Source organism: Flavobacterium sp. 21.1 (genome assembly GCF_057801535.1).
In genome coordinates this window covers 1-106,779 of sequence record NZ_JBYNXA010000007.1, presented here as the reverse complement: position 1 = coordinate 106,779, position 106,779 = coordinate 1, and the positions used below count along the sequence as shown (strand labels likewise).

Annotated in this window: 113 protein-coding genes; 38 read left to right on the top strand and 75 right to left on the bottom strand. The window is 37.2% G+C overall.

All coding sequences use genetic code 11. From position 1 onward, the window contains the following. Positions 1-242: 242 nt before the first annotated feature. From AC3E9U_RS15885 to AC3E9U_RS15855, 7 genes are all read right to left on the bottom strand, one after another. Positions 243-761, bottom strand: coding sequence for a hypothetical protein (locus AC3E9U_RS15885; protein ID WP_488747913.1), 519 nt, complete (start codon positions 759-761; stop codon positions 243-245). A gap of 203 nt (positions 762-964) precedes the next feature. Next, on the bottom strand, positions 965-1,501 hold the full coding sequence (locus AC3E9U_RS15880; protein ID WP_488747912.1) for a hypothetical protein: 537 nt from the start codon (positions 1,499-1,501) through the stop codon (positions 965-967). A 205-nt stretch (positions 1,502-1,706) separates the two neighbouring features. Beyond that, entirely contained in the window at positions 1,707-2,045 is a 339-nt protein-coding gene (locus AC3E9U_RS15875) for a lysozyme inhibitor LprI family protein (RefSeq protein WP_488747911.1), read from the bottom strand. A 207-nt stretch (positions 2,046-2,252) separates the two neighbouring features. Next, positions 2,253-3,089 (bottom strand): tyrosine-type recombinase/integrase, encoded by an 837-nt coding sequence (locus AC3E9U_RS15870; protein ID WP_488747910.1) that lies wholly within the window; start codon positions 3,087-3,089, stop codon positions 2,253-2,255. A 108-nt stretch (positions 3,090-3,197) separates the two neighbouring features. Beyond that, positions 3,198-3,350 carry a hypothetical protein gene (locus AC3E9U_RS15865; RefSeq protein ID WP_488747909.1) on the bottom strand — a complete coding sequence of 51 codons (153 nt, stop codon included), beginning with the start codon at positions 3,348-3,350 and terminating at the stop codon, positions 3,198-3,200. A 137-nt stretch (positions 3,351-3,487) separates the two neighbouring features. Continuing rightward, entirely contained in the window at positions 3,488-4,252 is a 765-nt protein-coding gene (locus tag AC3E9U_RS15860; RefSeq protein ID WP_488747908.1) for a hypothetical protein, read from the bottom strand. Between the two features lie 1,014 nt (positions 4,253-5,266). Then, on the bottom strand, positions 5,267-5,791 hold the full coding sequence (locus AC3E9U_RS15855; RefSeq protein WP_488747907.1) for a superoxide dismutase family protein: 525 nt from the start codon (positions 5,789-5,791) through the stop codon (positions 5,267-5,269). Positions 5,792-6,012: 221 nt separating this feature from the next. Here AC3E9U_RS15855 and AC3E9U_RS15850 point away from each other — a divergent pair, with 221 nt between their 5' ends. From AC3E9U_RS15850 to AC3E9U_RS15830, 5 genes are all read left to right on the top strand, one after another. Then, positions 6,013-6,444: an META domain-containing protein gene (locus AC3E9U_RS15850; RefSeq protein ID WP_488747906.1), complete on the top strand. Its 432-nt coding sequence runs from the start codon at positions 6,013-6,015 to the stop codon at positions 6,442-6,444. Between the two features lie 70 nt (positions 6,445-6,514). Beyond that, positions 6,515-7,840 carry an OmpA family protein gene (locus tag AC3E9U_RS15845; RefSeq protein ID WP_488747905.1) on the top strand — a complete coding sequence of 442 codons (1,326 nt, stop codon included), beginning with the start codon at positions 6,515-6,517 and terminating at the stop codon, positions 7,838-7,840. A 220-nt stretch (positions 7,841-8,060) separates the two neighbouring features. Beyond that, on the top strand, positions 8,061-9,155 hold the full coding sequence (ychF, locus tag AC3E9U_RS15840) for a redox-regulated ATPase YchF (protein ID WP_488747904.1): 1,095 nt from the start codon (positions 8,061-8,063) through the stop codon (positions 9,153-9,155). Positions 9,156-9,423: 268 nt separating this feature from the next. Beyond that, the gene (locus AC3E9U_RS15835; RefSeq protein ID WP_488747903.1) at positions 9,424-12,645 is read left to right on the top strand and encodes a PAS domain S-box protein; all 3,222 of its coding nucleotides are present in this window, start codon (positions 9,424-9,426) and stop codon (positions 12,643-12,645) included. A 19-nt stretch (positions 12,646-12,664) separates the two neighbouring features. Beyond that, the gene (locus tag AC3E9U_RS15830; protein WP_488747902.1) at positions 12,665-13,060 is read left to right on the top strand and encodes a response regulator; all 396 of its coding nucleotides are present in this window, start codon (positions 12,665-12,667) and stop codon (positions 13,058-13,060) included. Positions 13,061-13,122: 62 nt separating this feature from the next. Here AC3E9U_RS15830 and AC3E9U_RS15825 read toward each other — a convergent pair whose 3' ends face one another. Beyond that, complete coding sequence (locus tag AC3E9U_RS15825; protein WP_488747901.1) at positions 13,123-13,656, bottom strand: hypothetical protein; 534 nt, start codon at positions 13,654-13,656, stop codon at positions 13,123-13,125. A gap of 228 nt (positions 13,657-13,884) precedes the next feature. On the opposite strand from AC3E9U_RS15825, the gene AC3E9U_RS15820 reads away from it, so the two are divergent. From AC3E9U_RS15820 to AC3E9U_RS15780, 9 genes are all read left to right on the top strand, one after another. Continuing rightward, positions 13,885-14,412, top strand: a complete 528-nt coding sequence (locus AC3E9U_RS15820; RefSeq protein ID WP_488747900.1) for an NADPH-dependent FMN reductase — start codon at positions 13,885-13,887, stop codon at positions 14,410-14,412. 224 nt (positions 14,413-14,636) lie between these two features. Next, entirely contained in the window at positions 14,637-15,029 is a 393-nt protein-coding gene (locus tag AC3E9U_RS15815; protein WP_488747899.1) for a hypothetical protein, read from the top strand. 17 nt (positions 15,030-15,046) lie between these two features. After that, positions 15,047-15,661, top strand: coding sequence for a hypothetical protein (locus AC3E9U_RS15810; RefSeq protein WP_488747898.1), 615 nt, complete (start codon positions 15,047-15,049; stop codon positions 15,659-15,661). A gap of 12 nt (positions 15,662-15,673) precedes the next feature. Further along, positions 15,674-16,321 carry a hypothetical protein gene (locus AC3E9U_RS15805; protein ID WP_488747897.1) on the top strand — a complete coding sequence of 216 codons (648 nt, stop codon included), beginning with the start codon at positions 15,674-15,676 and terminating at the stop codon, positions 16,319-16,321. A gap of 46 nt (positions 16,322-16,367) precedes the next feature. Continuing rightward, complete coding sequence (locus AC3E9U_RS15800) at positions 16,368-16,985, top strand: hypothetical protein (RefSeq protein WP_488747896.1); 618 nt, start codon at positions 16,368-16,370, stop codon at positions 16,983-16,985. Between the two features lie 69 nt (positions 16,986-17,054). After that, positions 17,055-17,783: a hypothetical protein gene (locus AC3E9U_RS15795; RefSeq protein ID WP_488747895.1), complete on the top strand. Its 729-nt coding sequence runs from the start codon at positions 17,055-17,057 to the stop codon at positions 17,781-17,783. After that, positions 17,780-18,463, top strand: coding sequence for a TIGR02117 family protein (locus AC3E9U_RS15790; protein WP_488747894.1), 684 nt, complete (start codon positions 17,780-17,782; stop codon positions 18,461-18,463). Before AC3E9U_RS15795 ends, AC3E9U_RS15790 begins: the two co-directional genes overlap by 4 nt. Positions 18,464-18,989: 526 nt before the next feature. Continuing rightward, positions 18,990-20,852, top strand: a complete 1,863-nt coding sequence (locus AC3E9U_RS15785; RefSeq protein WP_488747893.1) for a DNA topoisomerase IV subunit B — start codon at positions 18,990-18,992, stop codon at positions 20,850-20,852. A 64-nt stretch (positions 20,853-20,916) separates the two neighbouring features. Further along, positions 20,917-23,601 (top strand): DNA gyrase/topoisomerase IV subunit A, encoded by a 2,685-nt coding sequence (locus tag AC3E9U_RS15780; protein ID WP_488747892.1) that lies wholly within the window; start codon positions 20,917-20,919, stop codon positions 23,599-23,601. 44 nt (positions 23,602-23,645) lie between these two features. Here the strand turns inward: AC3E9U_RS15780 and AC3E9U_RS15775 are convergent, their stop codons facing one another. The 9 genes from AC3E9U_RS15775 to AC3E9U_RS15735 form a co-directional block, all read right to left on the bottom strand. After that, positions 23,646-24,494: a T9SS type A sorting domain-containing protein gene (locus tag AC3E9U_RS15775; RefSeq protein ID WP_488747891.1), complete on the bottom strand. Its 849-nt coding sequence runs from the start codon at positions 24,492-24,494 to the stop codon at positions 23,646-23,648. 208 nt (positions 24,495-24,702) lie between these two features. Then, positions 24,703-25,560, bottom strand: coding sequence for a TerC family protein (locus tag AC3E9U_RS15770; RefSeq protein ID WP_488747890.1), 858 nt, complete (start codon positions 25,558-25,560; stop codon positions 24,703-24,705). 33 nt (positions 25,561-25,593) lie between these two features. Next, positions 25,594-25,965 carry a DNA topoisomerase IV gene (locus AC3E9U_RS15765; protein WP_488747889.1) on the bottom strand — a complete coding sequence of 124 codons (372 nt, stop codon included), beginning with the start codon at positions 25,963-25,965 and terminating at the stop codon, positions 25,594-25,596. An 82-nt stretch (positions 25,966-26,047) separates the two neighbouring features. Beyond that, positions 26,048-26,623 (bottom strand): DUF1572 family protein, encoded by a 576-nt coding sequence (locus AC3E9U_RS15760; RefSeq protein WP_488747888.1) that lies wholly within the window; start codon positions 26,621-26,623, stop codon positions 26,048-26,050. Beyond that, the gene (locus AC3E9U_RS15755) at positions 26,610-26,837 is read right to left on the bottom strand and encodes a DUF6095 family protein (protein ID WP_488747887.1); all 228 of its coding nucleotides are present in this window, start codon (positions 26,835-26,837) and stop codon (positions 26,610-26,612) included. The genes AC3E9U_RS15760 and AC3E9U_RS15755 overlap by 14 nt, the downstream gene beginning before the upstream one ends. 3 nt (positions 26,838-26,840) lie before the next feature. Continuing rightward, positions 26,841-27,299 (bottom strand): hypothetical protein, encoded by a 459-nt coding sequence (locus AC3E9U_RS15750; protein ID WP_488747886.1) that lies wholly within the window; start codon positions 27,297-27,299, stop codon positions 26,841-26,843. A 140-nt stretch (positions 27,300-27,439) separates the two neighbouring features. Continuing rightward, positions 27,440-28,252: an N-acetylmuramic acid 6-phosphate etherase gene (murQ, locus tag AC3E9U_RS15745; RefSeq protein WP_488747916.1), complete on the bottom strand. Its 813-nt coding sequence runs from the start codon at positions 28,250-28,252 to the stop codon at positions 27,440-27,442. Between the two features lie 243 nt (positions 28,253-28,495). Beyond that, entirely contained in the window at positions 28,496-29,191 is a 696-nt protein-coding gene (locus AC3E9U_RS15740) for a ZIP family metal transporter (protein WP_488747885.1), read from the bottom strand. A gap of 1 nt (position 29,192) precedes the next feature. Next, a complete protein-coding gene (locus AC3E9U_RS15735; protein WP_488747884.1) occupies positions 29,193-29,936 on the bottom strand; it encodes a class I SAM-dependent methyltransferase in 744 nt (247 codons plus the stop codon). Positions 29,937-30,078: 142 nt separating this feature from the next. Between AC3E9U_RS15735 and AC3E9U_RS15730 the strand changes: the two genes are divergently transcribed. Together AC3E9U_RS15730 and AC3E9U_RS15725 are read left to right on the top strand one after the other, a co-directional pair. Further along, the gene (locus AC3E9U_RS15730) at positions 30,079-31,248 is read left to right on the top strand and encodes a THUMP domain-containing class I SAM-dependent RNA methyltransferase (RefSeq protein ID WP_488747883.1); all 1,170 of its coding nucleotides are present in this window, start codon (positions 30,079-30,081) and stop codon (positions 31,246-31,248) included. A gap of 55 nt (positions 31,249-31,303) precedes the next feature. Beyond that, positions 31,304-31,537, top strand: coding sequence for a hypothetical protein (locus AC3E9U_RS15725; protein WP_488747882.1), 234 nt, complete (start codon positions 31,304-31,306; stop codon positions 31,535-31,537). A gap of 83 nt (positions 31,538-31,620) precedes the next feature. Here AC3E9U_RS15725 and AC3E9U_RS15720 read toward each other — a convergent pair whose 3' ends face one another. The 5 genes from AC3E9U_RS15720 to rlmD form a co-directional block, all read right to left on the bottom strand. Then, positions 31,621-32,937 carry a hypothetical protein gene (locus AC3E9U_RS15720; RefSeq protein WP_488747881.1) on the bottom strand — a complete coding sequence of 439 codons (1,317 nt, stop codon included), beginning with the start codon at positions 32,935-32,937 and terminating at the stop codon, positions 31,621-31,623. Then, positions 32,934-33,290 carry a hypothetical protein gene (locus tag AC3E9U_RS15715; protein ID WP_488747880.1) on the bottom strand — a complete coding sequence of 119 codons (357 nt, stop codon included), beginning with the start codon at positions 33,288-33,290 and terminating at the stop codon, positions 32,934-32,936. The genes AC3E9U_RS15720 and AC3E9U_RS15715 overlap by 4 nt, the downstream gene beginning before the upstream one ends. A gap of 309 nt (positions 33,291-33,599) precedes the next feature. Further along, positions 33,600-34,313 carry a DUF6048 family protein gene (locus AC3E9U_RS15710; protein WP_488747879.1) on the bottom strand — a complete coding sequence of 238 codons (714 nt, stop codon included), beginning with the start codon at positions 34,311-34,313 and terminating at the stop codon, positions 33,600-33,602. Then, a complete protein-coding gene (locus AC3E9U_RS15705) occupies positions 34,285-34,782 on the bottom strand; it encodes a DUF6452 family protein (protein WP_488747878.1) in 498 nt (165 codons plus the stop codon). Before AC3E9U_RS15705 ends, AC3E9U_RS15710 begins: the two co-directional genes overlap by 29 nt. A 21-nt stretch (positions 34,783-34,803) precedes the next feature. Further along, positions 34,804-36,219 (bottom strand): 23S rRNA (uracil(1939)-C(5))-methyltransferase RlmD, encoded by a 1,416-nt coding sequence (rlmD, locus tag AC3E9U_RS15700; RefSeq protein ID WP_488747877.1) that lies wholly within the window; start codon positions 36,217-36,219, stop codon positions 34,804-34,806. Positions 36,220-36,370: 151 nt separating this feature from the next. Between rlmD and AC3E9U_RS15695 the strand changes: the two genes are divergently transcribed. After that, entirely contained in the window at positions 36,371-37,090 is a 720-nt protein-coding gene (locus AC3E9U_RS15695; RefSeq protein ID WP_488747876.1) for a carboxypeptidase-like regulatory domain-containing protein, read from the top strand. An 87-nt stretch (positions 37,091-37,177) separates the two neighbouring features. Here the strand turns inward: AC3E9U_RS15695 and AC3E9U_RS15690 are convergent, their stop codons facing one another. Continuing rightward, complete coding sequence (locus AC3E9U_RS15690) at positions 37,178-37,630, bottom strand: hypothetical protein (RefSeq protein ID WP_488747875.1); 453 nt, start codon at positions 37,628-37,630, stop codon at positions 37,178-37,180. A gap of 186 nt (positions 37,631-37,816) precedes the next feature. Between AC3E9U_RS15690 and AC3E9U_RS15685 the strand changes: the two genes are divergently transcribed. Then, positions 37,817-38,359, top strand: coding sequence for a DUF1697 domain-containing protein (locus AC3E9U_RS15685; RefSeq protein ID WP_488747874.1), 543 nt, complete (start codon positions 37,817-37,819; stop codon positions 38,357-38,359). Here the strand turns inward: AC3E9U_RS15685 and AC3E9U_RS15680 are convergent, their stop codons facing one another. From AC3E9U_RS15680 to AC3E9U_RS15670, 3 genes are all read right to left on the bottom strand, one after another. Next, a complete protein-coding gene (locus tag AC3E9U_RS15680) occupies positions 38,360-40,126 on the bottom strand; it encodes a cytochrome-c peroxidase (RefSeq protein ID WP_488747873.1) in 1,767 nt (588 codons plus the stop codon). It lies immediately after the preceding gene. Between the two features lie 69 nt (positions 40,127-40,195). Further along, the gene (locus AC3E9U_RS15675; protein ID WP_488747872.1) at positions 40,196-41,362 is read right to left on the bottom strand and encodes a PhoX family protein; all 1,167 of its coding nucleotides are present in this window, start codon (positions 41,360-41,362) and stop codon (positions 40,196-40,198) included. 158 nt (positions 41,363-41,520) lie between these two features. Further along, positions 41,521-41,649: a hypothetical protein gene (locus AC3E9U_RS15670; RefSeq protein ID WP_488747871.1), complete on the bottom strand. Its 129-nt coding sequence runs from the start codon at positions 41,647-41,649 to the stop codon at positions 41,521-41,523. 300 nt (positions 41,650-41,949) lie between these two features. On the opposite strand from AC3E9U_RS15670, the gene rocD reads away from it, so the two are divergent. Next, the gene (rocD, locus tag AC3E9U_RS15665; RefSeq protein ID WP_488747870.1) at positions 41,950-43,194 is read left to right on the top strand and encodes an ornithine--oxo-acid transaminase; all 1,245 of its coding nucleotides are present in this window, start codon (positions 41,950-41,952) and stop codon (positions 43,192-43,194) included. Positions 43,195-43,249: 55 nt separating this feature from the next. On the opposite strand, the gene AC3E9U_RS15660 is transcribed toward rocD, so the two are convergent. Together AC3E9U_RS15660 and AC3E9U_RS15655 are read right to left on the bottom strand one after the other, a co-directional pair. Further along, entirely contained in the window at positions 43,250-43,606 is a 357-nt protein-coding gene (locus tag AC3E9U_RS15660; protein WP_488747869.1) for a CCC motif membrane protein, read from the bottom strand. An 11-nt stretch (positions 43,607-43,617) separates the two neighbouring features. After that, a complete protein-coding gene (locus AC3E9U_RS15655) occupies positions 43,618-43,896 on the bottom strand; it encodes a DUF2752 domain-containing protein (RefSeq protein WP_488747868.1) in 279 nt (92 codons plus the stop codon). Between the two features lie 101 nt (positions 43,897-43,997). Here AC3E9U_RS15655 and AC3E9U_RS15650 point away from each other — a divergent pair, with 101 nt between their 5' ends. Further along, entirely contained in the window at positions 43,998-44,180 is a 183-nt protein-coding gene (locus tag AC3E9U_RS15650; protein ID WP_488747867.1) for a hypothetical protein, read from the top strand. Next, positions 44,173-44,727 (top strand): DUF8465 domain-containing protein, encoded by a 555-nt coding sequence (locus AC3E9U_RS15645; RefSeq protein WP_488747915.1) that lies wholly within the window; start codon positions 44,173-44,175, stop codon positions 44,725-44,727. The genes AC3E9U_RS15650 and AC3E9U_RS15645 overlap by 8 nt, the downstream gene beginning before the upstream one ends. A gap of 4 nt (positions 44,728-44,731) precedes the next feature. Here the strand turns inward: AC3E9U_RS15645 and AC3E9U_RS15640 are convergent, their stop codons facing one another. After that, positions 44,732-45,253 carry a hypothetical protein gene (locus AC3E9U_RS15640; protein ID WP_488747866.1) on the bottom strand — a complete coding sequence of 174 codons (522 nt, stop codon included), beginning with the start codon at positions 45,251-45,253 and terminating at the stop codon, positions 44,732-44,734. A 185-nt stretch (positions 45,254-45,438) separates the two neighbouring features. On the opposite strand from AC3E9U_RS15640, the gene AC3E9U_RS15635 reads away from it, so the two are divergent. The 3 genes from AC3E9U_RS15635 (at position 45,439) to AC3E9U_RS15625 (ending at position 49,326) form a co-directional block, all read left to right on the top strand. Continuing rightward, the gene (locus AC3E9U_RS15635) at positions 45,439-47,217 is read left to right on the top strand and encodes an MFS transporter (RefSeq protein ID WP_488747865.1); all 1,779 of its coding nucleotides are present in this window, start codon (positions 45,439-45,441) and stop codon (positions 47,215-47,217) included. Positions 47,218-47,294: 77 nt separating this feature from the next. Continuing rightward, positions 47,295-48,203 (top strand): EamA family transporter, encoded by a 909-nt coding sequence (locus AC3E9U_RS15630; protein WP_488747864.1) that lies wholly within the window; start codon positions 47,295-47,297, stop codon positions 48,201-48,203. 1 nt (position 48,204) lies between these two features. Continuing rightward, positions 48,205-49,326 (top strand): cysteine desulfurase family protein, encoded by a 1,122-nt coding sequence (locus AC3E9U_RS15625; RefSeq protein WP_488747863.1) that lies wholly within the window; start codon positions 48,205-48,207, stop codon positions 49,324-49,326. A gap of 27 nt (positions 49,327-49,353) precedes the next feature. Here the strand turns inward: AC3E9U_RS15625 and AC3E9U_RS15620 are convergent, their stop codons facing one another. The 14 genes from AC3E9U_RS15620 to truA form a co-directional block, all read right to left on the bottom strand. Further along, entirely contained in the window at positions 49,354-50,328 is a 975-nt protein-coding gene (locus tag AC3E9U_RS15620) for an MlaD family protein (protein WP_488747862.1), read from the bottom strand. Positions 50,329-50,335: 7 nt separating this feature from the next. Beyond that, positions 50,336-51,085 (bottom strand): ABC transporter ATP-binding protein, encoded by a 750-nt coding sequence (locus tag AC3E9U_RS15615; protein WP_488747861.1) that lies wholly within the window; start codon positions 51,083-51,085, stop codon positions 50,336-50,338. 2 nt (positions 51,086-51,087) lie between these two features. Further along, positions 51,088-51,870, bottom strand: a complete 783-nt coding sequence (locus AC3E9U_RS15610; RefSeq protein ID WP_488747860.1) for an MlaE family ABC transporter permease — start codon at positions 51,868-51,870, stop codon at positions 51,088-51,090. A gap of 113 nt (positions 51,871-51,983) precedes the next feature. Continuing rightward, positions 51,984-52,256 carry a DUF4242 domain-containing protein gene (locus AC3E9U_RS15605; protein ID WP_488747859.1) on the bottom strand — a complete coding sequence of 91 codons (273 nt, stop codon included), beginning with the start codon at positions 52,254-52,256 and terminating at the stop codon, positions 51,984-51,986. 201 nt (positions 52,257-52,457) lie between these two features. Further along, positions 52,458-52,877 (bottom strand): cupin domain-containing protein, encoded by a 420-nt coding sequence (locus AC3E9U_RS15600; protein ID WP_488747858.1) that lies wholly within the window; start codon positions 52,875-52,877, stop codon positions 52,458-52,460. 298 nt (positions 52,878-53,175) lie between these two features. After that, entirely contained in the window at positions 53,176-53,583 is a 408-nt protein-coding gene (locus tag AC3E9U_RS15595; RefSeq protein ID WP_488747857.1) for a response regulator, read from the bottom strand. A 63-nt stretch (positions 53,584-53,646) separates the two neighbouring features. Continuing rightward, positions 53,647-54,087 carry a response regulator gene (locus tag AC3E9U_RS15590; protein WP_488747856.1) on the bottom strand — a complete coding sequence of 147 codons (441 nt, stop codon included), beginning with the start codon at positions 54,085-54,087 and terminating at the stop codon, positions 53,647-53,649. A gap of 11 nt (positions 54,088-54,098) precedes the next feature. After that, complete coding sequence (locus tag AC3E9U_RS15585) at positions 54,099-56,471, bottom strand: ATP-binding protein (protein ID WP_488747855.1); 2,373 nt, start codon at positions 56,469-56,471, stop codon at positions 54,099-54,101. 152 nt (positions 56,472-56,623) lie between these two features. Then, positions 56,624-57,247: a response regulator gene (locus AC3E9U_RS15580; protein WP_488747854.1), complete on the bottom strand. Its 624-nt coding sequence runs from the start codon at positions 57,245-57,247 to the stop codon at positions 56,624-56,626. Between the two features lie 164 nt (positions 57,248-57,411). After that, a complete protein-coding gene (locus AC3E9U_RS15575; RefSeq protein ID WP_488747853.1) occupies positions 57,412-59,316 on the bottom strand; it encodes an SPFH domain-containing protein in 1,905 nt (634 codons plus the stop codon). A 337-nt stretch (positions 59,317-59,653) separates the two neighbouring features. Further along, the gene (gene lpdA, locus AC3E9U_RS15570) at positions 59,654-61,042 is read right to left on the bottom strand and encodes a dihydrolipoyl dehydrogenase (RefSeq protein ID WP_488747852.1); all 1,389 of its coding nucleotides are present in this window, start codon (positions 61,040-61,042) and stop codon (positions 59,654-59,656) included. A 139-nt stretch (positions 61,043-61,181) separates the two neighbouring features. Next, positions 61,182-61,943, bottom strand: coding sequence for a cyclase family protein (locus tag AC3E9U_RS15565; protein WP_488747851.1), 762 nt, complete (start codon positions 61,941-61,943; stop codon positions 61,182-61,184). Continuing rightward, a complete protein-coding gene (locus tag AC3E9U_RS15560; RefSeq protein ID WP_488747850.1) occupies positions 61,940-63,694 on the bottom strand; it encodes an ABC transporter ATP-binding protein in 1,755 nt (584 codons plus the stop codon). The genes AC3E9U_RS15565 and AC3E9U_RS15560 overlap by 4 nt, the downstream gene beginning before the upstream one ends. Then, entirely contained in the window at positions 63,694-64,437 is a 744-nt protein-coding gene (truA, locus tag AC3E9U_RS15555) for a tRNA pseudouridine(38-40) synthase TruA (protein ID WP_488747849.1), read from the bottom strand. The genes AC3E9U_RS15560 and truA overlap by 1 nt, the downstream gene beginning before the upstream one ends. 183 nt (positions 64,438-64,620) lie before the next feature. On the opposite strand from truA, the gene AC3E9U_RS15550 reads away from it, so the two are divergent. Then, entirely contained in the window at positions 64,621-65,118 is a 498-nt protein-coding gene (locus AC3E9U_RS15550) for a metallophosphoesterase family protein (RefSeq protein WP_488747848.1), read from the top strand. Positions 65,119-65,121: 3 nt separating this feature from the next. Here AC3E9U_RS15550 and AC3E9U_RS15545 read toward each other — a convergent pair whose 3' ends face one another. The 4 genes from AC3E9U_RS15545 to AC3E9U_RS15530 form a co-directional block, all read right to left on the bottom strand. After that, the gene (locus AC3E9U_RS15545) at positions 65,122-66,825 is read right to left on the bottom strand and encodes a tetratricopeptide repeat-containing sensor histidine kinase (protein WP_488747847.1); all 1,704 of its coding nucleotides are present in this window, start codon (positions 66,823-66,825) and stop codon (positions 65,122-65,124) included. An 82-nt stretch (positions 66,826-66,907) separates the two neighbouring features. Further along, complete coding sequence (locus AC3E9U_RS15540) at positions 66,908-67,198, bottom strand: hypothetical protein (RefSeq protein WP_488747846.1); 291 nt, start codon at positions 67,196-67,198, stop codon at positions 66,908-66,910. Positions 67,199-67,224: 26 nt separating this feature from the next. Next, positions 67,225-67,890, bottom strand: coding sequence for a response regulator (locus AC3E9U_RS15535; RefSeq protein ID WP_488747845.1), 666 nt, complete (start codon positions 67,888-67,890; stop codon positions 67,225-67,227). 207 nt (positions 67,891-68,097) lie between these two features. Further along, positions 68,098-68,508, bottom strand: a complete 411-nt coding sequence (locus tag AC3E9U_RS15530) for a DUF4293 domain-containing protein (RefSeq protein ID WP_488747844.1) — start codon at positions 68,506-68,508, stop codon at positions 68,098-68,100. Between the two features lie 181 nt (positions 68,509-68,689). Between AC3E9U_RS15530 and rho the strand changes: the two genes are divergently transcribed. Beyond that, a complete protein-coding gene (gene rho, locus AC3E9U_RS15525; RefSeq protein WP_488747843.1) occupies positions 68,690-70,432 on the top strand; it encodes a transcription termination factor Rho in 1,743 nt (580 codons plus the stop codon). A 10-nt stretch (positions 70,433-70,442) separates the two neighbouring features. On the opposite strand, the gene AC3E9U_RS15520 is transcribed toward rho, so the two are convergent. The 4 genes from AC3E9U_RS15520 to AC3E9U_RS15505 form a co-directional block, all read right to left on the bottom strand. Then, positions 70,443-70,829 carry a hypothetical protein gene (locus tag AC3E9U_RS15520; protein ID WP_488747842.1) on the bottom strand — a complete coding sequence of 129 codons (387 nt, stop codon included), beginning with the start codon at positions 70,827-70,829 and terminating at the stop codon, positions 70,443-70,445. A gap of 68 nt (positions 70,830-70,897) precedes the next feature. Continuing rightward, entirely contained in the window at positions 70,898-72,010 is a 1,113-nt protein-coding gene (locus AC3E9U_RS15515) for an endonuclease (protein WP_488747841.1), read from the bottom strand. 10 nt (positions 72,011-72,020) lie between these two features. Beyond that, entirely contained in the window at positions 72,021-73,235 is a 1,215-nt protein-coding gene (locus AC3E9U_RS15510; protein ID WP_488747840.1) for an RsmB/NOP family class I SAM-dependent RNA methyltransferase, read from the bottom strand. A 49-nt stretch (positions 73,236-73,284) separates the two neighbouring features. Further along, positions 73,285-74,160: an AraC family transcriptional regulator gene (locus AC3E9U_RS15505; RefSeq protein ID WP_488747839.1), complete on the bottom strand. Its 876-nt coding sequence runs from the start codon at positions 74,158-74,160 to the stop codon at positions 73,285-73,287. A 101-nt stretch (positions 74,161-74,261) separates the two neighbouring features. Here AC3E9U_RS15505 and AC3E9U_RS15500 point away from each other — a divergent pair, with 101 nt between their 5' ends. Together AC3E9U_RS15500 and AC3E9U_RS15495 are read left to right on the top strand one after the other, a co-directional pair. After that, positions 74,262-74,621, top strand: coding sequence for a DUF983 domain-containing protein (locus tag AC3E9U_RS15500; RefSeq protein ID WP_488747838.1), 360 nt, complete (start codon positions 74,262-74,264; stop codon positions 74,619-74,621). 41 nt (positions 74,622-74,662) lie between these two features. Continuing rightward, positions 74,663-75,748 carry a WD40/YVTN/BNR-like repeat-containing protein gene (locus tag AC3E9U_RS15495; RefSeq protein WP_488747837.1) on the top strand — a complete coding sequence of 362 codons (1,086 nt, stop codon included), beginning with the start codon at positions 74,663-74,665 and terminating at the stop codon, positions 75,746-75,748. A 57-nt stretch (positions 75,749-75,805) separates the two neighbouring features. Here the strand turns inward: AC3E9U_RS15495 and AC3E9U_RS15490 are convergent, their stop codons facing one another. From AC3E9U_RS15490 to AC3E9U_RS15480, 3 genes are read right to left on the bottom strand one after another with little or no spacing between them, the layout of a single operon-like run. After that, positions 75,806-76,252 carry a sensor of ECF-type sigma factor gene (locus AC3E9U_RS15490; RefSeq protein ID WP_488747836.1) on the bottom strand — a complete coding sequence of 149 codons (447 nt, stop codon included), beginning with the start codon at positions 76,250-76,252 and terminating at the stop codon, positions 75,806-75,808. 3 nt (positions 76,253-76,255) lie between these two features. After that, positions 76,256-76,672, bottom strand: coding sequence for a hypothetical protein (locus AC3E9U_RS15485; RefSeq protein WP_488747835.1), 417 nt, complete (start codon positions 76,670-76,672; stop codon positions 76,256-76,258). Positions 76,673-76,696: 24 nt separating this feature from the next. Then, complete coding sequence (locus AC3E9U_RS15480) at positions 76,697-77,239, bottom strand: RNA polymerase sigma factor (RefSeq protein ID WP_488747914.1); 543 nt, start codon at positions 77,237-77,239, stop codon at positions 76,697-76,699. A 343-nt stretch (positions 77,240-77,582) separates the two neighbouring features. On the opposite strand from AC3E9U_RS15480, the gene AC3E9U_RS15475 reads away from it, so the two are divergent. Further along, positions 77,583-78,260: an HAD family hydrolase gene (locus AC3E9U_RS15475; protein ID WP_488747834.1), complete on the top strand. Its 678-nt coding sequence runs from the start codon at positions 77,583-77,585 to the stop codon at positions 78,258-78,260. 4 nt (positions 78,261-78,264) lie between these two features. Here AC3E9U_RS15475 and AC3E9U_RS15470 read toward each other — a convergent pair whose 3' ends face one another. Together AC3E9U_RS15470 and AC3E9U_RS15465 are read right to left on the bottom strand one after the other, a co-directional pair. After that, the gene (locus AC3E9U_RS15470; RefSeq protein WP_488747833.1) at positions 78,265-79,551 is read right to left on the bottom strand and encodes a cryptochrome/photolyase family protein; all 1,287 of its coding nucleotides are present in this window, start codon (positions 79,549-79,551) and stop codon (positions 78,265-78,267) included. A gap of 3 nt (positions 79,552-79,554) precedes the next feature. Continuing rightward, positions 79,555-80,016: an SRPBCC family protein gene (locus tag AC3E9U_RS15465; protein ID WP_488747832.1), complete on the bottom strand. Its 462-nt coding sequence runs from the start codon at positions 80,014-80,016 to the stop codon at positions 79,555-79,557. 144 nt (positions 80,017-80,160) lie between these two features. Between AC3E9U_RS15465 and AC3E9U_RS15460 the strand changes: the two genes are divergently transcribed. Further along, positions 80,161-81,006, top strand: coding sequence for a DUF2911 domain-containing protein (locus AC3E9U_RS15460; protein ID WP_488747831.1), 846 nt, complete (start codon positions 80,161-80,163; stop codon positions 81,004-81,006). A gap of 46 nt (positions 81,007-81,052) precedes the next feature. Here AC3E9U_RS15460 and AC3E9U_RS15455 read toward each other — a convergent pair whose 3' ends face one another. The 12 genes from AC3E9U_RS15455 to AC3E9U_RS15400 form a co-directional block, all read right to left on the bottom strand. Then, on the bottom strand, positions 81,053-82,735 hold the full coding sequence (locus tag AC3E9U_RS15455) for a sodium:solute symporter family protein (protein ID WP_488747830.1): 1,683 nt from the start codon (positions 82,733-82,735) through the stop codon (positions 81,053-81,055). Positions 82,736-82,934: 199 nt separating this feature from the next. Beyond that, positions 82,935-85,427, bottom strand: a complete 2,493-nt coding sequence (locus AC3E9U_RS15450; protein ID WP_488747829.1) for a PIG-L family deacetylase — start codon at positions 85,425-85,427, stop codon at positions 82,935-82,937. A 127-nt stretch (positions 85,428-85,554) separates the two neighbouring features. Beyond that, complete coding sequence (locus AC3E9U_RS15445) at positions 85,555-86,232, bottom strand: hypothetical protein (protein WP_488747828.1); 678 nt, start codon at positions 86,230-86,232, stop codon at positions 85,555-85,557. Between the two features lie 123 nt (positions 86,233-86,355). Further along, positions 86,356-86,802 carry a hypothetical protein gene (locus AC3E9U_RS15440; RefSeq protein ID WP_488747827.1) on the bottom strand — a complete coding sequence of 149 codons (447 nt, stop codon included), beginning with the start codon at positions 86,800-86,802 and terminating at the stop codon, positions 86,356-86,358. A gap of 60 nt (positions 86,803-86,862) precedes the next feature. Continuing rightward, on the bottom strand, positions 86,863-87,456 hold the full coding sequence (locus AC3E9U_RS15435; protein ID WP_488747826.1) for a Maf-like protein: 594 nt from the start codon (positions 87,454-87,456) through the stop codon (positions 86,863-86,865). After that, a complete protein-coding gene (locus AC3E9U_RS15430; RefSeq protein WP_488747825.1) occupies positions 87,449-88,372 on the bottom strand; it encodes a geranylgeranylglycerol-phosphate geranylgeranyltransferase in 924 nt (307 codons plus the stop codon). Before AC3E9U_RS15430 ends, AC3E9U_RS15435 begins: the two co-directional genes overlap by 8 nt. Positions 88,373-88,414: 42 nt before the next feature. Next, on the bottom strand, positions 88,415-88,942 hold the full coding sequence (locus AC3E9U_RS15425) for a KdsC family phosphatase (RefSeq protein ID WP_488747824.1): 528 nt from the start codon (positions 88,940-88,942) through the stop codon (positions 88,415-88,417). Then, entirely contained in the window at positions 88,926-89,690 is a 765-nt protein-coding gene (locus AC3E9U_RS15420) for a Rossmann-like and DUF2520 domain-containing protein (protein WP_488747823.1), read from the bottom strand. Before AC3E9U_RS15420 ends, AC3E9U_RS15425 begins: the two co-directional genes overlap by 17 nt. 11 nt (positions 89,691-89,701) lie before the next feature. After that, positions 89,702-90,454 carry a triose-phosphate isomerase gene (tpiA, locus tag AC3E9U_RS15415; RefSeq protein WP_488747822.1) on the bottom strand — a complete coding sequence of 251 codons (753 nt, stop codon included), beginning with the start codon at positions 90,452-90,454 and terminating at the stop codon, positions 89,702-89,704. A 9-nt stretch (positions 90,455-90,463) separates the two neighbouring features. After that, a complete protein-coding gene (locus AC3E9U_RS15410; RefSeq protein ID WP_488747821.1) occupies positions 90,464-90,961 on the bottom strand; it encodes a TlpA family protein disulfide reductase in 498 nt (165 codons plus the stop codon). Between the two features lie 2 nt (positions 90,962-90,963). Further along, positions 90,964-92,076, bottom strand: a complete 1,113-nt coding sequence (locus AC3E9U_RS15405) for a MauE/DoxX family redox-associated membrane protein (protein WP_488747820.1) — start codon at positions 92,074-92,076, stop codon at positions 90,964-90,966. A gap of 12 nt (positions 92,077-92,088) precedes the next feature. Beyond that, positions 92,089-92,634 carry a DUF1599 domain-containing protein gene (locus AC3E9U_RS15400; RefSeq protein ID WP_488747819.1) on the bottom strand — a complete coding sequence of 182 codons (546 nt, stop codon included), beginning with the start codon at positions 92,632-92,634 and terminating at the stop codon, positions 92,089-92,091. Positions 92,635-92,753: 119 nt separating this feature from the next. Between AC3E9U_RS15400 and folP the strand changes: the two genes are divergently transcribed. Beyond that, complete coding sequence (gene folP / locus AC3E9U_RS15395; protein WP_488747818.1) at positions 92,754-93,578, top strand: dihydropteroate synthase; 825 nt, start codon at positions 92,754-92,756, stop codon at positions 93,576-93,578. Positions 93,579-93,589: 11 nt separating this feature from the next. Continuing rightward, positions 93,590-94,204, top strand: a complete 615-nt coding sequence (locus tag AC3E9U_RS15390) for a hypothetical protein (protein ID WP_488747817.1) — start codon at positions 93,590-93,592, stop codon at positions 94,202-94,204. Between the two features lie 78 nt (positions 94,205-94,282). Here AC3E9U_RS15390 and AC3E9U_RS15385 read toward each other — a convergent pair whose 3' ends face one another. Together AC3E9U_RS15385 and rlmH are read right to left on the bottom strand one after the other, a co-directional pair. Next, positions 94,283-94,783 carry a CHRD domain-containing protein gene (locus AC3E9U_RS15385; RefSeq protein WP_488747816.1) on the bottom strand — a complete coding sequence of 167 codons (501 nt, stop codon included), beginning with the start codon at positions 94,781-94,783 and terminating at the stop codon, positions 94,283-94,285. A gap of 202 nt (positions 94,784-94,985) precedes the next feature. Continuing rightward, positions 94,986-95,459, bottom strand: coding sequence for a 23S rRNA (pseudouridine(1915)-N(3))-methyltransferase RlmH (gene rlmH / locus AC3E9U_RS15380; protein WP_488747815.1), 474 nt, complete (start codon positions 95,457-95,459; stop codon positions 94,986-94,988). Positions 95,460-95,659: 200 nt separating this feature from the next. Here rlmH and AC3E9U_RS15375 point away from each other — a divergent pair, with 200 nt between their 5' ends. Continuing rightward, positions 95,660-97,147, top strand: a complete 1,488-nt coding sequence (locus AC3E9U_RS15375) for an aminotransferase class V-fold PLP-dependent enzyme (protein ID WP_488747814.1) — start codon at positions 95,660-95,662, stop codon at positions 97,145-97,147. Positions 97,148-97,234: 87 nt separating this feature from the next. Here AC3E9U_RS15375 and AC3E9U_RS15370 read toward each other — a convergent pair whose 3' ends face one another. After that, positions 97,235-98,122 carry a lysophospholipid acyltransferase family protein gene (locus tag AC3E9U_RS15370; RefSeq protein WP_488747813.1) on the bottom strand — a complete coding sequence of 296 codons (888 nt, stop codon included), beginning with the start codon at positions 98,120-98,122 and terminating at the stop codon, positions 97,235-97,237. Between the two features lie 105 nt (positions 98,123-98,227). Between AC3E9U_RS15370 and AC3E9U_RS15365 the strand changes: the two genes are divergently transcribed. From AC3E9U_RS15365 to AC3E9U_RS15350, 4 genes are all read left to right on the top strand, one after another. Next, positions 98,228-98,854 (top strand): rhomboid family intramembrane serine protease, encoded by a 627-nt coding sequence (locus tag AC3E9U_RS15365; RefSeq protein WP_488747812.1) that lies wholly within the window; start codon positions 98,228-98,230, stop codon positions 98,852-98,854. Between the two features lie 89 nt (positions 98,855-98,943). After that, positions 98,944-99,636, top strand: coding sequence for an SIMPL domain-containing protein (locus AC3E9U_RS15360; protein ID WP_488747811.1), 693 nt, complete (start codon positions 98,944-98,946; stop codon positions 99,634-99,636). A 76-nt stretch (positions 99,637-99,712) separates the two neighbouring features. Further along, positions 99,713-100,660 (top strand): phosphoribosylaminoimidazolesuccinocarboxamide synthase, encoded by a 948-nt coding sequence (locus AC3E9U_RS15355; RefSeq protein WP_488747810.1) that lies wholly within the window; start codon positions 99,713-99,715, stop codon positions 100,658-100,660. A gap of 225 nt (positions 100,661-100,885) precedes the next feature. Then, a complete protein-coding gene (locus AC3E9U_RS15350; RefSeq protein ID WP_488747809.1) occupies positions 100,886-101,272 on the top strand; it encodes an ankyrin repeat domain-containing protein in 387 nt (128 codons plus the stop codon). Between the two features lie 77 nt (positions 101,273-101,349). On the opposite strand, the gene AC3E9U_RS15345 is transcribed toward AC3E9U_RS15350, so the two are convergent. From AC3E9U_RS15345 to AC3E9U_RS15330, 4 genes are all read right to left on the bottom strand, one after another. Further along, positions 101,350-102,069 carry a LytR/AlgR family response regulator transcription factor gene (locus AC3E9U_RS15345; RefSeq protein WP_488747808.1) on the bottom strand — a complete coding sequence of 240 codons (720 nt, stop codon included), beginning with the start codon at positions 102,067-102,069 and terminating at the stop codon, positions 101,350-101,352. Next, on the bottom strand, positions 102,066-103,865 hold the full coding sequence (locus tag AC3E9U_RS15340; RefSeq protein ID WP_488747807.1) for a tetratricopeptide repeat-containing sensor histidine kinase: 1,800 nt from the start codon (positions 103,863-103,865) through the stop codon (positions 102,066-102,068). Before AC3E9U_RS15340 ends, AC3E9U_RS15345 begins: the two co-directional genes overlap by 4 nt. Before the next feature lie 159 nt (positions 103,866-104,024). Beyond that, positions 104,025-104,438 (bottom strand): septal ring lytic transglycosylase RlpA family protein, encoded by a 414-nt coding sequence (locus tag AC3E9U_RS15335; RefSeq protein WP_488747806.1) that lies wholly within the window; start codon positions 104,436-104,438, stop codon positions 104,025-104,027. A 5-nt stretch (positions 104,439-104,443) separates the two neighbouring features. Continuing rightward, positions 104,444-105,532 (bottom strand): M42 family metallopeptidase, encoded by a 1,089-nt coding sequence (locus tag AC3E9U_RS15330; protein ID WP_488747805.1) that lies wholly within the window; start codon positions 105,530-105,532, stop codon positions 104,444-104,446. An 81-nt stretch (positions 105,533-105,613) separates the two neighbouring features. On the opposite strand from AC3E9U_RS15330, the gene AC3E9U_RS15325 reads away from it, so the two are divergent. Continuing rightward, positions 105,614-106,327: a DUF4294 domain-containing protein gene (locus tag AC3E9U_RS15325; RefSeq protein ID WP_488747804.1), complete on the top strand. Its 714-nt coding sequence runs from the start codon at positions 105,614-105,616 to the stop codon at positions 106,325-106,327. Positions 106,328-106,779: the final 452 nt, after the last annotated feature.

Here is a 106,779-nt window from a genome sequence, read left to right as displayed (position 1 = left end):
TTTGTTGAATAGTACAAGAAAACAAACAGAACATAATAATAAATATTACGAATATAGATATGTTCTTAATGTTTGACATATATCGTTTTGGTATAATTTCAGCTAACGTCCCGCCGGCTTTGTGTCAGGCGGGGATTTTTATCCCCAAACCATTCCGTTCAAGACTGTCGCCAAATATACGAAAAGATCGTTCCATTATTACCAAAACCCCGCTTGCACAAAACCGCTGTTGTAGGCAGTTTTTATTTTAGAATCCAGACTTTGTTGTCAGATGTCATAATTGATTCGATTAAATATCCTTTTAGCGTTATTTTTTTTAATATAGAGTTGCTGGAATCACACTTTTTTTCTCTTTCGAAGATGAATTCTTTATTTAATAATAATTCCTTTTCGGAAACAACTCTTTCATCGTCAATTTTCATACAGTTGCCAAAAGCGTACACTTGCATTTGTAGAATATTTTTATCGTTTTTTCTTAACCAAACTAATATTCTGTTTTTTTTAAAGTTTACTTCGTATGATTTATTATGCTCACATTCTCTGTAATTCATTGGTCCTTTGTATGAAGTTTTTGTATAATCGTCAAACTTATCACTGAGAACTGAGCTATCAATTTCTTTTCCACTTTGAAAAACAACAACATTTTTTACTTTATCTAAATCAAAAATATTTTTAGGAATTGGTTTCAATTTACATTCTCTTTCACATGAAATTAGAGAGAGCATTAAAAAACTTAGAAGAAATAGATTTTTAGTTTTCATTAGAAGTGTCGTTAAGTAAAATTGCCTACAACGTCCCGCCGGCTTTGTGTCAGGCGAGGATTTTTATTACTGACGTTTACAAATATACCGAAAAGTTAGAAAGGAAAAAGCCCAAAAGAAATAAGAAAGTGCAAACACCAAGCCTTTACCGATAAATCCCAAAACCCTCGCTTGCACAAAACCGCTGTTGTGCGACGTTCAAATTAATCAGCCTGAACACTTTTTGTAGTTTTCAAATTTTCTACAAGATTGAACTTCTTTTGTTTTTCATTCCAAACGTTCACAAAGTATTCTTTTTCTTGTATATCATTTGTTGAAGTACTTTTATTCTGAATGCAAATCTGTGTGATGAATAATCTACTGTTTTCGGAGAATTCAATGCAATCTTCTTCTGGAGCAAATACGCAACCTGTATAGTTTCTAGATTCTCCCATTGGAAGTTTATAAACCTTTCCAGTTTCTACATCAACCATAGCTCCATCAAGGCAACCAACCCCACATCCCCAAGTACAAACAATGTAATGACCACCGAAATTTATTTTACCTAATTTATATGCATCAGTAATTGCGGTTTTATATTGTTTAGCAATTTTATGACTATTGTAATCAATCTTAGCTTTTTTTCTGGTTGCGCTTACTTTAGCGTAATATTTGTTGAAAGAATATTTTTTTAGACTTTGTCCTTGTGCAGTAAATACACACAGTAAAAGAAATAGAAACAATAGTTTTCGATTTACCATCTTTATGAGGTCGTTTTGTATGAATGTTGCACAACGTCCCGCCGGCTTTATGTCAGTGGCTGATTTTTTATTACTGACGTTTACAAATATACCGAAATGAGTGAAAGAAAAACGTGAATTTTAATACAAAAAGTGCGAGCAAAAACTTTCCCAAAAAATCCCAAGCCCCGCCATTGCATAAAACCGCTGTTAGTGGCAGGCTTTACTATTCTTCACCCCAATTTTTCAATTCTTTCGTTCTTTCCAGTGTGCATGTAATTAAACAATCAAGTTTTAGTTTGTTTTCATAAGGTCCGCCACCATCTCCTGGATCTTGACTTTTGAATTTGCAATTTAAATCCCTAAATTTTATCCACGCTTTTTGGGCCTCAAGTAAATTCTTTCTATCCGACTCATTAAGCTCTTTTTTAAGCTTATTATATATAGAATTTAATTCCTTATCTGCTTTCTCATATGCTTTATAAAGTTCATCTTCACCCGTCACAGATTGTGAAAAGGAAATTGTAGTAAAAAATAAGAATATAACAGTGAGTGATTTTTTCATTGTGGTTCAGTTTCTTTTTTTACGATAGTTTTTTTAAGCTTGCCACTAACTCTTGTATATACGCACCAACCGCAAAACACAAAAGTTTATTAATTCGTTTAAAATCAGTGGTTTGTGAAAATATATTCTAAAAAATGCATTTCGTGTTAGTGAATATTCCTAAAATATATTTTTACAACTACTGATCGGTTCAAATGTAGAAAAATTTCACAAGTTGTCAAGCGGACTAACAATCTTTCGTATAGTGTTATCCGACACATGTGTATAAATAAAAGTGGTTTTAATATCATTATGCCCCAATAGCTCCTGTATGAATCGGATGTCAGTACCGCTCTCCAGCAAATGGGTGGCAAAACTGTGACGCAAACTGTGAATGCCGACTTTTTTAGTTATGTTGGCTTTTTTCAAAGATTTTTTAAATACTTCCTGTACGGTACGCGAACTGTATTGCCCGCCGTATTGCCCTTCAAACAAATAAACTTTTGGCTTATATTCGAGGTAATAGGAGCGAAGCTGCTCCAAAAGGCTCTCCGGCAAATTAACAAACCGATCCTTTTTCCCCTTGCCACGCTCAATATGAACCCGCATGTTTTTACTGTCAATATTCGAAATTTTCAGATTCAGTATTTCACTCAAACGCAATCCCATGCCATAACAAAGCTTAAGCATCGTGTTGTGCTTTAAATTTTCAGTGACATCCAGAATTTTTCGAATCTCATGCATATTAAGCGACTTAGGAAGCTTACTTTGCTTTTTTGGCCGAGGAATCTCAAGAAATACACGCTCCCGAAACAAGACTTTTTCATAGTAAAACTTTACGGCATTAATCCGGCTGTGCAGCGAGTTTTCCGAGAGCTTCAGATCATCAATGCAAAAAATAAGGTAACTGCGCACTTCCTTTTCGCCACAATCGTCCGCATTTAAATCCTTTAGATAATAAAGGTATTGGGCAAACTCATGTACATAGGCACGAAGGGTATTCGGACTATACCCCTTTAGTTTAAGCTGATGAATCAAACGCTGAATTTCCTCTCGGTTATGCACCGAAATTTTAGAAAGTACATATTTGCCTACCAGATAGTCTTCCGGTAAATTAAAAAGTTTCCGGTTTTCATAGGTGTCAGGAACATACCAGGCATTTAATTTTAGGTTTCATTTCGTACCTTTTACTTCTTTAATCTGATTTTCTAAGGTAGCGCTGCTTTCAAAACGAATGGAAATAATCCGTTCATTGTTAAGTTCCTCAAAAGTGAACTTGTAAGGCGTAAAATCAATCATCATGGCGTATAGTTTATATACAAACATAAGTATTTTGTAGTAATAATCCTAATCTAATTTCAAGGTGTTTTGCCCGGTGGCTAAAGCTCAGGAAGCCCGTCTTCAATGAACAAGAAACAACAAGCCTATAAAAGAATTTTACCTGTCTCACCCGGTGGCTGATATTAAGTTTCTGATCCTGTGGAAGGGGTGAAGGCCACAATCTTCAAACCACCACCCGCCAGTCGATTCGGCATCCCATTCACATCCTGAAAAAAACGAATACTCAGGAATCCAAAAACAATCGGACAGTCTGGAACATTACAGTGCAGAAGTAAGTCGGTAGGGGTAGTGGAGGCAGTGCCTAATTCGAAACATAATTCGTCACTTTCCTGAAGGGTGATATCGGTTTGCTGCTCAAAATCCAGACCCAACGTAAAATAATTCACCGTTACATGTGTGGCACCTTTTGGTTTGCCTAAGGTATCCGATGTAAATTGTTTTATGGTAAATTGCTGCTGTTCCCAATCCATTTCCCACTTAAACGGAAAAACACTGCTAAAGGAAGCGACTTTATTAAATTCAAATTGCCTTATAAGTTGTTGGGCTTCCGAAGTAACCAATCCCTTAGCAACGGTGCGCTGACCCCGTGCACTTTCTGCATCCAATTGAGTGATGTCATGAAACAATTGCACCACAACATTGTGTACATAAGGTATTTGCAACGGTTTCAGGTACTTAAAAATACCGGTTCGAAAATATTTTCCGGCTTTGACATTTTGACCAAATTCAGAAGCGTTTTCTCTCGTTCGCTGATAGTTGGCCGCTGTCTTTATTTTTTCTCCGTCAAAACCCCCAGTTTTTCTGACCACAATTTCACCGTCTTTTTCGTAAAAAGAAAGCCCGTCAAAGTTCCCGGTGAGTTGTACAATGCCCTTTAATTTACCCATAATTATATTCTCTAAAGTTTTAGTTGACTGATATACGATTTTTAAAATGTTACAGTAATGCTGATATGGTACCTATGTATTAGTGCTGTAATACTGATACAATACTGCTATAGTGCTGATGCAATATTCATGCAATACTTCTATGATATTGAAATATTACTGCTATAATATCGGTACAATACTGTTATAGTATTGATACAATACTGATATAGCAGTAGTACAATACCGGTATCTTGCCGATACAGTACTGCTATAATACTAATGCAATATTGATACCATACAGTTGTAATACCAATACAATAGTGATATAGTACTGATATAATACCTATGCAATACTGATATAGAACTTATATATTACTAATAGTATAGTGATATCGTACTGATATTATACCGATGCAATAATGCGATAATACTAATATTGTACTAATACAATAATGATACAGTACTGATATAATACCAATATCGCGATAAGGCAATACTGATACAATACTGATATAATACAAATATTGCACTAATACAATACTGACACAGTATTGATATAAGACCAATATAGTACTAATGCAATAATGATACAGTACTGATATAATACCAATATCGCACTAATGCAATAATGATACAGTACTGATTTAATACTAATGTCGTACTAATACAATACTGCTATAGTACTGATATAACACCAATATCGTACTAGTGCAATACTGCTATAGCACTGCTATAACACCAATATCGCATTGATACAATACTGATATAGCACCGATATAGTACTGATATAGTACTGATATAGTACTGATATAGTACTGATATAGTACTGATATAGTACTGATCCTTTAGTAATACAGCTCAAATATATAAATAATATCTTACAAATTAGATATAGATAACTTAGGTATAGGTAATAATTAAAAAAGGGGACAAAGAAAGTCCCCTTAATGATATAACGTAAGTCCGATATGGTTTTCTGATGCACAGATCAGAAAGAATAGGATGCCATAACGGATATGGATTTAGATTAATTTATCGGATAATCGCCGTACATGCCACGCGGCCTCCAGCGTTTCCTGTCGGCTGAGTTACGAAATCATCAGCTCCTTTATGAACAATGATCGCTTTTCCTAGAACGTCCTTTGTTGCATCGCCACAGCCAATACACCATTCGTCCGTGGTTAAAGTGATTTTTCCGTTCCCGTTAGCATCAGCAGTAAAATTCCCGATATCGCCTTTATGATATTCTCCTTCGCCCCATTTTCCGTGTTTTTTGAACGTAGGGTTCCAGTGTCCGCCTGCCGATGTAGCATCCGCCGCAGAACAATCCGCTTTTTCATGGATGTGGATTGCATGCACCCCAGGATCCAATCCCGCAATAGTGGCAGTGAAAGTTACTTTTCCTCCTTTTTCAGAAAAGACAGCCGTTCCCGAAGTAGTCGTTCCGCTTTTTGCTTCCAAAGCGACTTTTACTTCATTGATCTTCTGTTCCGTTTTTGTTTTACAACCTACAACGGCAAGGGCAACAATTAAAATAGAGAAGCTTATTTTTTTCATAACAATGAATTTAATGGTTATTGAAGAAGTAAAGTTACTGCTAAATTTCTTACGCCGGATTAGGTATGGTTAAAAAATGAACTTTTACTGCTTTGATATATTTATGTTATTGATTTACAGATAAATAAAATAAAATTCGTAAATTCGATACTTGTTTTTAACAGTTAATTTCTTAAGACCGCCCCTTCTTGTAAGTTATTGAAATATAATTTTTTAATAGTATGAGGAAGTGTCTATTTACAGCAGCTATGATATGTCTTTCGTTTATATGCTGCAATTCGGTCAAAACTAAAAAGGATCAGTTAGAAAATCTTAACGGCTCCTGGGAATTGGTTTCTATTTCCGGGCAGGAAAACTCATTTGACGTATTGTATCGCGACAAAAGGCCCACCATCAATTTTGTAACAAAAGATGATGTAGTTTCGGGAAACAGCAGCTGCAATTCCTATTCCGGTAAACTGACGGTAGACGGGAATAAAATCAGTTTTAAGGAACCGATGGCCATGACAAGAATGATGTGCGGCGATGGTAAAGGGGAAAGTGTATATATGAAAACCCTGCAGAAAATCGATTCCTATACTATTTCAAAAGATAATAAAACCCTGAATTTCAACATGGATAATAAGACCTTGATGCGTTTTGTTAGAAAATAATGACGCGAGTCTTACAAGCTTTTCAATAGTTAGTTGAACGACTTTGGCTTACGCAGTAAATATGTAAATTATGAGAAAACTAGCCTTTTCAATTGCATTAATCAGCTGTTTAACGCAGGTTTCTGCTCAAATTACAGATCGCACTTATTTTGGTGTAAAATTAGGAGGGAATTGGTCTACCACTAAATACGATCCTTCAGTAAATGGCCTTGAAACGGATTATAAGAGCGGTTTCGTGGGCGGAGTCTATTATAATTATGCCATTAGTAAGAAGACGTCCATTCAGCCTGAATTGCTATATTCGGTAATGGGTTCCGACATAAGCCAGTCGTATCCCGATCCGGATTTGGGGGGCAGATTGAAACTCGAATATCTATCCGTCCCGGTTTTATTTAAGTTTAACCCTATCTGGAGATTCTCGGTCTTTGCAGGGCCGCAATTCGATTTTCTGATAAATTCAACTTCAGAGGCTGACAGTCAGAGTAAAATTGACCAAAAAGATAATCTGAAAAGCACGGATATCGCCGGGACATTTGGAATAGAATATTGGATAACAAGCAATATTGGAGTTTACGCAAGATACATTTACGGATTTATGGATATCAACGACAGTCATGGTACAAATGCTACGGTGCCTGTCTATCCGTCTAATCCCAAACACATTGTTGAAGATATAAACAATCAAGCTGTGCAGGTTGGTATTACCATCGGATTTAGGTCTGCTCCAAAAACGCTTGAAGATATGAAAACAAATCCTCCGTCACTTGAAACCATGGCTCCGGTTGCGGCTCCTTCTGTGGCGGTATCAGATAAAGATACTGATGGAGATGGTGTTTTCGACAGTAAAGACAAATGTCCAAATGTTGCCGGTTCGCCTAAATATGATGGTTGTCCTGTTCCTGATACAGACGGTGACGGAATCAATGACGAGAATGATAAATGTCCGACAGTTGCTGGTGTAGCAAAATACGCAGGTTGCCCAATCCCGGACGGAGATGGGGACGGTGTAAATGATGATGATGATAAATGTCCAAAACTTATTGGAATAAAAGACAATTTAGGTTGCCCCGAAATGACATTCTACTTCAAAAAAGCGATGTCGGCATTAAGTGCAGAAGATAAAGCTAACTTGGACAAAGTGGTGAAATTCCTTAATGCGAATCCTGACTTAAGTGTCGATGTAGAAGGCCATACAAGTACGCCTGGTACTGAAGCATATAACCAAAGTCTATCTGAAAGAAGAGCAAGAGCCGCCGTAGATTATCTCGTCGCAAAAGGCATCAACAAGAATCGTTTGAAAGCCGTTGGTTATGGCGAGCGTTTCCCGATTGGCGATAACAGTAAGGAAGAAGGAAAAGCTAAAAGCCGCAGAACGGTTATCAGAGTAGTTAAATAGTTTAATTAAACGAGTTTAATATAGTAATCAAGGGAGGCAAATTAGCAAGTCTCCCTTATTTTTTGTGTTTAAAAGCCATCATAATCAAAAAACGAAGAAACGTTTACCATTATGTTAACAAACTGCTGTTCTGTATTTCCATTATAATCGGTATATTTGCAAACTTTTAAAATGAATATCAAAATTTGTTGGTTTTTTCCAACTGTAATTTAAAAATATAATGAAAGCAGGAATTGTAGGATTGCCAAATGTTGGGAAATCAACATTATTCAATTGTTTGTCCAATGCAAAAGCACAGAGCGCGAACTTTCCGTTTTGTACTATCGAGCCTAATATCGGAGTGGTAAATGTACCGGACCCGCGTATCAACAGACTTGAAGAGTTAGTTAAACCGGAGCGTGTTCAAATGGCAACTGTTGATATTGTTGATATCGCCGGATTAGTAAAAGGAGCAAGTAAAGGAGAAGGTCTTGGAAACCAGTTCCTTGGAAACATCAGAGAATGTAATGCTATCATTCACGTTTTACGTTGTTTTGACAATGATAATATCGTTCACGTTGACGGTAACGTAAACCCAATCCGTGATAAAGAAACCATCGATATCGAATTACAGTTGAAAGACCTTGAAACCATCGATAAGCGTTTGGAAAAAGTAAACCGTACTGCGAAAACAGGTAACAAAGAGGCTCAGACTGAAAAGGCATTATTGGACAGAATCCGTGAGGCTTTAATGCAGGCAAAGTCGGCTCGTACTGTTGTTCCTCAAAATCAGGATGAAACCGATTTGATGGAAGACTTCCAGTTGATCACTACAAAACCGGTATTGTATGTTTGTAACGTTGATGAGGCTTCGGCAGTTAACGGTAACAAATATGTAGATCAGGTACGTGAGATGGTAAAAGATGAGCAGGCAGAAGTTATCGTTCTTTCTGTTGGTGCGGAAGCCGATATTACTGAATTAGAGAGCTACGAAGAGCGTCAAATCTTCTTAGAGGATTTAGGACTGCAGGAACCGGGTTCTTCTGTTTTGATCCGCGCTGCTTATAAACTATTAAACCTTCAGACGTATTTCACGGCTGGTGTTAAGGAAGTAAGAGCCTGGACTATCAAAATTGGTGATACTGCACCAAAAGCAGCAGGAGTGATCCACACTGATTTCGAAAAAGGATTCATCCGTGCAGAAGTGATCGCTTTTGATGACTACTCAAACTTCGGTTCGGAATCAAAAGTAAAAGAAGCAGGAAAACTTCGCGTGGAAGGAAAAGAATACATCGTTAAAGACGGAGATGTAATGCACTTCAGATTTAATGTATAATTGTAAGAAATTATAATAAAAATAAACAGAAACGAAGCCACTAAAGAGATTTAGTGGCTTTCGTGATTTATATTGCTGTTAATCTGATTATTCGTGCCGTTTCTCTAATTCATTGTTTTTGTAAGTATTTCGGATGTGAGGAAACAAAAAATATTCTTTACATTTGTTAGTGAGTCGTTTTGTTCAGTTTGATTATTAACGGTTTACATTTCTTTTCCGAATAACATCCACAGTTATTTTAGAAAAGATTTCCAAAAAAAACAAGAGCATGGTAAACAAGACAAGAGCATCCATGGAATTGACCTTACTGGTATTTGTCATGTCTTGTTTTATTGTGGGAATTGGTGTTTATGGCCTTATAGAAATTCGCCAACTAAACAAAAAATCCGAAGAGCTTTTTAAGGATCGGTTAATTCCGATGGACCAGTTGGGTGATGTTCGTTATTATACTTCGGTAATACTTTCCACAGCACATCATACCAATAAGAAACAAATATCTTTTAACGAAGCCAGGAAAAAAATCAGCGATGCTAAAGACAGTATCGATACCAATTGGAAAGCTTATGAGTTGACTTACCTTACCCCTGAGGAAAGACTCATGGTGATTAAAACAGACTCCCTGATGAAAAAATCATCGGTCACAATTGAGAAACTAAAACTGATTTTGGCTAATGGTGATGAAGAAGCACTGGATGACCTTTCAAAAAAGGAATTATTTCAGACTTTAAATCCAGTTTTGACCGAAGTGAGTGATTTGCGTAATCTGCAAGTTAAAATAGGTATGGAACTTTATAAGGATATTGAAGAAGGATATTCGTCCTATACCCAAAAGTTTATATTGACATTTTTGATTGCTTTACTTTTTGCCCTTCCATTTTCATACTATTTGATCAGAAAGAACCTTTTAATTATCGAAAATGTTAATCTCAACAATGCTAAGTTATTTCTAACGGAGAAAAATTATCGTAACTTAATTGAATATGCCGGTGAAGCCATTTTGGTATTGAATGAGGAAACAGAAGTCATGGACTTAAATGAAATCGCCTGCCATCTTTTCGGATATACGCGTGAAGAAATGTTGCAGATGAAGGTTTCTGAATTGATCGCCCCGGAGGAACTCGATGATCAGACTTTTGTCATTGATAATTTAAAAAAGAAGAAATCGGCTTTAATTTATCGGAAAATAAAAAGAAAAGACGGTACGCTCAGGGAGGTTGAAATCAGTGCCCGTCTCATGGAAGGAAGAGGTTTCTTTGGTATTATCCGCGATATAACAGAGCGTAATAAAGCCGAAGCAGCCCTTAAGGAATCCGAAGAAAAATACAGATATCTATTCAATAACAGTCCTGCCTGCATCTTTATTTGGGATCTGGAAACTTTAAAAATTCAGGAAGTTAATGAAACAGTATTAAACAAATATGGTTATTCCGGAGAAGAATGGAGCACCATGACCGTCCTTGATTATCGTCCGGCTGAAGATCATGGGAAATTAAGAGAGTTTGCGCACAAAATGCTTCATGGTCAAGAAACTTTCATAAAACAAAACTGGAAACATTTCAAAAAGAATGGTGAAGAGATGATCATGGAGATTAATCCTCATAGAATAATTTATAATAACCGTCCGTCAGCTTTAACATTAGCCAATGATGTTACGGAAAAGGTAAGGGCAGAAGACAAATTAGCGGAACGTGAGGCTCAGCTCAATCTGTTTATACAACACAGTCCAGCCAGTTTAGCCATGTTTGATACAGATATGCGATACATTGCCTGCAGCCGAAGATGGATAACGGATTATAAACTGGGCGATCAGGATATCATTGGGAAATCCCATTATGAAGTATTCCCGGAAATAGGACAGGAGTGGAAAGATAAACACCAGCGTGTCTTGAAAGGGGCTATTGAAAAGAAGGATGAAGACTCATTCCTGAGGGCTGACGGAAGTGTGGATTGGCTGAGATGGGAAGTTCGCCCGTGGTATAAAGCCAATGGAGAAATAGGCGGAATAATTATGCTTACCGAAGTGATTACGGAACGAAAAAGAGCCACAGAGCTTTTTAAAAGCCAGTTTGAGAACTCTCCGGATCTAATTCTCTATGTGAACAGATTCCTCAAAATAGAAGCGATAAACAGGGTTAAAACCCCTGGAATGACGCCGGAGGATATGGTTGGGGTAGATTGTGTTTCCGTGCTTCCGATTGAAAGTCAGGAGATGGCGAGAGAAGCTTTGGAGAAATGCTTCACTACCGGAGAACATCTGGAAATTGAAAACATGCTTTCCCACGGCGGTTGGGTGCGCTCCCGATTTGTTCCGATACTTACCAATGGCGAAGTGACGCACGTAATGATTTTCGGTACCAATATTACTGAAAGAAAACGAGCCGAGTTAAAACTCCTGCAAAGTGAAGAAAAATACCGTGCTTTAACTGAAAACATCAGTGATGCCATTATTTTGGTGAATGCGGATTATGAGATTGAATACCAGAGCCCTTCCGCGGCAAGGATATCCGGTTACGGTTTGGAAGAATTTAAATCAAAACAATTGCTGAGTTTCATACATCCGGAGGATTTCGTAAAAGCTCAAAAGTTTTTAACGGAATTGCGTAATTCTCCCGGTGTGTCCCTGCAGAATCAGTTTCGTATCATCCATAAACATGGACATGAAGTTTGGGTGGAAGGAGCAGGTCTGAACCTGTTGGATAGAGCAGGAATTAATGGGATAATCCTGAATTACCGGGATATCACGATGCGTAAGAAAGCCGAAGAGGCCTTAATTCTTTCCAACGAAGAACTGAAAAAAACGAATTCAGAGTTAGATCGTTTTGTATACAGTACATCCCACGATCTGCGAGCTCCGCTAAAATCAATCCTCGGATTAATAAACATTACCAAAACTGAAATCGAAGAAAAAGAGAACAGCGATGAAAACAATAAGTTGATTGACAGATTAAAGATGCTCAACACCAGCGCTTCCAGATTAGATGATTTTATTGAGGACATTCTGAATTACTCTAAAAATGCGCGCATGAATCTGGAAGATGATGAGATTGATTTTGCAGCCTTGTTCAGTGAAGTAAAAGGAAATCTCAAATTTCCGGAAGAGGGAAAAAACATCGACTTAAAACTAAGTGTAAATGCGGAAGCACAATTTATTTGTGATTATGACCGACTTTTCATTGTAATTAACAATATTCTTGGGAATGCCTATAAATATTACGACAGAGACAAGGAGAATTCCTTTATTTTTGTTAACTTTAAGTGCAATAATGAAAATGCCATAATCACAATTGAAGACAATGGCATAGGTATTGATGAAAATGAACAGGGTAAAATTTTTGACATGTTTTATCGTTCCAGCTCGCTTTCTACCGGTGCAGGTATTGGATTGTACATCGTCAAAGAAACATTGGATAAATTAAAGGGGAATATATCCGTCAAATCGAAAGTAAACGAAGGAACCTTATTTACCATAACGATCCCAAATCGAAAATAATTTTAAAATGGTTATGAAAATGAAGAATATAATGCTAATTGATGACAATGGTATCGATAACTTTATCTCAAATCATGTCGTTACCAAGAGCGGAGTTGCAGAAAAAATATCGTTAATGAGTTCAGCTATCGATGCATTACTTTATCTTGAAAAGGTCAAGGAAGATTTTGAAGAATTCCCGGATTTGATTTTTCTCGATATTTCCATGCCGGTAATGGACGGCTTCGGTTTTCTCAATGAGGTGACTAAATTCCGGAAAGTCAGCGAAAAGCGTTGTTTTATTGTAATGCTCACTTCTTCCAATAATAAAAATGATATCGAGAGGGCCAGACAATACAGTATTGTGAAAGATTATTTTGTTAAACCTCTAAAATCCGAAATGATCAATTTGCTCATGAACAGAAAAATAAATTAATTGCTATTCATATATAAAAAAACGTCCTGTTTAAATTTGACAGGACGTTTTTTTATTTTTAATTATTTGATTACTTCTGCTTTTTCTGTAATGACTGTATCGGTTTTCGGATCAACAGACTGCATGATAAAATTACCGCTGCTGTCAAAATAGCCCACCGAAACTTTTTTACCTGTAACGATATAGGAACCATTGGAAGCTTCACGAAGGGTTACCAGTCTTTTTTTGGTGTCAGGATTAATAAGTGAATATCCAACTTTGTCTAAAATCAACTTATATTTTGCTCCTTCATAAAGATAATATCCTGAGTAATCGTGGCTTATTTCTCTTGTAACACCATCCACAGTAACTTTAATTTTTGTGGTTACATCGGCTGGAGTGTCCAAGACCTCTTTCTCTTTGGAGTTTGAGTTTGGATCTTTAAACTCAATTTTCTTTACTTCGTTAACTTCTTCCGTTTTAACCGTTGTTTTTTCTCCCTTGGAATCTTTAACTGTTTTTGTCGTAGTTGTGGATTCTTTTTTTACATCCGTGTTTTGAGCAGTAATGCCCACTGTGGTGAATAAAGCTGCAATGATTAATATTACTTTTTTCATGACATTTTAATTTAATCATTAATACATTGCAAAATTAGTTATAAAAAACAAGTAATGTATTAAAAATCATATTAAAAGAAGTTCAAAAGTGTTTATTTGTGAATAAATTAACATATTTCAGGAGTAAGTGTTATTTTTTTATTTGTCAGAAGTTATATAATAAATTGTGATAAGAATAAAGGTGTTCCTGTTTCAATTTGATTAAATTTGAGCATAAAACGATGCGTTATGAAAATAGTTGCCTTTGGCGGAAGTAACAGTAAACATTCGATCAATAAAAAGCTGGCTACCTATGTTGCCAATTTATTTGAAAACACCGAGGTTGAAGTCCTGGACCTGAATGATTTTGCGTTGCCTTTATTCAGTGTTGATTTGGAAAAGGAATTAGGTAAACCCAAACTGGCAAGGGATTTTCTGGATAAAATGGCTTCTGCCGATATGATTGTCCTTTCCATGGCCGAGAACAACGGAAACTACTCGGCGGCTTTTAAAAATCTTTTCGACTGGGCATCCCGTCAGGATATCAAAGTGTTTCAGAATAAACCAATGCTTCTGCTTTCAACTTCAGACGGTAAAAGAGGAGCCGCTCGCGTTATGGAAATTGCCCAAGCTGCTTTTCCGCGCTACGGAGCTAATATTATAGGCAGTTTTTCATTACCAAGTTTCTATGAAAACTTCGATATAGAAAACATGAAAATTTCTGATCCGATACTGGACAATCAGGTAAAGGACATTGTCAAGAATCTTAATTTTTAAGTTAGACTTTCTTTAGTAATCCATTAAAGTTTTTACTGGGCTTTACTCGGAGTATGTACGGCTTATGTACGTACTAAGTACGATGTATCTCCTTTTTAAAAATAAGTGAAGATGGCTGAATTTGAGACAGTAGGTCTTTTCGGTAAAACAGTATGTTCTTTTTGTATATTTGACTGAATGATACTACTGAAGAACCAAATCTAATCAATAACCAAACTTAAATTATGACTGAAGGACAAAAAACAATAGCAACCTGGATACTTATAGTTTCGGGCATATTTGCATTGATGGAAATTATGGTAAGCTTCTCGATATGGTTTTCACCACATTCGGTTATAGAGACCATCGATCTTAACGCAAAAGGAGTAGCGTATGTAACCGAAATGTGGGCAGTACGACAATTTGCACTCGGTTTCATCTTTGCTTTTGCGGTCTTCAAAAAATCTGCACCGATGCTGACAATTGCTTATATTTTCTTTTTGGTAATGTTTATCGGCGATTTCCTTATCGGAATTGCTCAGAAAGAAACGCCGCTTATGATTAGTGCTGTGGTAATGTGTATCATTTCCTCGCTGATGCTGGTTGTGATCAATAGGAAAAAGCAAATTAGAGCGTAATCGTTTCTATTTAGAATATGACCATACCTAAAAACACAGTCTTTCTTCTGATTTTGCTATGCTTTATGAGTTGCATTGATAAAGAAGCACAGGATCCAAAGCCAATCAGGGAAAATAAAATCACTCCTGAAAATTCAAAAAAGGAGATTGTCCGCCTTAATGAGAAGAAAAACAAAGGGACGCTGGACATTTCGTTTATTGGCAAGCGATCGGCTGATATTGACAGCTACGTACTGCATGAATGTTTCGGGAGCATCTTAGGTGGAAACGCTACGGATGCTAAATATTTTATTTCGGAATATTCAGAAATAATCGATGAATGCAGAAATGGAAAGAACAAGATAGTATTCGGGAGATATGATAAAAGGCTGACTAGTCAAACACCAGATTTTAAAATACTTGACGAGCTGAATGTAGTAGTAAACGATCCTAAATTAGTGTATTATCATGTTCCGTTAGTACTGGGGAATAACGAAGAAATGAACTATTTAGTGGAATTTGAAGATAATAGGGAAGAAGTTATAAAAAAGGTTTTCAGGATTTGGAAAATTGATTTTGAAAAGGAAAAATTTGTTGAAATAGCGAAACCGGAAAACTTTACTTTTTTAAATCCCGACTATATTGAAGAATAAAAAAGCAATTAAATGAAACACCTTAAATTGGTATCTTTGGTACTCGGACTTTTGTTCATTGGATGCAATCAGGCTGAAAACAAAACAGCTTCCACAACAGAAAAAAATATAATATCTTCATCTGACGATAAAAAAGAAATTCAAAATGTTATCAGACAGGTTCTTAATTGGAGCAATACAAAAGGTTCGATCGACTTACTTCCTGTGCTGACTGATAAAGACAGTATCTGTATCGGTTTTGATCTCAAAGGGCATAAACGCAATCTTGAGAAGTTAGAAAAGACAACTCTTTTTGCTGAGGAATTCATCGATAACTACAATCAAATCATCCTTACACTTGACAAAAAGATAAAGAACAAAGAGCTGGAAGAATGGAATACTTATGAGTTGCCGACATTCAATTTTGTAAATGATGTAGATCCCTGGTGTTTATGTCAGGACGTGCCATACGACGAACCAAAACCTTGGGGTTTGATAGAAATCAGCAACCTGAAGCTTGATGGAAATAAAGCTAATGCTGAATGGAAATGGGGAAAACTGGAACCGAATTCAGATCAAAGCTTGAAGGACTTTTCATATAATTTCCGAGCTGTGAAAGAAAATGGAAAATGGAAAATTTCTTATTTGCAGGGTTTTGATTTCAATGAAAGTACGAGATAAGGTAAAATTATTTAATTATCTGATAATGAAATTTTAATAGTATTGAATGAAAAAGATATCACTATTGTTTATTATCCTTCTGTTTAGTTGTTCTCCAAAGGAAAACGATTTGGAGAGCATCGAAATTATGACGTATTACTATGTGCCAGATAAAGAACAGAGCAAGCTGATAACAGACTGTATTGATTATTCAAAAATTGATGGTTCGGGGAATGCGGAAGCTATCAGACAAATTAAATTGGATGAATCAAAATATATTTACCTGAAAACTGAAATTGATTCTAAAATAGTATCGGATATAGCAGAAGCTACTAAGTCTAAAAATGACAGCTTTTACGAAAAACAAAGTGACACAACTTCATTAGATTTTTATTGCGGACCAACTATCAGAGTAAAAGCAAAATTTGAAGACGGTAAGGTTTTAACTTTTACTTACAGGGAAAATGAAAAGGATCCCAGGTTTTTTTCCTTTATAAAAATTCAGAATAGTATTTCATCCAACTACAAGAAAAAACGTTACGAAATTATTGATTCGGTAAATATCAGAAAAGGGCAGAAAGCGTTTGAAAAGTTTTCCTTTAGCAAGGATACATTAAGCTTACCTATACCGCCTTTATCAATTGATGCGAGCGAACAAGTGAAATTTCCTCCGCCCAATAAATAATTTCATTTTAAATCTTTTTGTTATAGGTCTGCGGTAAAGCAAATTACGGTAAAAATACACTACGAGAAATTGAGAAAAATCTCATTGATGTTTTTTTGGCCTGGAAATTGTATAGCGTATGAAAAACCGGAACTCATGAAAAGAATGGTCTTTTTTCTCATTGCTATATGCTTCATATCTTGTAAAGAATTCGCAAAACCTGAAGGAAATAATTATTATTTTGTTCAGCCGCAACCAGTGAATGAATCGGAGTTGTCAAAATTTCCGGCTGCTTTTCGGGGAGTATTCATGAATTCGGATTCGGTGTATATGGAAGTAAACGAAAGGACTATTCTTCGGAAGGTTATTAATAGGTCAAGAATCCACAAAAGTGAGCTGGATTCGATTAAGGATGAATTTAGCATTAGCGGTACTACCTATGTTTTAAAAGGTAGTGATGAGGTTTATCAGAGAAAAGATATTGGCGATTCCATCCAGTTTTCAAATACACAAATTGATACTTTGTTTGTCTTTTCAGACAGGCAGAAAGCTAAACGAATCAACAGAAATTTGATTTTGAATACAAGAGATTCTGTTTATTGGAATATTAAAATTTTAAATCTTGAAAAAGATATTCTTAAGCTTAAGTACATTTATTCTGATGAAGATCTAAAATTGATGGATTCAATAACAAAAATCAAATCGCAGAAGACAGACTCAATTTCGTATATAATAAGCCCTACCAAAAAAGAATTTAAAAAAATACTGAAATTACAGAAATTGGGAGAGGAGTATCAATTCAAAAAAATATCAAAATGAAAGCCATCAAAAAAAGTATGAAGATTCTTTTAAAAATTGTTTTAGGAATCGTAGCATTTCTCGCACTGTATGTTTTAGCAGTAGTGATTTTATCTCGTATTCCGGTAAACACAGATGTCGATGTACCCGAAAAAGGAATTGAGATCTATCTGCGTTCCAACGGGGTTCATACTGACATCGTAGTTCCGGTGAAAAATCAAGTAAAAGATTGGAGTCATGAAGTACGCTATCAGGATACGAAAGGAAAAGATACTACCGCAAACTATTTGGCTTTCGGCTGGGGTGATAAAGGATTTTATCTAAATACACCCACTTGGGCCGATTTGAAGTTCTCCACAGCGTTCAATGCGGCTACGGGCTTGAGTACATCCGCAATGCATTGTACTTTTTACAAAAAGATGAAAGAAGACGACCAGTGCAAGAAAATCATCATTACGGAAGAGGAGTATGCTAAACTGATAACATTCATTCAGGATTCTTTTGTGTTGAGTAACAATCAAATCGCTAAAATTGAAACCGATGCAGTCTATGGAAATAACGATGTTTTCTATGATGCAAAAGGCAGGTACAATCTATTTTATACTTGTAATACCTGGACCAATAGCGCCTTAAAAGCAGCGAATCAAAAAGCAAGTTTGTGGACGGTTTATGATAAGGGTATATTGATGCATTATGAGTGAGAAGGCAGACGACAGACGACAGACGACAGACGACAGACGGCAGAAAGCAGAAAGCAGAAGACAGATAGCAGACGGCAGATAGCAGACGATAGATCGTAGACGGCAGAAGAGAATAGGGAATAGAATTGGGTAAACTAATAATTTGCTAAATCTGGTAAATCTGCTAGAAATCGGTACATAGACAATATATTTAAGAAATGGGATATAAGATAGAGCTTTTGTCGCTTTTACTTTCCATTATGCCCAATCCCTTTTCCCTGCGTTGTGCTATCTGCGGTCTCCCTCTCGTCCCTTCTCTTTTCCCTTTCAACTTTTCCCTGCCGCCTGCCTTCTCCGTTTTTACTTTTCCCTTCTCCCTGCGTTCTGCTATCTGCGGTCTCCCTCTTGTCTCTTCCCTTTTCCCTGCTTCCTGCTATCTGCCTTCTGCTATCTCCCTTCTCCCTTTCAACTTGTCAATAACTTTGCGGGAAACCCTTTTTATTTACAGTGATTTACCTTATTTTAGCAGAAATTCCAAAATTTCTTTATGCTAGAGCAAAATCAGTACACCGAAGACAATATCCGTTCCCTCGACTGGAAAGAGCATATCCGTATGCGCCCCGGAATGTATATCGGGAAACTAGGCGACGGTTCTTCTCCCGATGACGGTATCTATATCCTTCTGAAAGAGGTGCTTGACAACTGTATTGACGAATTCGTAATGGGAGCCGGTAAAACCATTGAGGTTACCGTGAAAGACAAAACCGTTACCGTTCGAGACTACGGGCGAGGAATTCCGCTAGGGAAAGTGGTCGATGTAGTTTCCAAAATGAATACGGGAGGAAAGTACGATTCCAAAGCATTTAAGAAATCCGTTGGTCTGAATGGGGTCGGAACTAAGGCGGTAAATGCGCTTTCGACTTTCTTCAGAGTAGAATCCGTTCGTGATAACCAACAAAAAGCGGCAGAGTTTTCAGCAGGAAATCTGACTTTAGAAGAAGATGTTCAGGAAACCACAAAACGTAAAGGAACCAAAGTAACCTTCGTTGCCGATGATACTATTTTCAAGCATTATAAGTACCGTAACGAGTACATCATAAAAATGCTTAAGAACTACTGTTATCTGAATACCGGATTGACCATCATTTACAACGGTGAAAAATTCTATTCCGATAATGGTCTGAAAGATTTATTGGATGAGACCATTACCGAAGAAGATTCTGTATATCCGATCATTCACCTAAAAGGCGACGATATCGAAGTGGCCTTAACCCATAGTAAAACACAGTATTCCGAAGAATATTATTCATTTGTAAACGGCCAGAATACTACGCAGGGAGGAACGCACTTAGGGGCGTTTCGTGAAGCGATAGTAAGAACTGTAAAAGAATTCTACAATAAGAATTTTGAAGCATCCGATATTCGTAAATCGATTGTTTCCGCTATTTCGGTTAAAGTGGAAGAACCGGTTTTTGAATCGCAGACCAAAACCAAATTAGGTTCTACCGAAATGGGACCGGGACAGACATCGGTTCGTACCTTCGTAAACGATTTCATCAAAACCAAATTAGACAACTTCCTTCATAAGAATCCTGAAATCGCTGATGCATTATTGAAGAAAATCCTTCAGGCAGAACGTGAGCGTAAAGAACTTTCCGGAATCAGGAAATTGGCGAGAGACCGAGCTAAAAAGGCGAGTCTTCACAATAAAAAACTGCGTGACTGCCGGGTGCATTTAACCGATGCCAAAAATCCACGAAGCTTGGAGAGTACGCTTTTCATTACCGAGGGGGATTCCGCATCAGGTTCGATTACCAAATCGCGTGATGTGAATACGCAGGCGGTTTTTAGTTTGCGTGGTAAGCCTCTGAATTCGTATGGAATGACTAAGAAAATTGTATACGAAAATGAAGAGTTCAACTTGCTTCAGGCGGCTTTGGATATTGAGGAAGAAATGGAAAACCTGCGTTACAACAATATTGTAATAGCAACCGATGCCGATGTCGATGGTATGCACATTCGTTTGCTGCTGATTACATTTTTCCTTCAGTTCTTCCCGGAGTTAATCAAGGAAGGCCATTTGTACATTCTTCAGACGCCGCTTTTCCGTGTGCGAAACAAGAAAGAAACGATTTACTGTTATTCCGAAGACGAACGAAAATACGCCATCGATAAACTGAAACCAAAACCGGAAATCACCCGATTCAAGGGATTGGGAGAGATTTCACCTGACGAGTTCAAGCATTTCATTGGCGACAGTATTCGTCTGGAACCGGTAATGTTGGATAAGGCTACTTCGATTGAAACTTTACTTGAATTTTATATGGGTAAGAATACGCCTGACCGTCAGGAATTCATTATCAATAACCTGAAAGTGGAATTGGATACTGTTGAAGAGCTGACGAACTAAGAACAAGAACAAAAGAATTATAGACATAACTGTCAACTGTTAACTGAATACTGTTAACTTATCTATGAGCGAAGAAAACGAGAATATTGAAGATTTTACCCCGGAAGATAATCTTTCTGAAGGAACACATTCCGAAGAAAACCAGTCTTTTGAAGGTGAACATTTTTACGACCACGAAGAAAATCCTGAAGATACCATTACCAAAGTAACGGGTATGTACAAGGATTGGTTCCTGGATTATGCTTCTTACGTAATTCTGGAACGCGCCGTACCTGCGATCGAAGACGGATTTAAACCGGTACAACGCCGTATCATGCACTCCATGAAAGAGTTGGATGACGGACGTTACAACAAAGTAGCGAACGTGGTCGGACACACCATGCAGTATCACCCTCACGGAGATGCGAGTATCGGGGACGCCATGGTGCAAATCGGTCAGAAGGATTTACTGATCGATTGTCAAGGGAACTGGGGAAATATTTTAACCGGTGATGGTGCCGCCGCTTCCCGTTATATTGAGGCAAGAATATCAAAATTCGGTTTAGAGGTTTTGTATTCGCCAAAAATTACCGAATGGGGTGTTTCCTATGACGGACGTCGTGCCGAACCAATCAATTTACCAGTAAAATTCCCGTTATTGTTGGCACAGGGTGGGGAAGGTATTGCTGTTGGTTTGTCGACCAAGATCCTGCCTCATAATTTCAATGAATTAATCGATGCTTCGATAAAAATACTGAAAGGAAAGCCTTTTACTTTATTCCCGGATTTCCCTACTGCCGGTATTGCTGACGTTTCTAACTATAATGACGGAATGCGTGGCGGGCGCGTAAGGGTACGTGCGAAGATTTCGCAGTTGGATAAACAGACACTGGTAATTACCCAAATTCCGTTTTCAACCAATACTTCATCATTGATTGACAGTATTCTGAAAGCGAATGAAAAAGGGAAAATCAAAATCAAGAAAATTGAAGATAATACCGCTGCTGAGGTTGAAATTTTAATTCATCTGCCGCCAGGTGTTTCTCCCGATAAAACCATTGATGCACTTTACGCTTTCACGGCTTGTGAAACATCGATTGCGCCGCTTGGCTGTGTAATTGAGCATCACAAACCGAGATTTATCGGCGTATCGGCCATGCTTAAAATTTCAACGGAAAGAACGGTTGATTTACTGCGTCAGGAATTGGAAATCCAATTGCAGGAGTTGGAAACGAAATGGCATTTCTCAACTTTAGAGAAGATCTTCATCCGTGAAGAAATGTACATCGACTTTAAATTGTATTCGGATAGAGAATCGTTATACGAATACATGTACAAACGCTTCGAGCCATTCCGAAAATTACTGATGCGTGATATTGTCGATGAAGATTTACAAAAGTTGACCCAGATCCCAATGATCCGTATCACGCGTTTCGACTCCGATAAAGCAGATGAATTAATCGCTAAGTTGGAAGATGAAATGGCGCAGGTAAAACATCATTTGGCGAATCTTATTGAGTTTGCAATTGACTATTTCGTTAAACTGAAAGAGAAGTACGGAAAAGGTCGTGAGCGTCAGACTGAAATCCGCAATTTCGATACTATTGAAGCTACGAAAGTGGTTTTAAGAAATACGAAATTGTATGTTAACCGAGAAGAAGGATTCATCGGAACCGGACTGAAAAAAGACGAATATGTTGCTGATTGTTCGGATATTGATGATGTGATTGTATTTCTTCGTGATGGCAAAATGATGATATCTAAAGTAGATGAAAAGAAATTCGTTGGGAAGGACATCATTCACGTGGCGGTTTTCGATAAAAACGACAAGCGTACGATTTACAATATGATCTACCGCGACGGAAAATCCGGTTCATCATTTATAAAGCGTTTTAATGTTTCGGGAGTTACCCGTGATAAAGCGTATGACCTGACACAAGAAAAACCAGGCTCACAAGTATTGTATTTTTCTAATAATCCGAATGGCGAAGCAGAGGTAGTAACTATTTTACTGCGTCAGGTAGGAAGCGTGAAAAAACTGAAATGGGATTTGGATTTTGCCGATATTGCCATCAAAGGAAGAGCTTCCAAAGGAAATACGGTAGCCAAATATCCAATCAAGAAAATAGAACTGAAAGAGAAAGGAATTTCGACATTACGACCTCGTAAGATCTGGTTTGACGATACCGTTCAGCGTTTGAACGTGGATGGGCGAGGCGAGCTGTTAGGTGAATTCCGTCCGAACGACCGTTTGCTGATCATTAATCAATCGGGTAAACTTAAAACCATTATTCCGGAACTTACCACGCATTTCGACGAAGATATGATCATCCTCGAAAAATGGCATAAGACCAAACCTGTTTCGGCCATTTATTATGATGGAGAAAAAGAACGTTATTATGTGAAGCGCTTCCTTGTGGAAAATGAAAATAAGGAAGAGATTTTTATTTCGGAGCACGAAAAGTCGCAGTTGGAAATTGTTTCCACTGATTGGCGTCCTGTTGCTGAAATTGTTTTTGCCAAGAGCAAAGGCGTTCAGAAGGAAAACCAGATCATCGATATGGAACAATTCATTGCCGTGAAAGGTATTAAAGCATTAGGAAACCAATTGACGACTGATAAACTGAAACAGGTTAATTTATTGGAATCCTTGCCTTATGAAGAACCTGTTGAGGAAGTAGTTGAAACGGAAACAGGTCCGAGTGCCGAGTTGACTGACTATAACATCGAACTGGATGATGACGGTCAGATAACTTTGACTTTGGAATAGCAAAAACAATAAAAAAGCTCTCAATTTGAGAGCTTTTTTATTTATTACTGTTTGATTATTTTGTAATTCAGAGATTTGTCCGTCCAGTTTATTTTTATGAAATAAACGCCTGAGGCAAGGGCAGAAAGATCAAAAGTAGAATTAGTACCATTAATGATTAATGATTTTCCGCTTAAATCTACCACTTCAACACTTAGATAATCATTATAGGTGTTGATCGTAATGTAATCTTTTGTAGGGTTAGGGTAGATCGTTACCTCTTTATTTTGAGTAAAACCAGTTGTAGCTAAGGTTACAGTATTATCCAGATAATCCGCAATTCCGTTGCTGTTCGTGTCATCATCCAAAGGAGAACCGTTATGGTTGTAATCTTCATTGATTGACAATACACCATCTCCATCATCATCATTATCTTGAAAATTTAAGATACCGTCGTTATCCGTATCTTCAAAATTTATGTCGTTGTCGTTGTTCAGATCTTCCATTCTGTTTGCTATTATATCACCATCATAATCTCCGGTAGGATCTATAGTAGTCAGTATATAACCTGCATAAGACAAGAAATTTAAATCATTCGGATTATAATTTGGGCCACCCCCTACATAGTCTATATGTACATAACTATTTTCCGCATATTGAACTTGGTTGGTATAAAAGGCTGTAGTAATAGCACCATAGCGTCCAAATATTACTACGGTATAACCTGAAAGATCAAAACCAGCAATAGAAGCTTTGTTTCTTATGTGTGTAGTTAATCTGTTTATGTCAAATGAGGCATAGCCATCATTATTTTCGTCAAAGGCATAATAGTAATTGAAGCCGGGAGGAGGAGATTGGGCAAATAAATTGCTTAACGAAAACAGTAATAGTAGAAGTGTAATTGTTTTTTTCATGGCTAAATTCTTTTTTGAGTCTTAAGTAAGTTGACAGATTGTGGCATGAATTTTAAAACTTAATTCTAAGTTTTAAAATGTAAATATAGTCTTTTTATTACTTTTTTTGGCATAAAAAAGAAAAAGTCGGAAATATTAACTGTGGTGCTACAGAATCGATTTTTCTGCAAAAAAAAAACCCTCAATAGTGAGGGTTTTTTTAATCGTATTAATCTGTAATATCTCTGTCCTCAAGATTTTTGTCAATAATCTTATTGTTATGAAGTTTAACCGGATTTTTGCTTTTCTTCATGCGTAAATTCAGGAATTCGACAAACAACGAGAAGAAGATGGAGAAGTACAGATAACCTTTCGGAATACTGTTGACTTCCTGACCTCCAAAGAAGGTAAAATGAGCCAAATGAGAACCTTCCGCTAAAAGCATTACTCCAATCAATATTAAGAACGATAGTCCAAGAATTTGAATCGTTGGGTGTTCGTTTACGAATTTACTAACCGGGCCGGCAAAGATCATCATAATGGCAATGGATATGATGATGGCAAGGATCATGATAATTAAAGCACCATCATAACCAAATCCGCCTTGGGAAGGATCTTTCATGCTAATCAATCCAACCGCTGTTAAGATACTGTCGAATGAGAAAACTAAGTTTAACAAAGCAATCTGAATAATTGCGGCGGATAAGGTATTGCTGGCTTTACCTTTTTCGCTGTCTTCTTCACCTTCCAATTTATGGTGAATTTCCGTAACGGATTTGTAAAGAAGGAATAAACCTCCCCCGAATATAATAATACTCTGACCTGTTACCCCGGCACTGAAGAAACTCAGGTCGACATGAAATAAAACTTCCTGCAGACTCAAAACCCAGGTAATTCCGAAAAGCAAAACGATACGAAACGCCATAGCCAATAAAAGACCTATTCTTCTTGCTTTCGGCTGGTCTTCCTCTCTTAATTTTCCGGAAACGATGGAAAGGAAAACGATGTTGTCGATTCCGAGGATGATTTCAAGAAAAGTTAAAGTTAATAGGGCGATCCAAGCATCAGGGTTTAATAATAATTCCATTTTTTTTATATAAATTTTGCTGTTAAACGTATGCTAATCGACTTTTGTTACAGTGCCGCGCTGTTTTTTTGTGTCGCCAACGAAAGCATATTCAAAAGTATAGCCTTTCTCGCTGGTAGTCAGTATTTTCATTGCGATGGATTTTTTTTCCTGCATGTTTTTCGGATGCAGTTTCTGAAGAACAAATTCGCAATCGTTTACCCAACGTACGGAAGCGGTATCCGTTTTTCCGTTGAAGGTTTCAATCTGAAAGTTGTCGGTTCTTTCAAAAACCGATTTTTTCTGTTCCCCGTTTATTTCCTGAACGAATTCAAATTTTCCGGTTTTAAAATCTTTGCAGTTACGTTCCTGCTGGTAACACGAAGCTGCCAGAATGCATAACGGAAGTAGATATAGTTTTTTCATGATTGGTTAGATTTGAAGAATTTAAAAGCAGATAAAAATAGCTGCAGTCGGTATTATTAACTATTAAAAATCATAGGGAATTTTATTTGAGCTTGTCCAGTTCATCATCCGTGAAATACTTGTCGGTTTTCTCTTTAGAGAATTTATCAGCATTGTATTGGTTGGATTTGTTTTTGGGAATGGAAAGACTCGTCCATTCCGTTTGTTTTAGCATTTTGGCGTAAAATACGATTTGACCGACATGATAAGGATAATGAGCCAGCTGACGGTTAATAGCCTCCATTACAGAGTGACCTTCATTTCTGATGTAGATTATCTGGGATAGCTGATTAGGTTCCAACGAATTAAGCGCATCAAAAAAACAGGTCCATCCTTTTTCCCAGGAAGCCATTACTTCTTCTTTGGTTGTGAAGGTTTGTTCGAATTCACCATCCCGGTTGCGCCATTCTTTTTCGCCATCGGATGTAAGGAAATCGGTCCAACGCGACAACATATTTCCGGAAAGGTGTTTAACGATTACAGCAATGGAATTCGTATCGTCGTTAACAGCAACAAAAAGCTGTTCCCGTTCCAATTGTTCAATAGCTTTTTCTCCAATAGTTTTATAATAGAGAAAGAGTTTCTTTGCACTTTCGAGATATGATTTATCGGTCTCCATCGAATAAACTTTTTACCATGGTTTGTATTCCTTTAAACATCAGAAACATTGATGCGATGCAAAACAATATACCTAATCCGAGAATTGGTATATAAAACGGATGTCCTTGGTTTTTAAACGAACTGTGAATTATGGTTGGTCCGATAAACATTAATGGCAGTGCAAATGCCAGATACCTGATTCCTTTTATTAATAAAGCTTTATTTGTTCCCATAATCTAAAATATGATCTGAAGTCCATATCCGTTGGCGTTCGCCAGGATATTCATTTTAAAATCGGATGTGTCTCCGGTTGTTTTTAATCCTTTGTTATAGATGTCAACAGCCTTTTCAAGTTTTTTTGTTCTTCCCGACATGATTGGGATAGCCGCTACTATAAAACCGGCACCTACATAGGTAAATCCTGATGGATAATCCGCATCTGAAACGGCACCTTTTACAATATCCCCAATAATTAAACCAGCTCCCGCACCAATTAAAAAACCTCCCCAGGCCTCTTTAGTTTTGGCTGTTTTAAAATACTTATAGGCTTCAGGATTGGTTATCATAAGCTGCTTTGTTTCATACGTTGAAATCTGGGCACCTTCCTTGAAAAATTTTCCTTTTTTCATCGATATTTCCTGAGCAGAAGTCATTGTAAGGATAAAAAGGCAAAATAAAGTAAGCAGTTGTTTCATTGGGTCTTTTTTTTGATGTATATTTCTTTTTAAAAGCTGTTTTTTAAACTCTCCTGATTTATTGTTAACTTAGAGAGTAGGTTGATAATTAAACCATTAAGGTTAAATATACAATAATTTTAATTTCGTAGCCAGACGTTTTATTTACTATAATTTTCAACAGCCTTTCTAACACTTCCGTGTTTTTCCAGCAATGCTTTTGCTTCCTCATAAGAAACGGGGATTTCACCCATTATCATACGAACACCGCGATCGATTAATTTTACATTACTCAGCTGCATGTCAACCATTTTATTACCTTTCACACGACCCAACTGTATCATTGCAGTTGTGGAAATCATGTTTAAAACCAGTTTTTGAGCTGTTCCTGCTTTCATGCGGCTGCTTCCTGTTACGAATTCCGGTCCTACGACAACTTCTATTGGGAATTTAGCTGTTTGTGATAATGGACTTCCTGAATTGCAGGTAATGCATCCGGTGATGATATTATTGTCGTTGCATTTTTCCAGTCCGCCGATGACATAAGGTGTTGTTCCTGATGCTGCGATTCCGATGACTACGTCATTTTCGTTGATATCCCATTCAGATAAATCTTTCCAGGCCTGTTCTTTGTCATCTTCAGCAAATTCCACAGCTTTTCGGATGGCAGTGTCCCCGCCGGCAATGATTCCGATAACCAAATCGAACGGAACCCCGAAAGTCGGAGGACATTCGGAAGCATCTACAATTCCTAATCGTCCTGACGTTCCTGCTCCGATGTAAAACAATCTTCCGCCTTTTTTTATCTGTTCCACAATCTTGGAAACCAGGATTTCAATTTGCGGCAATGCTTTTTCGACGGCTAGTGGAACGGTTTTGTCTTCGTTATTGATATTGGTCAGTAAATCGTGAACGGACATTTTTTCAAGATGCTCGTAATTTGAGGATTGTTCTGTGGTTTTGGTAAAAGTCATTTTATAAGTTGCTAAGTGGCTTAGGTTCAAAGTTACAAAGTTTCTTTTTTATTGAGCGTTTAATTTGAAGCAGTTTTTCGCGTGAGGGATTACTTCACCTAGTTTTTATTTTTTATATGTGTTCAGTGAACTACGTTTGTAGTGGAAATCCTTTTTTGTTTAGACAAAACGTCATTTTTTAGCGAAACGTTCTAACAAAAAAGATTGCAACGGATAGCCCGACCCTTGTGGTCACGCCCAAATCTACATAAAATACGCCAATACGATTCCGAGTAAGATAGCCGAAAGTTTTGCCATGTTGAATTTGTGTCCGTCACTCGTTTCAAATATGATTGTTGACGAGATATGGAACAGGATTCCGATGACAAAAGCTGTAATTTCTGCATAGAAATGGGTTATCATCGGTATTTTTTCCGAAGCGATTGTTCCAAGGGGTGTCATGGCTGCAAACGCCAGCATGAAAATCACGATTGAAGGTTTGTTTAAGTGTGAAGCGCTTAAGAACGTAGTCAGGATAATGGCGATAGGGAAGTGGTGGACCGCAATTCCCCAGGCCAGATCCTGGTGCTGACTTACCGGCATACCTTCCATTAAAGCATGAAGACATAAACTGATGAATAACGACCATGGAATGTGATACATGTGGTCGTGGCCGTGTACATGTCCGTGTTCCGCGCCCTGGGAGAAATATTCAAGTACGATCTGAAACACAATTCCGAACATGATGAAAAAACCGATGTTACCGTGTATGTGACTGTCGGAAACTGCATGATGCGTCGATTCGTAAACTGTTGGTAATAAATGGGAAACCGTTAGTGCCAATAAGAAAGAACCACTGAAAGCCAGCAGCACTTTGAGGTTTTTTTTGCTTTTCGGTTTGAAAAAAGTGGCTACCACATATCCCAAAATAACCGAAAGTAATGGCAGTAGGTATATCATATTATTTGAATATCATTATGAGGCGTTGCGAATCGTTTTTATAGAATTTGCGCAGTTTGTAGTCACCGAAAACATCCAAAAGATAAATTCCGGCTTCTTCCATCATCTGTTCAAAATCGTTTAAAGTTAAGGCTTTTACTTTTTCCGTGAAATGAAAATGTTGTCCGTCGGCATCAAAATCGATTTCTTTGAAGATATGGTTGTCTTTTACGTAACGTTTTATGTGAAAATCAATACCGTCAACAGTTTTAACTTCTTCGGGAACCAAATTATCGATCACGTAATTTACATTCATGAAGTCGATTACCCCAAAACCGTATTCGGAAAGGCTGTCGTGAATTGCTTTTAAAGTGGTAAAGTTATCATCGTCGTTTTCAAAATACCCGAAACTTGTGAACAGATTAAAAACGGCATCAAATTTTTCTTCGAACGGAAGACGCATATCGTGTACCGTGAAATGCAGTTTTTCGTTGGCCGCTGCAGAAGCTTCCGCAATACTGTTTTCGGATAGGTCGGCTCCGGTTACGTCAAAACCGAGTGTGTTCAGGTACATGGAATGACGTCCTTTTCCGCAGGCCAGATCCAGAATTTTAGCATCATCCGGAAGGTTTAGATAATGGGTAAGGTTATCCATGAAATGATGCGCTTCCGCTTCATCACGTTCTTTGTATAAAATATGATAGTAAGGAGTATCGAACCAGGAGGCAAACCAGTTTTCGGTAGATTTTTTTTGTGCGTCTGACATGTATTCTTCTGTTGGAGGATAATTAATCTTGCAAATTTAACGTATTTTTGCCGATGCAATCAAGAAGAGGCAAGAAAATAGAAACAAGAAAAAAGAAGTTTCTGAAATAGGAGTGTTTTGCTTTTACGATTGAATTTAAATTATGGAACAGAATTTTAAAATGATTGCCAAGACTTTTTTTGGCTTCGAGGAAATATTAGCAAAGGAGTTGCGCCAGTTGGGTGCACAAAATGTTGAGATAGGAACCCGCATGGTAAGTTTTGTGGGGGATAAAGGATTTATGTACAAAGCGAACTTAGCATTGCGATCAGCTTTAAAAATTCTTAAGCCTATTTATCAGTTCCGGGCCTTTAACGAAGCAAGTTTGTACAAAGGCATTCAGGGGATTGACTGGTCACAGTATTTAAATGAACATCAGGCTTTTGTGGTGGATGTGACTTTGCATTCGGAACATTTCAATCATTCGCAATTTGTGGCTTTGAAAACTAAAGATGCCATTGTGGATCAGTTCCGTGATAAATTTGGAAAACGTCCGAGCATCGACAGGGATTTTCCGGATTTGAGAATCAATATCCACATCGACCGTGACCAGTGTTCGGTTTCTTTAGACAGTTCGGGAGATTCATTACACCACAGAGGATATAAAACAGCTACCAATATTGCGCCAATTAATGAAGTTCTGGCGGCTGGAATGTTGTTGCTTTCCGGTTGGGATGGTCAGGGTGATTTTATAGATCCGATGTGTGGTTCGGGAACTATTTTAGCAGAGGCTGCTATGATTGCTTGCAATATTCCGGCTAACATCAATCGTAAGGAATTTGCTTTTGAGCGTTGGAATGACTGGGATAATGAATTGTTTGATCAGATCATGAATTCACTTATGAAGAAAGTCAGAGAGTTTCATTATACCATTACGGGATATGACAAAGCGCCATCAGCAGTGATGAAGGCGAAAGACAACATTAAAAATGCTAATCTGGACGAGTATGTGAAAATTTCAGAGCGTAATTTCTTCGATACTGAAAAGGAAACCCGAGGACCATTGCATATGGTTTTCAACCCACCGTACGGAGAGCGTTTGGACATACAAATGGAACGTTTCTACCGAGAAATCGGAGACACCTTGAAGCAAAGTTATCCGGGAACCAATGCGTGGTTCATCACTGCGAATCTGGAAGCGCTTAAATTCGTCGGCCTAAAACCTTCACGAAAAATTAAACTTTTCAATGGTAAACTGGAAGCGCGTTTGGTGAAATATGAAATGTATGAAGGAAGTAAACGTACTAAGTTCCAGAATAACGATAAAGAGTAATAAGTTGCAGAATTTCAACTTATAACCCATAATTTATAACTCATAATTTTTAGAGATGAATTTAAAAACCAAATCACTGTTATATAATTTTATTGGCTTTGCCTTATTGTTCATTGTGATACGCTTCGTGGCTGATATGTTCACAAATCTTTCGGGGTTTTTATTGCCGCTGACGGCTGCCGTAGCTGCGACGTTATTAGCGCCAAAATTTCAGGTGGTAAGAACGAATGATGGGGAGAAGCTGTTCATGAAATGGTTGTTTATTAAAGGAGTGAAGGAGATCAGGTAATGATTCCTTTTGAATATAAAAATCCCAAATTCAGTTAATTCCGGATTTGGGATTTTTCTTTGATATGTCATGTTCGTTCACATTTATTTTTCGGTAGGCATAAGGATATCATTTTTATCCGGGCCACCAAAACCAAAATTTAGTGAGAGCAATGAAATAAGGGTTCCTCCATCAAAATTAAAAACCGGCTTGAAAGCATTACCCAATTGATAAGATACTACAATCTGTTCGGTTAGCCTGTAGCTGAAAGTACCGATGTATTGAAAATCGCTGGAATTTTCCTTAAGATATAATGGATTGCCTGAACTGTCCTGAGCTACTTCCGTCAGCGATGTACTGGTTCTGCCAGTAGCTTCAAATTCAATAGTGAATTTCTTGAAATTGCCCGAGACCGAAATACCATAATCAAAAGTGTTATCATATAAGTTGTTATCCGGAAAGTATTTCTGAAAATAGTCCTTGAAATAATGCTCATAACGAAAAGTTGCGCTTGCCTTTAGAAAATCCAGGTTTTTACTAAAATTATAAGAAGGTGTCAACCAAATCGCATATTTTGGCACGACCGAAAATTCAAAATCGTTAGTTGGAAAATTAAGATGAATAGCCGTCGCAAAATCGATCGCCATTCCCTGACGGTTCGTAATATAGGATTTGAACTCGTTATAATTTCCTCCGACAATTTTGGTCACAATATCAACAACAGAGGTAAAATAATCATCCTTTTTTTCGGCATCAAACTCCAGTGCATCAATATCGGTGTAAATTTTATCAGCAATGACATCTACTTCTTTCTGTGATTTGGTTTTCAATTCTTTATAAATCAATTTTGGAAGTATTTTTTTGATTTCAGCGGTATAATCATCTTTACCTGCATTCGGATTTTGGTCACTGATACTGTCAAGTTTCATTATCAGTGTTGTGTTAATGGCCATCCTATTTCTTAAGGTGATGATATACTCTTTTATCTTCTTTTTATCAGTAGTATTACCGAAAAACAAAGAAGTACGGTATCCCATTGCAACACTCTTAGTCTCGGTACTGTCCTGTAATTGGAATTTTTGGGTAGAAGCAACTGAAAAAGAAGAATTTCTCACTAATTGCAAAAATCCGGTTTTAGGATACAGATAATCTTCAAGGCTGATCCCTCGGTTGACTGCCCAATACGGCATGAATTCTAACCCAAAATCGTTCGGGACGATACCGTTTCCGTCACTGTCTGTAAAATTAGAATACAATGCTGTTTCCAGAGCCCTGAATGACTTTGGTTGCAACATAACGCTGGGCTGCATTCCCAAAATGGATGCTGCCGGCGAAGCTGGTTTTGTGAGCGGATTTAATTTTTCCTGGGAAAAGCCACTTACCGCGAAAAGTACACCAAAGAACAAAATTATTCTTTTCATAACTTTATGAATTTGATTTTTAAGATAATAAAAACATCCTCGGCTTCTGATTTTTTATTTTCGTGACGTTGCAGCAAAGTCGAATTAATGTAATACTCAACAATGATGTCGTCCGTTACAGGAATAGGGTTAGTAATGTTACTGTAAACAGCGGTTTTGGATTTTGTAAGTGTCTTCAATAATCCAAGGTTCGCACTTCCCGAGTCAATAATAACTTTTCCGTCTCCAGATGAGGGAATGTGAATTAGGGTATGTCCGACATTTCCGTTGGAAATCATTTTGACCGTGAAAATAATTTCTTCATCTTCTCTTCCGGTGTACGTTAACTTTTCGTAGCGATAAATTTTGCTCATAATACTATATTTTGTTAGTTATTGTTTGACGAAATACTATTCACATTCTGGAGGTGGGCCGAAAAATGCTGGTTAAAATAAAAGTATAAAATAAAGGAATGTATTTTTCATTGTAAGATATTTTTGTCAAAAATTTATAAAAACTGAAAAAAAACTTTTTTTATTTTATGCGAGCCCCTAAATATTCTTTTATTTTGAAAAATAAAGTATGTTTTTTCCTATTTTATTAATCACGTCCTATTTAATGGAATAAAAAAATCCCAAATCCAGCATGCCTGAATTTGGGATCTTTAAAATTAGTAATGTTCTTTACTTCGAACGCTTATAGAACGGAATAAAATAGCTTACACTGTAATTAAATCCTACACCGAAATTTCCACCTTCATAAGTACGGTTGAAACCGGGAATGAATAAGTTGTCAAAATTATCAGGTTTCTTTTCGGTTACCATATAATTTAATCGAACCGAAAATCCTAAAAACAGGTTGTTTACCAGTTCCGCTTTAATACCCGTTACTACTTCGAGCCAACTGGCATTCAGTCCCTCAAATTTTTGCCCTGACTGGATAGTTGTTTCTCCATAATAGGGATTTGTATTGTAAATACTGTAACTGTTTAGTTGCTGGGAAAATGAACTTCCTGCATAACGCATTCCCACGTAAATCATATTTTCCATGTCCAGCCAGTTCCCGTAGGTGTTGTAATCAAAACCAACTTTCACATAACTTCCGTTGGCGGTAAAATTCAACTGGTCTTCATCAACGGTCTTCTTTTCGTTTCCGAACTCACCCGCGATGTAAACTTTCTTCGAAAACCGATAATCGGCAACGATTTCAAATCCTTTATAGTTATCGCTGTCGTATAGGGATTTTGCCAATCGGTGAAGATCGGCTCCGACACGAATTCCATAACGTTCTGTTTTGGGTTTTTTGACAGTATCTTTTACTTTTTCCTGTGCTGATAATGTTGTGATTGAAACCAACATTAAAGCTATGCTAAAAATAGATTTTAATGTGTGTTTCATTTTCATTATTGATGTTTGGTTGAGATACAAATCGTGATAAAATCCAAAGTGCGCCATCATCGGCTAAAACCGGATCTTCGTTTAGCTGAAAAACTGTTTTATAACCACAAGCTCTTGACACATAAACGTCCGTTCTTGTGTAATTAAAAATCAGTTCATCTGTATTATCATTATTTGGGTCAGTGTCGCTTCCATTTTGAATAAATTGAAGTACGGTTTGGTCTTCGTTTGTTCTTAGAGGAACTTTTATTTTACTAACGCCGTTAAAAGCAAAACCACTTGGAAAACCGGATGCTACCACACCAAGGTTGGTAACGGGTTTTAAAGTTTCCGGATTGGCTGCATCATAAAATTCAATTACCAGATTTGGTGTTGTCGGCGTTCCTTCCGCGCAGATATCATCTTTTTCGCAACTCCAGAAGGAATTGGCGGCTATCAACGAAAGGGCGATTATGGTTAGTTTTTTCATCTTTTTTTTCAATTCCGAAATCTAACTTCTTTTTTCTAAAAGTACAACATTTTCCACATGATGCGTTTGCGGGAACATATCCACCGGACGAACACGCGTTACTTTGTACATTTCATCCATTAAAGCCAGGTCACGAGCCTGTGTAGCCGAGTTACAACTAACATAAACCACTTTTTCAGGAGCAATGCTCAGAATTTGTTTTACTACATCAGCGTGCATTCCGTCACGAGGTGGATCGGTGATGATTACATCCGGATGTCCGTGGGTTTTGATGAATTCATCGTTGAACACATTTTTCATGTCGCCTACAAAGAATTCACAATTGGTAATGTTGTTGCGTTTCGCGTTTTCTTTTGCATCGGCAATTGCTTCGGGAACGGCTTCCACACCAATTACCTTTTTAGCTTTTTTCGAAACAAATTGTGCAATAGTTCCGGTTCCGGTATATAGATCGTAAACCAGTTCTTCACCGGTTAATCCTGCAAATTCTCTGGTGATGGAATATAATTCGTAAGCTTGGGCAGAGTTCGTCTGATAGAAAGATTTCGCATTAATGCTGAAATTCAGTCCTTCCATTTCTTCCAGAATATAATCTCTTCCTTTGAAAAGGATGATTTCCTGATCGTATAAGGTATCGTTGGCTTTCTGATTGATAACATATTGCAATGATGTGATTTCAGGGAAACGCTCCGCAAGGAAATTCATCATTAAGTCACGTTTTACCTTATCATCTTCAAAAAACTGGATCAGTACCATTATTTCTCCGGTTGAGGCGGTACGGATCATTAAAGTTCGTAACAACCCTTCATGGGTTCTTGGATTGAAGAACGACAGATCGTTTTCATTGGCAAATCTTCGGATTTCATTTCTGATATCGTTAGACGGATCCTGCTGTAAATGACATTTGTTGATATCCAAAATCTTATCCCACATCTTAGGAATATGGAATCCAACGGCATTCTTGTTATCCAGTTCGTTGCCTGAATCGATTTCTTCCTGCGTCATCCAACGTGAGCTCGAGAAACCGAATTCCATTTTATTTCTGTAGAAAAACTGTTCTTTCGATCCCAAGATTGGTTCAAACTCAGGTAATTCAATTTTTCCGATTCTTTTCAAATGATTGTAAACTTCCTGATTTTTATAGAACAATTGCTGCTCATACTTCATGTTCTGCCATTTACAGCCACCACAAACACCAAAATGTTCGCAAACCGGTGTTGTTCTGTGTTCTGAAAATTCATGGAATTTTATCGCTTTTCCTTCAAAGTAGGATTTACGCTTTTTAAATGTCTGAACGTCAACTACGTCGCCAGGAACGACATTAGGTATAAATATAACCTGACCTTCTGGGGCTTTTGCCACCGAAACGCCTTTTGCACCTGCATCAAGGACTTTTACGTTTTCGAATACGATTTTGTCTGTTTTTTTTCTTCCCATGGCGCAAAGATAAGGAAACAGTAGTCAGTTATTAATAATTGGAGCCGAGTTTTTATCGTAAGAATATGGTTAATAAAATCTCAATTAACATAAAATTAGTAAAGGGTTACTCTCGTAATAAATATTTTCGTTTGATATCTAACTGATGGTTATGCAAAAAATTTACGTTTTCTTAGTTTTTATGGGCCTTTCAACAACCTTGTTTTCACAATCTAAACTAGCAGGAAAAGTTCTGGATGAAAATAGTTTTATCCCGGATGTTGAAGTGATAAATGCCACTAAGAATCTGATTGCAAAAACGGATAGTAACGGAAGTTTTCAAATTTCTGCAGATGTAAATGATGAAATCGTCTTTTATTCAAAAAATTATAAGGAACGGCGTCTAAAGGTAAAAAAAGAAGATTTAAGCTCTGAAAACCAAATTGTTTTACAAACGAAAGAGATTGAATTAGATGAACTTAAGATTGAAAAAACACCAACTGTAAAAGTTGATTTGAGTTATGAAGCTCTGAAAACCGAAAAAATTAACAGAGACCAATCCAGACCACAACCCGTAGGTGTTTATACAGGAGAAATTCCCAACGGAATTGATTTTATAGCAATTGGCGGGAAATTGGTTAATGCAGTGAGCAATCTCTTTTCTGATGGAGAAAAAAAGAAAAAACCGGGCAAAGCAGAAAATTTTAGTGTTGTCGCAAAATATAGGTTTAATAATGATTTTTTTATCCGAAAACTGGATCTGAATGAAAATGAAATTGATTTGTTTCTGACTTTTTGTGAAATGGATAAAACGTCTAAAGAATTTAACAGAAAATCAGGAGAACTGGAATTGATGGATTATCTGTTTAAAAAGAGAAAGGAGTTTAAATAGCGATTTTCCGAAGATCACTGTCGGAACAGACACAAAAAAAATACGCCTTTGTTTAAAGACGTATTCCAAATAAAAGAAAAGTATGAATTAATAATAGATCGCGAAAGTTCCGTTTGTGACCGTAACAGGGGCTATCACACCGCCTGTATCCTGCATTGTTCCTGAAAAGGTTCCTTTAAGTTTTTTTTCAGTGTTTTCCCCAATGCTAACCGTAAAAGATTCCATGGGATTAGGCTGATAGTAATTATTGGATTCCAAATATTGTACAAAGAATACTTCACCACTATCTCGGGTCAGGTTCAGTTCAAAAGTGTTGTTAGGGTCATCAGCTGTGTGAGCTGTAATTTCTACGTCAGTATAATCTCCATAATCAATAACGTTTGCGTTTATTACTTTGAAGTTTTTCTGAACACCATTAATTTTAGCAGTAAAAGTATCTTCAGGTGTTGTGGGAGTTGGAGTATTATTTTCGTCATCCTTTGAACATGATGAAAGGAAACTGACCGACAGTATTGCAAAAAGCAGAATAATTTTTTTCATAATCTGGGTATTTTAAGTTCAACATTCAGTGAATTTAGCCATAATTGATGAATTTCTTTTTTTGTAAATGGTTAAAATCGTTGTTGTTAACTGTAAAATCGGCAAGCAACAAGTAAAGGGAAATTAGTTTGTTAGAAATTCATTCGTATTTTTGAATTCCTTTATTTGAAATAAATCGACATCAGTATGAAAACCCACTTAGCGCTTTTACGCGGAATCAATGTATCCGGACACAATATGATCAAAATGGAAGACCTTAAAGCTTTGCTGGAGCGTGTTGGGTTTGTTAATGTGCGGACATACATTCAATCAGGAAATGTTTTCATTGATTCGGAAGAAGAACATGCGCAGAGCGTAGGATTTAAAATCAAACAGGAAATCTTCAAAGAATGGGGTTATGATGTCCCGATCATTGTAATCAATAAAAATGATTTGGAAGCTTCCCTTAAAAATAATCCCTACCTGAAAGAGAAGGATGTTGATACCAAAAAGCTGTATTTCACTTTCATCTCAAAGGAATTAAGCGATAACAGCATTCATGAACTGAAAATGAGCCAGGTTAAACCGGATGAAGCGGTAATCGACAAAAACCGAATTTATATTAAATATGCAGTTGGAGCAGGGAAGACCCGTTTCGATCAGAAATACATAGAAAAAAAGCTAAATGTAACGGCAACCATGCGAAACCTGAATACCGTTACCAAGCTTTTGGAAATGTATAATGAGTAGTTAGTAGTTGTTTAAAGTTCGAATAAAAGCGACTAAATCCTGAATTTCTTTTTTAGAAAGGTTCAGTTTGTCCACTGGCAAAGTCTGATTCTCTAAATTTATATTGATCCCTGAGCCGCCACCGCGGTTGTAGAAGTCGATCACTTCCTCTAAAGTGTTGTAAACGCCGTTGTGCATATACGGAAAGGTAATGGCACTGTTCCGGACTGTCGGCGTTTTGAAAGCATGTTTTTTCAAGGGCGCTTTTGTTACCAGATATTCTCCTAAATCGGTATCAACAACAGCATTTTTTGTTGAATTTTTCGACGGAACACCCAGAACTTCACTCTCCGTTTCATTAAAAAGAGGAGGGACACAGCCGTTAAAAAGCGGAAAGAAATGACAGGTGGCGCATTTGGCTTTTCCCATATACAGGTTAAACCCGTTTTTTTCATTTTGTGAAAGCGAACTTTTTCCGCGAAGGTAATTGTCGAATTTGGAATTCAACTTCGATAAGGAGCGTACATAACTAGCCAACGCCTTTAACAGATTTTGTTCTGTAATTTCCTTATCATTCGGATAGACTTTCTGAAATTCGGCCTGGTATTTAGAACTGGATTTCACTTTTTCCAGTGCATCAGCAAAACTTCCGTGCATTTCATCTTTATTGTTGATGACCGCTTTGGCCTGATCTTCAAGATAATTCACACGTCCGTCCAAAAACAATGTACTCTGGAAACCTGAATTTAAAAGAGTAGGTGTATTTCTGGATAAAGCTTTAGATGCAACAGCCTTTGTATTATGATCCGCATAACCTTGAGAAGGGATGTGACAACTTACGCAGGAAACATTATTGTTCCCGCTTAAAATGGTGTCAGAGAAAAGTTGTTTGCCTAACGAAATTTGATTTTGAGAAGGATTTCTATTATAGGCAGGCGCAAAATAATTAACGTTGAAAGCGGTTTCTTCAAAAACTGAAGGTGCGTCAAAATTGAGAGCGCCCGGATACGGATTGTTTTTAATATTCAGTTGTTTCTGGATCTGATGAATTTTTTTCGAAATAGGAATGCAGTACTTTTCGATAAATGTGGCACGGTCAAAAGTGTCGAAATTTTGATTGGAATTCAGATAAGCAGCGGTTTCATCCAGTAATTTTGAAAACCATTTATCTTCCTTGAAAAGGCTGACAGTCTCCCCAATACTTTCAATGACAACTTTAGTTTCCGGAAGCGAATGCAGAGTGACAGGCGAATCAAATCCCGAAATTCCCAGGCTCATCATTCGTAACATAGCTAATTTTTGGGCTTCAAAGATATTGCTGTCGGAGAGTTGGATGTTTTTAATGGTCATTATTGCTGCTTGCGCATAACCATTTAAAATTCCAATCTCTTTCCGAAGTTCCAGCCAATCCGTTTCATCTGAAAAAAGCAATTCTTCCACTTTTTGAAATCCGCTCGCTTGTTCTTCTTTACGGCTGTTTTCGTTAATGTCATTTCTGTCGATGGGAGCTCCATTTAATTTCAAGGCTGTTTCCGGAAGATAAAATGCCAAAATCGCTTCTGTTTTTTTGTATGACAGACGCGCTTCTTTGAATTTCTGTTGTGCCGACTTTTTATCTAAATCGTTTTGGACGATCTCATTCAACTCGGCCGTTTTTTTCGCAAAATCAATATAATTTTTGAAAAGAAGATGCTTGGTTTTTTCGGATGGAGGAATAGATCCGAATTCTTTTTTCTGACAGGAAATAAAACAAATTATAGACAAGAAAAGGATAATGGTTTTCTTCATGCTGGGGAAATTGAAAATTAGGAACATGATGGCTCACGTTCCTAATTTGTTACTAGTTTTATATTAAAATTATCTTGGTAAACCTTTAATTAAAACCACCTGGCTTCCCTGATTTTCACTAGGACGAACGGTTCCGCCATCTACACCTTTAAATGCATCCGTTTTCCATGTGTGAGGCTGAATGGAAAGCATGAAGGTGTCTTCGATACCAATCGTTTCGGATACGTCAATCAATGCGCCGTATTCCCATGAACCTAAGGCAGAAGTCGCACTAAGGAATTTGTTGTTAGGGTCAGTACGTTTGTGATCTAATTCGAAAACTACTTTTAGTTCTTTTGTTGCGATATTATACTGATAGATGTATGCATCATGTGTTTCGTCGCCATATCCGTTGGAATCTTCCTGAATGTAAACGTAGTTTTTGGTTACACAGATGTTATCCGGATTTTGAAATAATTTTGCTTTTCCGTTGCGGTTATCGCCGTCTAAGACCAAAGTCAGTTTACCGGTTAAAGCATTGTTTGCATCTAATTCCAATTTATAAACACGTCCGTATTTTGATCTTGAATTGTCAGCATTAGCTCCAGTGTTGTTTTGACCTGTTACATTGAAGTAGATTTCTCTTTCTTTTCCGGCTTCTTTTCTGTAGTCGATATCCTCAACACGTCCAAACGTAATAGCATTCAGGTTTTGAGCCGCCTGATTGTTCTGTAAACCGGTATTGGTTTTTGCATTTGGAACTTCAACGAACTGAACCGGATATGTGTTGTTCTCAGCCATCGTTCTTTCGTTGGCAACATTGTCGGTGCGTTTTAAAACATAAACTCTTCCGTTGTTTAAATCACCCGTAGATGATTTGTACATCACCAATTGTCCGCCGTAAGTACCGGAATCATCATCACCTAATAAAACCACCGTTTGTGCAGTGTAAGCATTTTTAGATAACGGCACAGCGTTTTCCGTACTCCATCTTCCGAAACCTAAAACTGGTCTTGGCGTCGAGTTATTTGCTTTTGTATCAAAAGGAGTAATACCGTGTACCTGAGACTCGCTGTCGCTTTCACCTGCAGTTAAGAAAAGTGGTCCGAATCCGTGGATTTCAGGCATCGCTAACGTTGCAGAACATAATCTGTTTCCTGATCCATTCGAATTCAGAACATATTCACCTGCAACGGGTTTGAAGGTTTTGTCCAATTTGATTTTTGAAACCGAGAAGTTATCTTCATTATTTACCAAAAAAGTAAAAGTTCCGTCAGCGTTTTTATATAATCCGGAACCGTCAGCCGATCCTCCGAAAGTGTACTCAGGAGTTTCTCTGAAATCGTCCTCACTTGAAAGTAAAGCGTATGTTTTTAATGAAGAGAATTCGGGTTTGGCGTTTAAAAGGGCCGGAGTTACAGAATAATTTTCAATGAAACTTGATTTGATGGCTCATTGGTGGTTGGGGTCGAACCTTCATCATTATTACAGGCAACTAAGCCGATAAGCATTGTTGAACCTAAAAAGGCATAAGTAAACTTCATGTTTTTTTGTTTTTTTGTTAGACAAGGCAAACCTACAGAAGCTATGTTAAGCTAATTTTGCTCGATTATTCTGATAATGTTATTTTTTAAAACATTTTTATTTGAATTTGTTAACTAACTGTAAAATGAAAAATTTCATTTATTTTTGTTATATTTAAAACAAAACACCATCATATTTGTTATAAAAATATTAAAATAAATGGTGGAAGATTACTTTTTTCATTTTGAATTAGTAACTTGCGTTCAAATTACATTTTGTGCGTTTAAGTACTAAATACAACTACTAAATCCCAGTTAATAATGCAAGTTTTAGAAAAAATGAGTTCAGCAGAGGCAATTCAGTTAGAAGACAAATACGGAGCACATAACTATCATCCGCTACCGGTTGTTTTAAGTAAAGGAGAAGGAGTTTATGTGTGGGATGTTGAAGGAAAGAAATATTATGATTTTCTTTCTGCTTATTCTGCTGTAAATCAAGGTCACTGTCATCCAAAGATCGTTGGAGCAATGATGCAGCAGGCACAAACCCTTACGCTTACATCCCGTGCTTTTTACAATGATAAATTGGGCGTTTATGAGGAGTTTGTAACCAAATATTTTGGATTTGACAAGGTATTGCCGATGAATACTGGTGCAGAAGCTGTTGAAACGGCTTTGAAATTGTGCCGTAAATGGGCTTATGAAAAGAAAGGCATTAATGAAAACGAAGCTCAGATAATTGTTTGTGAGAATAACTTCCACGGAAGAACAACAACGATCATATCTTTCTCAAATGATGAGAATGCACGTAAGAACTTCGGTCCTTATACTGCAGGTTTTATCAAAATCGCTTATGATGATATTGACGCTTTGGAAAAAGCAATTACTTCTTCACCAAACATTGCAGGTTTCCTAGTAGAACCGATTCAGGGTGAGGCAGGTGTTTATGTTCCGACCGAAGGTTATTTGGCAAAAGCAAAGGCTTTGTGTGAAAAGCATAATGTTTTATTCATTGCCGATGAAGTTCAAACCGGAATTGCGCGTACCGGAAAATTATTAGCAGTACAGCACGAAAATGTGAAACCGGATGTTTTGATTTTAGGTAAAGCTATCTCAGGAGGTGCTTATCCTGTTTCTGCTGTTTTAGCTGATGATGCTATCATGAATGTGATCAAACCGGGTCAGCATGGTTCTACATTTGGTGGTAACCCTATTGCTGCTGCTGTTGCCATCGCTGCTTTAGAAGTTGTTACTGATGAAAAATTAGCAGAAAATGCAGAACGTTTAGGGCAAATTTTCCGTACTGAAATCGGGAAGTATATTGAAACATCAACGATTGCAACTTTAGTACGCGGAAAAGGATTGTTGAACGCAGTTGTAATTAACGATACGGAAGAAAGTGACATGGCTTGGAATATCTGTATGGCTTTGCGCGATAATGGTTTATTGGCAAAACCTACGCACGGAAACATTATCCGTTTTGCTCCACCTTTAGTTATGACTGAAGAGCAACTTTTAGATTGCGTCCGAATCATCACTGAAACTTTAAAACAGTTTGAAAAATAGATAGAAATAAAAAATCCGCTGAAAAGCGGATTTTTTTTATGTTTTGAGGGAATAATTATTGTCCCAATAGTTCTCTCATTTTTTCTCTCATTAGTGCTTCGTCCTGCATAGCGTCTAATCCAAAATAACTGATCATCGCGATTATTATAGCCAACCAAATCAGTCCCAGAACAATCCCGATTATGCAAAGTACTTTTCCGGTCTTGACATTACCAAGATTTGAATACCGATCTGGATTTCCGGAAGCCAACTTCATATCTTTATTGGCGAGGTAAAGTCCGATTCCTCCTAAAATAGCACCTATTCCGTAACAGAGACATGTTAAAATAGCGAGAACGCCCAAAATGATTGCCGGAGTGGCATTTGGTAATTTTTCCTGGACATCAAAATTTTTAAAGTTAGTTTCTTCCATAATTGTTTTGGTTAGATATAAAAATGCTTAATAAAATAGGAAACGACCATAATTACGGCGTTTACTATTGCTAAAGTTACTATTGGTCTGTGATAATTTCTGGATTTATCGATAAAACTGATTCCAACAAAAGCAAGGAAGAGCAGTAGGGTATAAATAGCCGGATACATCTTGAAAGCCGAAACAAACTCTCCTTTGATCAACAAAAGAAGAGCTCTTTGTGTCCCGCATCCGAAACATTCAATACCCAAGAGTTTTTTGCTTAAGCAGGGCAGCATGTATTCTTCCATAGTAAGCTTTTTCTGAAGCAATTTAACAAAAAAATATAAGTTATAAAATAATGAAAGGATATTTTGAAAGTTTACTAATTTTGAAATCTTAATCGAAAGAAATGAAAACAATTTATATCATACTTATTTTTGCGGTGATGGGTTGGGCTTTTTATGAGCAGACGAAACCGGAGCCAAATATCTTCATTCAGGTTATCGGTGTATTGGTTTTCTTTTTCGGAATGATGAAACTAATGTCGAAAGTATCCTCTAATTCTAAAGATAAAGAAGATGAAGATGTTTAATATTGGAGATAAGGTTTCAGTACTTGATGATGATTTCAACGGGATAGTGGTCGGTTTTCAGAAGGACCAGATTCTGATTGAGACAGAAGACGGTTTTCAAATGTCGTATGCAGCAAATGAATTGGTTAAAGAGCAGGAAGTCAGTGATATAAACTCCTTTACTTCAAATCAGAGTATAAGTCAGATATTAAAAGACAAGGAACTTCCGCAAAAGCGTTCTTTTGTAAAAGAGAAGAAATCTCGTAAAGACGAATTCGTTTTAGAAGTGGATTTGCACATCGAAAAACTGGTGCCATCAAGACGCGGGATGTCGAATTTTGATATTCTGAATCTGCAGATGGAAACAGCAAAAGGACAGTTGGATTTTGCCATTAGAAACAGAATGCCAAAAGTGGTTTTCATCCACGGAGTGGGCGAAGGCGTACTAAAAGCCGAGTTGGATTTTCTTTTAGGCCGTTATGATGGAATTTCGTTTCAGGATGCTAATTATCAAAAATATGGTTTAGGCGCTACCGAAGTTTATATCAAGCAAAACCCGAACCGTTAAGAGTTTACGGAGTGGTAGTATAATTTCCAAATAAATACTCATCGTACACAAAACTGTTTTGTGAACTTACGAATTCCATATTTTTCAGTTTTATCTTGTGATTGTAGCCGGTCACTGTAGTTTCTCCGGTATCAGGATCGGTAGTCGTTATTTCAGTAGTTACAATTTCTACCGTGCCGCCGTCAGCCGCATCCCATTCCTGTTCAACCACCGGTGTTGCCGGCGGAACTGATGAGCAAATTACCGAATTTGAAGCATCGCTGCTATATTTACGGTAGATAACGCTGTTCTCAGATGAGATCGTTGCAATTCTTGGTTGTCCTTCCGGTGTAACTTCATTTGCGAAAAAAGAAGCAGGAATGTCAAGTAATAATAATTCCGGACCATTGATTTTAAATAAAGGATCTTTGTCACTGCATTTCTCAATGGCAACCGAGTCGAAATTGAACGTCTGAACAACCAAATCGCCATCGTCACAAGAGGTTAGAAGCAATACGCAAACCAATAATCCTACTATTTTTCTCATAAGTGTATTTTTTTAAATGGTTGTGATTTTACCATTTTTAAAATTTCAATTTTCAGGATGTTTTGCCTCATAATATGTAAAGGCATGGGACAAAAATAACATTTTTAGATTGTAAAAGCTAATAAAAGCCCTGTTGAAAATTCAGTATTATTCCTATATTTGGTGGCCAAATGAAAAATTTATTTATGTCATCTAAACACCAAACCAATTATCCTGCTCTTTATACGCTGATTACCGTTTTCTTTTTTTGGGGATTTATCGCAGCAGGAAACAGTATTTTCATTCCTTTTTGTAAAAGTTATTTTCAACTTGACCAATTTCAGTCCCAGTTAGTTGATTTCGCATTTTATACAGCCTATTACGTTGGAGCTTTGCTGCTTTTCATCTTCGGAACCTCAAAACAGAAAGACATTGTAGGTAGTTGGGGATACAAAAAAAGTATCGTTTTTGGATTATTGTTTTCCGCTTTGGGAGCAGGAGCCATGATTATTGCAGTGGAAGCAAATCTTTACGCAGGAATGCTGGCCGGATTGTTTATTGTGGCATTAGGTTTTTCATTACAGCAAACGGCTGCAAACCCATTCGCAATTTCATTAGGAAATCCTAAAACAGGTGCAGATCGTGTAAATCTTGGAGGAGGAATTAACTCTTTTGGTACGACTATCGGACCATTGGTTGTTGCTTTCGCTCTTTTCGGAACTACAGCTTCTGTTACGGATGACCAGATCAAGGATTTGGATTTGAATAAGGTAGTTTTATTATATATCTGTGTTGGATTGTTGTTCGTTGCTGCGGCAGCAATGTTCAGATTTTCTAAAAAAGTGCCGGAGGGAATTTCCAATGAGCCGATGGAGAAGGCTAATAAGGCACTGCGCACTTTGGTTGTTATGACCGGATTACTGGCAATTATGTTTGCTCCTGTGTTCAACAGTTATAAAAGTGAGGAGGCCGGCACGATTGAAATGTTAGAAAACAGAATTGAAACTATAAAGAAAGAAAGTTTTGGCCGAAAAGTAAAAGAATTGTCCGGTGATGATCTTTTTAAATTCAGAGCAGAGGTTAAGGATCATGAAGCCGAAATCAAAGAAATAAAAAGCGGATTAGAAAAATACAGAATGTACTGGCTGTTTGGTGCTTTAACAGTTGTAGTGGGCGGATTGCTTTTCTCGTACAAATCAGCGCAAAAGAACAGCGAAGGTTGGGGAGCAATGCAGTACCCGCAATTAGTGCTGGGAATGTTGGCTATTTTTACCTATGTTGGAGTAGAAGTAGCGATTGGAAGTAATTTAACGGAGTTATTGAAACTGAAAGAATTCGGTGCCTTTACCGTTTCAGACAGTGCACCATATATTTCGATGTATTGGGGAAGTTTGATGATAGGGCGTTGGGCCGGAGCTATCAGTGTTTTCCATTTGAATTCAGCTAAGAAAACCATGGCTTTAATCATTGTTCCGTTAATCGCTTTTTCAGTGATTATCGGTGTAAATATGTTGGCGAAGAAAGACATGTCTGCTTTATATTATTATGTGGTATGTGTTGTTTTACAGGTGGTGGCTTTCTTCATCAGTAAAGACAAACCTGCACGTACATTAACTGTTTTTTCAGCTTTCGGCGTAGCAGCAATGTTAATCGGATTGTTTTCAACAGGGACAGTTGCAATATACGCTTTCTTAGCAGGTGGTTTAGCTTGTAGTATTATGTGGCCGGCTATTTTCAGTTTAGCGATTATCGGTTTAGGTAAATACACTTCACAGGGTTCTGCATTCCTGGTAATGATGATTTTAGGTGGAGGAATTATTCCGCCGATCCAAGGAAAATTATCAGATATCATCGGAATTCACCAATCCTACATTATTCCGGTAGTATGTTTCGGTTATTTGTTGTTCTTCGCAGTAGCTGTAAAATCAATTCTTAAAAAGCAGGGAATCGAGGTGGATGAAATTGAAGCCGAGGGCGGACACTAATTCCAAATCTTAATAAAATAATAATATCAGATTCGGAGCAGAGGAAATGCCTTACCTTTGCTCCGAATTTCTTTTTTATGCGTATCAATAAATACTATCTGGCTGCCATTACGGCTTTCGTTATATGGGGTTTCTTCAGTCTGGCATTAAAGCCGATTCACCATTATCCATCATTGGATATACTGTTTTATCGTGTGTTTTTGAGTGTGGTGCTTATTTCTGCCATTAATCTTTTTCTAAGAAGAAAAGTACTTCTGAAAGACTGGAAAAATTTTCAGAAACAGACCAAATCAGATAAGAATAAGATCATTCGTGTGAATGTCGGCGGAGGATTACTGCTTACGGCCAATTGGTTTATATTCATTTTTGTGATGAACCACATCAGCGTGAAAGCCGCATCATTTGCTTATTTAGTTTGCCCGATTCTCACTACGGTTTTGGCCTTTTTTATTTTAAAAGAAAGATTGAGTAAGTGGCAGTGGATTGCGGTAGGAATCAGCGTTTCAGGATGCGTACTACTGTCTTTCAATAGTTTTGCGGATATTTTCTACAGTCTGATTGTAGCTTTGACATACGCTCTATATCTGGTTACACAACGAAAAAATACTCAGGTGGATAAGCTTGTCGGACTTAATATTCAGATTCTGACAGCAGGATTAATTATTCTCCCGTTTTTCCCGGCATTTAGCGGGCCGGTTCCAACGGAAAGTTTGTTCTACATCTGTTTGCTTTTCATTGTGGTCCTTTTTACGATAATCCCCTTGTTTTTGAACTTGTACGCACTTAAAGGAGTGAATTCATCAACGGTAGGAATCATGTTATATATCAATCCGATACTGAATTTCCTCTTAGCTGTTTTTTACTACAAGGAAGAAGTGACCGAAATACAGATGATCTCTTATTCACTGATTTTAATTTCCATTATAGTTTTCAACGAAAAACTTATCTTTAACAGAAAATTGAAAGACAACAGAGTTACGGAATAAAATGAAAAACATATACCTAGATAACGCGTCTACAACTCCAATTCGTCCGGAAGTCGTACAGGAAATGACAAAAGTGCTTTCGGAAGATTTCGGAAATCCTTCTTCTACACACAGTTTTGGTCGTAGTGCTAAAGTATTGGTGGAATCGGCCCGAAAATCGATCGCTAAACACATAAACGCGAATGCATCTGAAATTATTTTTACTTCCTGCGGAACAGAAGCCAACAACTGGATTTTGCGTTCCTGTGTTCGCGATCTGAAAATCGAAAGAATCATTACAAGTAAAATTGAACATCACGCGGTTTTACATACAGCGGAAATGTTAGTGCAGGAGTATGGTATTCAGGTGGATTTTGTGAACATAAAATCCAATGGTGAAGTAGATTTTACGGATCTGGTGGAGTTGCTTTCACAAAACAAAAAGACATTGGTGAGTTTAATGCACGTGAATAACGAAATCGGAACGGTTCTGAATCTGGAAAAAGCCGTTCGAATCAGTCACGATTATAACGCCTTATTTCATACCGATACGGTTCAGTCGATCGGAAAAACAGAAATCGATGTGCAAAATGTACCGGTTGATTTTCTGGTTGCCAGTGCGCATAAATTTCATGGTCCAAAAGGAGCAGGGTTTGCTTATGTGAAGAAAAATTCCGGTTTGCAGCCCATGATTTACGGTGGTGAGCAGGAGAAAGGTCAGCGTGCCGGTACGGAAGCCGTGCATCAAATTGTTGGAATGGCAAAAGCTCTTGAATTGTCCTATGAAAATCTTGAAGCCGAAAGAAGGCTGATATCGGAATTAAAAAAATATACCATTGAACGTTTGGAAGTTGATTTCCCTGATTTTAAGATCAATGGAGAGGAAACGTTTTATAATATACTGAATGTGAATTTACCGTTATCCGAAGAAAAAACTTCGATGCTGTTGTTTCATTTGGATATGAAAGGAATTGCTGTTTCCCGTGGCAGCGCCTGTCAGAGCGGAAGTATCAAACCATCTCACGTTTTAGCTGAAATTCTTGATAGTGAAGAAGTGAAAAAACCGAATTTGCGGATTTCTTTCAGCCATTATAATTCGAAAGACGATGTCGATTCCTTTATGGAAGTATTAAAAAGTATATAGCAAGAAGCAGCAACTAAGCTGCTTTTTTTATTTCGGATTTGTGTTGCTTTTTTCCTGATTCCTTTTTTTCTCTTTTTCCTGCTTTTTAAAATAGCCTCTGAAGAGAAAATTATGTTTCATGGCTTCCATGTTCTCATTCAGTTTTATGCTCGCCTTATTAATGTTGCTCATGGTGGAATCTATTTTCTGAACGAGTTTCGGATCGTTAGAGAGATAATTTATGGCGCCTTTTCCATCTTTGGCGTTTGCTATCGTTGCGTTTAGATTCTTAACAGCATCGTCAATCTTCAGGCTGGAATTCTCCAGGTTTTTTACCATTTGTTTTATTGAATTTGCAATTGCCGGATCGTTTAATGTCCCAATGACATTGTCTTTTCGGTTTAAGGAAACAATCAGCTCATTTAAACTCGCAGCCGATTCCTTAAGATTTTGGCCTGTTTCTTTTAAATCAGATGCCATTTCTGTATTGCTTATCAGCATTCCTATGGTGCCTTTTCCTTCGGTAATTTCTTTTGTTATTGTAACGAGGTTGGAAGTTATGGCGGCTGCATTTTCATTAGTTACACTCAATGTTTTAAGCATTTCTTCCGTACTGACACGATTTAGGGATTTCAGCGTATCACCTTCTGTAACGGAACCGGTCTTGCCTGTTCCCGGAAGAATGCTGATGATTTTATTTCCGACCAAGCCGTCTGAGCTAATTGTCGCGGAAGCATCTTTATCTATATATGTAACAATTTTATTGTCGATGTCCATTTTTACTTTGATAACTGTATCGCTAATCATTTCGATAGCGGTGACCGTACCAACATTGACACCGGAATAGCGTACATTATTTCCAAGTTGCAATCCGTTTACGTTGCTAAAAATGGCATTTATCTCGGTATTTTTACCAAATATATTTTGCTTTTTACCAATAAAATATACGGCGAGAATAAAGAGTAATAAACCGACGATAACGAATATTCCGAGTTTTATTTTCTGTCCTGTTGTTTTTTCCATCGTCATATCATTTAAAAAATGCCTGTATTTTAGGATCCTTTGAAGAAGCAAGTTCCTGAAAAGTGCCTTCAGCATAATTAATTCCGTCCAGCAACAGTATCATTCGGTTTGAAATTACACGCGCGCAATCCACATCATGAGTAATGATGAGCGATGATGTTTTGTATTTTTTCTGTACCGATTGCATCAGCATTATAATTTCTTTTGATGTGATAGGATCTAACCCTGTTGTTGGTTCATCATATAATATTATTTTAGGTTGGAGTATTAATGTTCGCGCAAGTGCTATTCTGCGCTTCATTCCTCCCGATAGTTCACTCGGCATCAAGTCGATCGCATTTTCAAGTCCCACATTCTGTAATGCAGTGACTACCATTGGTGTTGTATCTTCAATGATTCCAAATTTTTTGGTGTGTCTTCGTAAGGGAAATTCCAGATTTTCTCTAACGGACATCGAATCATACAGCGCACTTCCCTGAAAAAGAAAGCCGATTTCGGTGCGCAATTCATCCAAATCCTCCTGCTCCAATTCCAGAATATCTTTTCCCATGATTTCGATCGATCCGCTGTCCGGTTCTTCTAGCCCCACGAGACATTTGATCATAACTGATTTTCCCGCACCCGATTTTCCCATTATAACCAGATTCTCACCTTCGTTAAGAACCATATTAAACCCGTTCAGGACTTCAGTAGCGCCATAGCTCTTCTTAAGATCCTTGATTACGATTACTGGTTTATCGAAAGTGGTCGTTTCCATAATTATTGATTATAAAATATATCGGTTACCAGAACGGCTATAAAATCAATAATAAAAAGCAGCATCGACGTATAAACTACCGCCGAATTTGCTGCAATTCCAACGCCGGCAGTTCCTTTTTTGCAATTGTATCCTTTAAAACAGCCAACCAGTCCAATGGCAAATCCAAAAAAGAAGGTTTTTATGGTGGAAGGAATCAGATCACTGAATTCCAGATGTCTGAAAACCTGATTAAAATACAGCAGAAAAGATACATTCCCTTTTGTGTGTTCCACCAGAAAGGAGCCGTAAATTGCAATGGCATCCGCAAAGAAAACCAGAATAGGGAGCATGAAAGTAGTGGCTAAAATTCTCGTGACTACCAAGTATTTAAAAGGATTCGTCCCGGAAACTTCCATCGCGTCAATTTGTTCTGTTACCCGCATTGAACCTAATTCGGCACCAATTCCCGAACCGATTCGCCCGGCGCAGATTAAGGCCGTAATAATCGGTCCGATTTCCCGAATGATGGAAATACTGACCATTGACGGCATCCAGGATACTGCACCAAATTCCTGAAGCGTAGGGCGTGACTGCAATGTAAAAACCAATCCGATGATGAATCCGGTGACTCCTACCAAAAGAAGTGACTGATTTCCCATGGCATAACATTGACGCAGGAATTCCTTGAACTCATAAGGAGGCTTGAAGACTTCTTTAAAAAACCGATGCGCAAAATAGGTGAGTTCTCCAATTTCAGCGAAAAAGGGTTGAATCGGTTCAACTATTTTACTATTTGTATTCATCGTTTAAGGTATTGGAAAAAACAATAAATCCGTTTCGTCTTCACAAAACGGATTTAGTATCGATTTATAATGCTTTAAATTGCATCGGTTTCCTTAGTATTCGACGAGTCATTTTATTCTGCCGTTGTAGGATCGATGATTGAAGCTACCTGACTCACTGAATTTGCCGGGAATCCACCTTGTTTTGCATGCTCACGAACCATTTCTTCATTCGCGGCGATATAAACACAATAGATCTTGTCGTCTGTGACATAACTGTGAACCCACTGAATATCGGGTCCCATTTTAATCAGTACACCACAAGAGGTTTGTGCAATATCTTTCAATTGTTGTGCGTTAAGTTTACCGGCTCCCGGGATTTCTCTTTCTATTACATACTTTGGCATAGCATTTAAATTTTTGGTTACTATTTTTTACTGCTGATTGCAATACTTTTTTTTTGAATATGATACCAGATCGTCTCAAAAGGGAATATTAAAGTTACGAATTAATGTTTTTCTTGTTAATTGACTGAAAGTTAAATCGTTGTAGTAATAAAAAAAACCGTTCTGTTTACACAAAACGGATTTTTTAACACATCAGATCATCTATTTTTTTGGAGCTGGTGTGGCAGCTGTTTTTGCTTTTTTATTACCCGGATGTTTTAGTTCCGTTACAACCATCTTAATAGGCATCATGCCCAGATTTTTTGCCATATGCGTTACTGCAGGTATAAATAATGCATCGCCGGCTTTAATATCCATTACTACAGGAGCTTTGCCTTTATCTGTGATTTCTAATTTCCCGTCTGTGAGTGCATACGCAACATGGTTGGGATGACTATGCCACGGAGTAGACTGTCCTGCGGCAAGTTCGATTTCGATTACTCTGACATGGTCATTATCGAGTACTACTTTTTTGTAAATGGTCGGAGCTACCACAACGGGATCCTGAGCATACAGATGGTTGCTGAGTATAGGAAGCACTCCGAAAAGGAATAACATTGAAACTAGTTTGATTGCTTTCATCGTATTTTCATTTTTTTAATTGTTATGATTCGTTTTTTGTCATCTTGTTCAGAACAAGTTTAAAGGTCGAAATTCAAAATAATAGCAAACAATTAAGTGTACGATGGAATGAGGCGGTAATAAATTCTCCCTAAATATTTAGGAAATAAAATAATTAATAAAAATAGCAAGCGCTTGAATAACAGTATTTTAGTCAGTGCTAAATTACAAAAAATTATGCAGATTTTGATTCGTTTTTGCTATACGTCGATTTATTAATCAAAATTTAAGTTATACTGACTATCATAAACAAACCTTTTTATACGTCAATAGATTTTTTAATGATTTCAACAAAATTTGCTTTGCTGATAGGTTTCACTATGTAGTCGGAAACGTCATTGATATTTTTAGCCCTTGAAATATCTTCCGGAGATACTGATGACGTAATAATGTAAATAATAATGGACTTACTTATCTGGGGTTTAATAGCTTTATATTCGTCCAAAAATTGCCATCCGTCCATTATAGGCATAAAGAGATCCAGGAAAATTATATCAGGCAATAAATCAGGATTATTTGCATTTTCGGTCAAATAATCTATTGTTTCCTGGCCATTGCCAAAGACTTTAGTTAAATCAACCAGATTAGTTTCTGCAACTATCCGCTTGGTTAAATATACAATAATCTCATCATCATCAACCAGAACAATTTTTTTCTGTTCATTCATATGGCAGGAATTTTTTATTTCAAATTATTGATAATTTTTTCAAATGGGGTTTAAATATTTTTTTCATTTTGGAGGATGATTGACTATCATCCAAAATAATCCAAGATCTTTAATAGTATTGAAAAAATCGGTACTTTCGACCGGTTTTACTATATAACTGTTTGCCCCAAGTTCGTAACATCGTTTAACATCAGGATCTTCTTTAGACGAGGTAAGCATTACAATGGGAATTGTTTTGTGTTGCTCATCGGATTTTAATTTTTGAAGCACTTCTATACCTGATAGTTTTGGCATCTTTAAATCCAATAATATCAATTTGGGATGTTCCTTATCGTTTCGGGAAGAATAAGCACCAAGACAATAGATAAAATCCAATGCTTCCGCTCCGTCTTTAACATGGAAAATGGTATTGGTCAAACCACTTTTTTTAAGGGCATGTGTTGTTAATATAACATCATCTATATTGTCATCAACAAGTAAAATTTCGACATTATTGTAATTCATAGTATCTTGATTTATGAGTTGTTTTTCGGTAAGCTGAAATAGAAAGTACTTCCTTCATTTAATTTGGATTCCGCCCACACTTTTCCGTTATGGCGGTGAACTATTTTCTGAATAATCGCCAGGCCAATTCCGGTCCCTTCAAATTCTTCCTGCGAGTGTAATCGTTGGAAAACGCCAAAAAGTTTGTCATAATACTGCATGTCGAATCCCACTCCGTTGTCTTTTACATAATAAACAATAACATCATTTTGATCGTAGGAGCCAATTTCAATTTGTGCATCGGGGTTATGTTTCGAGAATTTTATCGCGTTCGATATCAGATTGACCCAGACTTGTTTGATTAATGTGAGTGTACCTTTTGTGGTGGCTAACTCATTTATAATAAATTTGATTTCTTTTGAATTCCATGCCATTTCCTCAGCGACTATCGATTTTACCATCGCGGTCATATTAATTTCGATAGTCGTCAGTTCGGTTCTTCCCAACCTTGAAAAAGTGAGCAGATCATCAATGAGTTCTCCCATTTTTTTTGAATTTTTTATGATTGCAGTAAGAGCATTTTGCCCGTCGGGATCCATTTTTGCAGCATAATCTTCCTGAATGATTTGAGAATAACCGTTAATGGCTCTTAGGGGAGACCGTAAATCATGGGAAATGGAATAGGAAAAGGCTTCCAGTTCCTTGTTTACCTCTAAGTATTGTTCTTCCGAGTTTTTGAGATCACTGATATCCGTCTCAACGAATACTAGTTTACTTAACTGTCCGTCGGGATCGAAAATAGGAGTTAAGGTTGTTTGGATCCATAACTGGTGGGAGCTTTTAGTCGGAGTCATGTTTTCATAAGTGACTGACTTACGTAGACCAATGGATTCATTAATTAAATTTTCTATGTTATCATTACCGCTGACTTCAAAAATATTCCGCCCTCTTTTTTTAGTATATTCTTCAATGGATTCCCATCCGAATAATTTTGAAAAACCCTCGTTAAACCATTCAACATCCCCATTTGCGTCGGTAATAAAAACGCCGTTAGCAGTTTCACGTGCTACAATGGAAAGCTTTTCAAGTTCTTTGTTTTTATCTTCAATTATTTTATTTGCTTTTGCTTTAATGGTAAAGCGGCTATAAATTACAGCTAATAGCAAGAGCATCATCAGGATACTTGCCAAGAGGTAATTACTAATCGTATTCTGTTGTTTTAATTTTGTGTTTTGTAATTCGCGGTTTTTATTGAGCAGGGAAATTTCCTTATCCTTTTTTTCCGATTCATATTCTACCTGTAATCGGATTAAAGTTTTTGCTTTTTCTTCATTAAGAACGCTGTCAGAATACTTTTCATAGAGCACGCGATTTTTGTAGGCCTTTTCAGCTTCATTTTGAGCGAGATATATTTCGGAGAGTATTCGGTAGTGATTTTTTAAATGTCCCATATAATCACCACTTTGTGCCAATTTCATATATTCTTTGGACAATTCAAGTGCCTTGTCGTAATCTTTGTTCTCTTTGTAAGTGATAATGATTTTTTGTAAAACATCCAGCGTATAATTCAGATTTTTACTTTTTTTACCGGCATTATAGGATTTTATGTAGTAATCTAAAGCAACATCATATTTTTTTTGAGCATAAAATGCTTCACCAATATTTTCATAATTAATACCTGTCCTTACTTCATCCTTTAATTCCTCTGCTATTTTTAAGGATTGGAACGAATACTCGAGTGATTTTTTTAAGTATTCTTCAGACGGGTTTAATCGGTTGTAACTAAGATATAAATTGGAAATATTGAGTAGAGAAACGCATATTCTTTCCTGATTATTGATTACTTTATAATAGTTTAGAGCCTTGTTATATAATGTTAGGGCTTTCTGAATATAAGAAGTTTCGTTCATGCTGGCTGATTGATCCATATTTACATGTCCCATCACCATATAGCAGGACGCTACTTTGAGTTTATTATCTATTTCATCATACAGATTCAGTGATTTTGAAAAGTTATCTATAGATTTCGAATAAATATGGATTTCTTTATAAATGTACCCCAATTCAAAGTAGGCATCGGCCAGTCCGGCTTTATCGTGAAGTTCTTCAAATATCTTAAGTGCGGCGATGGTTTTATCGAGTGCGAACGTCATATTGTTCTGTTGCCGATAAATTTTGGAGAAGACCAAAAATGCGTTAGCTTTTACTTTTGAAGAATTGATTTTATGGGATAGGTCAATTGCTTCAGAGGCATAAAGTTGCGCTTTTTTTATATCGTATTGAATCAACTCGTTGCTTAATGAAACTAATGCATTAGCTTTACTACTGTCTGTTGTGGCAGTTTTAATGATATTTTCGAGTGAGTCCCTTGCTTTAAAATTTTGCGCAATAATTTTGCACTGCATTGATGTAATGCATTGAAGAAGCAGAAGTTGTATGAAAAATAATTTTTTCAAAAACAGAGAATAGTAACATAAAGTTAATGAATACTATAGATAATACGAAGATGACTCCGAAAAAATAGCTTTTTAAATAGGGAATTGGTAGCGGACAACTTTTAAATTTCACTTGTTTTCTGAACTATTTCCCTAATAATTGTATCCAAATCCAATGCGGTTGTTTCTAATCGTGTAAGTATTTCAATATTTTCAGGATCGGAAGGATCTTCCAAATTGAACATGCTGATTAACCCTAAAATATCAGCAACCGGTCTTCTGATCTGGTGTGACTGAAGGAAGGCAATTTCAATAAGTTTTTTGTTTTGTTGTTTTATTCTTTCGTCCGCAATTCTTTTTTCATTTTTTTCGTGGGTTTCTTTCAGGGCGCGAACGATTTTTTGATATAAGGTGAACAGTTTATCTTTCTGAGCATAATCGGTAATTCCATTTTTAATCAGTTCAACGGCTTTTTCTTCCCCGATGGCACCGGAAACAATTATAAAAGGAATGTCCGGTGATTCTTCTTGTTTGATACGAAAAGCGCTCAGGCCGTCAAAAGAAGGGAGGTTGAAGTCGGATAATATTAAATCGGGACTGAAATTCTTGAGGGCATTTTCAAAGGCTTCGCGGGTCTGCACAATTTCGGTAACAAAATTCAATTCGGATTTTTTCAATTCCCGAATGAGTAAATCAGCATCACTTAAAGTGTCTTCGAGCAGAAGTATTTTTAACCGGTCACTCATGATTAAACAGTTTAATTATCTATGAAAATCTGTTGATAATTGGCATGTCAGGTCTTTAATTCCTTTAAAGAACAGTACACTATCTGAATGCTCGTAACTAAAATTACGAAAAATCCGTTCTGTTTTCACAAAACGGATTTAGAATTATAGATTTTAAACCGGAATTAGTTTTCTTCCGGCTTCGGTTTGTTAGTATCCATCATTTCCATTAATTTGAGTCCCAGCAAGCCACTGATGCTGCCATCAGATCCATTTGAACCTGAAATTAAGACATCCGGAATAACTTTGATGTTTCCTTTTCCGATTTCTTCCGTGATTTTATATTTCGTAAAGTTGTCGCCACCCATCGCTGAAACCTGTAATTGGTAGGCTTCTGCAGTAGATTTACCAATAGCCATGATTTTTTCTGCTTCCGCTAAACCGGTTTTTGAAATCTTTTCTGCTTCGGCACTTGCATTTAAACGGGTTGCTTCAGCTTGTGCTCCGGCTCTTGCTTTAAGGGCTTCCGCTTCTGCATTGGCGCGCATTTTTGTTGCTTCTGCTTCGGCATTCACATTCAGTTTTAAACTGGTTGCATCACCTTCTGCTTTCTTAACAGTCGCATCTGCCGTGCGTTGAGCGATCTCAACACTTTGCGAAGCTCGAACGATTTCTTTCTGCATATCGGCAATAGCGGTTTCTTTTTCAACTCCCTGACGTTGTTCCTGTGCCATTTTTTGCGTTTGATACGTTTTTTGTTCTTCTTCAGCAATCTTTCTGTCAGTTAACGTTTTCATTAATGAATCCGGGGGAACGATATCACCAATTAAGGTGTCAACAGCATTTACGTTATATTCATCCAAAACCGTTTTGATATGGTTTTTAGCTGATTCCTGACGTTCTTTTCTAGTACTTAAGAATGAAATCACATCACTGTCCTGAGCAGAGTTTCGGAAATAGTTGCCAATGGTTGGTTCTAAAACCTGCGATACAAGATTTGTCATGCTTCCGAAGCGGGCAATAACTTTTGGCGCTTCATTGGCGGGAACGTGAATGATCTGCGCTACATCAAGATTGAATGGGAAACCGTCTTTAGAACGTACCGTTATGGTTGACAGGTTTTTATCCAAATCATGTGATTCACTTCTGGCATTCGCCCAGTTTAGAACTAAGTTGGTTGTTGGAACAGGTTCCAATTTGGTGGTGTATTTGTTTAGCGCATATTTACCAGGTCCAAGCGGTTCCATCCAAACTCCGCGTTGTCCTTTGGAAACAATATTACCGTGTTTAAATGTCTCTCCGGTAACGTCCTGACCATCTTCTCCGATATAAGAAATCACCACGCCAACATACCCGATAGGCACATCAGTCATCGGATTTTGCTCAATTTGAACTGCCCATGTATTGATGTAATAAGAACCGGCCAGCATTACCTGAGGCTGAAGTCCTCTGTTACCACCATCTTCCAGAAATTTATCAAAGTCCTGAAAGTTGTTGTGACCGTTAACGAATTTACCGGCAATCTGTCCAAGCGGAATTGGATCACCATCCAAGGCCGTTACCACACCGACCATATTTTCATAAATTTTTACCTGATCAGTAATGATAATCTCAAACAGGAATGTATTGATACGGTAAGATCCACTGGTGATAAATGCAGTCTGACGTCCTTTTTGTCCGCCGTTATTTAAGAAGGCAGTGGCATCCTGAAAGTTATCGCTTTCGACTTTTCTTGCCAAAATTCTACCGGTCGGGATTTCTTTACCATCTTTACTTAAGACCTGCCCAATCTTTCCTTCCGGAATGATGGTAAACGGACTCATGTCTACCGAATACTGCCAGATCCACATCATCCAGTATAAACCCGGAGCAAGTGTTTGTGCCTGGAAACCGGCTTCTCCTTTGGTCGCAATGATACGGCCATCAGGTAGGGAACGATCGGTTCCGAAAAGAACGAATTTTTTTGTTACCAAACCAATTTTGTCTTCAGGAACGATTACCATTCCAAAGAAAACACGCAAAACAAATTTGTAAAAAACCACGGACAATACGATAAGTATTAACCACCAAAAAGATAAAATTGTTGTCATTTAATTAATAATTTAATGTGAATTTGGTTTGATTTTTAGAAATGATTAATATGAAAAATGAATGTAAGATCATTTTATTATTAACCGGAATCATGTTGAAGTGTAGATTTTGATTCCCTTTTTGAAGATACAACACGCTTTGTGTCATTTTGGATATTAATTTCTTTTTTAAAATCCTTAATTATACGTTTGACGGAAATAAATGTTACAGGAAAAGAGTAAATTTTTTTGTGTTAAAATGTAATGGATTGATAATCTTATAAATATAAAATCCGTTCTGTTTTCACAAAACGGATTTTTACTATTTGAACTAAAAAGTCTTTAGTGTCGGAATAAATTATAAGTGAATCACTTCGCCGTAAGCATCAGCAACAGCTTCCATAACCGCTTCACTCATAGTAGGGTGAGGGTGAACTGCTTTCAGAATTTCGTGACCTGTAGTTTCTAATTTACGGGCAACAACAGCTTCAGCGATCATATCGGTAACACCTGCGCCAATCATGTGGCAGCCTAACCATTCACCATATTTAGCATCGAAGATTACTTTTACGAATCCGTCCGGAGTTCCTGCAGCTTTTGCTTTTCCTGACGCAGAGAACGGGAATTTACCGATCTTCAATTCGTATCCTTTTTCTTTTGCCTGTTTTTCTGTTAAACCAACCGAAGCAATTTCAGGAGTAGCATAAGTACAACCCGGGATGTTTCCGTAATCTAAAGCTTCCACGTGTAAACCTGCGATTTTCTCCACACACAAAATTCCTTCAGCAGAAGCAACGTGCGCTAAAGCCTGACCCGGAGTCACGTCACCAATTGCATAGTAACCAGGGATATTTGTTTGGTAGAAATCGTTTACTAAGATTTTATCTCTGTCAGTAGCAATACCTGTTTCTTCTAATCCAATGTTTTCGATATTGGTTTTGATTCCAACGGCAGAAAGTAAAATATCCGCTTCTAAAACTTCTTCTCCTTTAGCTGTTTTAACGAAAGCTTTCACTCCGTTTCCAGTTGTATCGATACGTTCAACAGAAGAATTAGTCATAACAGAAATTCCAGCTTTTTTCAATGAACGCTCAAATTGTTTTGAGATATCTTCGTCTTCAACCGGAACAACATTTGGCATGAATTCAACGATAGTAACCTCAGTTCCCATTGCATTATAGAAGTGAGCGAATTCCACTCCGATAGCACCGGAACCAACTACGATCATTTTCTTTGGTTGCTCAGGAAGTACCATTGCCTGACGATATCCGATTACTTTTTTACCGTCTTGAGGTAAGTTAGGCAATTCACGAGAACGTGCTCCTGTAGCGATAATGATGTGATCTGCAGTATATTCTGTTACTTTTCCGTCTGCAGCAGTTACATCTACTTTTTTACCTGGTTTCACTTTTCCGAAACCATCAATAACATCAATCTTATTTTTCTTCATTAAGAACTGAACACCTTTGCTCATTCCTTCTGCCACACCACGAGAACGTGCAATAACAGCATTGAAGTCTTTATCAAATTCCTTTACGGTCAAACCATAATCGGAAGCATGTTTTAGGTAATCAAAAACCTGAGCCGATTTTAATAGAGCTTTTGTTGGGATACAACCCCAGTTAAGGCAGATTCCGCCAAGGTTTTCTTTTTCGATAACGGCTACTTTAAAGCCTAATTGTGATGCTCTGATGGCAGTTACATATCCGCCCGGACCACTTCCTAAAACAATAATATCGTATTTCATTTGTAAAGTGTTATTTTTATTTAGTTGATATTCAATGCTTAATTACATCAAATACAGGTTGTAATTTCAGCGTACGAAAATAAGGATTTATTTGCTTTTTAAGAAAGAGAAATCCCAAAAAAGTTCATCTGTCAAATAATTAATTTAAAATCGCAACAACTCTTGCCGGACCTGCTGATGCGCCTTTAATTTTTAAAGGAAAAGCTGCCACCTGAAAACCTGTGTATGGCAAAGCATCGAGATTAACCAATTGTTCCATATGGCAGTATTCTTTTTCCCTGCCAACCAAATGCGCTTCCCAGAACAATTCGGGATTGTTTGTCTTTTTTGCCTGCTCAATCAGATGTGGTAACGGTAAATCCCATCCCCATTGATCGATTCCCATAATTTTTATGCCCTGATCAATCAACCAAAGCGTAGCTTCAGCGCTCATTCCCGTACCTGTCTTATAGTAGTTTTTGGTATTGATGTACTTGTCCCGGCCGGTCTTTATCAACACGATCATTCCGGGTTTCAATGTCAGGTTTGCTTCTTTTAGGAAATGCTGCAAATCGGAAGCGGTAATGGGGTCAAAATCAGCTTTATGAGACATGTCAAATACAATTCCAGGCGCAAAAAGCCATTCCAGTGGAACTTCGTCAATTGTTTTTGCCTTTTTACCTTCGCACAGCGGCGCATAATGATAAGGTGCATCCAGGTGGGTTGTGGAATGTACACCCATTTTCTGAATGGTATCATCAGCCCAACCTGTAAAATTTTTAGGAAACAATCTAAATGGTAAACCGAAAAGTCGGATAATCCATTTTGTTTTCTGATGGGGTTTGTGTTTTATTTTAACCTTCATAAAGAAGGGATCTTCCGGATTGTGCTGTATGGTTTTGGAAAGGTCAATGATTCTCATGAGATTTCATTGGATAAAAATTGGGATTCGTATAAACTTTTGTAATAGCCTTCTGCTTTTCCGATCAATTCGAAATGTTTGCCTTCTTCAACGATCTTTCCTTTATCCATTACGATGATTTTATCGGCGTTGATAACCGTAGCCAAACGGTGTGCAATAACAATAGAAGTTCTTCCTTTGGTGACTTTTTCTGTTGCAAGTTGAATCAATTCTTCCGAATAAGTATCGATGGACGAAGTAGCTTCATCTAAAATCAAAATACTCGGATTGCTGACATAAGCCCGTAAAAAAGCAATGAGTTGTCGCTGACCTGAAGACAACATCGCCCCACGTTCTTTCACATTATAATCATAACCACCCGGCAAACTCATAATGAAGTCATGCACTCCGATTTTTTCAGCGGCGAGAATGACTTCTTCTCTTGAGATAGCCGGATTATCCAGGGTAATGTTATTCAGGATGGTGTCGGCAAAGAGGAAGACGTCCTGTAAAACAATGGCGATTTGTCGCCGCAGACTGTCCAGATTGAAATCATTGATATTGGTTCCGTCAATTAAGATCTTTCCGTCATTGATTTCGTAAAAACGGTTCAACAGATTGATAATGGTTGATTTTCCGGCACCTGTAGCGCCAACAATGGCAACCGTTTCTCCTGCATTTACTTTAAGATTTATGCCTTTTAAAACTTCTTCACCTTCAATATAACTGAAATGTACATTTTCCAAGCCAATATCACCTTTAAAATGTCCGGCAATTACGTGTCCGTTTTGCTGAACAAGGTCTTCACGCTCCAGAACTTCAAAAACACGTTCAGCGGCAATGATTCCCATCTGCATCACGTTGAATTTATCCGCAATCTGACGCAACGGGTTGAACAACATTCCGATCAGCATCGTATAAGCGAATAAATCTCCAAATGTGGTCATTGTATCTCCATGCATGATATTCCATCCGCCATACCAAACTACAAGCCCCAAAGTAAGCGATGATAAAATATCGGCAACAGGGAAGAAGATGGAGTTGTATAAAATATTCTTTAACCAGGCTTTATTATGTAATTCATTGATTTTTTTGAACTTTTCCAATTCAATTTCTTCACGGTTGAAAAGTTGAACGATTTTCATTCCCGTAACACGTTCCTGAACAAAGGTGTTCAGATTGGCCACCTGATTACGAACTTCCTCAAACGCAATTTTCATTTTCTGCTGAAAAATTCGGGTGGCATATAGTAAGATCGGCATTCCTAGAACCACTATAAAACTCAGTTTCCAGTTCATGTAAAACATGATTCCGAGGACGACCATCATCTTCATTAAATCACTCACAATCATAAACAAACCCTGACTGAAGATACTCGCAATCGATTCGATATCCGTAACGGAGCGTGTTACCAGTTTTCCCACAGGTTCGTTATCGAAATATTTCATTCGGAATGTGGTTATATGATGGAAAAGCTTTTCACGTATATCTTTTACGATATCCTGTCCCAGCCAACTAGCCCAATACGTGAAATAAAATTGGGAACCAACTTCCAGAATCAAAACAACAGCCATTAACAGAATGGAATACAATAAACCAATCTGATCATGTTCTTTTAGGTAGCCGTCAACTGTTTCCTTTAATAAATAGGGGCGGACTGCAGCGAAAACGGAAAGCGTAATCGAAAACAATACAACCATGTAAAGTCTTTTTTTATAAGGCTTTGCATACTGCATTACTTTTTTTAACGATATGGATTGTATGACTTTCATTAGTGTTCGTTAATATACGGATAAATTACTTTGGTTAAATATAAACCATGTGCCGGTACTGAAAATCCGGCATTTCCTCTGTTTTTGCTTTCAATTATTTTACGGAAATCATCCATGGAAATCTTTCCGATGCCAACTCCAATTAAGGTTCCCACAATTGCTCGAACCATGTTTCTTAAAAACCGGTCGGCCGTTACTGTAAAAACCAGTTTTGTTCCGTTTTGTTGCCAAAAAGCTTCTTTGATAACACAGTTAAAGGTCCTAACATCTGTATGTGTTTTGGAAAAACATTCAAAATCAATATAGTCAAATAAGATTTTGGCAGCTTCATTCATTTTATCCACATCAAGAGGATGGAAATGATACCAGCTTCCTTCGTTCTCAAAGGCATCTTTAAAGGTGTGAATGTGGTATTCGTAAGTTCTGCTAGTGGCGTCAAATCGGGCATGGGCATCATCATGAAGCGGAATCAGTCGGAACACTGCAATGTCTTTCGGCAAAAACGAATTTAATTTTTGTGTCCAGTAAGCCGAATCCAACTCTTCTTCATGATCGAAATGCGCATACATTTTTTTGGCATGTACACCAGTATCCGTGCGTCCGGCGCCTGTAATCTCTATTTCTTTTCTGAGTAGAAGACAAAGCGCTTTAGTGAGGGTTTCCTGCACGGAAATGGATTGCGGCTGGTACTGCCAACCGTGGTAGTTTTTTCCGTTGTATGCGAATTCTATGAAATATCTCAAAGTTAGGTCGTTGCTGAATTACAAAGAAGCAAAGTTACAAAGTTTATAGGAAAAGTTGCTTAGTTGCTAAGGTACTTAGTCATAAAGTTTTCAAAAAATTTATGTGCAAATCTTATATGTAATGGGTTTTAAAAATAATCAACTTAGTAACTTTGCTTCTTTGAAACTCAGTTACTCTTAAAAATGAAAAAAATCCTGCTTCTATCCGATACGCACAGTCATATTGATGAAACCATTTTAAAATATGTGCGCATGGCCGATGAAGTCTGGCATGCCGGGGATATCGGTGATCTGACGGTAACGGATACGATTAGGAAACTTAAGCCGCTGCGGGCAGTTTACGGAAACATAGATGATGGTAAAGCCCGTCTGGAGTTTCCGTTGAACAACCGATTTATGTGCGAAGGCGTTGATGTCTGGATTACACATATTGGCGGTTATCCGGGGAAATACAATCAGGATATCCGTAGTGAAATAAAATCGAATCCGCCGAAACTGTTTATCTGCGGACATTCCCATATTTTAAAAGTACAGTTTGATAAAGAACTGAATTTGCTTCACATGAATCCGGGAGCTGCTGGAAAACATGGGTTTCATCAGGTGCGAACGATGCTTCAGTTTGAAATTGACGGTGATAAGATCCAGAACTTAAATGTAGTGGAAATAGGGACCCGCGTATGATTTTTAGTTTGGAATCGGAATTGTAATATAAATAACCACGCCGGATTTTTCCTGAGAGTCGATGTCTATTGTTCCTTTTAGGCTTTTGATACGGGTTTTTATCTGTGAAAGTCCATAACCTTCTTTTGGTTTGCCGTCTTTTGATTTTCCTTCTTTGGCATTGAATCCTTTTCCGTTATCTGCAATATTTACCGAAAGTTGATTACTTTCTTTTTCGATGGTCAAATAAGCTTCGGAAGCATCACTGTGTTTCATGATGTTATTAAACAGTTCGGCAACGATAAAATACATTTTCATCTCAAAATCATTCGCAAAACGAATTTCTTCCTCGATATGGTTATTGAATTGAAAATCGATAAGAGAATTGGAATTCTTTTCGCACAGATCTTCAAGCGCAGGAATTAATCCTAATTTTTCCAAAACCGGAGGGACCAATGCATGCGACAAATCGCGAACCTTATCATGAGCTTCTTTGATAATGGCTTTGGTTTTTTTGAGTTCATCATTAATTTCCGGATGATTAGCTTCGAAAGCCATCAGATGCAGACCGGCTGATGAAAGTAAAGCACTGATATTGTCATGTAAAACTCCCGAAAGTCTTTTGCGTTCTTCTTCCTGGCCGTCAATAGTGGCATTGACAAGATTTTGCTGAATGTTATGGTTAAGATCTTTAAGCCTGTTTTTTTGTTTCAGCTTTAAATTTTGGTAGAAGAAGTAAAATAAGATAGCGACAAACATTAAAACGGTAAGCAATAAGTAGAGCATTTTTTCGCTTTTTAATTGCTTTTGTCTCAGTACTAATTCTGTTTGATTATGTTCAATTTCAGCTTTATCAAGCTCATATTGCGTTCTTATCTGCTCAATTTCTACGTCGTTTTTGTGAAGTATTAAGGAGTCGATATAATCTACATAATGAGTCTGATAATTGTATGCTTTTTTATAATCGCCTAATTGTTCATAGGTATATGCCAGGTTAATATTTGCAATGGCATAATCTTTACCTAAAGTGTCATTTTTAGTGTCATTAATTATTTCGTTATATATTTCTATTGCCTTAGGATAGTTTATTTCGGACTCAAGATAGTGTACTCCTAAATTGGTTTTTGCTGCTAAAATAGCCCTTTTGCTATGACTTTTTTTGGCATAAATCAATGAAGAATCCAAATATTTTTTAGCTACGTCGAATTCCTTTATTAGATTATAAAACGCATAGTTAGTGTTGTAGGCATCGGCAATAAGTTTGTTGTCCTTTAATTTGTGTGCGCTTTTAAGATTTGGTTCTAAATATCGGTATATACTGTCTGTGTTTTCAGTATTTACATAGCATATCAATATACCGCGGTAGGATCGTGCAATAATGCTGTCATTTTTTGCCATTTTGGCGATCTTGAGGCTTTTGTTTGCATATTTTATTGCCTCAGGATATTTTTGCAAGTGGATACTGATGTAGGTCAGACTATTTAAGAGTTTGACCATATCATAGTTGCTTGCTTTACCGCCAATTATGTTTAGCGCATTCAGAACTAATCTGTACGCTCTCTTGTCATCTTTGATTTCAAAGGAAAGTAGGTCAGAGCTTTTATTAACCTGATTTATGTATTTTGGATAATCTCCTTTTTGTAAGTATAATTTCGCTTTATTATCAGAGAAATTCAATGCTTTAATATATTGATGCTTTTTCTTGTAATAATCAAAAGAATCCTTCACGACTTTTTGCTGTGAAAAGGCCGTGAAGGAAAAAAGTATAAATATTAAATGCCTGAATTTCAAAAATTATGAATTTTGTTGGTTAAGAAGCATTTGAATCAATGTTTATTTTTGGTCTTTTCGTCGTTACACCATTTAAAGTCTCCTGAAAACGAACATTCAAAATACCGTCTACTGTATAAAAAGTCGTATACTGTGTATTGAAGGTAGTCGAAGGCTCTGATTGCCCCGAATTTAATTGAACGCTGACAGTAGTAATTTTTTTAACCGGATCATACGAGGATGTATAATTGCAGTTTGTTGGAATTTCGAAATCGAACTCAAATTCGTCTTCAGAAGTGTTTTGGAACCCGTAGTTTTTTAATAGATTCATAGCTGTTTTGTTTTTAAAAGTTAGTTTTATTGATTGATTAAATTGTGTTTTAAAGCGAATTTCACCAAACCGACGGTGGTTTTCATGTTTAGTTTCTTGAGAAGGTTTTTACGGTGCGTTTCAACAGTATTGGCACTGATGAACAGGGCTTCACTGATTTCCTTTCCACTGTATTCCATAGAGATGAGTTTTAAAATTTCAAGCTCTCTGTCAGTTAATGATTCAGGAGAAATCTGATTAGGTTTCGTGCTGTTTTGTTTTGTGTTTCCGGTAAATGAAAGGAAGATTTTTTCACGTATGGATTTAGAATAGTATTCTTCACCGTTATAAACCGAGTTAATGGCTTCGATGATGTTTTCACCTGCCGATTGTTTGGTAAGGTAACCTTTAGCGCCCAATTGTAAAACCTCTTTGATCAATTTGATATCATCGTAGCTGGAAAAAACAATTATGTTACAAGGGAATTCCTTTTGATTGAATTCTTTAAGAACTTCGATTCCGTCTTTTCCGGGCATATTAATGTCCATAATCAGGACATCGATATTTTTATCAGTAACATCAGAAACAAGATTTTCGCCGCTTAAAGAATAACCGACCACTTCAAAGGTTTTATTTGTTTTTAAAACGGCAATAAGTCCGTCAATGAGAATCTGGTGGTCATCGGCAAGGTAGATTCGTATTTTTTCTGACATTCGCTATAATTTGATTTAAACCAAATGTAAGATATATATTTAAAATTAGCATCACCAAATTTGGTGATTTTATATCACTAAATTTAGTGATATGTCGTACCGTTAATTCCTACATATTCCCAGCTACAGCGTAGTTTTCAGCCAAAAAAAAATCCGAACCAGTTAAGATTCGGATTTTCCGCGCACTAATAAACTAAGATGAAAGGTTTATCGTAATCGGTCTACAGATTTTACGAGATCTTCGTCCTTTTTGATGGCCTTATTGGCTAAGACTAACAAAACGATAGAAATTACAGGAAGAAACATCCCAATACCCTTCTCAGAAACCGTAGCTTCTCCGGATAGGTTTAGTAAACGATACACAAATAATCCTAGTAATATAAAGTTTGATATTATATTCAGTCGGTTCATCACAAACTGATTTTGTCTTTTTTTGTAACTAAAAATACTAACTATTGAAAGTGTAGTGGATAATCCAAAAAGTGCTGCATAAGAAAGATCAAGCATAAAATAGAAATCTTTTCCGGCCGCATCTTTCCATAAAGGAAAAACAAACGGTAAAACGCCTGAAAAAATAAAGGCTAGAAAAAGATATACTGTTTGAATTCTCTGGATCATTTTTTGGTTTATTGTCGGACAAAAATAGTTTCTTTTTCCAATAAATACTATTGTTTTTTAAATAAAATTTGTATTATTGCAGTATAGAATCGTAAGTACTTCATTTTACGATTGTTTCAATTCAAAAAAATCCTTACCCGAATTTTAGTACCCATTACTCTAATTAAATTCAACACAGAACATGTTTGATATTTCTGTATTAAAAGAAATGAAGCTTCCTGAGCTTCAAGAAATAGCTAAAATTGCTAAAATCAATAAATATCGTAATCTTAAAAAAGACGAATTGGTTTATCAGATTTTAGATTATCAAGCGGCAAATCCCGAGGTTGTAAAACCTGCTCTTTCTGAAGCGCCTAAATCGGAAGAAAAGACAAAACGTACACGTATTAAGCCGGCTAAAGGTGAGTCTACAGAACCGGCAACAATTGAAAAGAAGGTATTTACCCCGAAACCGGAAAGAAAAGTAACAGAGGCCCAACCGAAAGAAGAAGTCGTTGAAAAGACTGCTGAAGTTATGGAGCCGAAACGTGAGAATTTCGTAAATAAGAAGAAAGAGTTTGTAAAAAAACAACGCTTTACGAAAGAAGGTAATCAGAATTTACCAATCAAATCCGCACAAAATAAAGAAGTTGTTGAAACAGCTGCTATTTCAGAAGTTACGGAACCTATAGCTGATACTCCGGTTATCAAGCCACAAAACCCAAATCAGGGAGGACAAAATCAAAATAATCCCAATCAGAACCAAAATCCAAACCAGAATCCAAACCAAAAGCACAAGAAACAGAATTTCAGAGAACCCGATTATGAGTTCGACGGAATTATCGAAAGTGAAGGTGTTTTGGAAATGATGCCGGACGGTTACGGATTTTTACGATCTTCAGATTACAACTATTTAGCTTCGCCTGATGATATTTATTTATCAACTTCCCAGATCCGTTTGTTCGGATTAAAAACCGGTGATACGGTAAAAGGGGTTGTCCGACCGCCAAAAGAAGGCGAGAAGTATTTCCCTTTGGTTAAAGTTTTAAAAATTAACGGACACGATCCTCAGGTTGTCCGAGACAGAATATCCTTCGAGCATTTAACTCCGGTTTTCCCTACTGAGAAATTCCGTTTAGCAGAAAGACAAAGTACTATTTCCACACGCGTTATTGATTTGTTCTCACCAATTGGTAAAGGTCAGCGTGGTATGATCGTAGCGCAGCCGAAAACCGGTAAAACAATGTTGTTGAAAGACATTGCTAATGCAATTGCAGCGAATCATCCGGAGGTTTACTTAATTGTTTTGCTGATTGACGAACGTCCGGAAGAGGTAACCGATATGCAACGTAGTGTCAGAGGAGAGGTAATTGCTTCGACTTTCGACAGAGAGCCTCAGGAACATGTAAAAATCGCCAATATTGTTTTAGAAAAAGCAAAACGTTTGGTGGAATGTGGTCATGATGTGGTTGTATTGCTGGATTCCATTACACGTTTAGCTAGAGCTTATAACACAGTTCAGCCTGCATCCGGAAAAGTATTGAGTGGTGGTGTGGATGCAAATGCGCTTCAAAAACCAAAACGTTTCTTCGGAGCGGCGCGTAATGTGGAAAATGGAGGTTCATTGAGTATCATCGCAACGGCCTTAACCGAAACAGGATCTAAAATGGACGAAGTTATCTTCGAAGAATTTAAAGGAACAGGTAATATGGAATTACAGTTGGACAGAAAGATTGCCAACAGACGTATTTTCCCTGCCATCGATCTTACGTCTTCAAGTACGCGTCGTGATGATTTGTTACTGGATGAAAATACGATTCAGAGAATGTGGATCATGAGAAAATATCTTGCCGATATGAATCCTGTGGAAGCAATGGATTTCATCAACGACCGATTCAAGAAAACCAGAAACAACGAAGAGTTCCTGATTTCAATGAACGATTAAGAATAAAAATTTAAAGAGAGGTTTTCAGCCTCTCTTTTTTTATGGAATTAACCAGCAAAACGGCAAAACCTAAAAAAGGGATGGTGGAAAGGATTATTTTGAAATTGGAAGCTAAGATTCCGACAAGCAATACCAGAAGCATAAGTAAGCTAAGCATTATTAAGCCTAGTAAATTCAGCTTTTTCGAACTACTGTTTCTAACAACGCAATATAGTAGTAGTAACTGTCCGCCAAGACTTGCGAGAATAAGAGGATGAGTTAGGGATTCCAATAAATGAGATTGACCGAAAAGCAATTCATATTCGATTTCATAAAGAAACGCACTTCTTCCATTACCCCATTCCGTGTAGCCGAATAGGGAAGTTATTAAAAGACCGATATTCGCTAATCGTTTCATACCATTAAAGTAACAAAAAAATCCACCATTAGGTGGATTTTTTTTTGTATCTGAAAGGAATAAATTAATTAATTCACTATGATTTTCTTGGTTGTTGTTTGGTTGTCACCAGAAGATAGTTTTACCAAATAAAAGCCTTGAGGTAAATTATCCAACGTATAAGTATTTTGGATTCCGTTAGGATTTTTAATGTTTTTGATCACTTGCCCGTTTACATTGATCAACTGAATTTCATTTAATTCTGTTTCAGAAGTGATATTGATTCGGCCATCTTTCGTTGGATTAGGGTAGATTGAAATATTTGCCAGATTATCAAAAGATTCTGTTGCCAAAGTTGGCCCCCAAATTATGGCTACCCATTCCGGATGGTCGATGTATGGATTTCTGTTGTTCTGACGAGCATAAACAGCGTTGTTTCTGTCTATTTCTCTTTGGCTAACAGGATCCAGAATATGCCATTGTTTTAAAATTTCAAGGTGTGTGTTGGTTAATACCTGATTGCTGGTTCCATTAAACATTGTGTATGTCCAGCTTGAAACTTGATCCTCATAACGTGTAGCAAAGTATAAAATCATTCGGGCAATATCCCCTTTGAATTCGTTAATAGGTTCGAAAATTGTTCCTGTATAACCTGCTGAGTATCCTGAATTCAGATTCGGACCTCTTTTTGAGCCGTTTGTGTAAGTGTTGGTAGGAGCACTGGTTCTTCCAAAGGGAAAATCACCTCTTTGCGCATTTACATATTTATCTGAGGGAACTACAAAATGAGCATCAGAATACATAGGTGTCGCGGAACTGAAAACCGATTGAGGTATAATGTGTTCACGATTGTATTTTTGACATTCAGCAGTTCCGCCAGTTCCATCATCCTGATTAACTCCATATGTGAAAGCACATTCTGATCCTGTAGGGTTTTCAGTGTACATATCCAGCATTGTACCGTCATTTTCATAATAATGATCAACATCTGAAGTTGTATATGTAACATAAAGTCCGGAATATCCCTGATCTGTTGATAAGTGTTCTGAACTTAAACCATCATTGACGTTGTCAATAATTTTTTTTAATTGTGTTTTCAAGGTATATCCGGTCCCTGTCGCTGAATTGTAATATCCTGCAGGAATCTGAGCAAAACCTAGGGTTATACTCAATAAAAAAACTAAAGTGTAGATTTTTTTCATTTGGGATGATTTATTGTTTTCTATCTAATAAAGCCATGTAAAAACCATCAAATCCCGACTCGGAAGCCAAGACCTTCACATCCTTTACAAAGGTAAAGTTTTTTCCGCTTTCCGTTTTTAGGAATTTCTCTATTTGTTCCTGATTTTCAGAGGGTAAGACCGAACAGGTAGCATAAACCAGTTTTCCTCCCGGTTTCACAATTTTTGAATAACTTTCTAAAACTTCAGCTTGTACTTTTTTAATATTATCAACGAATTCCGGTTGTAGTTTCCATTTACTGTCCGGATTACGTTTAAGAACTCCTAAACCGCTGCACGGTGCGTCAATTAAAACTCTGTCGGCCTTTTCATGTAATTTCTTGATGGTTTTTGTTCCTTCAATTACGCGAGGTTCAATATTGAAAGCACCATTTCTTTTGGCGCGAAGTTTCAACTGCTTTAATTTACTTTCGTATAGATCCATGGCAATCAACTGCCCTTTGTTTTCCATCAAAGAAGCGATATGCAACGTTTTTCCACCTGCGCCTGCACAAGTGTCCACGATTCTCATTCCCGGTTTCACGTCTAAGAAACGGGCAACCAATTGAGAAGAAGCGTCCTGCACTTCAAACAGACCTTCTTTGAAAGCGTCTGTTAAGAATACGTTGGCCCTTTCTTTTAAAATCAATGCGTCCGGATATTCACTCGGAAGATCTGTGTCAATATCTAAATCCATTAGAATAGCACGCAATTTTTCGCGGGTTGTTTTCAAGGTATTTACGCGAAGAATCACTTTTGCCTGTTCGTTTTGAGCAGCCAATTCTTTGGTCCATTTTTCTTCACCTAGTTCTTTTGCACCCAATTCATCCATCCAATCCGGAATAGACTCACGGAAACGTCTGATTTTCGAAAGTTCATCAAAACGACCTTTGATTTTTCTGACCGGAGTTGTTTCAAAATATTTCCAGTCCGGTAGGGTGTAACCGCGTAAAACAGCCCAAACGGCGAACATTCTCCAGATGTTATCTCTGTCGTAAGGTTCTTTTACTTCCGCAATTTCAGCATATAAACGCTTCCATCGAACGATTTCGTAAATGGTTTCGGCAACGAATTTTCGGTCATGGCTTCCCCAGCGTTTGTCTTTTTTCAAAGCTAAAGCCACTACTTTGTCGGCATATTGTCCTTCATTGAAAATCGCCATCAGCGAGTCAATGGTAGTAAATACTAAGTTTCTGTGTAATCTCATTGTAAAAAAATAAGCCTGCAAAGATAGTTAATTTATCTAATGGTATAACTTATCTGTATTTATTTGTGAAAGAAGAAGGCGTTTCGCCGCATTTTTTTGTGAATAACCGCGAAAAATAGGCGTAATCTTCATAACCTAAATGGTCTGCAATCTGGTTGAAAGTCAATTTCTGGGCTATCATTTCACGTTTGGCTTCCAGAAAGACCCGGTCTAATATGATATCCGTGGTGGTTTTTCCGACTATACTCTGCGTAATGCGGTTAAGATGTTTTGCTGATATATTTAACCAATCGGCATATTGAGAAGGTGATTTTTCGGTTTTGTAATGCTGTTCAACTAACGTTTCAAAGTCCTGGAATTTAGTGGTGTATGAATTTTGCGGAAGGAGTTCAATCTCGTTTCCTTTGATATAGTGACGCGTACTTTCAATGTAAACCAAGTCCATTAAGGAAATAATTTTATTGGATTTTAATAAGTTATCCGATTGATTTTCATTATTTATCTGTTCAAACAAGGATTTAAAATAATTCATATCAGATTGTTGAATATAAAGTACAGGCGAATTTTGGACACTGGAAAAAAAGGGAAAATTGTTAACCCGGTTCTTGATGTAATGAAGATCATAATAGGACTGCGTGTGAAAAAATATAAATCCCTGGATATCATCGGATAATTCCCAATGATGCATTTGTCCGGGATTCAAAAAGAAAAGGCTTCCCGGTTTTATATTGTATTTTACAAAATCGATTTCGTGAGTTCCGGTTCCATGAGTAAAAAGTACAGTTAGATAGAAGTTGTGTTTATGGGGTTTGTGGATGTTTTTATGGCTTGTAACTATATGTTTTTCTATAGTATTTGCATAGAAATCCTTCTTTCTTTCATTAGATTCAAATTGCTGAATATCTAAAACTGTGAAACTTTTCATCGTTATTAAAATCTTAATATGTCCTAAAAGTACAAATTCTTGTGCAATTTGTCTATGGTTGGTTTCTGTATTATGACGAAATTTGTATAAAAATAAATATCATGTCAACTTTAATAGATATACTGACCGAAAAATGTCCGAAATGTGGAAAAGGTCATGTTTTTTCGGAAAAAGGGAACATTCTTTTACTCCGTTTACCGAAGATGAATTCGAATTGTTCGCATTGTAATCACAAATTTGAAAAAGAGCCGGGTTATTTCTTCGGTTCGATGTTTGTAAGTTATGTAGTTGCTGTTGCGGAAATGGTTGTTTTTTTTCTGATAGCGAATCAGTTTATTGAAAGCTACGTGACGATTGTTGTCTTAATCGGAATTCTGTCGATTCTCCTGAGCACCTTCAATTTCAGGTTTTCCCGCATGTTGTGGATTTACCTGCTCGACGGAAAAGAGAAGCAATTGTAGCAAAAAAATGTTTTGTACATTAGCTATCAAAATTTAGCTAAATGAAAAAAAGTTTATTTGCCCTGCTTTCTGTTTTGTGTCTTTCCTGTACTGTAAAGAAGGTTTCAGATACTTCGAAAGGGAATGGTAATATGGCTGAATCAGGAGTCCGCCCACGTTTTACTACTGTCAAAATCGATACTTTATTAGCGGAAAAACTTAGTATTCGTGCTATTGTCGTTGACAGTAATAAAGTTTGGTATGCAGCGAACAATGGAAATTACGGCTATGTTAATCTGAACGGCGGAAAAAACTTTGTAGGGAATATCAAAAAAGACACTTTGAAACTGGAATTCCGTAGCATGGCGCAAACCAAAGACAATATGTTTGTTTTAAGCGTTGGGAATCCCGGACTTTTATACCGAATTTCAAAAGATGAAAAGGAAGCGCAACTTGTTTATCAGGAAAAAGGGGAGAAAGTTTTTTATGATGCAATGCAGTTCATAAATGATAAGGACGGAATTGCGGTAGGTGATCCCACAGAAGATTGTTTTTCGTTGATAACAACCAACGACGGTGGACAAACCTGGAAAAAAACTAATTGCAGTAAGCTACCTAAATTAGCAGCCGGCGAAGCTTTTTTTGCGGCCAGTAATACCAATATAAATGTAAAAGGAAATAAAATCTGGATTGTTTCGGGCGGAAAAAAATCGAATGTTTTTTATTCGGAGGATAAAGGAAAATCTTGGAAGGTTATCACAACACCAATCATTCAGGGAAGCGAGATGACCGGAATTTTCTCGGCAGATTTTTATAATGAAAACATAGGTTTTGCAACAGGAGGCGATTATGAAAAACCGGATCAGAATTTCGGAAACAAGATCATCACACTTGACGGAGGTAAAACATGGAACTTAGTTGGTGAAAATGAAGGATTCGGTTACGGTTCCTGCGTTCAGTTTGTACCGGGAAGCAATGGGAACGAATTGGTAACTGTTGGAGCTTCAGGTGTATTTTATTCGTATGATCAGGGAAAAAAATGGAAAAAGATAGCCGATTACAAAGATTTGTTTACTATACGCTTTGTTGATTCCGAAACCGCAATCGCTGCCGGAAACAAAAAGATAATCCGAATCAGATTTAAATAAAAAAAAGAGGCTGTTTTAAAACGATAGCCTCTTTTCCTTCCCTTTATAATCTATTTTCTATTTTCTCTTCTCCTTAATCTGTCTGATCAATTTTCGGTTGAAATCGTCCTCGGCTTTTTTCAGTTTCAGAATCTTAACAGAACCGATGATCGGACGTAGATCATTGTTGAGTTTTTTTCGCAAAAGGAACATTCTTTCTTCCGTATCTTCCATTTGAGCCAACAACGCTGCGGCTTCTTTCTCGCTCATTTTATCAACAGTCTCAGCATCCATACGCTTCATAAAACCTCGCATTTTATCATGGCGTATTTCAAATTGTTTCTCGTCGAAAGCGTTGTAAATAGGCCAGAATTTCGTGGCCTCATCCGTTGTTAAATTTAATTCCGTAGTAATGAAAGCCACTTTCAGTTGTTTGATCTGCTCTCGTTTCTCATCACTTGGCTGCGCGAATGACAAGGTCGAAATCAACAGTAAAACTATCGGTAATATTCTTTTAGCTGTCATAATTTATTCGTTTAAATAAATATCTATATTATTTTCGTTTTCAAATAAATAACTCTCAACTGAATCGTCGTTCAAAGCTATTGATTTTTCTAATTCATTAATATCGTGCTGGTCGAGCTCCTGCATCAGATCATAAGATGTCATATTACTTGCCAGGTAGTTTTCAACCGTAGTTTCATCAAGATTTCCTTTCGAATGGGTATTAAAATAAAAGATCAGACCGAAGGTTAATACAGCAACTGCTGCCACACTCGATACCCAAACCGATTTGCGTTGCCATAACGAAATCACCTTAACTTCCGGTTGTTCGGGAAGCTGGTTCATTATTCTGGCTTCAAAATCCGTAAAATAGTCCTCCGGAATTTTAAATCCTGATTCAATTTTCGGATCGTTATGTAAATCAAACTTTTTCATATGCATTGGACAAAATTAACCGCTAAAGGTTTAATCTTCATTTAAAAATTCTTCTATTTTTTTGACTGCATGAAAATACGAGGCCTTTAAACCGCCTACGGACGTGCCCAATATTTCGGAGATGTCTTCGTATTTCATTTCCTGAAAATATTTCATTTTAAAAACCAATTGCTGTTTTTCAGGTAAAAGAGCGATTGCCTTCTGTAGTTTAAGTTGAATTTCATCGCCGTCATAGTCTACATCGGCAGCCAAATTATTTATCATTTTGTCTTTTATTTCCTCGCTGGAAATTCCCGATTTTTTGGCGCGTTGGTTAATAAACGTAATCGATTCGTTGGTTGCAATCCGGTACATCCACGAAAATAGTTTGCTTTCACCTTTAAAACTCTTCAGGTTCTGAAAAATTTTAACAAAGGTGTTTTGCAATACATCATCGGTATCGTCGTGGTTCAGAACTATACTACGGATATGATTATATAACGGACGCTGGTATTCGTGCACCAACTTCCGAAACGCGTCATTTTGCGTTTTCGGGTTAAGTAAATCCGCTATAAATTCTTTTTCGTCCTGCAATTGAAATCGATTTGTAGTTAAGACTAAAGTTACGGTAAATAGTTTAATTGAGGAGAAAAGAGAAAAGAACATAGAAAATAGATAAGAGATAGATGAGAGGATACTATATAGTCCGATTGATTTTTTTTGGAGCGAATGGTCGTTTTGTGTCGGTCTTGGCAATTCCTGCTTTCCGTTCCTCCCGATGAAAAATCGGGATCCACTACAAATGAAATTCACTGATCTCCACTTCAAATAAAAGTTTAGTGAAGTAATCAGGGCTAAATAGTAAGCCATTTTCATTTTTGTTAACAAAATTTGTGGATCACCTTTGTATCTTTGCGCCACACAACACGATGATAAAATGATAAAGACTGTAATTTTCGACATGGACGGTGTGATTGTCGACACGGAACCGGTTCATAAATACGCCTATTTCAAACACTTTGACGAATTAGGAATTGCTGTTACCGAAGAGATGTATGCTTCTTTCACCGGAAACTCAACCAGAAACGTTTTTCAGCGCATTAAAGAAACTTTCGGATTAGAACATGATGTAGAAGATCTGATTCTGCGTAAACGTCACTTATTCAATGAAGCTTTCGACACTAAACCTGATTTGGAATTGATTGCAGGTGTTCATGATCTGATCAAAAACCTTCATGCAAACGGAATGCAGTTGATTTTGGCTTCTTCTGCTTCAAAAGGTACCATCCAGCGTGTTTTCAACCGTTTTGATTTGCATCAGTACTTTACGCATAAAGTGAGTGGTGAGGATTTCCCAAAATCGAAACCGGATCCCGCTATTTTCCTTCATGCAGCATCACTTTCCGAAGCTCCAAAAGAAAACTGTATCGTAATTGAAGACAGCACCAGCGGAATCAAAGCTTCCAAAGCGGCAGAAATTTTCTGTATTGGTTATCACAGTGAAAATTCAAAACATCAGGATTTGTCGTTAGCGGATTACATTATTCATCATTTTGATGAAATTGATTTTGAAACGGTTTCCGCTATCAAACTGAAAAATAAAATAGAAGAGTAAGAAGTTAACCAACGGCTTCTTTATAAATACGCAGGCATTTTTCCCTTGCTTCTTTATGATCTACAATGGGTTTCGGGTACTTTGAAGTTTCAAGTTCCGGAACCCATTTTTTTATATATTTCAAATCCTTGTCAAATTTTTTGATCTGTTCCGTAGGATTAAAAATCCTGAAATAGGGCGCAGCATCTACGCCGCTTCCAGCTGCCCATTGCCAATTGCCCACATTGCTTGATTGTTCGTAATCTAACAGTTTTTGAGCAAAATAGGTTTCGCCCCAACGCCAGTCGATTAGTAAATGTTTGCATAGGAAACTAGCAACAATCATCCGCACGCGGTTGTGCATGTGACCTGTTGTGTTGAGTTCGCGCATGCCTGCATCTACAAAGGGATAGCCGGTTTTTCCTTCGCACCATTTTTGAAACAGTTCTTCATCATTCCTCCATTTAACAGCATCATATTTTTCGCGGAAACTTCGGTTTATTGTATGAGGAAAATGCCATAAAATCTGCATGAAAAACTCGCGCCATATTAGTTCATTTAGAAAAGTTTCGTTCTTCGCTTCAGCAGCTTTCCTTACAATTTCCCGAATCGAAACAACTCCAAATCGTAGGTAAGTACCGAGCAGAGAAGTTCCTGAAATAGCCGGAAAGTTTCGTGTGGCCTCGTAGTTTTCGATTAGTTTTTCCGAAATATCAAACGGCGGAACTTTTATTGATGACGCAATAAAACCTATATCGGATAAAGTCAGAAACGGGTAGGGGTGTGCCATGCAATTTTTCAGAAGTTCTTCTGAAGGAAAATGAACTAACGGCTTTTTTCTGAAATTCTCTTTCCATTTTTTCGAATAAGGCGTATAAACCACATACGGACTGCCATCGTCTTTAACAACTTCGTCTTTTTCAAAAATCACCTGATCTTTGCAGGTTTTGAACTCGATAGCATGTTCTTTGAAAAGTTGGTTGAGCATCTTGTCTCGCTTTCGTGCGTAAGGCTCATAATCATGATTGGTAAAAACAGTTGAAATTTTATTCTCTGCTATGAGTTTTTTAAAAACGGTTTCCGGAGTTCCATAAAATACAGCAATTGATTTTCCAACGGCTTTAAGCTGGTCATGAATCTTAACCAATTGGTTGTGAATGAAGGTTATCCTTGCGTCATCTTCCGGTAATTGTAAAAGTATGTTCTCATCAAAAATAAAAATCGGAAGCACTTCTTCGCTACTGTTTAAGGCATGAAAAAGTCCTGCATTGTCATCTAATCGCAAGTCGCGTCGGAACCAGAAAATCGTCATAAGTTATGGTTTAAATTCGCCAAAAAGTTCATTTAGTTTCTGTTTTCTGAAACTGAAAATTTCATTGAGCTTTGGTTTTACAAGTATCGGATGGAATAGCTTACCGATAAATCCGAACGGCATTTTGTAATGTACGACATCTTCAATTTCAACTCCACCTTCAATTTCCCTGAAAAAATGTTTATGATGCCAGAATTTGTAGGGACCGAATCGTTGTTCATCAATAAAAAACTCCGGGTCTTTGATGTGCGAAATTTCTGTAACCCATTCCATTGTGATTCCGCTGAAGGGTGAAATTTTATAATGAATGATTTGTCCGCTAAACATTTTTCGCTCATCACCCGAAAGCGTTGTAATCTTCATGGAATCCGGAGTTATGATATTTAGGTTCTTAGGGTCTGAAAAAAAAGCCCAGGCCTGCTCGATTCCGATAGGTAATTGCTGAATGCTTCTGATGGTGTACATTGGTTTTTCTGTAAAATTACAATTTTGTTGGGTGTGATTAAAAAAATGGTGAACGAGATTGTTTATTTTTTAGACTATTATTAACAGTTGAATTTATATTTTTCTTTATTTTCGTTTTACATAAATCAAAAAACTAATATTGATATGAAAAAAATAATTTGCACCGCGATTTTTGCATTTGCAACGTTGGCAATGAATGCGCAGGTTAAAACTCCGCAAGCCAGTCCAAGCGCAAAAACAGAGCAGGTTGTAGGTCTTACAAATGTTGAAATTGATTATTCCCGACCAAGTATCAAGGGAAGAACTGTTTTCGGTGAATTGGTTCCTTATGGTAAAATGTGGAGAACAGGAGCCAATGCGAATACTACGATTTCGTTCAGTGAAGACGTTATGATCGGTGGTAAAAAATTAGAAAAAGGTAAATATGCCTTATATACTTTCCCAAAAGCAGACAGCTGGGATGTTATTTTTTATAAGGATACGGACAACTGGGGACTTCCTGAAAATTGGGACGAGTCTAAAGTGGCAGTGCGTACTACAGCTAAACCCGAGTCATTAAACAGAAAAGTGGAAACATTTACCATAGGTATTAATAATGTGGATAATGATTTCGGATTCCTTGAGCTTTCATGGGAGAAAACAATTGTAGCCGTTAAATTTGAAGTACCTACTCAGAAAACGGCAATGGAAAGCATCGAAAAAACATTAGCGGGACCAAAAGGAGTGGACTACTTTTCATCAGCCCAGTATTTATATCAGGCAAACGGCGACTTAAACAAAGCTCTGACATGGGTCAATAAGGCTATCGAAATGGAGAAAGAAGCTCCGTTCTGGTATTTACGTCTTAAGTCTTTGATTCAGGCTAAAAAAGGAGATAAGACGGGAGCTATTGAATCTGCAAAACAATCGTTAACAGGAGCGGAAAAGGCTAAGAACGCTGATTATGTGAAGATGAATAAAGACTCTATCTCAGAATGGTCTAAAAAATAATCATTTTGAAAAGAATAAAAAAAGGCTGTCGATTGACAGCCTTTTTTTATTCTTTGGTCTTTACAACCATCTGAAGTAATATTCCCAAAATAATAGTGAGGATGGCTCCAATGAAATTCAACCAAAGGAAGCTCACTATATCGAGGTAATAAATGTAAAATATGGTTAGCTGTGTAATTACCGCGCTCCAGAAAACGGCTTCGGCTTTTACGATTTTTACATAAAAGGCTACAAGGAAAATCCCTAAAACCGTTCCGTAAAAAACGGAACCGATTATATTGACCAATTGGATCAGATTTTCAAAAAGAGTACCGACACAGGCAAAGAGAATTGCAATAATTCCCCAAACCAGCGTAAATAATTTTGTAGCGTTTACAAAGTGTTTTTCGGACTTATCGGCTTTCAGATTTCGTTTGTAAATGTCTATGGTTGTCGTTGATGCCAAAGCTGATAGTCCCGAAGCAGAAGACGACATCGCTGCAGAAAATATAACAGCAAGCAAAAGGCCGATCAATCCCTTAGGCAGATAATGCAGAATAAAATACAGGAAAACATAATCCTTATCGTTGGTTTCTGTTTTACTGTCCACATCACTGATTATTTCTTTCGCCTGTTCGCGCAGGTCTTTTTCTTTTCCGGATAAGGAGACCATTTTTTGCTGTAAGATAGGATTGTCAAAATCCTGGTTCAATTGGCCAACATATAACATGCTGATTTCCTTCTTTTCCTCCTGAACGGCATCAAGCTGCTTTTCCAGTCTCTCATAATCAGCTTTTCGCGAAGAGTTTTTTACCAGTTCGTTGTTGGTCGGATTGAAATGCAAAGGAGCCGAATGGAACTGAAAGAAAACAAAAACCATTACTCCGGTTAACAGAATTAGGAACTGCATAGGCACTTTTAACATACCGTTCATGATCAGACCCAGCTGACTTTCCCGAACTGATCTTCCGGTAAGATAACGTCCAACCTGCGATTGATCGGTTCCAAAATAAGAGAGCGCCAGGAAAAATCCACCTGTAATTCCGCTCCAGAAAGTATATCGGGTTTCAGGGTCAAAAGAAAAATCAAGGATATCCATTTTATCATTGGCTCCGGCGATTCCCAATGCATTGCTAAAGCTTAGTTCCTCAGGAAGATTATTCAAAATCAGGAAAAAGGTGATAAACATTCCTGTCATGATTACAAACATCTGTTGCTTTTGGGTAACGTTAACCGCTTTTGTTCCTCCTGAAAAAGTATAGATGATTACCATTATCCCGATGACAACATTCATTAAAGTTAAGTTCCACCCCAATAGTGCTGAGAGGATAATTGCCGGGGCATAAATGGTTAAACCCGTTCCGAGTCCGCGTTGCACTAAAAACAGGATCGAAGCAAGTGAGCGTGTTTTTACATCGAAACGCTGTTCGAGAAATTCGTAAGCAGTAAAAACTTTAAGTTTATGGTAAATCGGTATAAAAGTAATGCAGATTACCACCATGGCAATCGGCAGTCCGAAGTAAAACTGCACAAATCCCATCCCGTCGTGATAAGCCTGGCCGGGAGTTGAAAGAAAGGTAATCGCACTTGCCTGAGTCGCCATCACGGAGATACCAACCATCCACCAAGGCGTTTCGTTATTTGCTAAAATATACTCTTCTACGTTTTTACTTCCTTTGGTTTTCCAGGTTCCGTAAATAACTATAAACAGAAGGGTTACTGATAATACGATCCAGTCGATTAATTGCATGGCTTAGGCGTACATTTGCATTAAAAAATAGAACAGTAAAATATAGAAAGCATTAAGCAGCAGTACGATCGTGTAGCTTCTTTTCCATTTTAAGTCCTGTTCTTTTTTCATTTTTTTAGTTTCTTAGTTGATGAGTTTCAAAGTTGCAGAGTCTTAAAGTTCTGCGCAAAAATATCGTATCTATTTTCTATTCTCCTTCTTAGTTATTTCCAATCGCAATCAGATTAGCCATTAAACGGAAAGCGCCCGGTACTCCTTCAGGTAATTCGCGGAAGAAACTTAAACCTGTATAAATATAGTGACCGTTTCCGTATTTTGCTATTAATAATCCACTGTCTTTCGGAGTCTCGTTTTTATCGTGGGAAGAAAGTATCGGAGTGAATTCTTTGCTCCATTTGTTTGGATAGTACAATCCCTGTTCCTGAATCCAGCATTCAAAATCCTTTTCGGTGATTTTATTCGGGAAATTTAAAACCGGGTGTTTCGGATTTATGAACGTAACTTTTGCTGCTTCCTCCGTAACTCTGTCTTGGGATAATTTCAATTCGAAAGGAGCAAGATCATTGGTAACCAATTTTCCGGCAGTATTGTATTGCACTATCATTGTGCCTCCGTTTTTTACATATTCAAATAAGATGTTTTGTCTGAATTTTAAAGCGTCAACAGTATTATAAGCTCGGATTCCGACAAGAATGGCATCAAAATCCTTAATGTTATCAGGCGTAATTTTTTCCGGTGAAAGTAAAGTCACATTGTAATCCATCTGTCTTAAACTCTCAGGGACTTCATCGCCGGCGCCCATGATATATCCAATGTTTGTTCCTCGGGTTTCAATTTCAATTTTGTTGAATTTTGCTTCAGAAGGCAACAGAACCTGTTGAAGCGGAATATGTGTATAATCAATGGTAACCAGTTTTTTATCGAAACGTTTGTTATCAATGATGGCGATACTTTTAGCGACTGCTTCCGTTGGGTAGGCCGGGGGAGTTACTTCGAAAGTAACGATTTTTTCGCCTCCTTTTTGAAAGATTTCAAAAGGTACTTTTTTAGGCCATACTTTCCAGTCGGCAGGCAAATCGAAGATAACTTCTCCTTTACAGTTGTCCTTACCGGCCCTAACTTTTACCGAAACAATGTGTTTTCTGTTGTTTGGAAACAATTCCACTTTGTTTAAAATTTCGGTGGTAACTTCAGGCAATACTGCAAATGGCTGGTACATTTCTCCTTTTACCGGATCATTAAATTTGTATACCAGGTTTTTGTAAATATCGAACGTTATGTCGCATATCCTGATTTTCCAATGTATTTTTTGCGAATCGGTTTCGGGTTTACCAATCATTTTTGTGTCCGTAACTGAAAACAGTCCTATTGTCCCTTTTTCGCTTAGCCAATAAGGTGATGAAAACGGAACATTTTCCGGAAGTTTTATTTGTTTTTCAACTTTGAAAGGAACGTTGTTTTCGAGCTTTTTATCTTCTGTCAGAACCGTATTTAAAAGTTGGGCAGAAATTATTTCAACAGGTTCACTACAACGGCTCGTGGCTTCTAATTTTAAAGTGACTTCACTGTTTGGATTTGAATTCTGCACTGATGCAACACTTTCCAAATACAGTCCGCAGGTGGCAACAATAATGTTTTCGAGTTCCTGTTTTTTGATGTTTTTCCAGTGTTCATCGCTCAATTGATTGATGAGTTTGTAGGCCTCTATCAATTTTGTCAGATGAACTTCCGGGTTTTTGAAATTGAAATTTGTCTGAATATCAGTAAGGATTTTGCCGATAGCTTCACCGCCTTTAACTCTTGTCCAGGTAGTATTTATTCCTTCGAAAATGTTATTCTTATCTTTTGGAAAATCACCTTTTAAAAATTCAAGATATTCCATTTCATTGCCACGAGTTCCGGTGCTCCCAAAGCCCTGACATTGATGCTGACTTCTGCTGAGCGCCGCAATTTCTCCGTTGCTTTTACCTTTTAAAGGATAATAAACACCGGTATTTATGGTAAAGAGATTGGTTTTATCTGCTTTTTTGAAATTCTCCTCGCTTCCGTAAAACCACCAGGATGTATTGAAAAACAATCGTTTCGGCTGCCATGCGGAAACGGTTTTGAGTTGTTCAGGATAAATGGCCGGATCGTTGGCTTTATCAAAAGCTTCAAAACTTAAAATTGCAGATGCGGTATGATGTCCGTGCGTTGTTCCCGGTGTCAGATGATTGAAACGATTGATGATCACATCGGGTTTAAATCGTCTGATGGTAAGGATTACATCGTTTAAAATAGCTTCTTTATTCCATATGTCAAAAGTCTCAAGCGGTTCTTTTGAATATCCAAAATCATTAGCACGCGAAAAAAACTGTTCGCCTCCGTCTATTCTTCTTGCTGCTAAAAGTTCCTGCGTACGTAGAACACCTAAAAGTTCCTTGAGTTCGGTACCGATAAGGTTTTGTCCGCCATCACCGCGGGTTAACGACAAATATCCGGTTCGGGCTTTGGTTTCGTTTGAAAGATAGGAGATGAGTTTGGTATTTTCATCATCGGGATGAGCAGCAATATAAAGCACCGATCCCAAAAAATTTAATTTTTCTATCTGATTGTAAATATCGGATGATGTAGGTTTTTGCGGTTGCTGTGCAAAAGATGGATGCAAAAAAAGCAATGAAAAAATATATAAAAGTAAGCCAGGCTTCTTCATAATGTGGCGTTATTCTTGTTTTTCAAATATAATAAAATTGACGTTCAGGGGCATATATTTAACATAAATAAAGAAGCAAAGCCGCTAAAGACTTTGCTTCTCTTATATTGATTATGATAGTTTGGATTTATCCTCTTTGGCCATGACCTCGTCCTCCGCCATTTCCGTGGCCACCATTTCCATGACCGCCATTTCCATGACTGTTGCCGCGACCGTTTCCACCATTTCCTCTACCGTTTCCATGGCCTTCATTGTTTCTGGTATATCCATTATCTGAACTTCTGTATTCAGTACGGTAATCATCATGTCTCCTGTTTCCTTGATTATCGTTGTCATTTCTTTGATAATCCGATCTGTAAGAATCATTATGATCATCATCTCTATGGTTGTGATAACCATCTCTCGGACCATTGTAAACTACTTGCGGACGAACACCGATGGTTCTTTGATAAGGACCTTTATATCCATGACAGTATTTTACTTTATGGTGTTTGTAATAAACATAAGGGTTTGGTCCATAATCATGTAAACAAACTTTATAAGCGCCATACAAATCGTAATGTCTGTATCTGTATGGTAAATAGGCTGCTCGGATCCATCCGCCTCCATCAAAATAGATGAACATTGCCGACGGGATATCGTAATACACTTCAATATCCGGGATATAATAATAACGTGCTTCGGTATAACCAACCGGACCCCATGCAGGAGCGGGTGTATTAATATTTACATTAACCGATACTTGTGCATTGGCACTTAACGTTATCAAAAATAGTCCTGCGAATAATAGTTTGATCGTTTTCATAGATTTTAAAATTTAATTAGTGTTAGGGATGTTTATGTATTTCCAACTTCCGTGCCAAAAATTATTTGAACAAAAAAAAAGACAAGGATTACTTGTCTTTTATCTATGAATGAATCTAATTTCTTAGTGTCTTTTTCCATGTTTTCCATGTTTGGATTTATGTTTGTCTTCGCCGTAATGATTGCCACTATTCCCTTTAGATTTGTAAGGCTTTTGGCCTTTTACGATATACCCTTTAGGGTATTTTGATTTATGGGTATGGAAATGTTCATAAGGGCTATTACCTCTGTAAGGAAGAATTACTTTGCATCCGGAGTGTAAATCAAAGTGGGAATAGTGTGCCGGTAATCTTTTACATCTGACCCATTTTTTTTTGTATGGATAGATAAACACTGCATTTGGTACATCGTAATAAACCTGAATATCCGGAATATAATAGAAATGGGCATCATGCGTGTCGGCAGGTCCCCAAACCGGAATGTTAATATTTACATTAACATCGACTTGTGCATTCGTGGAAGTTGATAAAAAGAAGACTAGTCCGAAAAATAAAAATTTTAGTGTTCTCATTTGATTAAATTTTTTGGGGGTTAGATTGGGTATAAGTGATAAAAGTAATGAAATATTTTTTTAATTTTTTTCTATAAAATTATTGAGATGTTGGTATACTTTATCTACAGGAAGTCCAACAACATTCGCATAGGAACCATCAATTCTTGCAATAGCCACTAAGCCAATCCATTCCTGTATTCCATAGGAACCAGCTTTGTCAAAGGGTTTGTAATTATCTAAGTAATATTTAATTTCTTCGTCTGAAAGAAGATTAAACGTTACTTCCGTTATCTCATGAAAAGTGTCTTTTTTAGTATTTGTTTTTATGGACACCGAAGTTATTACTTCATGGGTTTTTCCCGATAAAGACTTTAACATTTTGAACGCATCATCATAGTCCTTTGGTTTGCCTAAAGCGCGGTTTTCGTGCCATACAATCGTATCGCTTGTCACCAGAACATCATTATTGGAAAGTTCGTTTTCAAAAGCATTTGCTTTCAATTCGGCTAAATAATCGGTAATCGCTCCTGCTTTCAGGCTTTCAGGATAAATTTCCTCGACGTCTTTTAAACGGATTTCGAAATCCAGATCCAAATCCCTGAAAAACTGCTGGCGTCGTGGCGAACCGGAGGCCAGAATAATGTTGAAATTCTTCAGTTTGTCTCTAAGCATTCCCTTTCATGTTTAAGGTGATAACAACGATGGAAAGAATTCCGAACAACATTACCAGTTTTAGAATCAGACTTAAATGACCAAAGTCTTTCTTAGTTGTCGCATTCCATATTTTTATTAAGAAATAGAGTAGAGGTCCTAATACAAAAAGTAATGTATAGTACATCACCCATTGGATGTCCGATAAATTGTCATTAACGTAAAAGATCAGAAGGGCTATCGGAATAAAAGTCAACCCGAAAACCAGTTTTGAAGTTCTGCCTTTTCCCAATACTATTGGAAGTGTACTCATGCCTGAGTTATAATCACCATCCATGTCTTCAATATCCTTTACTATCTCGCGAATAAAATTAATGATGAACGCAAAAAATGCATAGTCCAGAAGGATACTGAAAAGTGTACCCATTTGTTGGCGGTTTCCGTCATACGTTGCTGGATATAAATCAAAAATACCGACCAAAACTATACTGAAAGCCACTAGCAATGCGACGATGATATTTCCGATTAAAAGGTTTTGTTTTAAATTGGTTGCATATAGGTACAAAGTTGCGGCCACTACAATGAATACTGCTGAAAAACCAGGTTTCTCAATGATGTTTGAAAGGTAAAAACCAATTCCGACACCAATGATATTCAGCGTCACGTAAATATTGTACGCCATCCCTTCGGAAATATGTTTGCCGACAATAACATTATTTGGTTTGGAAAATCCATCGGTTTCCTGATCCATAATATTGTTGATAACATAACCACCGGCAGCAATAGCTACGGTTGCAATCACTAATAGGATAAATTGCCAATCGGCTAATGCCAGCGATATATCCTGTTGGTTTTTAAAGAATAAAAAGTGAAATACAAGCTGCATTAAAGCCAGCATCAGTAAATTTTGAAAGCGGATTAGTTTTAGAAAGTTCATTGTTACTTATTTCGGTATTCTTTATTATATTTTTTTTTACAATTAGTCAAATTTCGCATCAAAATGTTCCATCCACTTCCCCTGGACTTTCATTACCTGTTCGATGACGTCGCGGACAGCACCTTTTCCACCATTACGGTGGGACACATAATTGGAAATATTCTTAATTTCCGGAACAGCATCCTGAGGACAGGTTGGTAATCCGACTAACTGCATCACATGATAGTCCGGGATATCATCGCCCATGTATAAAACCTGATCCGGTCTGATATTGTAGATATCCGTGAATTCCTTAAAAGTATCTACTTTATTGGGAACGCCTAAATGAATATCAGTGATACCGAGGTTTCGTAATCGAACACGTACGCCTTCATTGCTTCCTCCCGAGATAATGCAAACGGTATATCCATTTTCAACTGCAGCTTTCATTGCGTAGCCGTCGCGGATATTCATTTCGCGAAGCATTTCTCCTGTTGGTGTGATATGTACGGTTCCGTCTGTAAGAACACCATCAACGTCGAAAATAAACGTTGTGATGTCATTCATGATTTCCTTATAACTTTTTGTCATTGTATTTTTGTATGGATTGGGTTAACAATTCGTAAATTGTTTTTTTATTCTCGTCTTCCAGAAAAGACAAATGTTTTTCAATTGTTTTATGATCGTTGCGTTTTGCCGGACCAGTCTGCGCTTCTAAAGGGGAAAGCGTTTTTATTTTCTCAGCTGTTTCTTGAATCAGAGGCATTAAAATTTCGAAAGGAACCTGATTTTCGTCGCAGATTTCCATTCCTAACTGATAAAGATGATTTACGAAATTGCATGAAAATACAGCTGCCACATGCAAACTCTGTCGTTGCTCGGAACTGATTTTAAAAACCTTATCCGAAACCATTTTTGCTAAACTTTCCAGGATTGTATAATCCGATTCGTTTTCCGTTTCCAGGCAAATTGGTACGACTTTAAAATCGATTGTTTTTGTCTTTGAGAACGTCTGCAGCGGATAGAAAACGCCTTTACGGTTTTTACTGCTTAATGCGTCCAAACCAACACTTCCAGAAGTATGAACTACCAATTGGTTTTTAAACGGAAGTTGTTCCGAAACTTCAGCAATAGCATCATCTGTGACAGAAATAATGGTGATATCAGCCGGTTTTATTTCAGAATATAATGTTGTGATTTTATCACCGGAAACCAAATGATTTACATTTTCCTTTTTACGAGAAAAAACCTGTTGCAACAGTACATTTTCAGACTGTAGAAATACTGAAATTAAATGTTGCGCCACATTTCCGGAACCGATGATATTTACTGTGATCACTTCTAAATTCTTTAAATCGAGTCAACAATTGCTACAAAATCTTCAGCAACCAAAGATGCTCCACCGATTAATCCGCCATCAACATCCGGTTGAGAAAAGATTTCCTTTGCATTTTCCGGTTTTACACTTCCACCATAAAGAATCGAAACATTTTCAGCAACGGAACTGCCGTATTGGTGTTGTATCGTTTCACGAATGAACTTATGCATTTCCTGCGCCTGTTCGGGCGTTGCTGTTTCTCCTGTTCCGATCGCCCAAACCGGTTCATATGCCAAGACGATATTTACCCATGCATTGGCATTCAAGTGAAATAGTCCGTCGCGCAATTGAGTATCCACAACATTAAAATACTGTTTGTTCTGACGGTCTTTTAATTCTTCGCCGATACAGAAAATCACACGCATTTCGTGCTTTAAAGCAGTATCAACCTTATTAGCCAAAAGAGAATCTGTTTCTTTGGAATAAGCGCGTCTTTCCGAGTGACCTAAAATTACATTGTTTACTCCGACACCTGTAAGCATGCTTGCCGAAACTTCTCCGGTATAAGCACCACCTTCAGCCTGATGCATGTTTTGTGCAGCTACACTAACATTGGTATGTTCCAAAATATGTACGGCCTGCGATAAGTTAACAAAAGATGGAGCAACAATCACTTCTACTTCTTTTCCTGACGGAAGCTGGTTTAAAATATCCGTCAAAAGCTGTGTGGTTTCAACAGCATTTTTATTCATTTTCCAGTTGCCTGTAACTATGTTATGTCTCATTATGGTATGTTAGTTTATTGTTTTTAATGTTTCAACCAATTTTAAATCATCGGCTTCGATTGCATTGAAAAGTGCAATGTTACCTTTTTTATCCACGATTAAATAACGCGGAATCCATGTTAAATCAATGGCTTTTCCGAAAATACCTTTCATTCCGTCCGTCGCCATGTAATGTTCACCGGTTACTTCGTGTTTTTCGATTCCTTTTTGCCATGCTTCCTGCGTTTTATCCATCGATATGAATAAATAAGTTGCATTTGGGAACTGACTCTGCAAGGCTTTCACCTTTGGTAATCCTTTGATACAATCGGAACACCACGAGGCCCAGATGTCCATAACGATCGTTTTGCCTTTGTATTTTTTTAAGATTTCTTTAAACGTCATTGTACTTCCGTCTAAAGTTACCATTTCATTTTTTAATGCCTCCTTCTTAAAAGTAGTCTGCGTTTCCTGTGCACATGAGGAAAGCGTTACGGCAAAAAACAGAATTGCTAAAAATTTTTTCATTGTTATTTTTTTAATTCCGAGTAGGGTTTGTTAATAATAGTCTGATATCCGGCGGCATCAAATTTGTTATCCGTTATTCCGTAATAGAATTTATATTCGTTTCCGTTCCATAGGTATTTTACGCCCGGCGTGTCTTTTCCCGAGCCAAGAACACCCCAAAACGGAATAACGTCAATCATTACATAAGGATATTTTGCTCCCGCTATTTTAAAGAAATCCGGTATCTTCCACGGTTCTTCATTCATGAAGATGATTTTTATTTCAGGGAAGTCAGGATTATTCTTTTTCATTTCCGTAAGTTCTTTGGCAACCTCCTGACAATGATCACAACCAGGAACGAAGAAACATAATGTTTTACGACCTTTATCGATATCAGCGAAATATTTTGCATAACCCGATTTACGTTTTGCAGGTTCATTAACAGGTGCTTTCTCTGCTTCTTTAACGATCTCTTTTGCAGTCTCTTTTTGAGCCGGATTTTCTTTAACCGTATCCGTTTTGATTGCCGGTAAATTATTTTCCACGGTTGGAGTTGATGTCGTGTCAATGTTTGTTTCCAGTGTACCGATGTTTGTTTCAGGTATAATTACATCTTCAGAAGTTGTACTCTTTATCGGCGCCAATAAAAAAATCGCAGCAATCGATAAAAATGTAATTAAAGCAACAACCCAAAGCTTAGAAGTAGGGGCATCTTCTTTGGTTAATTTGTAAAGCCAAACTAATAATGCAACAGCTACTATGTTTTTAATGATAGCCTCAATCGGGGTCATCGGAAGCAATTCTCCAAAACAACCGCAATTGCCTGTATTTCCACCGCTTAAAAAAGTTACGTATGATAAGTGTCCTATGAAAACCACTAAAAGCAAAGTGGTGGCCGGGATTATGAGTTTTTTAAGATAATTGTTCTGCAAAATCAAAAGACCCAGTGCCATTTCAATTCCGATCAGAATTCGTGAAAACCAAGGCGCTATTGTTTCTGAAAAACCAAGTGGATACAATTGTTTAACTTCAAATGTCGAAATAGCAAAATAGGGTGAAGGGTACATTTTTGCTATTGCCGAAATGAGGAACAAGAATGCTATTAAAACTCGTATTGCAGTTGACGCGTATTTCATGGTTTTAGTATTTTATTTTTTTGCAAATCCCGTTAAAATAAGGGCAAAGACAGAATAATTGATCATATCCTGATAATTGGCATCAATTCCTTCAGAAACCAATGTCTTTCCCTTATTGTCTTCGATTTGTTTCACACGAAGAAGTTTCTGCAAGATCAGATCCGTTAACGAACTTACACGCATATCGCGCCATGCCTCTCCGTAATCATGATTTTTAGCTTCCATAAGATCTTTGGTGATCTGTACTTTCTCGTCGTACAATTTCACTGCGGTTTCCCAGTCCAAATCCGGTTGGTCAGCCACTCCTAAATCCAATTGGATCAACGCCATAATCGAATAATTGATAATGCCGATGAATTCTCCGGTTTCATCTTCGTCGATTTTGCGCACTTCATTTTCCTGTAAACTACGGATACGTTGCGCCTTAATGAAAATCTGGTCGGTTAGGGAAGGCAGACGTAAAATGCGCCATGCACTACCATAATCCTTCATTTTTTTTGTGTATAAATCGCGGCAAATGGCAATTACCTTGTCAAATTCCTGTGAAGTCGTATTCATTTAAGTTATCTTTGTTTCTTGAGTTTTCAAATGTAAAGAAATTAAGGCGAAGTTCAAAGTCGAATGCTCCTGCTTTATTAATTTGGAATTCGTCATTTTAATCTTCGATTTATATCAGTATGAACATTAATTGCAAAGGGCAGCTTATCGATTTGTCCCAGCCCAAAATAATGGGGATTCTCAATATTACGCCGGATTCTTTTTTTGACGGAGGAAAATTCAAATCAGATGTGGATTTTATGAATCAGACGGAAAAAATGCTGACCGAAGGTGCGACTTTTATAGATATTGGTGCTTATTCTTCCAGGCCTAGTGCAGCTTTTGTTTCAGAATCTGAGGAATTGTCTCGTTTACTTCCGATTGTGGAATTAATCAGTAAAAAATTTCCTGAAGCAATTTTATCCATTGATACTTTCAGAGCTAATGTGGCCCAAGGAGCAATTGAAAGCGGCGCGGCTATAATTAATGATATTTCTGCCGGAATATTGGATGAAAATATGATGGGCGTGATTGCCAAAGCCCGTGTTCCTTATATCATGACGCACATGCGCGGAACTCCGCAAACGATGACTGCACTGACCCAATATGATGACATTGTCAAGGAAATGATTTCCTATTTCGCCGAGCGGATTTCTGCTGCCCGAAGTTTAGGAATCAATGACATTATTATTGATCCTGGATTTGGCTTTGCAAAAACGTTAGAACAGAATTACGAAGTACTTCGGAAACTGGAATTGTTTCAGATGTTGGATGTTCCTCTTTTGTCCGCCGTATCTCGAAAATCGATGATATACAAATTATTGGAAACCAATCAGAACGAAGCACTTAACGGAACTACTGCTTTAAATACAATTTCACTTTTGAAAGGTGCTAAAATTCTCCGGGTACACGATGTTAAGGAAGCTGTGGAGTGTGTACGTTTATGTTCTCACATCCAAAATTAATTTTTTAAAATATGAAGAAAGGAATCTGTATTTTAATTGCATTCTTGGTGATTTCCTGCGGAGAAAAAAAGGAAATCTTATTGCCTAAATCAGATGTTACGGTTGTGAAAGAAATTGAGGATCTTTCTAAAATTGACATTTTCTTTTCCACTGAAAATAAAGATACTTTGGCTGAAGTCAGAAAGAATGCTGTTATTACGACTACCAATTGGGTTTTTAATATCGACAAACGTCTACCACTGAAAACCATCATGCCTGAAATCATGAAATTGCAGAAGAAAAAGCTAAAGCGTAAAAGCAACGAAGATGCGCCAAAAGATAATTTCTATTCCTATGCAGACAGTATCGGAAAGAATCTCGCATTTATTCCCTTTACCAATACTACTTACCGACTTGAAAAGCCAAACTCAGGAATAATTGTATTTTTTAAAAAGAATAATCAGGTATTTGTAAATGATACTTTAGTTCTGAAAGAAGAATTACATCAAAAGCTAAAGAATCGTTCCAACGAAGAAATTAGATTCTGCTTCGACAAGAACAGCAGTTATGGGACTTATATTCAGAATAAATTATACATCAGAACATTAGAGCTAAAAAAAAACGGTGCTGTTGAATTTATTTATTAGAAGTTGCGAGACTATGAAAAAAGGTCTTCCTTTCTAACTCGGAAGACCTTTTTTTGATTTTTTGCTGGAGGACTGGTTTTAGTAGCCACCGCCACCTCCGCCGCCGCCGCCGCCACCTGACGAAGTTTTTTTGATGAGTTGGCCTCTAATTTCTCCGTCCGGATAAGCATCAGTGTGCAGATTAATATAATACATATTCGCTTTAAGATCAGCTTCTTCGGCTGCACTTAATGCAACACTGGTGTAAGTTATAGGCGAAGCTAAACTTGAAAAAGCAAATACCGGTGGACCACTAACGCCTACTGCGCCTTTATGAATATGGCCGGCAATAGGTGTTATTCCACTATAAGTTACCGTAACAGTTAATATTTTAGTGGAGTTGTTAAATGAAAGCGCAGCATTACCCGTCGCTGTTGAAGCGTTAGGCGGTACTTCACTCGAACCTTTTAAAGCTGCCGTAAAATTTGTTGTGGTAGGAGTCGGTGTAGGTGTTGGCATCATATCGTTGTCATCATTACTACAGGAGACCAACCCAACCGAAAATAAAGTAGCCGCTAATAAACTTATATATACTTTCATAAGTAAAAAACTAATGATTATGGAGGGTTCTAAGAAAGGAAGCATAAATAATACGCTGATAATCATAATGCTACCAGGAGATAGCATTTCACAGTCACTAGTAAAATTAGGTTTTTTTCACAAGATAACCCTTAATTTTTGATTAACTTTAACCTTGATTTTCAGTATATTAATCTCTTTTTAGAAGGTTTTTTGATCAATTCTATTGATGATGATAAGGTTCATTTTTGAGAATCGTAAAGCCGCGGTATAATTGTTCAATAAAAAACAAACGTACCATCTGATGCGAGAAAGTCATCTGCGAAAGCGAAATTTTCCCCTGAGCTTTTTTGTAAACCTCCTGGCTGAAACCATACGGGCCACCAATTACGAAAACAAGTGTTTTTATTCCTGAATTCATTTTCTTTTGCAGCTCTTCCGAAAAGGCGACACTGGAAAACATTTTACCGTTTTCGTCTAATAAAATCAACTGATCCGTGGCGGATAACTTCGAAAGGATCAATTCGCCTTCTTTCTCTTTTTGCTGGGCTTCGGAAAGGTTTTTTACGTTTTTGATGTCCGGAATAATCTCCAATTCAAACTTAATGTAAAACGACAACCGTTTAGTGTAATCATCAATTAATGTTTGCAAAGCTTTATTGTCGGTTTTACCGATAGCGAGGAGTTTAATATTCATGGTTTCGGATTAAAAAACAAAGATAGGAGAAATTTACGAAACGGTTTTTTTAAACCCCTGAAGGTCAGTGATTTTAAAAGCTAATTATCATAAAATCAAGCAAATATGTTAAATTTAAGTTATTCTGTTTAAATCAGGAGCGATGTAAATCCTGAAATAATCAAAATAATGTATCTTTGACCGCAAATGCTTTAATTAGAATGATTACAACACAAACAACACAATTGGAACACTATTTTCTGCAATTCAGAAAAAACATCATCGGTATTGACCAGGAGTTTGATTCTCCGTTCGGAAGAAAAAAAATCATTTACACGGATTGGACTGCTTCAGGACGTTTATACCGTCCGATCGAAGAGAAACTGATGAATGAATTTGGACCATTTGTAGCTAATACGCATACTGAAACTACAGTATCCGGTACTGCAATGACCATGGCATATCATGAAGCACGTGACATTATCAAAAGACATGTGAACAGCAACGAAAATGATGTGTTGATTGTGGATGGAAGCGGTATGACTGGAGTTATCAATAAATTTCAGCGTATTTTAGGTTTGAAAGTGCCGGAAAATCTTCAAAAATATACGCAGATTCCGGAAGAGAAAAAACCTGTGGTTTTCATTACGCACATGGAGCACCATTCAAATCAGACTTCGTGGTTGGAAACGATTGCGAAAGTAGAAGTGATTCCGGCTTGCGAAAAAGGGTTGATCTGTCTGGATAGTTTTAAAGCATTATTAGAAAAATATAAAGACTGTACTTTAAAAATAGCTTCTGTTACCGCTTGTTCAAATGTTACAGGAATTAAAACTCCTTATCATGAAGTGGCAAAATTGATTCATCAGTACAACGGAGTTTGTTTTGTGGATTTTGCCTGTTCAGGACCGTATGTAAAAATAGACATGCACCCGGCGGATAATCCGGATGGTTATTTGGATGCTATTTTTATGTCGCCACACAAATTCCTTGGCGGACCTGGTACTTCAGGAGTTTTGGTTTTCAACAAAAAACTATACAAAAACATGGTGCCTGATCATCCGGGGGGTGGAACAGTTAGCTGGACAAATCCTTGGGGCGAACATAAATACCTTGATAATATTGAAGAGCGGGAAGATGGTGGAACTCCGGGCTTCCTTCAGGTTATCAAAACAGCTTTGGCAATTCAGTTGAAAGAGCAAATGGGAATCGACAATATCCTGAAACGCGAGCATGAAATTGTTGAGTATGTTTTCGACAGATTAGCGAATGTTCCAAACATTAATATTCTTGCGGGACAGCATCAGGATAGGTTAGGGGTTATTTCTTTTTACATCAATGATCTGCATTTTAACCTTGGAGTGAAAATCCTTAATGATAAATTCGGAATACAGACTCGTGGCGGTTGCAGTTGTGCCGGAACTTATGGACATTACTTATTGCATGTTGATCAGGAAACGTCGCATTATCTGACGGATAAAATTACCCACGGGGATTTGATCGAGAAACCGGGATGGATCAGAATGTCAATTCACCCAACAACAACTTCAGCAGAGATCGAATTCGTTTGTAACAGCATCATCGCTATGGCAGAAAATCATAAAGAATGGGCTACAGATTATGAATACAATAAAAATTCAAATGAGTTCCTTCACAAAGACGCTGCTCATAAAGAAAAAGAAATGGTGAAGAATTGGTTTTCGTTATAAGAAATCAAAATTTAGAAATAAAAAAATCCACTTGTAATAAGTGGATTTTTTTATTTTACTAACTGCTCCCGACAGCTATCGGGACTGCTAACTGCTAACTGCGTTTTCCTTCGTATGTTTCCAGCGTTTGTGTGTCCACAGATAATATTCTGGATTCGCCAGGATCTGTTCTTCTAACATCCTGAAAAACATATCGGTTATTTCATAATCGGCTACAGCCTTCGGGTTATCGACCATCGGTACGAAAGTTGCCTTATATTTTCCACGACCTAATTTTTCTCCTTTTAAATAAAGTACATTAAAGTCCAGGCGCTTGGCAAGCATTTCTGCTCCTGTATGTACTGGGACATCCGTACCCATGAACTTTGTCCAATGCAAAGCTTTCCAGACTTTCGGCGATTGATCGGCAATAAATCCGTAAAGACATTTGATTCCTTTTCTGTGATTAGAGATCATTACGGAAGTGGTTTCTTTAGTATCAATTAAACCAGCATCGAATCTACCGCGTATCCTTCTTACCAAACTGTCAAAATATTTGTTTTTGATTCGTTTATATACGCCAACTCCTTTAAAATTAGCCAACTTGTTCATGATGATCAGCCATTCATAGCTAGAATAATGTCCGGAGAAAAGAATAATGCTTTTACCTTTATCCTCATATTCATGAAAAAGGTCCATATTAGTTACAACAAAACGTTTGCGCATTTCGTTTTCCGAAATAGTCATGGTTTTGATCATTTCCATAAAACCGTCAACTAAATGATGGTATGATTTCTTCTCTATGATAAGGCGTTCTTTATCAGATAAATGAGGTAATGCTAACGCCAGATTCTGTCTTACTACTTTTTTTCTGTATCCAATAATATAGTATACAAGGATATAAATGCAATCGGAAACAAAATATAGTAATCGGAAAGGAAGTATTGATATGCACCACAAAATGGGATAAGCCAACAAGAATATTAATAACTGCATTTATATATTTTTTTGCAAAGATAATTTATAAACTGATTATTTGGTTTTCAAATAACATTCAATAAAGAAACATTGGTTATTTTTACCCAAACAAAATACAAATATATGAACTCTGTAATATTACTGATTATAGTTATTACCGCCATTGTAAGTTTTAAAGGTTTTAATGACCACTCTTTTTTCAGAAAATATCAATTTCACATCGGCAGCATCCGTGCCGGCGAACATATTCGCATGATAACCTCTGCTTTTTTGCATGGAGATCCTGGGCATTTGATATTTAACATGCTGACATTGTTTTTCTTTGCGCCGGTAGTTATGAATTTTTTCGGGGCCTTTCCGTTTCTCATAATTTATTTCGGAAGTCTGGTTTTGGGTAGTTTACTCACTTTGTATTTTCATAAAAACGATTACTCGTATACAGCTATCGGAGCCTCTGGTGCTGTAATGGGAGTTGTATATAGCGCGATTTTGATTTTTCCGGATATGGAGATTTATGGTTTTATTCCCGGATACATTTTTGGAATCGGATATTTATTGTATTCCATCTACGGAATGAAAGCCAAGAATGATAATATAGGGCATACAGCGCACTTCGGAGGCGCAATCGGGGGTTATATAATTACATTGGCTAAAGATCCCTCGATGATGACGGACCATATGCTGACAGTAATTCTACTAGCAATTCCGATCGTGATCTTAATTGTTTTATTAAAAATGGGGAAAATTTAATTCGTTTGGCATTGCTTTTGATTTGTAATGAAAAACTTAAAAATAAGATTTTAAAAATCGAAAATCATCAACATTTAAAAAAACAGATTATGACAAAGAAAATAGCTTTACTTGGAGTTGTCTTATTTATGACAGGACTTTCTTTTGCTCAGGAAACCAAACAAGTTCCGCAGATTGTAGTAATGGGAGAAGGAAAAATTAAAGTTACCCCCGATCAGGCAGTGATTACCGTAGGAGCGGAAAATACTGGTAACGACGCAGCTGACGTGAAAACGAAAAATGACGTAGCCATTGATGGTATTATTAAATACATCAAAAAAATGAAATTAGCGTCATCGGATTATCAGACACAAAGAGTATCACTATACAAGTATTATGACTACCAGAAGAAAAAGAATATCTATACCGCTTCACAAAATATAGTTATTACACTTAAGGACTTATCCAAGTACGATGAATTGATCATGGGTTTGGTAGATTCCGGCGCGAATATGATTCACGGCGTAGATTTCAAATCCTCTAAGGTTGCTGAATATGAAAGTCAGGCAAGAGTTAAAGCAGTTCAAAATGCGAAAGCCAAAGCGGCTGATTACGCATCGGCTTTAAATCAGAAAGTAGGTAAGGCGATTTTGGTTTCCGATAATTCAATGACCAACTACCCAAGACCCATGTTTGCTGCAATGAAAATGGATTCCGAATCCGCTGCACCGGCCAGAGAAACATTGGCAATCGGTGAAATTGAAGTTATCGCAAACGTTACGATTAACTTTGCCATAGAATAACAAATTTGTACGGATTATTTTGCTTGGCTCTGAGAATCCAATTACATTTGCACCATTCAACACAACAAGACAATTAATGAATACAATTACGACTACCAATTTTAACTTTCCGGGTCAAAAATCTGTGTACCGAGGTAAAGTAAGAGAAGTTTATAATATCAACGACGAACTTTTGGTAATGGTTGCGACCGACAGATTATCCGCATTTGATGTGGTGATGCCAAAAGGAATTCCTTACAAAGGTCAGATTCTTAATCAAATCGCAACGAAATTCATGCAGTTAACTGAAGACATCGTTCCGAACTGGTTGATCGCTACTCCGGATCCGAATGTTGCCGTTGGTCATTTATGTGATCCTTTTAAAGTGGAAATGGTAATCCGTGGTTATTTGTCCGGACATGCAGCTCGCGAGTATGCGGCAGGAAGAAGAGTGTTATGCGGCGTTGAAATGCCGGAAGGATTAAAGGAAAATGATAAGTTTCCGACTCCGATCATTACGCCGACAACAAAAGCGGATAATGGTTCGCATGATGAAGATATTTCTCGTGAAGCTATTTTAGCTAACGGAATCGTTTCAGAAGAGGATTATTTGATTTTAGAAAAATATACAAGAGCTTTATATCAGAAAGGAACTGAAATTGCTGCTTCACGCGGACTGATTTTAGTAGATACAAAATACGAATTCGGTAAAACAAAAGATGGTAAAATCGTTTTGATCGACGAAATCCATACGCCGGATTCATCTCGTTATTTTTATGCTGAAGGATATCAGGAAAGACAGGATAGAGGTGAAGATCAGAAACAATTGTCGAAAGAATTCGTTCGTCGCTGGTTGATCGAAAATGGTTTTCAGGGAAAAGAAGGACAACAGATTCCAGACATGACCGAAGAATACATTGAAACGGTTTCGGATCGTTACATCGAATTGTATGAGAACATTATAGGTGAAAAATTCGTGAAAGCAGATATCTCAAACATCAATGAACGTATCGAGAAAAATGTTCTGGCTTTTTTGAACAAATAATAAAATAACTTAATCGTAAAGATAAACTAACCACGCTCTGCGTGGTTTTTTTGTTCTTTGTAATAACAAAAATGAATATGCTTATTGTTTTCCGACGAACGGTTCTAAAATTTCGATTATCAGTATCTATTTGTTAAAGTTATGTTATAATCGAAATTCAGAAGTAACGAAAGGAAAGTTAAAGCGTCTATTCATTAAATCATTAATCAAAAAAAATCAATCATCATGAAAAGAACAATCAGTTTATTAGGTTTAGCTTTAATCGCAACTACAAATGTTGCTTTAGCTTCAAATGTTGCAACTTCAACTTCTAAAAATGTTGCAATTCACTATTCGGATGTAACACCGTTGTTTATGGCTATCAGTAAAGGAGATGTGGCTACCATTAAAAAATTCATCGAATATGGTGTAGACGTAAACGAATCTAAGAACGGCGTAACACCGTTAATGTTGGCAGCTCGATTCAATAATGCTGAAATTGCAAAACTTTTAATTGAAAAAGGGGCAGATGTTTCGGCTAAGGATGAGAATGGACGAACTGCTTTACAACTTGCTGAAGCAATAAAAGCAACTCAGGTAATTGAAGTAATTAAAGCTGCCGGAAAAAGATAAATTTTTGGGTTAGTTGTAGTAAGAAAAAAAACCGGACTTGGTCCGGTTTTTTTGTATATCAATATGAAATAATCACGCTAAGATTGGAGCTTATTTAACTCATTAATTACTTCGTCTTTATAGGTTTTTGAAATTGGAATTTTTTTACTTCCAATTGTTATAAAGGTCGTACTGAAACCGTCAATTTTAGTTTTGTTTACAATGAAACCTTTGTGCGTCTTTATGAAATTTCCGGAAAGTTTCTCCATAAATTCCGTTATGGTAGAACGATAGCGGTATTCTTTTTCAGGAGTTACAATAAACAGGTAATTCTTCTGACTTTCCGCAAAAATGATGTTTTCAATAGCTACTTTCTCAAAAACCTCATTGTGTTTAATATATAGGAAAGCTTCATGTTGTACCGGAGAAATGATTTGTTTATTGTAATTAAGCATTGCTATTTCGATTGCGGAAAAAAGATCTGCTTTCTGGAATGGTTTAATTAGATATCCCTGTGGTCGGGTGGCTATGGCATTTTTGATCGTTGCATCATCGGAATAAGCGGTAAGAAAGACATGCGGAATAGCATATTTCTCCTGAATATAATTGGCGAGCCAAATACCATCCTTTTCTCCCTGGATTGTAATGTCCAAAAGGGCAAAATCAACTTTGTTATCAGAAAGTATTTCGATAGCTTCCTGTGCATTCATAGCTGCTCCTACGACATTGTACCCCATTTCAGTCAATAAAACAGATATGGTTTTTTGGGTAATATACTCGTCTTCTACAACTAAAATATTCAGTGGTTGATTCATCATGTAATATCTTTAAACGTAATAATAATGTTAGTTCCGTTGTTACTTTGCCAGTCAAATTTTCCTTCTAACTGTCTTGTTAATCCCTGAATGAGATCAAAACCAATTGATTGCAGCTTCTTCGGATTAAAATCATCTGATAGTCCGATGCCGTCGTCATATATGTTCAGTTTGTAAATATCGGATTCTTTTGTGAGATTTATTTTAATCGTTCCGTTTTCTTTCTCTTGAAAAGCATGTTTGAAACAGTTCGTCACAATTTCGTTAATAATCAAACTGAGAGGGATAGCCGTACTGATTCCAAGCTCTATCTCATTTGCATCGATCTCAATAGCAATTTTTGTATTGCTGCTCTGATAAGTTGTCTGAATGGCCTGGACTAATTCCGACAGATAATCCTGAAAAGGAACTTTACTGAAATTCTCCGATTGATAGAGCGTTTTGTGAATTAATGCAATCGACTGGATTCGCGACTGGCCTTCTTTCAAAATCACTTTTGTATTTTCATCGGTGATGTTAATATTTTGAAGTTCCAATATTCCTGAAATGATCTGCAGATTGTTTTTAACCCTGTGATGAATTTCCTTTAAAAGCATTTCCTTTTCGGCCAATGATTCTCTAATGGTTTCATTTTTTGCTGAAATTTCATCGTTTTTCTGCTGAATCTCTTTCTGTTTTTGACGGGAATTATTCAGATATAATAATGTGGTCAGTAAAATGATTCCCAAGGCAACGGCAACTATGTAAAGTATGTCTTTTTCTTTGGCATCAATATCCGATCGTTGTTTTTGAATAACATTGTCCTTTTCCTCTAATTGGTATAGGATTTCATTTCCGGCCAATAAAAGGCGTTGTTTCTTCGAATTTATCGAATCACTCAAATTGAACGCTTTTTCAGAATAGGTGAAGGCTTCATCTTTTTTATTCTGTGCTTTCAGTAATTCTGCTTTTGTTCTGTAGTAGAGCACTCTTGTTTCAGGTGATATTCCTTTTGTTAAGAGTTGTTCTCCAAATTCTAAGTTTTTTTGTGCTTCAGTGTAGTCCTTTAACTTAATGTTACATGTGGAAAGAAAGATAATGGTTCTTATGATCCCGTCGTTGCTGTTCTTATCTTTGCTTTTTATTCCGATGGAAATGTCTTCCGTCAGCAGAGGTATGGCACTTTTATAATCGCCTTGTTTCATTTTTAAAAGACCAATATTCCCTTTCACAAGACCGAATAATGCACGGTAATTCCCAAAATCATTTTTTTTAAGAGCTGTTTCTGCTTTTAGTAATGACAGATTGTAATAATGATAAGCGCTGTCAATTTGATTATTCTTGAAAAAATAAAATCCTAAGCTGTTGTAAGCAGAGGGGATTATAAGCGAATCACGTTTGGGATTTTTCAGGATTTCTTTGATTTCTGATTTCAATTGTAAAATCGCCTTGTCATATAAGAACAATCTGGCATATAAGGCACTCTTATTACTATAGCTCCACAAAGGATAATCCACTCCTTTTTTTCTGAGATAGGCTATTTCAGAGTTTATTTTAAAAACATTAGAATATAAATTAAGGTCTAGATAAGCACTTTGCAATTGAACCAAGAAGAACATTTTTCTTGAATCGGAAAGTTTATAATCGTTATTGCTCAGAATCTCTTTTAAAGTAACAATGGTTTTTAGGTCGTCCTTTTTAAAAATATAGATTTCGGCTAATGCGAATTTAACACGCATCAACGAGTTTATATCGGAGTTAATTTGTTCATCGGCGGATAGTTTGAGTAGATCCTGGTATAAAAAATCCAGATGATCCAATTTTTGCCGATGAGTCAGGCTTTCGTAAAAACTGATTTTATCAATCCCTTTTTTTGAAGCAAAGGTTTCCTTTATATTGTCGGTTGTTTGGGCGTTTCCATTGAAGAATGGAAGAAAAAGAAGCAGACAGCAGATTATGTTTCTTAAAGCAGACACCAATTATTCTAAAACTTCAATTTTGACACTCAATTCACCGTGACTTTTCTTATCGGTTATTTTCATGAAAGCTTTTTTACTTAAGTCAATTTCCCTGCCTTTAGTAAACGGGCCACGATCATTAATCGTCACAATAACCGATTTTTTATTGGCAAGATTGGTCACCTTTACTTTTGTTCCAAAAGGTAGTTCTCTGTGGGCTGCGGTTAATTTCTTATTGTTGAAACGTTCTCCGCTGGCTGTTTTTCGGCCATTAAATTTATTGTGATAGTAGGAGGCAACACCTGTACTCTTGTATCCTTTAACTGAAACAGAAGTGGTTTTCGCTTTGGAATGCGATGAACCGCAACTGTTCAGTAGTAAAGTAAATGACAGCAGTAAAAGGACTATCGAAAATTTAAACCTAAATTGGCCCATTGTTTTTATTTGAAATAAGAAAAAGTCTCGTTGTTTTCGATTTTCAGCAAACTTTCATAAATTAATTGGATGACATTTTCCACATCCGTGCGGTGTACCATTTCCACCGTTGTATGCATATAACGCAACGGAAGTGAAATTAGTGCAGACGCAACTCCGCCATTACTGTAAGCGAAAGCATCAGTATCAGTTCCTGTTGCTCGTGACGTAGCATGACGCTGGAACGGAATTTTTTTGTCTTCTGCTGTCGTTACAATCAGTTCACGAAGTCTGTTTTGCACGGCCGGAGCGTATGCAATCACCGGTCCTTTTCCCATTTTTAAATCACCTTCAATTTTTTTATCGATCATTGGTGTTGTGGTATCGTGGCAAACATCAGTTACTATAGCAACATTCGGCTTGATGGTTTGAGTTATCATTTCCGCTCCACGAAGACCAATTTCCTCCTGAACCGAATTTACAATGTACAATCCGAAAGGTAATTTCTTTTTGTTTTCTTTCAGTAAACGAGCCACTTCAGCAATCATAAATCCGCCCATACGATTGTCGATGGCACGACAAACAAACTTATCGTTGTTTAAAATCATAAACTCGTCCGGATACGTAATCACGCAACCCACATGAACTCCTAATTTTTCAACTTCTTCTTTAGTAGAGCATCCACAGTCAATAAATATATTATGTAACGTAGCAGATTCTTCCTTACCGCGATTTCTCGTATGAATAGCCGGCCAGCCAAAAACCCCTTTTACAATACCGTTTTTAGTGTGAATATTTACACGTTTGGAAGGTGCAATCTGATGATCAGAACCTCCGTTACGGATAACATAGATTAGTCCGTCATCTGTAATATAATTTACGTACCACGAAATCTCATCAGCGTGTCCCTCAATCACCACTTTGTATTTTGCCTCTGGATTTATTACTCCTACGGCAGTTCCGTAAGTATCCGTAATAAATGTATCTACGTAGGGTTTAAGATATTCCATCCAAAGCTTTTGTCCACTTTCTTCATAACCGGTTGGCGATGCGTTATTTAGATAATTTTCTAAAAAAGTCAGAGACGATTTGGACAATATTGATTTCGTTGCCATAAAAATATTTTTTTGCTAAAATAATAAATTGGCATTAGAGTTGTTAGTATAATGCATATTTTTGATATAATAAATAAGTTTATGAAGCGATATCTTTTTGTGAGTATTTCATTCTTTTTTTACTCCTATATATATAGTCAGGTAACCAATGATACTGTTCGTTTGATGGAACAGGATACGTCCGTTGTTTTTAAAACACAAATGGATGAAATGTTCATTGGAAAAGACAAGGCTAAATTAGAAGAGATGGAGCGAATTAAAAAGATTCAGCGCCGTGTATTCAAAGTTTATCCTTATGCGAAACTGGCAGCAGAGAATTTGAAGATTCTAAATGCCAATATGGCAAAACTGAAGACGGAACGTGAAAAGAAAAAATATTTCAAGATTGTCGAAAAATATCTCGAAAACGAATTTGAAGGACGTTTGAAGAAATTCTCCCGTAAAGAAGGACAGATTCTGGTGAAGCTGATACACAGGCAAACCGGATCAACAACTTTTAAATTGATTAAAGATTTAAAAAGCGGCTGGAAAGCGTTTTGGTCCAGCAATACAGCACGATTATTTGACATCGATCTGAAGGCGGAATATGATCCTTTCAATGAATTAGATGATTTCTATATTGAAGGGATGCTGGTAAAAGCCTTCCGCGAGGGGAAACTGCAACGCCAGGATCCGGCTGTTCCGATAGATCTGGCAGAACTTTCTGCTACCTGGAGAGAAAAACTTAACCGATCAAGAAAGGCAAGGGAAGAAAAGGCAGCCAAAGAAAAAGCTGAATTGGAGGAGAATAAATAATTTTTTTCTTTTTTGAAGCGAATGGTTCGGGCGTTTTTGGGGACTTCGTTCCCGCTTTCCGTTGCAATTCCTCCGCTGCGCTCCGGGATTTCCACTGCAATCGGGGCTAGGAGAGTGGCTTTTTTCATTTATCTGTAAAATTTTGGGCTTTGTTTAGAGGGTTGTCGTGAGGAGGAACGATGAAGTAATCTCATAGTATATATAATATATAGTATAGTAAATCCGACTTTGCCACTTAGTGACTCTGCAACTCTGCAATTTTCTAAAAAAAAACTTTCCCAGGTTACAAAATGGTTATCAAGGAGTTATGGAAAGTCCCGGAAAAACTTTTAAAAAAAGGTTGAAAATAATTAGGAGTTATGGAAAAGAGTGCTACTTTTGCACCCGCAATCAAGGCACAGTTCTTTAGAAATTTTGAAAATGACAAGTCGAAAAGATTTTGAAAAAAATCG

Coding starts and splice junctions, on each gene's coding strand:
- AC3E9U_RS15885 (WP_488747913.1), bottom strand. CDS start 761: ATGAAAACTAAAAATCTATTTCTTCTAAGTTTTTTAATGCTCTCTCTA.
- AC3E9U_RS15880 (WP_488747912.1), bottom strand. CDS start 1,501: ATGGTAAATCGAAAACTATTGTTTCTATTTCTTTTACTGTGTGTATTT.
- AC3E9U_RS15875 (WP_488747911.1), bottom strand. CDS start 2,045: ATGAAAAAATCACTCACTGTTATATTCTTATTTTTTACTACAATTTCC.
- AC3E9U_RS15865 (WP_488747909.1), bottom strand. CDS start 3,350: ATGTTTGTATATAAACTATACGCCATGATGATTGATTTTACGCCTTAC.
- AC3E9U_RS15860 (WP_488747908.1), bottom strand. CDS start 4,252: ATGGGTAAATTAAAGGGCATTGTACAACTCACCGGGAACTTTGACGGG.
- AC3E9U_RS15855 (WP_488747907.1), bottom strand. CDS start 5,791: ATGAAAAAAATAAGCTTCTCTATTTTAATTGTTGCCCTTGCCGTTGTA.
- AC3E9U_RS15850 (WP_488747906.1), top strand. CDS start 6,013: ATGAGGAAGTGTCTATTTACAGCAGCTATGATATGTCTTTCGTTTATA.
- AC3E9U_RS15845 (WP_488747905.1), top strand. CDS start 6,515: ATGAGAAAACTAGCCTTTTCAATTGCATTAATCAGCTGTTTAACGCAG.
- ychF (WP_488747904.1), top strand. CDS start 8,061: ATGAAAGCAGGAATTGTAGGATTGCCAAATGTTGGGAAATCAACATTA.
- AC3E9U_RS15835 (WP_488747903.1), top strand. CDS start 9,424: ATGGTAAACAAGACAAGAGCATCCATGGAATTGACCTTACTGGTATTT.
- AC3E9U_RS15830 (WP_488747902.1), top strand. CDS start 12,665: ATGAAGAATATAATGCTAATTGATGACAATGGTATCGATAACTTTATC.
- AC3E9U_RS15825 (WP_488747901.1), bottom strand. CDS start 13,656: ATGAAAAAAGTAATATTAATCATTGCAGCTTTATTCACCACAGTGGGC.
- AC3E9U_RS15820 (WP_488747900.1), top strand. CDS start 13,885: ATGAAAATAGTTGCCTTTGGCGGAAGTAACAGTAAACATTCGATCAAT.
- AC3E9U_RS15815 (WP_488747899.1), top strand. CDS start 14,637: ATGACTGAAGGACAAAAAACAATAGCAACCTGGATACTTATAGTTTCG.
- AC3E9U_RS15810 (WP_488747898.1), top strand. CDS start 15,047: ATGACCATACCTAAAAACACAGTCTTTCTTCTGATTTTGCTATGCTTT.
- AC3E9U_RS15805 (WP_488747897.1), top strand. CDS start 15,674: ATGAAACACCTTAAATTGGTATCTTTGGTACTCGGACTTTTGTTCATT.
- AC3E9U_RS15800 (WP_488747896.1), top strand. CDS start 16,368: ATGAAAAAGATATCACTATTGTTTATTATCCTTCTGTTTAGTTGTTCT.
- AC3E9U_RS15790 (WP_488747894.1), top strand. CDS start 17,780: ATGAAAGCCATCAAAAAAAGTATGAAGATTCTTTTAAAAATTGTTTTA.
- AC3E9U_RS15785 (WP_488747893.1), top strand. CDS start 18,990: ATGCTAGAGCAAAATCAGTACACCGAAGACAATATCCGTTCCCTCGAC.
- AC3E9U_RS15780 (WP_488747892.1), top strand. CDS start 20,917: ATGAGCGAAGAAAACGAGAATATTGAAGATTTTACCCCGGAAGATAAT.
- AC3E9U_RS15775 (WP_488747891.1), bottom strand. CDS start 24,494: ATGAAAAAAACAATTACACTTCTACTATTACTGTTTTCGTTAAGCAAT.
- AC3E9U_RS15770 (WP_488747890.1), bottom strand. CDS start 25,560: ATGGAATTATTATTAAACCCTGATGCTTGGATCGCCCTATTAACTTTA.
- AC3E9U_RS15765 (WP_488747889.1), bottom strand. CDS start 25,965: ATGAAAAAACTATATCTACTTCCGTTATGCATTCTGGCAGCTTCGTGT.
- AC3E9U_RS15760 (WP_488747888.1), bottom strand. CDS start 26,623: ATGGAGACCGATAAATCATATCTCGAAAGTGCAAAGAAACTCTTTCTC.
- AC3E9U_RS15755 (WP_488747887.1), bottom strand. CDS start 26,837: ATGGGAACAAATAAAGCTTTATTAATAAAAGGAATCAGGTATCTGGCA.
- AC3E9U_RS15750 (WP_488747886.1), bottom strand. CDS start 27,299: ATGAAACAACTGCTTACTTTATTTTGCCTTTTTATCCTTACAATGACT.
- murQ (WP_488747916.1), bottom strand. CDS start 28,252: ATGACTTTTACCAAAACCACAGAACAATCCTCAAATTACGAGCATCTT.
- AC3E9U_RS15740 (WP_488747885.1), bottom strand. CDS start 29,191: ATGATATACCTACTGCCATTACTTTCGGTTATTTTGGGATATGTGGTA.
- AC3E9U_RS15735 (WP_488747884.1), bottom strand. CDS start 29,936: ATGTCAGACGCACAAAAAAAATCTACCGAAAACTGGTTTGCCTCCTGG.
- AC3E9U_RS15730 (WP_488747883.1), top strand. CDS start 30,079: ATGGAACAGAATTTTAAAATGATTGCCAAGACTTTTTTTGGCTTCGAG.
- AC3E9U_RS15725 (WP_488747882.1), top strand. CDS start 31,304: ATGAATTTAAAAACCAAATCACTGTTATATAATTTTATTGGCTTTGCC.
- AC3E9U_RS15720 (WP_488747881.1), bottom strand. CDS start 32,937: ATGAAAAGAATAATTTTGTTCTTTGGTGTACTTTTCGCGGTAAGTGGC.
- AC3E9U_RS15715 (WP_488747880.1), bottom strand. CDS start 33,290: ATGAGCAAAATTTATCGCTACGAAAAGTTAACGTACACCGGAAGAGAA.
- AC3E9U_RS15710 (WP_488747879.1), bottom strand. CDS start 34,313: ATGAAACACACATTAAAATCTATTTTTAGCATAGCTTTAATGTTGGTT.
- AC3E9U_RS15705 (WP_488747878.1), bottom strand. CDS start 34,782: ATGAAAAAACTAACCATAATCGCCCTTTCGTTGATAGCCGCCAATTCC.
- rlmD (WP_488747877.1), bottom strand. CDS start 36,219: ATGGGAAGAAAAAAAACAGACAAAATCGTATTCGAAAACGTAAAAGTC.
- AC3E9U_RS15695 (WP_488747876.1), top strand. CDS start 36,371: ATGCAAAAAATTTACGTTTTCTTAGTTTTTATGGGCCTTTCAACAACC.
- AC3E9U_RS15690 (WP_488747875.1), bottom strand. CDS start 37,630: ATGAAAAAAATTATTCTGCTTTTTGCAATACTGTCGGTCAGTTTCCTT.
- AC3E9U_RS15685 (WP_488747874.1), top strand. CDS start 37,817: ATGAAAACCCACTTAGCGCTTTTACGCGGAATCAATGTATCCGGACAC.
- AC3E9U_RS15680 (WP_488747873.1), bottom strand. CDS start 40,126: ATGAAGAAAACCATTATCCTTTTCTTGTCTATAATTTGTTTTATTTCC.
- AC3E9U_RS15670 (WP_488747871.1), bottom strand. CDS start 41,649: ATGAAGTTTACTTATGCCTTTTTAGGTTCAACAATGCTTATCGGCTTA.
- rocD (WP_488747870.1), top strand. CDS start 41,950: ATGCAAGTTTTAGAAAAAATGAGTTCAGCAGAGGCAATTCAGTTAGAA.
- AC3E9U_RS15660 (WP_488747869.1), bottom strand. CDS start 43,606: ATGGAAGAAACTAACTTTAAAAATTTTGATGTCCAGGAAAAATTACCA.
- AC3E9U_RS15655 (WP_488747868.1), bottom strand. CDS start 43,896: ATGGAAGAATACATGCTGCCCTGCTTAAGCAAAAAACTCTTGGGTATT.
- AC3E9U_RS15650 (WP_488747867.1), top strand. CDS start 43,998: ATGAAAACAATTTATATCATACTTATTTTTGCGGTGATGGGTTGGGCT.
- AC3E9U_RS15645 (WP_488747915.1), top strand. CDS start 44,173: ATGTTTAATATTGGAGATAAGGTTTCAGTACTTGATGATGATTTCAAC.
- AC3E9U_RS15640 (WP_488747866.1), bottom strand. CDS start 45,253: ATGAGAAAAATAGTAGGATTATTGGTTTGCGTATTGCTTCTAACCTCT.
- AC3E9U_RS15635 (WP_488747865.1), top strand. CDS start 45,439: ATGTCATCTAAACACCAAACCAATTATCCTGCTCTTTATACGCTGATT.
- AC3E9U_RS15630 (WP_488747864.1), top strand. CDS start 47,295: ATGCGTATCAATAAATACTATCTGGCTGCCATTACGGCTTTCGTTATA.
- AC3E9U_RS15625 (WP_488747863.1), top strand. CDS start 48,205: ATGAAAAACATATACCTAGATAACGCGTCTACAACTCCAATTCGTCCG.
- AC3E9U_RS15620 (WP_488747862.1), bottom strand. CDS start 50,328: ATGGAAAAAACAACAGGACAGAAAATAAAACTCGGAATATTCGTTATC.
- AC3E9U_RS15615 (WP_488747861.1), bottom strand. CDS start 51,085: ATGGAAACGACCACTTTCGATAAACCAGTAATCGTAATCAAGGATCTT.
- AC3E9U_RS15610 (WP_488747860.1), bottom strand. CDS start 51,870: ATGAATACAAATAGTAAAATAGTTGAACCGATTCAACCCTTTTTCGCT.
- AC3E9U_RS15605 (WP_488747859.1), bottom strand. CDS start 52,256: ATGCCAAAGTATGTAATAGAAAGAGAAATCCCGGGAGCCGGTAAACTT.
- AC3E9U_RS15600 (WP_488747858.1), bottom strand. CDS start 52,877: ATGAAAGCAATCAAACTAGTTTCAATGTTATTCCTTTTCGGAGTGCTT.
- AC3E9U_RS15595 (WP_488747857.1), bottom strand. CDS start 53,583: ATGAATGAACAGAAAAAAATTGTTCTGGTTGATGATGATGAGATTATT.
- AC3E9U_RS15590 (WP_488747856.1), bottom strand. CDS start 54,087: ATGAATTACAATAATGTCGAAATTTTACTTGTTGATGACAATATAGAT.
- AC3E9U_RS15585 (WP_488747855.1), bottom strand. CDS start 56,471: ATGCAGTGCAAAATTATTGCGCAAAATTTTAAAGCAAGGGACTCACTC.
- AC3E9U_RS15580 (WP_488747854.1), bottom strand. CDS start 57,247: ATGAGTGACCGGTTAAAAATACTTCTGCTCGAAGACACTTTAAGTGAT.
- AC3E9U_RS15575 (WP_488747853.1), bottom strand. CDS start 59,316: ATGACAACAATTTTATCTTTTTGGTGGTTAATACTTATCGTATTGTCC.
- lpdA (WP_488747852.1), bottom strand. CDS start 61,042: ATGAAATACGATATTATTGTTTTAGGAAGTGGTCCGGGCGGATATGTA.
- AC3E9U_RS15565 (WP_488747851.1), bottom strand. CDS start 61,943: ATGAGAATCATTGACCTTTCCAAAACCATACAGCACAATCCGGAAGAT.
- AC3E9U_RS15560 (WP_488747850.1), bottom strand. CDS start 63,694: ATGAAAGTCATACAATCCATATCGTTAAAAAAAGTAATGCAGTATGCA.
- AC3E9U_RS15550 (WP_488747848.1), top strand. CDS start 64,621: ATGAAAAAAATCCTGCTTCTATCCGATACGCACAGTCATATTGATGAA.
- AC3E9U_RS15540 (WP_488747846.1), bottom strand. CDS start 67,198: ATGAATCTATTAAAAAACTACGGGTTCCAAAACACTTCTGAAGACGAA.
- AC3E9U_RS15535 (WP_488747845.1), bottom strand. CDS start 67,890: ATGTCAGAAAAAATACGAATCTACCTTGCCGATGACCACCAGATTCTC.
- AC3E9U_RS15530 (WP_488747844.1), bottom strand. CDS start 68,508: ATGATCCAGAGAATTCAAACAGTATATCTTTTTCTAGCCTTTATTTTT.
- rho (WP_488747843.1), top strand. CDS start 68,690: ATGTTTGATATTTCTGTATTAAAAGAAATGAAGCTTCCTGAGCTTCAA.
- AC3E9U_RS15520 (WP_488747842.1), bottom strand. CDS start 70,829: ATGAAACGATTAGCGAATATCGGTCTTTTAATAACTTCCCTATTCGGC.
- AC3E9U_RS15515 (WP_488747841.1), bottom strand. CDS start 72,010: ATGAAAAAAATCTACACTTTAGTTTTTTTATTGAGTATAACCCTAGGT.
- AC3E9U_RS15510 (WP_488747840.1), bottom strand. CDS start 73,235: ATGAGATTACACAGAAACTTAGTATTTACTACCATTGACTCGCTGATG.
- AC3E9U_RS15505 (WP_488747839.1), bottom strand. CDS start 74,160: ATGAAAAGTTTCACAGTTTTAGATATTCAGCAATTTGAATCTAATGAA.
- AC3E9U_RS15500 (WP_488747838.1), top strand. CDS start 74,262: ATGTCAACTTTAATAGATATACTGACCGAAAAATGTCCGAAATGTGGA.
- AC3E9U_RS15495 (WP_488747837.1), top strand. CDS start 74,663: ATGAAAAAAAGTTTATTTGCCCTGCTTTCTGTTTTGTGTCTTTCCTGT.
- AC3E9U_RS15490 (WP_488747836.1), bottom strand. CDS start 76,252: ATGACAGCTAAAAGAATATTACCGATAGTTTTACTGTTGATTTCGACC.
- AC3E9U_RS15485 (WP_488747835.1), bottom strand. CDS start 76,672: ATGCATATGAAAAAGTTTGATTTACATAACGATCCGAAAATTGAATCA.
- AC3E9U_RS15475 (WP_488747834.1), top strand. CDS start 77,583: ATGATAAAGACTGTAATTTTCGACATGGACGGTGTGATTGTCGACACG.
- AC3E9U_RS15470 (WP_488747833.1), bottom strand. CDS start 79,551: ATGACGATTTTCTGGTTCCGACGCGACTTGCGATTAGATGACAATGCA.
- AC3E9U_RS15465 (WP_488747832.1), bottom strand. CDS start 80,016: ATGTACACCATCAGAAGCATTCAGCAATTACCTATCGGAATCGAGCAG.
- AC3E9U_RS15460 (WP_488747831.1), top strand. CDS start 80,161: ATGAAAAAAATAATTTGCACCGCGATTTTTGCATTTGCAACGTTGGCA.
- AC3E9U_RS15455 (WP_488747830.1), bottom strand. CDS start 82,735: ATGCAATTAATCGACTGGATCGTATTATCAGTAACCCTTCTGTTTATA.
- AC3E9U_RS15450 (WP_488747829.1), bottom strand. CDS start 85,427: ATGAAGAAGCCTGGCTTACTTTTATATATTTTTTCATTGCTTTTTTTG.
- AC3E9U_RS15445 (WP_488747828.1), bottom strand. CDS start 86,232: ATGAAAACGATCAAACTATTATTCGCAGGACTATTTTTGATAACGTTA.
- AC3E9U_RS15440 (WP_488747827.1), bottom strand. CDS start 86,802: ATGAGAACACTAAAATTTTTATTTTTCGGACTAGTCTTCTTTTTATCA.
- AC3E9U_RS15435 (WP_488747826.1), bottom strand. CDS start 87,456: ATGCTTAGAGACAAACTGAAGAATTTCAACATTATTCTGGCCTCCGGT.
- AC3E9U_RS15430 (WP_488747825.1), bottom strand. CDS start 88,372: ATGAACTTTCTAAAACTAATCCGCTTTCAAAATTTACTGATGCTGGCT.
- AC3E9U_RS15425 (WP_488747824.1), bottom strand. CDS start 88,942: ATGACAAAAAGTTATAAGGAAATCATGAATGACATCACAACGTTTATT.
- tpiA (WP_488747822.1), bottom strand. CDS start 90,454: ATGAGACATAACATAGTTACAGGCAACTGGAAAATGAATAAAAATGCT.
- AC3E9U_RS15410 (WP_488747821.1), bottom strand. CDS start 90,961: ATGAAAAAATTTTTAGCAATTCTGTTTTTTGCCGTAACGCTTTCCTCA.
- AC3E9U_RS15405 (WP_488747820.1), bottom strand. CDS start 92,076: ATGAAATACGCGTCAACTGCAATACGAGTTTTAATAGCATTCTTGTTC.
- AC3E9U_RS15400 (WP_488747819.1), bottom strand. CDS start 92,634: ATGAATACGACTTCACAGGAATTTGACAAGGTAATTGCCATTTGCCGC.
- folP (WP_488747818.1), top strand. CDS start 92,754: ATGAACATTAATTGCAAAGGGCAGCTTATCGATTTGTCCCAGCCCAAA.
- AC3E9U_RS15390 (WP_488747817.1), top strand. CDS start 93,590: ATGAAGAAAGGAATCTGTATTTTAATTGCATTCTTGGTGATTTCCTGC.
- AC3E9U_RS15385 (WP_488747816.1), bottom strand. CDS start 94,783: ATGAAAGTATATATAAGTTTATTAGCGGCTACTTTATTTTCGGTTGGG.
- rlmH (WP_488747815.1), bottom strand. CDS start 95,459: ATGAATATTAAACTCCTCGCTATCGGTAAAACCGACAATAAAGCTTTG.
- AC3E9U_RS15375 (WP_488747814.1), top strand. CDS start 95,660: ATGATTACAACACAAACAACACAATTGGAACACTATTTTCTGCAATTC.
- AC3E9U_RS15370 (WP_488747813.1), bottom strand. CDS start 98,122: ATGCAGTTATTAATATTCTTGTTGGCTTATCCCATTTTGTGGTGCATA.
- AC3E9U_RS15365 (WP_488747812.1), top strand. CDS start 98,228: ATGAACTCTGTAATATTACTGATTATAGTTATTACCGCCATTGTAAGT.
- AC3E9U_RS15360 (WP_488747811.1), top strand. CDS start 98,944: ATGACAAAGAAAATAGCTTTACTTGGAGTTGTCTTATTTATGACAGGA.
- AC3E9U_RS15355 (WP_488747810.1), top strand. CDS start 99,713: ATGAATACAATTACGACTACCAATTTTAACTTTCCGGGTCAAAAATCT.
- AC3E9U_RS15350 (WP_488747809.1), top strand. CDS start 100,886: ATGAAAAGAACAATCAGTTTATTAGGTTTAGCTTTAATCGCAACTACA.
- AC3E9U_RS15345 (WP_488747808.1), bottom strand. CDS start 102,069: ATGATGAATCAACCACTGAATATTTTAGTTGTAGAAGACGAGTATATT.
- AC3E9U_RS15335 (WP_488747806.1), bottom strand. CDS start 104,438: ATGGGCCAATTTAGGTTTAAATTTTCGATAGTCCTTTTACTGCTGTCA.
- AC3E9U_RS15330 (WP_488747805.1), bottom strand. CDS start 105,532: ATGGCAACGAAATCAATATTGTCCAAATCGTCTCTGACTTTTTTAGAA.
- AC3E9U_RS15325 (WP_488747804.1), top strand. CDS start 105,614: ATGAAGCGATATCTTTTTGTGAGTATTTCATTCTTTTTTTACTCCTAT.